Below are 110,949 nucleotides of genomic sequence, written 5' to 3'. Positions count from 1 at the left end.
CACAATCGCGCCGCTTGTCAACGCCACGTTCTACCCCATATCTCTCCAGCAACCGCAACCCCTACTTAGACTGGAGATACCGCTGGCCTCCAACACGCTCTATGTCTACAACGTAGTTAACATCACCGCAAAGCCGCGTACTCCAGGAGGCCCCATCTACATCTTCCCTGTCGTCTTCTACAGGGTAGAGGGGGCGTTGGTGCCGCACCCCTCCAACGTCCTTGTAAACTCTACCACCGGCGGGTACTACATCGCTAGAAACACCACGTTTACAATATCGCTACTTACGCCCGTGGTTAAAAAAGCCGACGCGGTAGTTATATATCTCTACGGCGGAAATATAGCGGAGTTTAAAGCCGAGGGAAGAACGTTGCTCTACGTAGACCCAGAAGTAGAGGAGCCGGAGGGGAGGGGGCCAGATCTGCTGACGCAGTTGGTGGTTGGGCTCGCCGTGGCGCTCCCCTCGTTAATTCTCTCGAGGAGGCTATGAAGGGGGCCAGATACCTAGATAGGCTCAGAGAGTCGCTAACGCCGCGTGTTGTCCTGCTACTTATCATGGCGGCCGTGGCGGTTATTGTAGCCTCCTTTTGGGCCTATATAAACTACGACCCCAACTCTAGGCAGTTCTGCGTCTTGTGTCACAACATGGCCCCCGCCGTGGCGCAGATAGGCAAAACTCCCCACGGGGCGTTCACATGCACTACCTGCCATAGCGTCGACATACCCCGCTGGCTGTTTGTACAAATAGTGGAAAACCCGACCAGCGCCCAGATAGCCGAGCGCTACAAGCCGCAGATGTTTGAGACATGCCAAAAGTGCCATAAAGAAGTCCCGTTGAATATACATACGGTACACATAAGACTAGCGGCTAGCCTAGGCACATGTACGGTATGTCACGGCATACACGACCAGGTTAAGTTAACTACGGCGTGTCAAACATGTCACGACGTCAATAAAATCATCCCGCGGCATTTACAATTCCACAGCTACGCATGGGCTGAGGTGGAGAAGGGGAACACGGCCGTGTGTTTAGAATGCCACAGCCCCTGGGCGAGGTGGTATGTGCCAATAGGCCCAGACTGCCAAATCGGCGTCGGCCAGGGGACGCCGTGTATAAGTTGCCACGGGCCGCGCGCGGCGCCGTTTAACCCAGCCCAGTTTACAAACTGTGTAACATGTCACGGGCGTTGATACTCCTTTTGTTAATTCCGGCGGCTGTCTCCGCCTCTACTGCCTACGGCGTGGCTGTGTATGGGGGGGAGGGGGTGCCTGTGGCGGTGAAAGTAGAGGTAGCCCCCGGCGGCGGCTCTGTCACAATACGCGGCTTGTGGTACTACGACCAGCTTTTAAACATCTCTACAGTCGTCGCCTGCTGGGAGGCGGCTGCCGCGGCTGGGCTAAACCCGCTTTCCTACAACTACACGGTCTATATAAAGCCTTTTGGAAACGCCTCAAACTCCATAGTGGGGCCCAGCCTCTCCCTTGCGGTATTTCTCTCAGCCTACAGCGCCCTCACCGGCGTAGAGATAAACTCCTCAATAGCGGCGACAGGGGCTGTGACCCCCGGCGGCTTGGTAGATTTCGTCGGAGGCCTCCCCGAGAAGGCCTTTGGAGCTAGAGCCTACGGCTTTAGACTTCTCCTATATCCACTCCTCCAGCGTAATAAATACCAGATCGTGCTTAAGCCTAAGCTCTACGGCGTATACGGCTCTGTGGTGCAGGAGCTTGTAGTAGAGCCGCAGAAAATAGGCGAGATAATACCCGCCGAGGAGGTGGGCAATGTAATACAGGCGGTATATATAGCGCAGAACAAACTGTATAACATCTCGAGAGAACTCGAGCTCTTCGACGCAGAGGCGAGGCGGATAGTGGAGAAGGCCTCTGCCCCGAACGCCACGGGCTTAATACAGAGGGAGGCTTGGCGTTTTATAAACTTGACTTTAGAAACCGCGGGCTCCTCGCCGGCTGTAGTAGATAAGCTAAAGACCGCGGCGGCCTATCTACAGCTTGGCGGCCTCCTAGCCCCCGAGGCCTCTGTAAGAGCGTTTAAACAAGCGGCGACGCTCTACTTCTACATAAAGCTGTTGCAAGACGGCGAAGAGGCCCTTAGAGAAATGGACATATACGCCACAGCTCTACTAACGGTGGCTGAGAAGGTGGTGGAGAGAACTCCCCTCGGCTATGACAACCTCTGCGAAGCCTCCTACGCCCACATGTATCTACATCTGGCGAAAAGACAACTCGGCGATGTAAACAGATATGCCTCTCTATACGCCGTATTTAAATCGCCGACATACGCCGCAGTTTTTGCGTACGCCTACGGCGAAGTTTTGGCAAATCTCTGGAGGGCAATTCTATACGCCCAGCCCGCCGCCAAGGCGGCGGAGGTAGACGCACAGGCGTTTTATAAATATGTAGAGGCGGCTGTGCGCTACGCAGAGCTCTACAGCTACGCCACAAATATACAATCCCCCCTCGTAGATGAGGCAAAGATAAATCTATACAGAGCCGCGGCGGCTCTCTGGAGCAACAACACGGCGGCGGCTCTAGGCTATCTACAAGAGGCTCTTACAAACGCCATCGCCTACTTCGCCCTACACCCGGCCTTCCCCAACACCACCGCCTTGAAGTATATATACTACGCCGCGGCGGCCGCCCGCCAAATGCCAGAGAACTACCTAACGGCGGCCCAGCTGGCGCAGATAGCCGTAACGCCGGTAAACGAGACTAGGATATACCACCTGGCGCGTATACAAGCCTGCCGCTATCTATACCTATTTACAAAACCAACGGGGGGTTTTTCAACGACGCCGGAGGCCGAGGCGCCGCCTCCAAAGGCGCCTACATTTGAAGCCGGCGGCTCCACAGCCATCTACATAATTGCAACTCTAGCCGTTATAACAGCTGTACAGTTGGTATACTGGAGATACAGAAAGTAAACCATTAGAACAAGTATAATAGTCAACTTTATATTTATCCAAGTTTTCTTCACACATGAAGCTCAAAACATTGCTAATAGCGCTGGCGCTAGCCGTGTTGGTACACGCCGGCATACAACACTATAACCACCCACCCCAATGCGACGCATGCCACACTTACTCCACCGCCACCTCAGCCGGAGTGACCTGGCTAACCAGCGGCACCGGCTCATGCGACCCCTCAACAACGGAGTGCGTCTGGAACCACCAGATTCTGACAGGCACTAACGTATGGCTACAATGTGCAAACTGCCACTCGGCGATTGCTACCCAGATAAGTAACACTCCCCACGGAGGTATACAAGGCACTTACGGCTGTGCCTGCCACGCGGTGGCGCACGTGGGCAACGGCACGGCTACGGCCGGCTACACCGCCTGTATCTACTACTACACTCCCAACCTAGGTGCAGTCACCGGCCCTTACTGGGGCCAGAGCCCGCCGCAGACTGGGCTTGCGCCGCAGAAGGTATGTTTCTACGGAACGCCGGGCTCTACGTCGTATCAAATCAGCTGGTCTGTCTCCACCCCGCCGTCTGTTACATATATTAAAGCTGTTGCGCTCGCCGTCGGGTATACAAAAGACCAATACGGCAACGTAACTATCTATCCAAACCAGGCGCAGTTGATAACTACCGACTTCTTTAGTCTTCTAACGACTGGGCCTTTCGCTAGATATGAGAACTACTCGAGGCTTAGCACCGGCGGCGGGAAGATATCTGCTCCACATGCTTTAACTGACGTCGCTCCCGGCGGCGAGACTATTATCGTTGGCGTGTTTGACATCCACGAGGGGGCCTTTATACTGACTTCGCCTTGGGCTAAATACGGCGGATATCCATACAACGTGCCGGTTAGGAAGAACCCCGCGTTTGCGGCGTGTTTCAACTGCCACTTTATATACAAGGGCCAGGTGGGCGCCGCTAAGATTATGGAGTTTGGCGGAGTTTGGAAAATCGGCATTCCAGAGGACGTGTTTAACTCTATCACCGACCCGCACAAAATTGTTCTGCCTGCCTCAGCTAACGCTGGCGTAGTTGCGCCGAATTTAGCTATTGTCGCCCTTCTGGCCAGCGCGGCGTTGTTTACAGGGCTGTTTGTAATAGCCAGGAGGAGGCTGTTCTAAACGTGCGTGATTTTTTTACCCACCTTAAATATCTCCTTGTTTTTATCCGGTTTTACTTCACCTTCTCCCCAGTGGGGGGGTATAGGGTAAATCTCCCATTTTTATTTGTCTTGGCTTTATCCGCCGCGGCTGTCTGGCTAGGAGGGGGGACCGCCGGGTTTTTATGGCCTGTGTTTATAGCCGCGGCTCTGTTTTATACATTAGCTATCGCCATTTGGGACCTTGGGTATTTGCTCGCCGCAGTTGGCCTAGCGCTGAGCGCCGTGGGTTATATAACCTCTGTGGGGCCACACGGCGTGTTTAGCCCCTATTTTGCATATCTGACGCTCCTCTCTTGGGTTGTCTGGAGGCTCGGCGGCGGGGAGCTGGCTAGACTTATGGGGGGGATAGCCGCTGTTACGCAGATAATCATCGACGGGGGGTATGTATTCGGCCGCTGGAGCTATATACCTCTCTTGGCGCTGGCCTACATTCCACTCATTAGGCGGGGCCCCCGCCCCTCCGGTAGATACTCCCTCCTGCTAATCCCACTGGCAGCCGGCTTGCTCTACGGATTTCTAAAGCTTTTGGCCGGCCCCCCCTCTGCGTTTCTACACCCCCAGTGGGCTTTAGCCGCCGTGGCTGTCTCCTGCCTCCTCTTAGCCGGCTTTGCCACATCTGTTTTAAAATCCGTGGGTGGGCTTCTCGTAGGCCTTGCGCTGTATTTAATCGCGGTGTTTTTCCTGCCCGTCGGCACATACGCGCCACTTTTTCTACTAGCTGGATTCGCCGTGGCGTTGGGGAAGAGAGCAGTTCCGCTCTACGTATTTCTGGCCGGGTTCGCCCTCTTTCTCTACTTCACCCCGGCGTTGTTGGTGCCTACATACAACGCCACAGTTCACCTCGCCTCTGCGGTGAGCCCAAGCGGAGAGGTCCGGCCGGCAGACGCCGGAGTTATCGCGCTACGGGGCGGGCGCTACGGCTTCAACGGCGAGGTTGGGCTCGGCCGTTTTACTTTTCTTCTAAGAATCCAGGGAGTTGAAAAGATCGAGACTCCGCTTGTGGTTGATCTAAAGTATCTAAACGGCGGAACTATTGAGAAGACCCTCTTCATATTTCCACACATAGTATTCATTAGGATCAGGCCGGGGGTTGATACATACGCCACAGGTCTTGCATGTATCTGGGGGTATTCCCTAGGGGTGGGCTGTAGCACCGCGGTTTCTTTCGACGTCGACGTGGTAATCTACATCAACACGTTTCTATACGCCCTCCTGTGGTTTATAGTTGTGGCCGCGCCTCTGGCCATATGGCGGCTGAGTACAAGAAGTATGACAAATGTCCAAATGTAATAACTAGGTTTTTTAACTAACAAGTGGTTGAAGACGTGCATATCTCGGGCTATATCTTCCTGGCCTCTCTCGCGGCTCTCTCCTCGTGGGTAGTCTACTCCTTTTTTAAACCACGCCGCGTTTTTCTACTGGCGGCTCTTCTGTCTCTGTGGATCTCTTGGGCTTACTACGCCTACTGCTTCATCGCGCCTGATTTTTCTCTTGCAGAGGTGGCGAAAAACGTAAATTTAGGCATGCCGCTTTGGCTTAGGCTGGCGGCGTCTTGGTCAGGCGCCGGCTCTTCTATGCTCCTCCTCGCTCTGTTTCTATCTATCGCTGTGTACTTCGCCCCGCTAAATAAGGCGAGGGCTCTAGCTCTACTTGTAGTTTTGTCCGGCGCCGTTGGTGCGGCCTACGGCGCGTTTGATACTTGGCCTAGCGAAACCATAGGCGGGGGGATAAACCCATTGCTTAGGAGCTTCTGGACTCTTGTACATCCGCCTTTGGTCTTCGCCGGATATGCTCTAGTGCTTGCGGCGGCTTTGACAGAACATAGAAGAATGGCTTATGTAGGCGTGGCGACTCTTTTTACAGGCCTAGTCCTCGGGGGGTATTGGAGTTATGTGACCTTCGGCTGGGGGGGCTACTGGGCGTGGGACCCCGTCGAGACTGCGCAACTTATGGTCTTTGTGGCCGCCGTCGCTTATATACATACGCCGAAGTTTCTAAAAGATTTTGAAAAAGCGCTTTCGGCTTTAGTTGCAAGCGCGGTGTTTCTAGCGCTGTTTGTGACAAGGACTGGCATGAGTCCGCTACATGGATTCGCCTCGCCGGGGGCGGCGGGATATGTGCTTATTGCGGCGGCTCTCTTCTACTTCTTTCTGTTTCTAAGGAGAGTTTTGACAATCGCCTTTCCCAAGCTGACGCCTGAGCCTGGCGTCTGGTCGCAACTCCTCGCCTTCTTCCCGCTTTTCGCCGCAGCTGTGTTTCTCTACGGCGCGTTGTTCCTCCCCTCCCTCGGCGTTGCCCTCGGCGTTCAAGCCTCTCCGCCTCAGATGGACCAGGGGATGTGGTTTTACAACCCAGCTTTGTTTTTCCTAGTCTGGATCACTCTGGCGTTTGCGCCACTTATCTACTTGGGGAGGGGCGGCCGCCTGCTTAAGCTCTATCTGGCGGCCGGCTCCGCCGCCACTGCCGTAGCCGCCGCGTTGGTGTTGACAGACGTGTTTCTGCCCTCGCCTAAGTCTCACGTCTTAACTAACGTCGCCATAGGCGCGGCGCTTGCCTGGGGGGCCCCAGCCGCCTTGGTTATCGCCTATAGAGCTGTAGGGAAGAGAGAGGTCTTGGGCTTCCTCCACCTCGCCCTTCTCTTGTTTTTTATAGCCGCTGTGGTGAGTCTGCCGTATGCCTACAACAAAAGCTATTTTGTAGATGTAGATATCGAGCCTGGGGCCTCCGCCCGCGTGGCCGGAGTGGAGATAAAGCTCGTAGGCTATAACATGTCTATGTTAGGAGAGCGTTTCGACGCCCGCGTCTACCCAGTGCCGAATCTCGCGGCCAGCGGCCTCCTCTATTCTTCATCGCTACTGGCCCAGGTGAAGCCTATGGTGGAGGAGGCGGCGCGTAGAATTGAGAAAAGCCCGGCTCTCTCGCTTTTGTTCAGCGCCGTAAATAAGCCTATCCCCCTCGGCGATGTGGAGTTTAAAACCCCAGAGGGGTTCCTCGTGGTTAAAAACGCCTCTCTGTTTACATATGTTGGACACGGCCCCAACGCCCTCTACCTCTACCCAGCTTTTATGGGCGTCGCCGAGGTAAACTCTACAATTAAGGCGGCTCTCGTCGACGTTAGAGGAGTTTTAATCAACGTCACCGACTTAAGTATTGAGAGGAGGGGGGACTACCTAGTGTTTAAACCCGCGCGGGGAGAGGCGGGGGGCTACCAGCTACCGCTTCAGCTAGATATGAACCTCACGCTTTACTATATGGCCTCCGCCCCCGGCACCCCCATATATGGGCTGTTTAAATCGCCGATATATCTAACGCTGGCAAACTTCAGCTATGTACATAAAATAGTGCGGGAGGGCCCGCCGCCTTCTCTACCGCTGGGAGTCGCAACAGAGGTAAAGCTCGCCATAGACGGCGCGCCGGCGGAGGGCTATATATACTACTATCTAAACGGCGAGGCGTCGGGAGCCAGAGGGCTTGTGCCTGCTGTATTACACATACCCAGAGACCTAGGCGATGTATACATTGCAGTATTTCCGCCGTATGCACAAGGCCAGCTGGCCCTCTGGCCCGCCCCCGCCTTGTACTACTGGCGCCACACCTCAAGCCGCGACTCTCTCTGGACCGCAGCGATAATTACTGCGGCTAATCTACAAAACGCCTTGACAGACCAAAACTTCGCCGTCACGTTTCTCAACGGCCTTATAGACTTCACCACCGCCGAGGCCGGCGATCAGCTGTCGATATCGGTCAAAGAAATCCCAGCCGTAAACCTCCTATGGGTATCTGCAGGAGCCGCAGTAGCCCTACTACTAGCCTATGCGGCCCGCCGCCGTTAGCCTAATACTACTAATCCTCGCCGCGTTAGCCGCCGCCGTGAGAGTCGGCTACACCGGCAACTGTCCAGACTGCCACGGCACTGATCAAAACATATTAACTGTACAAACAGGCAAGACTTGTTGGAATTGCCACGACGAGTACGCTACAAATTACATATGGAAGTCTGTACATTATAGGCTCAACAGCGCCACGCTATACAAGACCATATATCCCAGAGAGGGGCAGTACTGCTACTGCCATTCCTACTTCAGAGCTATGGATCCCAACTGCGCCTGCCACGTAGTCATACATATAAATATGCGGAATCACGGCTACACCTTCCTCTACCCTATTCTTGTGGTTGGCTACCTCCCGTGGGGCGTTTCCTACCCCACGGTCTCTCCCGGGCTACAGTTTAGAGAGGGCAAGTTGGTCTATGACTGCAACACATACTGCCCCCCCAATCTGAGACTGATTTGGAATCAATATAGTGGATCTCGTAACGTTGTTGTAGTTGCTGTGTGGGATTGGCAGAGGGGGGACGTCGTTCTTCCTCTGCCGGGGCCTGGGCCTACTGGCATCGGCGGGACGTATGGGAAAATTGAAAATGGTAGTTGGCTTTCGTGTTTCTCCTGCCACTTCTTGGCTTTAAGTCCTTGGTCTGTGGCGGCTGGGTACAACGGCACGCCTGTGACTAACCCCTCTACTGCCTTTAGGTTGCATAATGACACGTGTCAGCCTTGTCATGGGCCGGCGGGCTTTGGGCCCGCCGCGGGCTTTAGTACAAACGTGTGGACTCACAACATAATTGGCTCTATCTATGGGGGTTCTGACAACGTCTGGAGTAACTGCACTCGGTGCCACACGGCTATAGCTTCTTATGTATCTAGTTCTGTACACAGTGGGATTGGCTGTAAGTGTCACGCGGCTGTTCACATCGGCTATAGCTACGGGGGGTATAAATTCGCTGTTTTGTACAGCTACGCCGGCTCTGCTTCTCCGCCTTCTCAAAACCCGGCGTCTGTAAATAGGTGGGTTCTTGCATATACTCAGTACAACGCCACGCGGGCTGTCTCCGCGTTGATAGATAACTATCCTAGAAATATCGAGGTCGGCCTTCTAGACGCCTTTTATAGAGATTATATCTCGACGCTTCCAATCGGCGTTGGGCCTGTCGTCGTGTGGACGTCTTGTTTTAACTGCCACTTTCTCGCATATACGCCGCCTCTCCGCGTCGATCCGCATAAAATATCTGGCTTTATCCCGGCGCCTGGGGGTGGGGAGGGGGAGGTTTTTGCTCCTCCGCCCTTGGAGACAAGAGGCGGTGGGGTCAACTGGGGCGTCTTGGCTGTGGCTTTTGTAGGTCTGATTGGGGGTCTTGTGTTGAGGAGGTTGTTATGAGGGGTCTTGTGCTTTGGTTTCTAGCGGCGTTGGATGTGGCTACGGCGGTTTGGCTTGTGGGCTGGGGGCCCTTCCCGCTTTATATAGAGGAGGTGGGCGCCCCCACGGCCTATTTAAACATCTATGTCCACGTCCCTGCGGCCATGGCGTTGTATGTAGCCGCTGGGCTTGCCTTTGTCCTCGCCGTGTGGGGCCTCGTGAGGGGGCTGAGGAGGGTGGAGTTGCTTGACTACTCGGCGTATGTAGTTGCGGCGTTTGGATGGTATGCCTTTGTCTCCGGGACTATCTGGGCGGCGGAGAGCTGGGGCTCTCCGTGGGCTATGGACCCGCGGCAGCTTTCTATCCTCGTGTTGGCGGTTGTCTTCTCTTTGTATCCAGCTATAAAAAGGGGGGTTGAGGACCCGGATAGAAGCGTTAAGTTGAGGGAGGCTTTTGTCGCGGCGGGTTTTGCCCTGGCTTTAATCTCTCTCTTCGCGCCGTATTTAGCGCCGGCGGCTTTCCACCCGAGGCCCGGCGCTACTCTCGGAGGCTCTCTCAGAGCCTATATGGGGCTGAGGGTCGCCATAGTGTTCGCCCTATTTATAGCTTCTCTTTTTGTAAAACCGCCTAGGCGCCTCTTCTTGCTCTACGCGGCGGGGGCCGCCGCCGTCTTAGCCCTTATGTACCCCTGGCTTCTCTACAGCCCGGTGAGAGTGGTTAATGTAACCGCGGGGGGGATTGTGCTGGCTGATGGGAGAATTGTACATGTAGACCCCGCGTCTGTTCTTAGTCCTGCTTTTGTAGATGGAAGGCCTACTTTGGTGGGTAATTTTGTTGTGGTAGATGGGGGGAGGGTGTATTTAGTTAGGCACTACTCTGCCTATGTAAACGCGGCTTTGTATTTTCTAACTATGGCGGCGGTTTTAGAGGTGTGGAGGAGGTTAAAAAGGTAGTTTTTTTGTACAACTGTAATACATATGCTTAAATTTTTAATACATACTATGGTGCGTGAATAAGCTCGCGCTTGTCTTAAGTCTTCTTGCGGTGTTTATCGCGGCTGGAGTTGCGTCTTTATTTGTAGGCGCGCCTCTTGACGTCTCTGATTTGAAAAACTCTGCGGGGGGGAAGGTGAGGGTGGCGGGTGAATACGTCTCTAGCTATGTGGAGGGCGGGAGGCTTTACATTTTGTTGAGGGGTAGAGATGGTTTCTTAATTACTGCGGTTGTGCCCTATAGCGATGTTGTTAAGAGGTACGGCCCTGTTTTTAAATTCAGTGGCACTGTCGTATTGGAGGGCGTGTACTACCCCGCCAACAAGACCTTAGCCGTGTCCTCTATTCTCCAAGGTTGCCACTCGGCTTATTACAACCCGGCGGGATGATTGAGGTGGTAGATGTGTGGAAGATGTTGGGGGGTGTCTGGGTCTTGAGGGGGGTGAGGATGCGGGTTAACAGCGTGGTGACGTTGGTTGGGCCTAACGGCTCTGGGAAAACTACTCTTGTGAAAATCATCGCTGGGGTTCTCGAGCCGAGTAGAGGGGCTGTGTATATAGATGGGGCTAGGCCTAGAGTCTCTGCGAGAGTTCTGGGGGTGGTTTTCCACAGCCCCATCTTGTATCCAGAGCTTACCGTGGGGGAGAACCTAAGGCTGTTTGGAAAGGCTTTTGGCGTAAGACTGGTGGGGTGTCCCTTGGGTGTTTGTAGAGTTTTAGATAGGCCTGTGAAAGCTCTTTCTTTTGGCTGGCGCCGTCGTGTCGACATTGTGAGAGCCCTTCTGCCGGATCCGCCTAATTTAGTTATCGACGAGCCTACCACTGGGCTTGATGAAGAGGCGCGGGGGGAGCTTGTGGATATTTTGAAGAGTAGAGAGGCTGTGTTGTTGACTTCGCCGTTTTCTCTGGGGGTTGGAGAGGAGAAGAGGATTGAGGAGGTTCAGTATGCTTCTTGATGTAGTTATGGCGGATTTTAAATCTGTCTTTAGGAGACTTGACGAGCTTGTGTTTATTCTTGTGGCCGGCGTTGCGGCTGGTGTTTTAGGGTCTTTCGCAGGGCGTCTAGCTGTTTTTCTAGCGGCTTTTTTAACCGCGCAACTGGCGTCGTATCTCTTTATCATTAGGGATTGGGATAGGGGGGTTTTGGAAGGCCTTGTCTACTATATGGGCTTTGGGGGAGTCTATCTATCTAAGCTTGTGGTCGTCTCTGCCGTCGCCGGAGCGGCTACTGCGGCCGCGGCTGTTTTTATAGATGTGGGTGTTGTGTTGTTTGGAGTTTTGGCGTCTCTCTACGTATCTACTGCCTCTGTGCTCGGTGCTTTATTTGCTGTATATGGCGGCTTGCCTCCTCCCGCGGCTTCTGCCATGTCTATAGTCTTCTCTCTGCCGGGTTTAATTAGGATGGCGGAGGTTGGGCTTGAGCCGTATCTATTTATCTCTGCCGTCGCCCTTGGGTATTTAGTTAGTCTTGTGTTTGATAGGGTATGAGGCCGTCTGTCTATCTCCTGCTTCTTGCCTTCTGCCTTTTAGCTGTACAAAAGGGCGTGTTAAACTTCGTTGATGTAAAGTCGCCTTATGATGTAAATGGCACATTTATGTTATATATCTGGCAGCCGACTTGTGTAGAGTGTAAAATTATGGAGGAAGAGGTTTTCTCCAACCCACCTCCTATTTTATCAAATCTCCGTCTCTACGCCTTGGATATTTCGGCTCATCCGATCTCTACGGTTGAGGTTTATATAGAGCAGGTGGTTTATGTTGACCACGGCGCTGTTCGTTATATCGCTGTGAGAGGCGAGAGGACGTTTCTAATCCCGGGGACTCCCACTGTTTTAATCGGCGTGGCTGAGGGCGGGAGGATTAAGCTTTTGGGCTTCTGGACGGGCTACGACCGGGGGATGAGGAAGAGTTTTGAGGAGTTTGTCTCTACGGCTTTGGGACGGGGGCCGCCGCCGGTTGAATCATCTGTCTCATATGGGCTGGGGGTTTTCGCCGCGGCTGTGGCGTTGGGGGTGTTGTCTGCTTTTTCGCCGTGTGTTCTACCTGTTTTAACTCTCGCCGGGGTTTCGCATTTTGCGAGACGTAATCTTGTAAAAGTGTTAGCTGGGTTTGTGTTTTCAATTGCTTTATTTGGCGCGGCGGTTGCCGCACTGGGGCTAGTGGCTGTTTTTGCTAAGAGAGCTGTTGCGGCTGCCGGCGGGGTTTTTCTCGCGGCTTTAGGCCTATTTTTAATTTCAGAGAGGCTAAATGTGAAATATGCCGCTTGGATTTCGCCTCTGCAGAGTAGGGCTTTTAAGGCGTTGGGAGGGGCGGGGGATTTCCTGTTGGGGATGTCTCTTGGCGCTGTTTGGCTCCCTTGTATTCTGCCTTACGCAGGTTTTGCAACTGTTTTAGCTCTTTCTTCACTTATGGGGAATTACCTCTTTATATTTCTCGCGTTTTTATGCTACGGGCTGGGTATGGCCGCCGCGGTGTATTTAATCACGCGGGGCTTTGTGAAATTTGGCAAATCGGGGGGTAGGAGTTTAGAGAGGGCTATCGGCGTGGTTGCTTTGGCGTTTGGGATATATCTCATCGCGGCGGCGTTATGATGTTAGATAGATTTGTTGGAGTTGTTTTAACTCATAGATCTATCCCAGCTTCAGAGCTTGGGGAGGTTTTTAAAAATGTACATACGGTTTGTATGAATAGCAAGTTTCCAATTTTTGTACTACATACGTGTAATAGAGTGGAGGTCTATAGCTACGACGTCCCCGAAGAGTTTATACATGAGGTTGTGGAGGCGTATAGGCCTTATACCGCATATGTAGAAGTGTTGAGAGGTAAAGAGGCGGCGCGCCACCTCTTCCGTGTGGCGGCTGGGCTGGACTCTATGTTGATCGGCGAGACCGACGTACTTGGCCAGCTGGAGGAAGCCTTTGACAGACAGGTAAGAGCCGGCTACACCAGAGGCTTACTGAAGACTATAGTTGAGAAGGCTATACAAGTGGGCAAGAGGGCGCATACAGTTACAAATATCTCTAGAGGGCCTAGGGGGCTTGGCGCGCTTTCGCTTGTCTATCTACAGAAGAGGTTTGATTTAAAGCAACTGTCTTTTTGTATTATTGGGGCTGGGGCTGTGGGACGCGGTATTGTAAAAATGCTAAGAGATTTGGGCGTTAGGGACGTAGTTGTGGTAAATAGGACTGTGGAGAAGGCTAGAGAGTGGGCTTTGTCTCTCGGCGTGGAGGTCTGGCCTTTAAATAGAGAGAGCGTGGAGAGGTGTCTAAAGGAGTTCGACGTGGTTTATACAGTAGCGTCTAGTCTAGAGCCTATAATTGTGGAGGTGCCCGCCGGCGCTAGGGTTAAATGTATCGTCGATTTAGGCGTGCCTAGAAACACCGCGCGTGGTCTTCCAGTGGAGGTTATAGATATCGACGTGCTTAGGCCTGTCGCCGAGGAGTTTAATAGAGAGAGGATGGGGGAGGTGGGAAAAGTTGAGAAAATTATCGAAGAGGAGAGCGAGAGGCTTGAGGTTTTGCTGAGGAGGAAGTGGGCTGAGCTAGAGCTCGGCGGTCTGTTGGAGAGGTGGTTTAAGATCGCAGAAGAGGAGGGCGGGAGGGCCGGCGGGGGTTTAGCAGTTGCGGCGGCTAAATCTACTGTAAAACGTATTTTGTTGCCTCTTGTCAACGTTATTAAATCTATGGCTGAAAATGGCGAGTTTGAAAAAGCTGAGGAATTGATATCTCTGTTGAAATATGTCGAAAACCACGCTTCCTGTCAATAGCGCTGTAGCTAAGGAGTTTATTTCTCTAGCTAGGTCTAGAGGCTATTCTGTAATTTTGCTAACTACAGAGTCTCTGAAACTCGCTTCGGAGTTGCTCAAGAGAGGCGTATCTCCTGGAGAGGCGCTGGAGCTGTATAAGCTGTTTGAGAGAACTCTCGCGTTTGATGTCGTCCCCGTGCCTTTTGTACTTTTGGAATATGTAGCTGAGAAGTGGAATATATGTGAAGACCCATGGGTAGAGAGATATGTCAGAGAACTCGGCGTAAAATTTGGCAAATCTATATCTGGAGATCTAAAAATAGAAGAGTTTGTAAAAGCTCTAGCAGCAGCTTTTAGATTTTTACCTACTGCTAGGTTTGACTTTAGCAAATCTCGAAATAAGTTAAATCTAGTCTTTATACTTCCAGGAAGGCGCTCTGTTAAATGTTGGCTCTCTTTCACAGAGGCGGCTCTGGCACAGTTTAACTGTGGCGTTAAGACGTCAGTTGAAGGCGCCACGGTGCTTATGGAAGTTGTTTGTTAAACTCCTCTTTTGTGTTTTTAGAAAGACCTCTCCGAAGGAGAGACAGACCCAGAGAAGCGGTTTTCTTCGTGATCACTGAGAAAAATTCCGCGTTTTTAGCGTAAACGAATGGCATAATATGTATCTACAGCAACGAGGGGCAACATTCCATAAGGGGCTCTGTCCCGATCGGGACTACCTCTGGAGGAGGAGCCGAATCGCTTGTCATATGTCTCGCCCCCCACGTTTTCCGTTAGCAATCTAGCTGTTCTGCCTCGCGCCACAGTACGTCAAATATGGCTTCGAGTGCGCCGAGCTCCTCTCTCATGGTCTCGTAGAGCAGGTCGTGTCTAACGTCAGCGTATCCATGCACTAAGATGTTCCTCATGCCGGGGACGCCTTTTGCTATTGGACGTAGCTCGGGTGGGATGAGGTCTAGGACGGCCTCCATGGCGTCTCGATATGTGGCGCCTTTCAGCCTCTTCTGCCGGACTGCCACGAAGGAGGCTAAGTCTAGGAGAGCCTCTAGGAAGATGTGCATATACCTCTCGGCGAGGGCTTGGTAGTCCTCGCTGGCGCTGTACTCTTCCCAACTCAGCTGGGCTAGTCTCCTCAGCTTTTCGAGGGCTCTCTTCGCCTTAGCCGCCCTATTGGCGAGACCTGGCGAGGGCATTTTTCACTATCTTTACGAGGGGCTCGAGGTCGGCTGTTTTATCAAAGGCCTCGGCGGCGTCCCAGTAGTACTCTCTGAGACAGTCGGGCCCGCAGTGGTAAATAAGCCTCCCCCGGCCCAGCGCCTCCCATGCCGCGATGGGGTCGGCCCAGTCTAAAACCAACAGATCTAGCCTCCCAGAGACGCACCTCTCAAGCTCCCCATAGAGACGGCCAAGCTCCGTGAAGGACATCCTCCTCCCCACCTTCACCGCGAGATCCCAATCGCTGAACTCCGCCGCGTATCCCACAGCCCGGGAGCCAAACAGAACCACATACCTTAGCCCAAAACGCGCCGCCACATCGCCCACACACTTTTCAAGAGACTCCACAGCATAGAGAAAAACACAATTTATATAGCAAATACCTTTATCCAGTTGTCAGAGCTACGAGCCAGCTGGGCCGTCCTCCGGGACTCTCTAACATGCAAAGGCCGAACTCCGGCAACGGCTGTTGAGTACGTTTTTACGGCAATAGATGGACTGCGTCGGCTCTACGGCCTGGCTTAGTGGAAAAGGGAGGTCAGCTCAGAAATGACTCACCTCCATGCTCTGAGGGGCGGGGACTCCTTGTGCGAAGCGTAGCGGCAGAGCGGATGTTGTGTGCAAAATTTGCTTGCTAAGGTTTTTTATTTAATGTGGGGAGGGGGCTATGGTTTGGTTAGAGAATATAGAGTTTGTAAAGTCTGGTGTTTTTTATAAACTTTCAGATTTACTTAGCGTTGCTAGAGATATCCTTAGGCAAGGTGGCGTTGTTAAATCTATTGGCGTAGATGACGCGTTGAGAGTGGTAGAGGGACATGAGGTTTTTCATGCGCTTAAGTTATTGGGAGTTAGGAGAGTGCCTATTTCTAGAGGCCGATCTAAAGAGGTGTACGTCCCCTTGGAGACATTAGGTTTTTATGACGATGTGGCATGTCCCAGCCTTAGGGTGTTTGACAACACTGTGGAGCTTCTCTATAAAAACTGGCCTACTCCACTTTTTAAACTGAGATCTCTGTCGCGTAGAGGTCTGACTGTATGGGCTAAGTGGGAGGCGTATAACCCCTTTAGTTGGAGTATAAAAGATAGAATTGGTTGGTATATGTTTACAAAGGCGCTTGAAGAGGGGAGAGTCTCTCAGTTATTATACGAAGCAACATCGACAAACACCGGCGTGGCTCTAGCCGCAATGGCGGCAGTCCACGGCGTAAGAGCTAGGCTCTACCTCCCCTCTACGGCGCAGAAGTCAAGCGATATTTGGCTAAAAACGCTGGGCGCAGAGGTGGTTAGAGTGTCTAAGCCTTTGACGGTGGATTTCGTAGGCGATGTAGAGAGAGAGGCCGCAAGAGACGGCGCCATCCATCTAAACCAGTTTGAAAACGACAGAAACTTCGAGGTACATCTGAAATACACCGCTAAAGAGCTAGATCTACAGCTGAGACACGCCGGGGTTTTCCCCAGGGCTATAATCGGCGGCTTAGGTACTTCAGGACATATGTCAGCTCTCTCGTTTTATTTCAAAAATAGGTACCGCGGCTTTGTCAAAATATACGGCGTACAGCCAGCTGTTGGACATGTGATCCCAGGTATTAGACGTATAGAGACGGGGATGAAGTGGGTTCATTTAGTAGAGCTAGACGGCGTAGTAGATATAACTAGAGAAGATGCTGTCAACGCGGCGATTGAAGTGGCGCGTAAAGACGGAATTTTAATAGGCTTAAGTAGCGGCGCAGTGGCAAGCGCCTTCTTAAAAATAGCCGACCGCCTAGAGGAGGGACATTACATCTTAATATTTCCAGACAACGGCCTTAAATACACCGAAATTTACTCAACATATGTAAAAGACTAACGTTTTGTAACAACATAGAGGAGATATCCAAGAGCTAGCCACAGGGGCGGGGAACCATGGGTAGATTTTCGACTGCCCCCTTGCATCTCCCCAGCTCTCCCCGGAGGGCCCCAGGCCCGCCGGGGATGTCGGGTGTTGCAAAGGGACATACTGAAGTACCACTTCCTTAAAACTGAAGACCGTCTAGAGGTAAATGAAAGGAGGCGACAGAGGGGTTAAAAGATTTAGTGCTGTGCGGTTTATGATGATATCTCTGGAGAGAGAATTGCGAACTGAATCGTCTAGTTTGAGAGTTCGTCAAGTGCCTGAAAGTGGAGTATGTGCTCATGGCAGACTATGTGGCTATTATTGTTGGGGGTCCGAGGAGTACCGACGACATATAATTGTAAACGCCTCCTCAGTGGAGGAGCTTGTGGAGAGACCCCAGCTGTGGTTTTCAACCGCTTTCACTCACAGGGTCACTTGAGTATAAGTTTAGACATGCCTCTGTTAGGTTTTACAAGTGAAAGCCTCGCCCTTTAGGGCGGAGAGGGGTCATCTCAACGGTTTTGCCAAGTCGAGGTATTTTAAACGAAGAAAAGATGTGGGCGCGGCAGATGAAGACGCCGTTAGAGAGGTTGAGGAGGAGCGTAGGAGAAACCTAGAGCACAACCTGAGGGTGCTTAGGTACTTCGCCGAGCTAGCCGCCCGCGGAGACCCTAACTACTGGAGAGCACACGTCCAGTTTATAAACAACTTCTACAGATATGTCCAAAAGCGGCTAGAGAACCCCCTCTTCCGCAAAACATACTTAAAGATTTTGGAGGAAAGGAAAAGTTGCTAATGGAGTTTTGAGTTGGGTAAGGTGAAAAAGCATGTTATTTGGGGAAGAAGGTGGTGGCTAGGAGGTAGGCAACGCCTATTATAATGAGCAACGCTATGCCGTAGGCTATGAAGAGATTCCACACCTTGTACTGCTTCATCAGCGAGAAGCGTGTGTTTATTCCAATAGCTACAAATGTGAGTCCAAAGAGCAGAACTCTAAACGGGTCAGTACCGCGGCCTACCAATATGGGGACAACAGCCTTTGTGGCCTCATCGACTGGATTCACAGCATTTGCATATACAGAGCCCGCAAGGCTTAAGATAAGCGCTGAGGCCACGAGGCTAGTGAAGAAGTACCCCAGGACGAACTTGGGGAACCTAAACCACAGCTCCAGCGGCGACGGCTTCCTCTGTGTTGCCGCTGCGGCGCGTCTAGGCTCGACTAGGAATACCCAAATTAGCGCAAGCACAAAGGCTATCACGCCGATCCAAATGTCGATAAGCACTTTGCTCATTACGCCTATTTTAAGCGGCGTGTCTGAGCCTATACCTCTTGCGATAATTTCTGCCGAAGCGGCCGCCGCACCGTCAGTCTTCACAGATAGGCCCATCCAAGCGCCTGCGGCAGCTTCCGATATTACACCAGATTTAACAAGACTTATCGCAACCCAGGGCAGTATTATCAACTCGACGGCAGCGTAGATAAGTATGGCAGCGGAGACCATCGTGGGGTATATGGCAGGCGCCCCTATGGCGCCCGCCGCCGCTATTGAGACGGAGACTCCGCAGACGCCAATGCCGACAGCTGAAACAACGCTTAAGTCTGTGTTCTTTGTGAAGAGTCTAAATATGGGGAAGGCCAATAACATAAACAGGGGGAACCCTATTAGGACCATTGTAAGAACTGAGCCGCCGTATCTAATCCAGTCTGTGAAAAGGATTTTAGCACCCAGGAGGACAATTGCAGTTTTTATAAACCACTCGCCCCTCGCCGACCCCAACAGCCACTGTGGCAATTTGGGCAGATTGCCAATTAAGATGCCTATGAACAACGCCAGTGTAAAAGCGAATTCAGTAGTCACTACGCTGGCGATAGGTTTGTAACCTGTGATTATTGCACTACGTCGGAGTGTCCCTAGGCGGCTATTGCGAAGAAGTCTCTCCTGAGGTTTTAGGAGAAAAGAAAGGCCTACGATCAGCTCTTGTCATATACAGAGATGTAAATCTTCAAAGAGTATAAAAATATAGCCCTCACAGAGTTAGGCAAACTGCCTAGAGACGGTCTATAGCCCTCTGTCCCTAGGTGCTTATCGCCAATGACACGCCTAGGAACTTCCTCCTCGCTCACGCAGTCATGAGCGCCCAGGGTGTCTCGGGCGTGGGGCCGGACGGCACGCGGCCCTCCGCGAGCGCCCTCTTTTTGATGATTATCATGGCGGCTACGCCCCCTTCCCACCCGCACCGCAGACAAGTGGAGTAGGTGCCCGCGGATCAACCTTTATGACCGGAACGCCACACTCCCTCATCTTTTCTCTTAATATGTTTCTAAATCCAGCTCTATATATTCTATCTCTGAGCTTTGGATCGTCAAGTTAGGCCGAACATACTTGGGTAGTGGAGGAACTTGAGGTAAAGAGACTTGAACACATAGTGAACTCCGTGGTAGAGAAGCCCCCTGAACTACATACTCTCTCCTAGTAACCAGGGAGTGTGTAGTTTGCCGCCAGTTAACCATGTCAAGATAGCGCCGAGACGGAGTTAAACCTCATATGTTGCAAGACTTGTGGTATGTTTCGGCGTCTTTTTGTTTCCTATAGGAAACAGTTTCTGCAGAATGTTGTTTCTCGTGAGAAACAAATTTTAATTAGAGTATATGCTATTTTGTGGAGCGCGTCTTTAGAGAGGTGATTGAAGAGTGGCTTAGCTGGAAGCCTCCTCCCATGGTAGAGAGGGAGCTGGAGGTACCTCTGGAGACCGGCTTGGCTACAGCCGTAATTGGGCCGAGACGCGCGGGGAAGACGTACCTCTTGTATCAATTGGCAGTGAGACACGGAAGGTCGCTCTATATTAACTTCGAGGATGTGAGATTTGTAGGCTTGAGACCAAGGGACTTCAGTGTGTTTTTAAAGACGTTAGCAGAGCATGGGGACTTCAATTTATTGCTCTTAGACGAGGTACAGAACGTCCCTCACTGGGGGAGGTGGATTAGATCTCTGCTGGACAGAGGCTACCTGGTGGCTGTGGCCGGCTCGACGTCGAAACTAGGCGCTAGGGAGGTGCCGACGGAGCTGAGGGGGAGGTATCTATCCCGCCTCCTCCTGCCCTTCTCCTTCAGGGAGTATCTAAAGGCCGTGGGGATCCCGGCGTCGGCGGGACACGCCCCGGCCTCCCGAGGCAGACTGCTGGGCGCGCTGAGGGAGTACCTGGAGCGGGGTGGCTACCCCGAGGCCGTCCTAAGGCCTCAACTGGCGCGGGAGCTCTTGAGGACATACCGCGACACCGTGGTTTACCGCGACGTCGTGGAGAGACACAGAGTCAGAGACGCCAGGGGGTTCGAGGTCTTTCTCTCCATGGTGGAGTCCAGCTTCTGCAACGTCTTCTCCATATCTTCAGCCCACAGGAGACTGGCCTCCCTGGGGCTGGAGAAGAGCAAGAAGACGCTGGCCAACTACCTAAAGTACCTCGAGGAGGCCTTCTACGTGGTGGCCGTTCCCAAGTGGGGGCCCGGCAAGACGCCGCTGACGCAACCCCACAAGATCTACCCAGTGGACCCCGGCTACATACCCGAGGGGCAGATCGGCAGAAAGATGGAAGCGGCAGTGGCTGTGGAGCTCCTCCGGAGGGGCGCGAAGTTCTACTACTACAGGGGGAGGAGGGAGGTGGACTTCGTGGTGGAGGGCGAGCCGCCCCTCTTGATTCAGGTGACCTACGCCTCGGCGCCCGACGAGGTCGACAGAAGGGAGCTTGACGCGTTCTCGGAGGCCGCGGCCGCCGTTGGGGGAAGGCCGCTGTTGATCACCTGGGACCTAGAGGGCCAGATCGCGCGGAGCGGCCTTAGAGTCGACGCGGTGCCGCTCTGGCAGTGGCTGTTAGGCGGCTGGGCCAAGTCGCCGGCCTCTACCTAGCGACTAGGCCGCCAGGCGGCGGAGGGTCAGATCCCTTCTCTCAACAGCTCGGGAGGGGCGTATCTCACCTTCGAGACCAAAAGCGCCGCGGCTAGGCTCAACGCGGCGGCCCACCCCGAGATGCTTGCCGCCAGCGCCCAGGCGGGCACATCCAGGGTGTTTGAACTCGCAATGGCGGCGTACGGCCTTTCTAGCCCGGCGTATGCCGTGATAATAAGGGCCTGGGCCGCCGTGAATAGGTTGGCCGCAAGAGATAGAGGGCTCTGCTCCACATAGAGATAGCTGAAGTAGAAAGCATGTTGAAGATCAGCGGGGTGAAGGGGAGCCAGCTGGCCGCCTTAACAGCCATCAACGCGAAGAGAGATAGGAGGAACAGAAGAGCCGTCGCAAACGCAGTAAACACAGCCACCGCCCCGGCCGTATGGAGCAGAGCCAGCGCGTCCTTTGGAGCGACGTCGGCTAGAGAGACCGAGATCCCGCTGTCGTTTAAGCTGCGCCACATAAGCAACCAGTTAGCCGCCCCAACCGCCGCCACCAAGATGAGACTTGTAGTAAACATCGCGCCGTAGTATGAGGCCACGTATTTCAACGGCCTCAGTCTCCCGAAGCGGAGCAGATAGGGCACAGCCGCAGTGCTGTAGATCATGGAGTACAACAGGGATATAGACACAGCAGCGACCACCGTGATTACAACGCCATCGAGCCAGCCTGCGTTGAAAACGCAGAGCTTTACTCGCCAATTACGCCCCACCGACCGCCCCCGGCGGCTCTCTACACGCTGAAGACGCCCTTGCTAAGGGCAGAGAGGGCCCCTTGAGATCTGACTTTCCGCTGTGTATCTGCGCAATCTGGCGCAATACCCCTACACCACACTTCCCTCGCCGCCACCGCCTACACTACTCTTCTAGGAGTTGGGAGCAAAGCCAGCCGTCTGGGGCCAGGAGCTTGGCCTGGGCGCCTCGGGCAAGCCGCCCCCAAAGGCGCCTTTGGGCACAATGCCGTAGAGGGTAGGGAAAACAATTTATTTAGTGAGCCAACACCAAAGTGTGATGTCCGTTGACCGCGACGCCTTGAAGAGGGTGGTGTTGGATCTGCTGAGGAGCGATGAGGAGTTTAGGCTAGCTGTCGCCGGCTTGATCGGGCTAGGCGCAGTCCTTGAAGAGCTTAGGAAGCTGAGGGAGGACTTCAATAGGTTTGCCAAAGAGCAAGCAACGAGGTGGGAAGAAAACGACAGAAGATGGGAAGAAAACAACAGGAGATGGGAGGAGGCGTATAGGAGGTTTGAGGCTATCGAGCTGGAGCTGAAGAGGCTGAGGGAAGACTTCAACAAGCTCGTAGAAATAGAAGAGAAAAGGTGGGAGGAGGCTGAAAATAAGTTTAGGTGGCTCATAAGCGCCCTTGACGACATCCGGAGAGCTTTGGGCGGCGGCTTTGAGTACTACACGGCGAGGGTCGTCAGCCTACTGCTTAGGGAGAGGGGGATTGAGTGCGATGTTAGAGTCAACGTGACGTTGCCTATCGACGGCTTTAAGGAAGTGGATCTGATATGCTACGACCCGTTGGTGGTCGGCGAGGTGACCATCGCGGTGAGGAACATCGAAGAGGCAGATAGGGAGATTGGAAAACTGCTCGAGGCAGAGAGGGCGGCAGAGAGGTTCACCGGCAGAAAGACCTACATGAGGATCTTAGCAGTTGAGTTCGCGAGCCAAGACGTCGCTGAGTACCTACGCAAAAAGGCCCAGGAGATGGGCATACTGTTGCTCCTGGGTAGAGAGTACGAAAAGCTCTAAGACATTATCACACGAGGCTGGAGTTTTTTATCTGCATCCTCAATAAACATAAACACATTCTCAGATTATATAATTTTTTAAACTCCGCAACCTTCGCGCCTCTCGAGACGATCGAGACCCCTATAGTGAATTCTCTCACATCAAGACAGAGGAAGAAGTAGGGAAGTAAGATCAACTTATAAGTGATTAAGACAATTACGTTATTGTAAGTGAGCACCTCAACTACAGCTAGCAATAAGTAGTAGGCTGAGACGAGTGACAAGTTGCATAAGAGGTCCGCCTTAACTCTAGGCAGGAGAATAAAACCAAGTATCTCGACGAAGCTTAATATTAGCGTGAGCAAGCCGAGCACGGAACTTATGCTGAACATGACATTAGCAGCGCCTCAGTTGTCCGAGACCGTCTAGGAGGTGTTTCCTCATGCCGTTTCCGTTGCACTCTTTCAGTTCTCTGCAACTCTCGTCCTCCACCGTGTCGACGACTATGGCGGCTTGATGCTCTCTGGCCAGCTTTATGATCTCGCAGGTGGCGTTTATAACGATGTCGCAAATACGAGGCCGACCTTTATGTAGTGGTCAAGACGGTTGACGTCGACGACGATGGCCTTGGGCTTCACCGGAGTCACCTCTCTAGCGAACACCAGGGCGATATATAGGCCGCCGTATGTTGGCTCCTTCTCACCACCTCTCTTCTCAACGCCGAGAAACGCCAACTTGAGTTTGGCGTCTTCCTGTAGTCTCTCTCTTATCCAAGAGATGTCGCCCTTCTTCAACTCGACAGCGAAAGGCGGTATGCCCAACTTCCGCACTCTGACTACGCCATTCTTTAGGTCGACAAAGACCGCCTTACTCGTATCTCTTTCGTCCTCAATTCTCAACTGAACGTTTAACGGAACCGCCCTGTAGAACACTGCGTCGCGCCAAAACACCTTAGCTTGCTGTACGAAGTACCTCCCCAACCCGACTTGGGGAACACCTCATCTCGAGGGCTGTGTCAATGACCGCCACTGCAACACCCACGGCGTAGATCAACAAGTTTTGCACAGGCCATACAAGCTTCTCTCCCTACGCCACGCCGAGACACGAGACTATGGCTCTTGCCTCTTCTTTACTTCGTAGTCGTGATAATGCTGATATCTCTCCTTAGGAATCTATTGCTTATTCTGGCAGCTACCTAGCCCCCCTTTGTGGCTCCCGGCCCTCTCCGGGGGGCTTGGGGCCTGCCTGCGGAGACGCCCGAAGGCGGCCGCGGGCGAGGGGACCCGGGTCATTAGGGACTGGCTGTGCCCCCTAGTCGCCGGGCCCCAGGGCCGGGGACGTGGCTCATGAATGTGAAACAGTTACGAGGTTAAAAGTAAGATGGTCGCCAGTGTGGAGGAAAAAACGGGTTGTTTCTGGAGGAGCTCCCAGTAGCGCTTTTTAGCCCATATCAGCGGCGCATTGTCTCTGTTGTCGTTGAGGTCGAATACCGCCGCCGGTGTGGCCTACTTCACCTACCAGTTCTTTAGAATTGCTGAGGCAAAGGCCATGTGGTTCGACCACCTAGCTCTAATCTCCTTCTTCCCGGCCCTCCTCGCCGAGGTGCTTTTCTACGTCCTCTCGCTGATTTGGATATACGCCGGAGTCAAATCCCTCTTCGAGGTCGTCTCATGACAGACCTCGACAGATTAATGGAGATCCTTAGAGATAGAGCTCTTTCAAACGGCGTGAGACTCGGTATCTTAATCGCCCTGTATGTAGTAGACGGCTACATAACCTTCGCTGACCTCCAGAGGGCGTTTGACATCCCCAAGAGCACTCTCCACAAACACCTGGAGATCCTCGCCAGAGAGGGCTACATAGAGTACAGAAGGGCGATCACCGAGAGGGGAGTTAAAGCCGTGGCAAAAATCATAGACAAAGGAAAAGACATCATAAGACGATACATAGTAAAACGTATATATCAGCCGCAGGAAGAGTCGTCATAGTTCTGAACGACCAAAACTCATCATCTTTTAATTTAACTGGCTGAATATATTTGTGATGAGGCGACCCGTTTACGACAGATGACGTGCTTTCCCCTGGCTGACCACCGGCACCCTGAGGGCTTGTTCCAGGAAGATCTTATCCCCCCGCTTCAGCCTTACCTTAACCACGACCCGCCTGCCGTCGAAGTGGGGGTCGGCCCCCTTGTAGCCCCGGTACTCTAGGAAGTCTCGCACGTCTTCCACGTCTACCTCTGGGACGCCGCCGCATGGGCCCCAGCTACACAGGGCGCATTTCTGGCCATGGGCGAGGATGTTAGAGGCGCAAGAGGCGGGAAGCACCTCGAAGCCCCACTTCCTCGCTGTCTCCACCAGTCTCTCCTTCGGGTACTTTATTGGGATCTGCCTCCCCTCCTCTAGTCTGCGTATATACGGCGTGATATCTACGCCAAAGGATCTAAGCCTGGTAGCAATAGCCGGCGTAGCCCGTAGCGTGCCGAACACCACGCGCCTAATACCTGCGTCCCACGCCAAGGCCAGAAGCCGCTCTAGGTCGCGGTCGGTCACCCCCGGCACTATCGGCCTCACGAAGAGAGTGGCCGAGCCGCCCCTTTTGACGAGCTCCCCGGCGCCTCTGATCCTCTCCACGGGCTTAGGCGCCTTCGGCTCCAACCTCCCCTCCACGTCTGTCATGCTGACTAAGACGTCTGCCCTATACTTGGCGAGCTCCAGTGGAGGGGGGTACTTCGTCGCCACCTGGACGGGGTTGCCTAGATGTTCCACGACAGCCGCGATATAGTCCAAGGCCAGCTCCCTGGTCTCGGAGAGAAAGGGCTCTGTGACGGAGCCCACAGCCACCAGAGTGCCCCACTCCCCCACGGCGACGTGGGGGTTTGCGGCTATGGCGTAGGCCATCTCCAGCGGCGTGAGGGGGTACGGCCTCACGGAGCCGGGGAAGCCCATGTCGTAGATATAGCAGTAGGCGCAGGCCAGGGGGCACCCAACCCCCGTGTGGATGGTGATCCCGCAAGGCCTGGGCGGCCTTTTGGCATGGTGATCACGCTCTACCCTCTTTATATCTACCATTGCCCTCAGCTTCTCGACAACCCCTAGCTTCCTACGCCACGCCTCCATAAAAAGACCCTACATAAGTCTTTAAGTAGTTTTAAAAGTAAATATGATGTCTGCAGAGATTCTTAAGAGACCTCTTCCAAAGCACACAAACGGAGACTATATCACAACCCGCCTTCTGGAGGCTTTGGTGGAGGGGGCTTGCTCTTGAGTAGCGTGGCCTTGTGAGAAATGCCGCTGGCAAGACCTTCCAAGCGTGGAAGGCTCTCCTCGCTGCGTTGATGAGACTTGAGCTAGAGAGACTCAATGCCGTCGCCAGAAGGGGTAACTTGCGCCAAGGACCGTGCCTAGGGTGCCGACAGAGGGTATGAAGAGACTTTTACAGATGCTTGAAGACGTAGGGCTGGTCTCTCTTTGCGATAGCTCTAGATCTCTACGACTATTAGTACCACGGGCCTGACCCTTGCGGCGAGTATTCAAAAATATCAAGAGAAAGAAGCGGCAAGAGACATAGCGATGTTATTCGCCGAGTTGGCTAAGCTGGTTTTAAAACAGCACATCAAGGTCAGACGAACTTGAGGAGGCTCTACAAGAGGTTAGAAAGGCGTCGAATTTTTGATGAAAAGTCTCGCCCTTTAGGGCGGGGTGTCATACTCCGGCTGAAAGAAAGGCTAAGATTTAGACGTAGCTACGCGCCGTTCGGCCTTGGATATCGGTGGGATGTGGACGGAGAAAAGACGTGGGTTATTAATTACATGATGTGAAAAAGTGTATGGCGCCGTTGATAATATCTCCTATTCTTTTTGCATACGTCACGACGTAGCTCCAGCTTCCGCCTATAATTATATAGGCTATATATCTTCCGCCTCCTGTAGGTGTGATAGCTATATAAATCCCCTCTCCTCCCTGTGGTTGGCCAGTCGTAAGTATATAGCCGTCTACCGCCATTTCCACATCGCCAATTTTTACAGTTTGTCTTCTACAATTTTCAGCTTTTAGCCCTATGGATGTGTGAAACTCCGTCCTGGGAGGCTCTGGAAAAGACAGCTCTATAAAAGCCCTGGAGATATCGGCAACGCCCCTCATAGTGAGTTGGTAATTATCGCCAGACGTGCCCACAGCCCATCTCGCCGTGTCTATATAAATTTTGACCTCCCCCTCTTCATACACTCTCCGGGCCGCATAGCCGCCGGGCAACGGCTCCACTTGGATAGAACCAGATCTATAATACGCCTTCCCCACCTCGTATCCAAGCCCCACAAGCTTGTTTAAAAAAGCCGGTATGTCTATCTCGGAGCCGTATATAGCCCAGAAGAGATACGACGAACTATACACAAGGCTCATAGCCTAACTTTCTGAAGCTCTCTATATATGGGCCCTCTATACTCATGTATTTTTCCAACATAATTTTCGAAGTCGGGGTCTATTGGTAGTTCCACTATGGTAGAGCCGAGACGCTCTGCGAAGTGTCTAGCCTCCTCTCCCCGGCCAAATGGATAGACCTTGACCCCGCCACATTCGACATATGCCATATTTAAAACAAAGAGGGGAGGCTTGACCCCTCTTTCAGATAGATAATCTGCGAGGTGTCCGACGACTTTTATAGACATTTTTGAAGGCGTCGACACAAGGACAGGCTTAAATTTGGCGACTCTCTCTAGGGCTAGGAGAGCCTCCCCCATGCCCGGCGGCATATCTATAACGACTCTCTTCACGCCGTCTAAGTCGGCAAAGGCGAGGAGAGCCTCTACAACCCCTCCCTCATTGGCGCCGGGGAGCACTACATATCTATCGCCTACTACGCCGCCGAGACTAAACAGTTTTACACCGCCTATTTCAAAAGGCTTAATGCCCTCTTTCTCAACCTCGTGTAATCTACCCACAACGCCGAAGAGCCTTGGGATAGACATGCCAAATATGTCTAGGTCTATCAAGGCGGTGTCCTTATGGAGGAACGCTAGGAGTGTAGCTACTGTAGACTTCCCAACGCCCCCCTTCCCACTCATTACAGCTACTACCTCTTTGTCACGTAGATTGTCCCTGGCCCTCTCCAAAAGAGGCCTCATACTGTCTCAATCTGTTCTACTTGTATTGAGAGGTCTGCCTCAATATCATGCGAGCCACATTTTGGGCATTTTACAAACGCGGGGAGCAACTCAGGCACGAGATGTAGGGGGTACTCCTCGCCGTATTTCCCAACTAAAGCCTCTATCTGAGAGGCCACCTCCTCATGACCAAACACATAGCCACATGCCCTACATCTATATCTGGGAGTCCTAACTTTTACCTCCAGCTCTGCTTTTTCAAGTCTAGACTCTTTCTTAAGCATATCAAAAGCCTCTCTCAATATGGAAATGTCTAGTTGTGACACTATGGGCACAGAAAGAGAGATCTTTCTAACCTCTACATTGTGTTCTCTCGCCCATTTATCTACAGTTTGAATTACAGAAAGCGCAAGTGACCATTCGTGCACGGGAAAGAGACGTTCCCTATATTAAAGTATTATAGAGCCTCCCTCGGAATATTTACCACTTTAAGATAGCGAATCCCCCTGCCGATTCTAGAGATTCTCGAGGTGAGCTCCCTGATTCTCTGCGTATCTCCAACGGCGTGTATCACCTCTAGACAATTTCTCTCGTCTAAGTGAACGTGTGTCGCCACTCTAATAATATCGTTAAAGTCGTGCTGAACCTCGGTTAGGTGCTTCGCCACATCTCCAACTTCATGGTCGTAAACAATAGCTATAAGCGAGGCGACAGGCGTTTTAGCCGCCTCTCCCACCTTCTCGGCTATGAGCGAAGCTATAAAACGGGAGCGGTTCACTTCGCCAATTTCAGTCATATATCTCTCCATCTCTTTATAAAGCTCGTCGTCTAAAACTATCGAAATTCTCCTAACCATAGTTCAACAACACTTGGACGGCTTTCCCAATTTCCAAAGTGACATATTTACCAGTTTCTGCGTCATAGGCAAATAAAACGCCGTCTGCCCCCCTCAAGACGAAATACCTAAGCTCTTGGTCGTGCCAAACGTTTAGAAGTAGAGAGCCAAACATAGATATTAATTCGCCAGCCGCCTTGGCGTAACATATCCCAGGCTTACTCCGTGAAATACATTCAACATACATCTTTCTAATCTCCCTAAGGCCCTCTGTAATAACGTCAATTTTTAAATCCCGAGGCGCAACGCCATCGTCCATTTTAAACACAGTCATACCCTCAACTGGCGTTTTATAGTCTCAAGCAATTTAGCCGGGTCGACATTTGAATCAAGTTCATGAGCCTCGCCAAAGGTAGTTAACTGTCTATATACCACTTCGCCTATTATGTCTCTAAGGGCGTCCTCCAAAGGCTTTGTAAATATAGAAAACAGTTCTTGGGCAGGCTTAAGGATTTCTTCTACAGGGCCTAGGAGATCTTTCTTCAAGATGCCAAGAGCCTTACCAATTTCTTTAAACTCGCTCATACCTCAATGCTCTGCGGTAGCAGTTTTTAAACTCTTCTACCACATTCTCTCCAATTTTAAGTTCGACGCCAAATTGAGCAAGCAGTTTTTTTAACTCCTCTACTGCAATAGGTACAGCCTTTATAACCTCTTGCGACGGCGGAGAAAACGGCTCGAGCGTCTTAGGCCCCGCCGCGATTATATAGGCCTTGGGATCTCGCCCCATCGCCCTGAGATAACCGACAAGTAAAGAAGGCGGCGTCCTGTGGGCATCTATAAGCCTAGTCTCTTGGAGAGTAAGAGAGCCCTCGACTCTCTCTATAGCTACAGCACCAGGGGGCAATCTAACGTCTATGTCTAGAAAAACTAAGATGTCGTAATCCGCTAAGGTTCCTAAAACGCCTATGCCGTGGGCATTTCCATCAAAAACAAAATCGTTATAATGTGAGAGGACTTGAGCTAGACAACTACCAAAACCGTCGTCTCCGTAGACTACGTTGCCCAGCCCGACGACTAGTAGCATTAAATGGCGCAAGCATTCCAGATCACCTTCTCGATTACGTTCATAACTCTGCCCCCTTCGCCCTTGGCCTCAAAATGTACAGCACACGCCAGACAGGGGTCGAAGCTCCTGATCGCCCTCACTTGGTCGAGACCAGTCCATTGGTCAGGCGGGAGCTCCTCCGTCACCACGCTGTTCCGTACAGACATTTCGAACGGCCCGGCGCACTGGCCCTTCCACGGGTCGGTACAACGGTTGTTAGACGGGCTGACGTTGGGCGTCGTCGGAGCCTCGTACTGGTAGTTCACGATCCTTCCGCCCCTCTGCACGAGCCAGTGCATACAATTGCCGCGGGGCACCTGCCACCAGCCGAAGCTGTAGCTAAAGTCGGGCCACTTGCCATAGCTCCACGGCCTAGAGGTCTGCACCTTCCCGGCATTTACCAACTGGAGGCCATACAGCAGGTTGGCCCAGGCTATGGCGTTCACCACGGCGAGGTGAACCGCGCGGGCCAGCAGACGTTCAAACGTCGTCGAGTACTTGGGCAAATTCCACGTAATGACAAGCTCGTCCTTTGTGCCAGGTGGCAGGTCAGGTGCCACAGTCCCGCCGGGGAGATAGATCTTCATCTGACTGCCGTTGGACTCCCAGGCCTTAAAGCCAGCTAGCTCAAACTTCGTGGCGTGTAGCGTGTCAAGCCACAGCTGCGAGATGGGGCCAGTCTCAATAGGCGCGATACGACCGTCCTTAAGCACAAGCCTAGGCTCAGCCGCCCAGCTGTACTTCTCGGCGAAGTTAATGGCGCCAGGTTTCGGGATAGTCGTCCTATTCCACATGTGGTACTTGTAGAGCTCTGTACCATTCGCCAACGGCCGGCCTATGGGGTCCTCCTTTATCCAGCCGGTGGGCGGCGCCACATTGTTCTTCACCCAGTCCTCGTAGAAAGAGGAGTCTGCAAACTCCACATAGCCGAGCTGGATCTCCGTCGGGTTCTTGCTGTATATATCGTGGCCAATGGCGAAGCCCGGCTTCTCGCCCCTCGCGTTGTAGGCCTGGTCAAGCCTTGCGTAAAGCTCCCTCCAGTCGCCCTTCGCCTCGTCAGTGATGTTACTGTATACCTCGGGATCGTCTGCGAAGCCGCCGGCAAGCATCACCGGCGGGTCGTGGGTCTTGCCTTGGGTAGTGGCGTAGGGCTTCCCGTCTGGCGTAGTTACGTGGTCGCGGTAGAACTCGTAAAGGTCTTGCCAGATGGCCCAGACGAACTTAACCCAAGCTGTCAATTGCGAAAGCCTAACGTAATATTCTTGGAATAAAGACGGAAGGTTTGTAATCTCGGTCGATATACCACCGGGGATTAGTGTAGAGGGGTGGGCATGTCTACCATAGATTAAGATTCCAGCCTCTCTTGCAATTCTCTGGTACTTGACTGTTAATTGCCAAATTTTACCAGTAACCGGGTTAAGATCCCGCATAATATCTGCAATAGTGCGGTAGCCGTGTATGGCTGTATAGTTAGCCGGCGTCTCTTGGGCAATTCTCCAAACAGTGGGAGTTAATTTACTTACAATGATCTCGCTATAATCAGGCCCCTCTAACATGTTTAAAATTAACGGATGGTCATATATGTAGTCTGTCATGGCATAGGCCAGACTCCTTAACACATTTCCCATGGGGTATGGAGTCATGCCAGCCGCTGCGTCACATGCTCTTACAGAGGCATTGGCGTGTGCAGCGCCGCAGACACCACATGAACGTGATGTTATATGTGGAGCATCCTCGGGGGGCCTCCCCCTTAGAAAGACTTCAAAACCGCGAAACATCATTACTGTGGTTTTGGCAGTTTGTACAGCTCTAGTGTTTGAGTTTATCTCTGCATATAAGGCTAAATGACCCTCAATACGCGTAATAGGATCAATCCATATTTTTATAGTTGACATAAAGAACGTATGTAGGCGATTTAAAAAATGTGATTTCCAAAATCATGAAAAGACTTACCTTATGTATCACAAATAATATATTTTGATATTTTGATATTCAATATAAACAAGTGGAAATATATATAATATTACAAAAAGTACAAGAGGTTATTATAACCTTTTTATAGATTTAAACCAGAGCGGATGCTCTTCTCTAGCTATCCCCTCAGGCATCTTGCCGCTGTGGAACATAACATTGTATGGAAAGATATGGGGCATGAAGTGTGTATAGGTTATGTGTACTAATAACAGAAATGAAACAGCTAATATAGCCTCTTTGACGTGGAGTATAAAAGCTAGTCCGTCATAAGCCGAGGGTCCCCACACTGCCATTATTGCGCCTGGGATGCCAAGTATGGCAATACCCCAGTAGACACCCCAGTATTCAAAGAGTTGCTCGGGGTCGTATTTATGCGTCCACTCAGGTAGCTTCTTACTTGGTTTAAATAACCATATAGTTTTTGCAACTAGGTATTTAACAAACCCCCACGTGTAGAATCTTAAAAGCGGCCAACGGTCAAGTATAGGCCCCCTCTTTTTAACAAGGTCGATTAACACCATCGTCCCATAATAGGCAAAATGTGCAATTACTAAAACTCCCATTATTATGCCGGCCCAGACATGTATTACTATCATCAGGGGTACTGGTCCTGTTTTAGCCGGCCAGAGATAAAACGGTGGACTACCTACTGCCTCATATACGCCGTTTATGTAAAACTCACGCCACACGGGGTTTTGGTTAAACATAGTCACAAATCCCGTATACGCAGTTATAACTAGAGTTAGGAAGAGCACTATATGTTGTATTCTCTGAGATACGCTCCATCTCGGAATTTTAGGCGTGTTCACTACTAAACTCCTATAGTACTGGTAGCGAGAAGCATAAACGGCAAAGTGACCTAACACCCATATGCTACCATATATTACCACTAAGATAATTAGTATATCAAAAAATACACTTACCGTCAATGTCCAGAATGTTAAACCACTCATCCCATGTGTAATGATGTAATACCAAAACTCTGGCCACGTCTCTACGAGAGGTATCCACGCTAGGTAATATACTATAACCCATGTGAGACCTACCGTGATGGAGGTGGCAATAAAGCTTCCAACTAATCTTGCACTAGGCATTACTTCTTCTCCTCTTGTTGTTTCTTCTCTGTCCTCATTCTTAACCCAGTCCACACGCCGCCCAACAGAGCCGCAGCGCCTATAGCTCCCGCAGTAACTAATGCTATATCGCTAAGAGATTTTGTACCCACTGGGACATAGGGAAGTTTTGCATAGAAGGGTTCGAAGGCGTCGGTAAAGCCTGGCTCTGTACACCCTATGCAAACTCCGCCGGTTCTGGTGGGTCCGCCGACGCCAGATACCCAGCCTAGTTTATTCCAGGGACAGTGGGATACTGGCCCCTTGCATCCCACGGCGTATAAACATTTTCCATCTCCAGCGCCTGGATATGGTCTAAAATCGCCGGCTGCATAATATGCTGCTCTGGGACATTGTTCGTGGACTGTTTGTTCAAATATAAAACGTGGCCTTGCATATTGGTCTAGAAAAGCCTTTCTTTCTAATACATTTGGCTTAAGTATACCAGCTGCTACTAATGTAAGAAGTGCCAAAGTCCTTAAGATGGCATTACCGTTTGCAGGACAACCTGGCACGGCTACTGCCGGTTTTATTGTTTTGAAATCCGGTACACCCCCTTCGTCTATATATTTTCTAAATGGTTCCACCTCAGGCTGGAAATAGTCAAGATGTATCATGCCTTTTATCCCCCTTACTGGGTCGTCAAACATGCCGACTGCACCTGTAGGAGATGGCGACCAGGTGGGGTATTTAAAGCCGGGTGGTGGCTCTAACACCTTGTTTGCCACAAGGCCGCCGTAAGAGGCGCAGTTTCCTACTGTTACTACAGCAAGCGCGTTTTTAAAGAGTAATTTTACCCACTCTGTACACGTCCTGTGACCTATTAGACAGTAATATCCGCCCTTTTGTCCAATATTTGTACCGGGGATACCATACTCTTGTGGAAAGCTCCCCTCAAGCACTAGGACATAGGGGCCGTATTTACCTTCGGCTATCTCTTCTAGTATTTTCATTGCATCGCCAGGCGGCGGCTGATTTACGACATAGTTTTCAAGTATCTTATGGTCTGCCACATCGGTGGCTTCTTTTACATGGTAAGTGCCCCACTGTGGCATCACCGTCTCGTGGAATATTAGACGTACGGTGCCGGGGCCCACAAGCGGCGTCGTGCCCAGGAGTACATCTAACAGAGATGGGTCTGTGGCTTGTATAATGGCGGTAGTGTTTCCGGCGCAATCTTGCGCTTCAAACCAAACGATGTTAACTAACCCCTCCTTAACGGCCTCTCCAGCGGCTTTTACAAGCGCTGGCCAGTTTAAAGCAGAAAGAGCTGAAGCCAAAGAACCAGCTCTAATTAGATCGCGTCTAGTTATCTTCATGGCTCTTTCCACCGCCCTTGTTAATAAATACTTTTTTCACATTGGAGAAAATTTCCGCCACATGGGGGCAGTCAGGTAGAAGCTCATAAGTCCCCCCATTGCATAATTTACAGTAGGCTGCCACGATGAAGCCGTTGCCGAGGACGTAAGACCCCTTCTCTGTTTCTATACGGCAGGGCTTGCAAAACTCTAACATCAGCTTTGCCACGAGCCGCTCAGCTACTGTGTTTTTATAACGGTATAGATTGCCTATGTCTAAAAGCTTGACCACATCTGAAAACTTCTCCAGTGGGATGTATTCGAGAGCCACCGCGTTACATATTTCGTCTATTACATATTTCACAGCCTCTGGCGGTTCGCCATAGCGCCGTGCTAACTCGCTTAAAGCTACCGAATCGCCAGCATATGCGAGCGCTATTAAACCCTTGTCTGTTATATAGAGTTGGCTTTTTCTCTCAGTAAGAAACCCAAGCATAACCAGTTTATTTGTCCTCCTCCAGGCAGTAGCTAGAGGAAGTCTAACCTCTTTATATATGCCGTAGAACTTAGCCCCCCTCTTGTAGAAGGCAACTCTCAGGATTTCAACGTCCTTCTCTTCAAGCCTGCACATATAGTTCCATTGCTTTTCTAACTAATTCCTCTGCACATTTTTCTCCCTCTGGCGAGAGACCGACGACGGGATCTGGCTTCGGAGGTTCACACTCTACTATATATATTTCGTCGGTGGGTCTCCCCAGGACGCTGAGGCCAATGAGGAGATCCTCCAGCGAGATCCTTCCCTCGAGCGACGGCCTGAGGGCGTCGTTTATCTCCAGGGGGTTGTTGAATAGCCTAGGCGTAAACTTGTAGACTTCCACAGTGCCTGGCCTGCGGCCTCTCTGTGCTGCGCCGACTAAAATCAATTTGTCTGGCTTTAGCTTCATAAGCTCGTCTACCATGGTAAATACATCGCCTGACAGCTCCACAGCCTCCACTCCCTTGCTACGGAGTAACTCCCCAGCCCTTAAACCCACGGCGCAATCTCCTTTAAAAAGATATCCTATGTAGCCGACCAAAACACGCATGTATCTCAACACTTAACTATATATATACATTCTCCCCTATTTTGCCATAGGTAAATATTTTAGCTCTATAGTTCATACGTTTGATGATTAAGCTTTCCCACGGATCTGGAGGAGTTGAGACAGCCGAGATAATTGAAAAGCTTTTCTTAAAGCGTTTACCAGAGAGTCTTAAAAAGGTGGCCGGGGGGCTTGGGCTTGATTTTCCTGATGATGCGGCAGCTATACCTATGGGAGATGGCCGGTATCTCGTAGTGACTGTTGACGCATATACAGTCAACCCGCCCTTTTTCCCCGGGGGCGACATCGGGGTGCTCGCTGCCTCGGGCTCTATAAACGACGTGTTAATGCTCGGCGGTAGGCCCGTCGCCATGTTAGATTCGATTATAGTAGAAGAGGGACTCCCCTACGAGACGCTCGACAGAGTAGTCAAGTCCTTCCTCTCTGTCCTAGAGACGGAGGGCGTGGCCCTCATCGGCGGAGATTTCAAAGTAATGCCCAAGGGCCAGCTCGACAAGATTGTGATCACGACCGTGGGGATAGGGGTCGCGGAGAGAGTCATCGTGGATAGGCCGAGACACGGTGACAAGATCGTGGTAAGCGACTTCGTGGGAGATCACGGCGCTGTGATCCTTATGTTGCAGATGGGGGACGTGGATAAGCCAGAGCAACTCAAACTAAAGAGTGACGTGAAGCCGCTTACCAAGCTCATGGTGCCGCTGGTGGAAAAATACGGCGAGTATATCCATGCGGCTAGAGACCCCACGAGAGGGGGCCTCGCCATGGTGTTAAACGACTGGGCTAAGGCCGGCGGCGGCGTAATAGTGGTAGAGGAGGAGAGTCTCCCTGTGAGACCAGAGGTGGCGTCATACGCAGAGATGCTCGGCATAGACCCGCTTTATTTAGCAAGCGAGGGTGTTGCGGTCCTCGCTGTTGATCCCTCTGTCGCAGAGGAAGTGGTGAAGTTCGTGAGGGGGCTGGGCTTTCAAAACGCGAGAATTGTCGGCGAATTTAGAGAGACAAAACAACACAGGGGGTATGTCTTGCTTAAAACTCTCGCAGGCGGGCTTAGGATTCTGGAGCCTCCCAGAGGCGACATAGTGCCGAGAATATGCTGAAACTGGTCTTTAGAGACGTGAGGATCATGCGGTGGGATTACGCTGGGGTTGAGATATCGGCAGGCGGGGAGTCACTCTGTATAGACGTGTTGAAGCCCCCCTGTAGACATGTCCTCTACACCCACATCCATCCGAGACACTACGGCGGCGTCGGGGGCTTGGCACCTCCTGCGGTAAAGCCCGGAGATAGGCTTGAGCTCGGGCCTTTTGCCGTATCTGTTGTGGAGGCTTATAATATGACTAAATTAATAAATGGAGCTCCAGTACATCCAAAGGGATTTGGCGTCGGCTATCTGGTGGAGGTAGGCGGCGTATCCCTATACCACCCGGGAGATACTGATTTAATAGGGGAGATGGCAAAAATTAAGACAGACATCTTTCTAGCCCCCATCGGGGGGGATGGCACTATGACAGCAGAAGAAGCCGCCGAGGCTGTCAAACTCATCCGTCCGAAGATCGCAATACCCATCCACTTCGGGGAGATGCGGCCCTACGTTAAGTTTAGAGACATTTCCCAGCCCTATACCCAAGTGGTGTACCTAGATGTCTCCCCCTCAAATATATAAATGATAAATATCTCTAGCTCATGTCTTGTCTATCTCTGAGCGAGTTTCCTGGCCCCGCCCCCTCTCCCGATTGTTTCAACTGTTCTATGATGCGTAAGGAGATGGCCGCCCTTGAGCTGGCCTTTAGGCGGAAGAGCAAGATCACGGGCATGTTGATCCAGTATATTAAGAAATACGCCGAAGAACTCGAGAAGAGAGATGGAGACTACGTATACAAGATCATGGACTTCTGCGGCACCCACGAGTGGACCATCGTCCACTTCGGCCTTAGGAGCGTCCTAGAGATGGCTGGGGTGGACAACGTGGAACTTGTGGCTGGGCCAGGATGCCCCGTCTGCGTCACCCCCTCCTACTACCTAGAGGAGGCGATCAAACTGGCCTTTGAAGGAGTAGTGATATATACATACGGAGACGTCTTCAGGCTCCCGGCCCTCCAGAGGGTGAGGGGGGCCAGGTCGCTGGCTGAGGCTAAGGCGATGGGTGCCGACGTGAGACTTATACACACCTTCCTCCACGCAGTTATAGACGCCAAGAGGCACAACAAGCCCTCCCTCTTCCTGGGCATTGGGTTTGAGACAGTGGCGCCGGGCTACTCCGAGGCCATCTTGAGGGGGCTTGTGCCTCCTAACCTCAAGCTGATGTCTCTAGTCAAACTGACCCCGCCGGCGATGTTCTACGCCCTTGACATGGTTAAAGAAAAGCCTACCGACTATCCCATCTCTGGCGTCATCGCGCCGGGCCACGTCTCAACAATAATAGGGGGCAAGGCCTGGGCCCCCGTGGCTGAGCAGTACCGTATACCTGTAGTTGTGGCGGGGTTTGAGCCTAACGACGTCCTTACGGCAATTGCCGAAATTTTAAGACAGTTAAAAAATGGCGAACATAAAGTCGTAATTGAGTATGTAAGAGCCGTAAAGTGGGAGGGAGATTTAAAGGCGCAGTCTTCAATACATACAGTGTTTGAAACTGTAGATACGGCGTGGCGAGGCATAGGCTATATCCCAAAGAGCGGCCTCGCGCTTAGGGAGGAGTTCAAGCAGTACGACGCCTTTGAATACTTCGGAATCCCAGACCTAACGCCGGAGAGATGGCGCTACGACTTGCCGCCTGGTTGTAAATGTGCAGAAGTCAACCTCGGCAAAGCCAAGCCTACCGACTGTCCGCTCTTTATGAAAGCTTGCACGCCGGATCACCCCGTCGGCCCCTGTATGGTTTCTATAGAGGGGACGTGTGCCATATGGGCGAGATTTGGAGGCGGAGGTCTCGCCGTGGAGGTTGCAAAAGAGATAGGCCTGGCGTAATATGTGTTGGGCAGTCCCCTCAGTAGTTAAAAAAATAGAGGGGAGCATCGCCTTTGTAGATCCTGGAGATGGCGTAGAGAGACCGGCGGTGATAGGCATAGAGGAGGGACAACTACAAGTGGGCGACCTCGTAATGGTTCACGCCGGCGTTATAATTGCGAAAGTAGATCTAGAGACTCTAAAAGAAAGTATGGAGATGTGGAAACAGATGGCTAGAGAACTGGCAGCTTCAACAGGGGAGGACCCCGGAGCGGCTGAAAAAATTATCGAAGAGGAGATGTGGCGTGTGTTAAAAATCGCAGAGGAGGTACGGCAAGGGAGGAGCCAGGCTTTGAGAGAACTTGCCTAAGGCCTACCTAATACATATAATCGGCATTGTCCAAGGAGTAGGCTTTAGGCCATATGTCAAAATTCTGGCAGATCAACTAGGCCTCAGCGGCTATGTAAAAAACTTGGGGGGTGGAGAGGTGGAGATATACGTCGAGGGAGAGAGAAGCAGAGAGTTTTTAGATAGTCTTCTAAACGGGCGGCCAAAGGCGATATATATAGAAGATATAAGAGTTATAGAGGTAGCCCCCAGGGGAGTGCGCGGCTTTACTATTGAAAAAAGTTCACAGGAGGTGGAGACTGTATCTATGATCCCCCCAGATTTAGCCATATGTGATGAATGTCTCAGAGAGGTTCTCGAAGGAGATGAGAGGAGGAGACGTTACCCCTTTAACTCCTGTAGCTTCTGTGGGCCGAGGTTCTCCATAATTAAAAAACTCCCCTACGACCGGGAAAACACAAGTTGGACTGCCTTCCCCCTATGTGATAAATGTACAAGGGAATATAACGACCCTAAAGTAGGCGGCATTAGGCGTTTCTACTACCAGGGTATATCTTGTAAAAATGACGGGCCTCAAGTCAAATTATTGGACTCAACTGGGGAACCTATAGATGTGGGAGATCCCATCTCCGAGGCCTCTAGGCTAATAAACGAGGGCTATATAGTGGCGGTAAAGGGGGTTGGGGGTTTCCACATATTTGCTCTCGCCTCAGACGACGACGTAGTGGCTAAGCTTAGGAAGAGAAAGAAGAGGCCTACCCAGCCCTTTGCTATAATGGCGCTTGACCTTGAGACGGCGGGGCGGCTGGCAGTAGTTAATAAAACTGCAGCCGAGCTTCTAACATCGCCTCAAAGGCCAATAGTTCTACTCTTCAAGAGAGAGGATAGCCCGGCGTCTCCTCTAGTGTCGCCTGGGCTGGACAAAGAGGGCATATTTCTCCCCTACACGGCGCTTCAATATCTCCTCTTGTCTGATATAAGGGATAAATTCGCCATTGCCACAAGCGGGAATATACACGGCGAGCCTATGTGTACAGATTGGCGGTGTGTTGCGAAGTTGGGCGTGGCAGATTATATCCTAGACCACACCCTGGAGATTGTTCATAGAGTAGACGACAGCGTAGTCAGATTCACAGCCGGTAGACCTACGCTACTGAGGAGAGGGAGGGGCTACGCCCCTGTGTGGATAAAAACGCCTTTACGCTTGGGCAGAGCCGCAGTGGCCTTTGGGGCAGATCTTCAAACAGCAGGCGGCGTGGGCATAGGCGATAAGGCTATTTTAACTCAATACATAGGCGATTTAGATAGCTTCAAGGCACTTGAAGATCTAGACCGAGAGCTCCGTTGGCTAGTCCAGACGTATAGACTAAGAGAGTTTGTCCTCGTCTGTGACCTCAACCAAACTTATAACTCACATAGGTTGTGCCGCGAGTGGGCCGAAGAGTTTAACGCAGAGATTTACATGGTACAACACCACCACGCCCACGCCTTGGCGACTGCTGCAGATGTAGGAATCGCCGAGCCTTTCGTAGCCGTGGCTATAGACGGCGTGGGGCTTGGAGAAGATGGCGCCGCGTGGGGCGGCGAGGTTTTATATGTAGACGGGGCGAGATATGAGAGAGTCCGTCACCTCGCCTATGTCCCCATGCCGGGAGGCGACCTCGCCGCCCTGAGGCCAGCTCGAATGGCGTTGGCCTATTTATTTAAATACTTTGGCGAAGACTGGGATCTCGTAGAGAGATTGAAACTTGCCGAAAGACTCCCCGGCGGTTTGTCAGAAGCTCAAATCGTAGCAAGAGAAGTGAAAAAGCCTCGGCTCTACACCTCTAGCGTAGGGAGGTTTCTAGACGCCGTGGCGGCAGTACTCGGCGTGGCTTGGGAGAGGACGTATGAAGGAGAGCCGGCCATTAGGCTTGAAACTACGGCGGCTGGCGGGAAGCTAATTGAGCTAGAGGCTGAAGACCAAGTGGAGTTGTTTGGGCAACTCATAGAGCTGTATCTAAAAGGCGCCGATGTAAAAGATCTTGCATATACAGCCCAGTATAAGTTGGGGCAGATCCTCGGCAAGTGGGCTTGTGAGACGGCGGAAAGGAAGGGCGTGAGACATATAGTGGTTGGAGGCGGAGCTGCCGTAAATGATTACATAATCGCCGGGCTGGAGTCAATATGTAGAAGAGCGGCTCTCCCGTCGAAGACGCCGCCTGGCGACGGAGGCATAGCCCTCGGCCAGCTGTACTACCTTGCCCACCTTGGAATATAGGCTACTCTGCGGCGGCATCCCCCTCCGCTATGAGGGCGGAGACGGCGAGGTTAAAAACGGCGCCTATAGGTTAACTAGGGGCGGGGGGACTGTGAAAGTTGAAATAGACGGGGCAGTAGTCGGCTTGAAAGAGGCGGTGGTGATATGCGGCGTGGGGGACAGCCGCGTGAGGCCCGGCATCTACCTAATCGATGTGGCACGTAGATGGGGACTCCCCAGGGCGTTAGGCAAGCTCTTGAGGCGGGGCGTTCCGCCGGACAGAGCCATAGATAGAATAGATAGAAAGCTGGCGGCCACAGCCGCGTTGAACCAAGAGCCGCTTTCAAAAATTAGGCTAGGCGGCGACGAGCCCCATGTCGCATACTATTCAGCGAAGTGGGTAGCCGGGGCGTTAGAGGGGGTTCTCTTCTTCGGATGGAGGGGAGACGGCGGCATTTATGAATACGAGCCCCTATATTTTAGATATAGAGACGGCGAGGTGAAAGAGGTATATATCAGGCTCCACTACATACCTGCAAGAATTCCTCCTGCCGTAGTTGCTTTAAGAGATCCCTTCGACCCCAAGAACCACTTCTTATTTCCAGCCCCCGGCGGCAAGCCAATAGATAGATTTAATGTCTTTTTTGGCTTGCCTAGAGAGCCGCCGGAGAAAAAAGTAGTGGGTTATATATTTAAAATTCCGATGTAAAAACATGGCGCTCCGCCTTTTAGCCCAGAAGGGGGGCAAAATATATACATACGGCGAGAAGATATATATATACGTAGAAGAGACTTGGCTCTCTTTAAATTTACGACTGCTTATATGGAGAGTTGGCGAGAAGCCGCCGCCTAGGGCAGAGCTTATTGCAGAGGGAGAAGAGGCAAAGGCTATAGCAACAGAATTTGCGCAACTTCTTGAAAGATATACGGAGGCGAAAATTATGAAAGGCACTGCGAAAGAGGCGCTTATGAGGAGTATTAAGGAGAAGACTCTCTATGTTTTAACATAGCTTTCTACGCGGCATATATGGAGTGAGCTTCCCCTCGCGTAGTTTATAAACAGAGTCTGCAAGTCTGACAGCAAGTTCTTCGTCGTGTGTGGCAATTACTGCAGAGACGCCGCCGGCTTTAAGTTTCGCGAGATAGTTAACTACAACTTCGTACGCGTCTTCGTCTAGATAAGTCGTCGGCTCGTCCAACAGGAGTAGCTTAGGCCTGTGGGCGGTGGCGGCGGCCAGGGTGACAAGTCTCTTCTGCCCTCCGCTGAGTTTGTAGGGAGGCCTATCTAGGAGACCCTCTATGCCAAGGGCCTTGGCAGCCTCCTCGGCGAGCTTAAGCCCCTCCTCTCTGCCGTAGATCCTCACGGCTGTGTAGGCGATTTCGTCTCTCACCGTGTGGTTGAAAAACATGTCGTCTGGGTTCTGGAACACAACCCCCATCAGCCTCCTAGCCGCCGGGAGCTGCCCCTCCAGGGGCTCCCCCATGAAGTACACCTCTCCCCTCCGCGGCTTGAGGAGACCCGCCAGCACCAGGAGGAGGGTGGTCTTGCCCGAGCCGGTGGGCCCCATCACCGCCACGAACTGCCCCTCCCCAACCGATAGGCTAACTCCCTTCAGCACGTCCTCTGAATAGCCGAAGTAGACGTCGACGGCCTTAAGCACTTCGCGCCTCATACGCCATCCTCAGGCTCATCCCCCTCTGTATGCCGTATATCAAAACGTCGCCTACAGCCGCCGCCACAGCCCTCTTGTCCTCCCCCCTAGCCTCCTTAGCCGCCGCTATGACCACCGCCGCCCGGCCAACGGCCATGACGGAGAGCGGCATAAGCTCGAACATACGCCTCAAGTCCCCCCTCAGCCTGAGGGACCTCACGAAGCCCCACCAGCCGGTGAGGAGAAGGCCTCCCGTGGCAACCGACGCCGCGGAGACTGTCCTCGCCACGAAGAGGAGAGGGTCTGTCCTGCTGGGGAGAAGGCCTAGGGCGGCCGGGAGGGAGACCAGCCCCGAGAAGAAAAGGGAGAAGAAAGCCACTAGAGCCCACGGCTTCACCTCCCTAGCCGCGGCGGCGAAGAGAAGGCCCAGGGCGAAAAACGCCGCAGCGATGTAGACAGAGGGGGAAAAGGAGGCCGCCGCGGTGGAGACGAGGAGGAGTATAGAAAAGGGGGTGTTTTCCACTCTGGGGATCCGCTCAAACGCCGCGACGGCCTCAGTAATATCTTCAACGAGTTTTCTTAACACGTCTAGCTACCAGCCAGAGGGCTATAAATATTGCGAGGCCTATATACGCCGATATGATATAGCCAAGCCAATCAGGTAGCCCCGGCACCGTGTAGTCCTTCAGCGGGGTCCAGTTCATCTGGTCGCTGACGTCCTGCAGTATTACCTTGTGCAACGTCTCGTTAGCCACTTCGTTTATCTTGTCCGCGGCCACGTCAAGCGGCTCGTGGTAGCCCACCAGGTTGGCTAGCCACACGCCGAACACCGGCGACACAAGCGCCATCAACGCCAGAAATATGTACAGCTTCTTCATGCCCTCACGTACTGGGGAGCCCTCTTGAGCAGATACTCCACCACAGCCGCCGTTATAACCCCCTCTACTACGCCCAACAGCGCGTGCCACGTGGTCATCACAGGCACGCTGATCGTCCAGGCGTAGGGGAAGTAGGGGCTTATCCCGATCTCAAACCCCGCCGCCATCCCCGCCACAGTGATGCTAGCCCACCCAGCCACAGCCGCCGCAAGCGGCTTGTTGTATCTGGAGAGGAGCTTCCACGCCGCCCAGCCCACAAGCGGCGCGACCACGCCCATGTTTATCACGTTGGCCCCAAGCGTTGTGATCCCCCCGTCGTGGAAAACCAACGTCTGTACGAGGAGGACGAGGAGCAACACGAAAAACGCCTCGAAGGGCCCTAGCATAATAGCGGCGAGCGCTCCGCCGACAAGGTGAAGAGAGGTCCCGCCGGGGATAGGCCAGTTAAACATCTGCGCTATAAAAATCGCGGCAGCTAACCCAACCACAACCTCCAGATTTTTCCCAAGCGCCGCCTTCCTGTACGCAAAAAAGCCGTAGATTAACATTATCGCCCAGGTTACGCCAACCGAAACGGGGTCTAGATACCCGTCCGGTATGTGCATAAGAGGAATATTTCATACTTATAAATAATTTCACTGTAATAAATACACCTTAGTCACGTATTACGATGTGCATTATCTAGGCGGCTACTGGGGGACAGCGGCGGGGGTTTCCCAAAGTATCTTCGTCTTGACGCCGTAGACGTCGTATATGACGTCTTCTCTAAAGACAGCTTTTGTAGGCCCCGCGGCGTATACCTCTCCGCGGGACATAAATATGGCGTAGTCGGCATACCTTAGAGCCATGTTTAAATCGTGTAGAACAGCCATCACGGTGACGTCGCTGGAGAGCTTCCTCAAAAGCGAAGCCACCTCCAGCTGGTGTCTCAGATTTAGGTTGTTGAAGGGCTCATCCAGCAGGAGAACCCTCGGCTCCACTGCAGGTGCCCTAGCCAGGAGGATCAGCCGGAACTCGCCTCCGCTCAGCTCCTCCAGAAACCTATCCCTCAGGTGGCCTCTCTTCTTGAGGGCCTCTGCTAGGGGTCTCATGTTGCCTATTAGACACACCGGGTCTCTCGCGTAGTACTTCATCAAGTCGCCTGGCTCTACAGGTCCCAGGTGGTACTGAGACACGGCGTTTACCATCGCCACGCCTAATGCCCTGTTTATGGTGTGTAGATCCACGACGAAGTCAGCCATCTCCTCCAACGCGGGGGGCCTCACCTCGCCAAGCTCGTGGAGGTCCTCCCTAGGAATGTGGGCAAAGCCCAGCGCCTTCCCCCGCGGCCCCTTAACAACTACATATACGCCAGAAAAACAGACGCAGTAATCCACGATCTCAAGCCCCTCGACCATCTGCGATACATACTCTGCGATTTTCTTAACAAGCACGTAATACAAAAATTCTAGTACTTAAGATAGGCCTACTTCAGCCGGTTCGGCGATGGGGCCTACCATCTCTCTTACCAACCGCTTTATGTCCTCTGGCTTATAGCTACCCCTAATTTTTACAATTGGAACTTCAAACTTCAGGGGATCTCTGCCCTTTTCTACTTCAACTTCGACGCCCAACGTCTTAGATATAGCCTCTTTGATCTCGCCGGGGCTGATCCTATAACCGTTTACCTTAAGCACGCCGTCTCTCCTCCCCAACGGGAAGATATACATGTCGTTGTCCATAACCGCCAGGTCCCCCGTGTCGTATACGCCGGAGAACTCCAGCTCCACTGGCATGGCAGGCCAGGGGGCCTTTGCCACCAGCCTACCCGGCCTCCCCCTCACGGAGTTCCCCAGCTCGTCCACCACGTCTAATACAAAACCCGGCATCGGCGGCCCCGCGGAGCCCGGCTTCAACGGCGTGAAGACGTAATCCGGCAGAGGCCCCGTGACAAAGGTGCCGAACTCAGTCTGTATAAAGCTATGTATCACCGGAATCCTCCCGCTGAGCTTCTCCGGCAGAGAGTCGACTGTGGGCACCGTCCCAGTACCCACGTATTGGTATGCCCACCGCCAGATCTCCACCTCCATGGGCTCCGCGGTGGTTATGATCAAGCGGAGGGTGTCCAGGTTGTGCCTCCTCAGCAGCTCAGGGTCCTGCCTGGAGAGGTAGCGGAGGGCCCCCGCCGTAGTGACGAACACAGTCACGGCGTACCTCTCTATGATAGACCACCACCTACCCCAGTGGGGGTAGTCCGGCCCCCCCTCGTACACCACCACAGACGAGCCCACCATCAGCGGGCCGAAGAGGACGTAGGTTATGCCTGTAATCCACCCCGGGAGAACCGTACAAAAGTAGGTGTCCCTCGGCCTAATCCCCAGCCATCTGGTGGTGGCGTAGGTCTGCGTCAAATACCCCCCGGCGCGGTGGGTAAGCGGTCTCGGCCCCTCGGGGTAGCCGGCGTGGAGGCCGAAGAGCGGGTGGCCGCTGGGGACAACCGCCTCCTCCCACGGCGCCCGCTCCACCTCCTCTAGAAATACGTCGTTGCGGCGCCTCGCCACCCCCACGCCCATCCTAGGCACCACCAGCACCTTGACCTCCTCGGGCACGGCCTTATCCACGGCGTCTTTCACCCTCACAGGCCTCCCCCGCCTGGGGAAGGCGTCCACCGTCACAACAACCTTCGGCCGTCTGTTGGCGACTCTCTTAGCCAGGGCGTACCACCCCCAGCCCGTGAAGACCGGCTCAAAAGGCGCCCCCAGCCTAACCGCCGCCAACATCAAAGCCACAACCTCCGGCGTAGGCGGGGCGTAGAAAACCACCCAGTCCCCCCTCCCCACCCCAAGCCCCCTCAACACGCCCGCCATCTCCCCTACCAACCTATCCAAATCGCCGTAGGTGTAAACCCTCACTTCTCCCTCTTCGCTCTCCCACACCAGCGCTACCTTATCCCATACCCAAGATCCCCTATGTCTCCCAATCACGTTCTCGTAGGGAGATAGCTCCCCATCTGGAAACCACACGCCCCCCTCATACGCCTTAGACGGCGGCCGCCTCCACACAAGCCGCATCGCCTCTCCCATCCAGAACTGAAAGACATCGCTCACGCTCTCCCCATAGATCTTAAAATAGAGAGAGAAGTCTACAGTCTTCCACTTGAGACTAGGCGGCACAACCGCCTCCACCGATGACATGGCAGATGGTTGCCACAGCCTTAAAAAGCTATGTCCCAGCCGCAACTCTTAATAATACATATTCTGTGTTAATGTATGACAGGTTTTGGAAACAGATAGTGGAGCTCCTCCAGAGGAGAGGCCTCTGGGGGCTTGCGGCGAGCTACACGGCCACATATGCGTAGGCCTGGCAGTAGGCATGAAGACAAGCGCGGTGGCGCTGGAGAAGCTGGGCGTCTTGCCGGCCGACGACGCCTACATAATCGCTGTAGCCGACGACACCTGTTTCGCAAATGGAGTCCAGGTGGTCACAGGCGCGGCGCTGGGCAACTGCTGATCTACAGAGACACGGGCAGATTCGCCCTAATCCTCATCGACAGTTAAGCCGTCAAGATCTTGCTCGCAGGCCGCCTCTCCACTCCAACCATGGAGAACCCCCGATACCGGGACTACTGGAGCCGCCTACCCCAGCTCACGGAAGAGGAACGTCAATCCGAAGCCTAATGGAGAAGGCCTCGGCAGAGGTGCTGGAGGCTCCAGAAGTCATATTCAAGATAGAGGAGGTGCCCCCAGACCCCATCCTCGACCCTCTAAAAACAAGGCCGAGCTGGACCGTCTGCGATAGATGCGGCGTCGCAACCCTAGCAGAAAAGGCAGTCGTCGTGGGAAGGCGCAGGCCCAGGCTGCGCAGGTCTAAGACATATGCGGTCGTGGGGAGAAAAATCGCCGAGTTTAAGCCTTCCTCTTCCTCGCCGACTCAAACAGCTTTTTAAACTCTTCACAAGCCTCCCTATCCCCCGCGCCGCATCTCCACCCAATGGCGAACCCCCGCCGAAAGCCCTCGCTCCCAGAGAAAACGACATAGAGCAGTATGTACCAGCCGGCGGCGAAGCTAACGGCCCCCAGAAGCAGAGTAAATGGGAATAGCAGAACGCCGATAAATATGAGGAGGAGCGCCCCAAACGCCACCCAAGCCTTAAGAATCCTCAACAGCCACTTCCCCACGTAGAAACTTGACCACAAATATAAATCTTAACAAGGACAGCGGGTTGGACAAGGGAGGACGACGAATAGCGCCCCCATCTCTGGACTGTCCTCTACCAAGACCGCCTCTCTTGGAATTCCCAGCTCGTCAACCAACTTCGCCAACTCCTTGACTACACTTGGGCTGAGGCACTTTGGCTGGACATATATATTGACTAGGTTTCTAGCTACGTCAAAGTTTGCCCAAAATGCTCTCGTGTAGTTACACATCTGCGACAACCTCCCCCCATTCTCCTCCCTATACAGCCTATCCTTCAACGCGTCTGCCCATTGGCTCAGCTGTTTGTATGTGTATTTGCCCTTTAGGAAGATAACCTCGGTGCCGAACTGCTTCGCTAGATCGCCGATAGTCCCCGCTATCTTCTCCTTACAAGCATGGTCGGTCACCACGATGTATATCCTCGCCGCGTCTACAAACATCTCCCCGTAGCACCTCTCGTAGACCTCTATGCCGACCGGGTCGTTGTTTAGCCATTGACGAAGCTTTTCTGAAATATTGAAAAAGCCACACGGCGTGCCAAAAACGCCCGTTGGTTTATCTAGAATATGTTTAACTGCGTCGTCTAACTCGATATTCAACTTCTTCGGCAGTCTGCCGTATATGTACCAGAAATAGTCACGGCAGTCCCACTCAGCCACGGCCAAGCCCTCAATTACGGACACGCTCCTCTGCCCGCCAACCGCTTGGAGACCGCCTACAGCTACGTATACCACGAAGGCCACCAAAACGGCCGCCACAGCTACCGCGATTTTGCAAGCCCATCTCATGACAAAATCCGCCATCCAGTTTCTTAAACATGATGTACTGCAAGTACATACCTACGGCGTCAAGATGGTGGAGCGCATAATGCGTTATCTAACATTTATTGGAGCAACCCCCGTTGCTCTGGGCTAAGTGGCGGGTCATGAAGTTAAAGCACACTTTTCCAAATCACGAGCCGTCTCACTTTCTACGCTACTCCACGAACAGCCCCATTGCTCTGGGGCTCGTCAACAGCGGCGCCGGCGTGGCCTAGCTCCGGACTGCCCCAAGCGGCTCGGGGCGGGAGCGCTCCGGCCCAAGGGGGGCTTTTCTCACGGCCTCTCTGTGGAGGGGGGTTTGCCAGGCGAAGCTCTCCCCCACCCCGATGTCTAGCTCCTTCTCGGGGGACGGCTTGTCGATCCAGAGGCGGCCTTCCCTCTCCGGTAGCCAGTCGATGATGAGGTTTCGGTCCACCAGCGCCTCCACGAGCTTCAGAGCCTCTGCCCCCTCCTCGGCCATGTGTCTTTCCACGGCGTCTGGGTCCTCCGAGGCCTCTTGGAGAACGGCGCGTTGCCTCTGGCTAAGCGAGGCTGCCAGCTCCCGTATCTTTCTCTCCGCCGCGATCTTCGCCACGGCCCAGCCTACGTCCCAGCCCCCGCCGCAAGCTCGCCGGCTAGGTCTGGGTTGCCGCCGGTGAGCCTTCACGCCGTGTCTAAATCGGGCTTGGAGGGAGGTATCTGACTGAGGAGCTCCCCAAATCTAGCCCTAGACATATTCCACATAACCCTCACCCCGGCCCACCAGTGTCTGCCAACCCTCCAACCCCCTCGCTTGACGCCGCCAACACCACAACCCGCTCGTAGTCCCTCGGCGGATACTCGATAAAATTCGGAAGCGCCTTCACAAGGAGCTCCGCCCTATCTACGCCCACCGCCAGAAAGACGTCGTCGAGAAGCACCGCCACCCTCCCCCTCCCCAACCTAACTGCTCTCGCCGCGAGCTCCAGTAGCTTGTCTAAAACCGCCGCGGGTAAATTCAGCACCTCGGCAACGCCTCTGGCGAGCTCCCGCAGATCTTCGGTGGATAGTAGCCGCCCGCCGGCCCACTCCGCCGGGCTGTAATAGATCACGCCGTAGCCCTACCCCTCAAGGTCTCGAAGCGCCGTCTTTCCATAGTCCTCCGGTTAGTATATCAACATGGGCTTATGGATCCCGTTTGTCTCTAGGCACTCATTGTTTTCCATTCGTCACGCCTAGAGACAGGCGGAAAAACGGTCTGGCGCCAAATTTATAATTTTCTACATATAGAAATGTCGTGGGGGTTTTGCCTAAACCTTGGCTTGACTTGGCAGGGTACAAGAGGGTGAGACTTGAGGAGGCTAGGGCTGAGGCTGAGCTGGCTAGAAAGTTCCTTGAGCAAGGTCTGTTGCGAAACGCCGCCGGTAAGGCGTTTCAAGCGTGGAAGGCTTTAGTGGCGGCGCTTGCCACAGAGAGGAGGGAAGAGCTGGCCAAGCTGTACCCTGGCAAGGTCAGGCTGAGAGGCAGGAGGGCGAGGGTCGACAGGGTAGATTGGATTATTGCAGTTATGCCGACGACATACCTCAAGGAGGTGGCCATGGCGATAGGGGGGAGGGTAGACGCCTTGACAGACAAGGCGCTCTGGATACATCAGTATCAGTACAACGGGCCCGACCCCGAGGGGGTGTTGAGCCCGTATAGGAGCGACGAGACGGCGAAGAGAGACATCGAAACGCTGTTGCGTGGCATCGAGGAGATCCTCTCGTCGCTGGGCCTCTAGGGTAGGAAACGGCCAACTCTCCAACAACTTTTGAAGGTCTCTTGATCTGTTGATTCCCCCGGCGCCCGGTCTCTCCCGCTATATAGACAGAGAGCCCATATCTTTGTATCTAAAGACTCCGAAGAGCTATGACTCCGGTTGGCGTAGGTAGCTGGATATCGTCTGGACAAGTCTTTTTATATCGTCGGTTGCCAACTTGATGTGTGGATATCTGCCGAACCCGGATTTGTCAAGTCCGTTGTATTAAAAATTGTGGAGGTTGACGGCCACGTTTGTCGTAGAGCTTTACCCCGTGGTATGCGCCTTCGCCACGGCGGGCATAGAGGCCGTCTCTAGTGGTAGGCCTTCGGAAGCTACGTGGCTTTGTTGAACACGCCCGCCTGGGTTCTAGAACAGGAGGCATCCGCGGCGCAGAGCTGGCGCGAGGTCTCCCTATAGGCGAAGGGCTCGGCGAGGTATTCGGCGAAGATCAGAGAGACCGCCACGAGGGCCGCCGCTGGATCGATTGCAAGGAGAGACACCAAGGGATGCTTACGAACATAAGGTAAAAGGAGACACGGAAGAGACCCCGCCGGTGTGCCTCCAGAGGTCACTCAACAGGGGACCTTCGCAACAAAGACCCAGAGGGCGAGTATGTCGAGGACAAAGGAGACTGCGGTGAAGAAAGGGTCGCTGGAGAGCCTCAGCGCGAGGGCACCGATCCCCTCGGACAACAAGTCCGGCTAGTTGAACAGATACGAAGCCACTGCGGCTAACGCGGCGAGGAACAAGGCGGCGATTACTGAGAGGCCCCAGGCCACCCAGAAGGCCCAACGCAGCCCCATCCTCCACAGGACGTAGAATCCCCTCAAGATGGGGCGGCGCTCCAACTCGTCTGAAAGGTGGAGCGCTACCTGCCCAGCTTCTGTAGGACTGCTTCGTAAAGCTTCTGGTCGTATGGCTTCTGCTCGAGTAGAGTTAGCTCCTCCACGAGCCTGACTCCGTTGGCGTATTTTAGGTCGTAGATGAAGCGCGTCAGCACGTTTCCGCTCCACTCGTATCTCGCGTAGCCGCTGGAGGAGTACCTGGTAACTATCACCACCTTGCCGCTCTCCCTCTTCACCTCGTAAGGTGGGGGTAGCTGCCCCCTGAGATACTGTAGATATATGTCGCAGGCAACGTCAAGCGTGTAAATGAGTTGTTGATAGTAGCCGGTGATCAAGAATGCTCTGTCTTTTTCTGCCCCCGCGATCTCCACAGACCTCCTCGTGCCGTTGCTGTACTCCAGCTCCAGCCACCCCATGGCGAAGTTCCTGGCCCCCGTGGCTACTAGATACCACCCGCGTCCCCTATATATCAAGCTCCCGTTCCAGTACTCGACATACATAGTATAGTTCAACATCGTGTTGTTGAACACAAGATTGCAAGTCCCCGGCGGCACCTCACCTACCGAGAAGCGTACCGAGACTGGCAGGAAGAATAGTATGGGCACCATGAGGAAGATTATCACGAAGATAAGGATTGTTACGGTTCGGATACCCATAGAGGTCAAGAATTTTTTAAAATTTGAGGCTTAGTTGGTGAAGATGCCGTAGTTCTTTATCACCACTTTTCCCAGGGCGGCGGCCAGTTTAGCTATCTGCTGTAAGTGGCTTGGGGGTGGGTTGCAGTGTTGTCTACACCACTGGGAGTCTCTTGGGTCTGTGGTGGGTGGGCCGAGGAGCGGCTGTATCACCACCGTGACCTCGGTCTCCGCTAGGGCGTTGCTCACCTCCTCTATCCTTTTTGCGTAGGTCTCTAGGGGGAGGTTCGCGACGGGGATTCTGAGCTCGATGGGGATTTTTCTACTTGAGGCGGTTTTTAGGGAGGTGAGGAAGTTCTGCCACAGCCGTTGCCAGTGTGGAACGCCGTACATCTGGTCTGGTATTTTTAGGTCTGTGGCTAGGTGGTCTACCTCGTCTATGACTTTTTCTAAGGCTTTGGTGAGGGGGGCGTTGGTGTTGAGGCTTCTGGCCACGCCGGCTTCCCCAGCCCTTTTGAAGAGGTGTCTCAGCTCCTCCGCCTGTAGCAGGGGCTCTCCGCCTGTGACGTGTAGATAGTCTATGTAGGGCTTGGCGCGGGCGAGCTCGCCCAGGAGTCTCTCCACGTCTAGCTCGCCGCAGTTCTGCCGCTCGGCTCCACCAGACTCGCGGCGGGGCTTCCAGAGACAGCCGGCCCATTGCGTACATCCCCCACACAGAGACTACGGCAGAGTTTAGAGAACCCCGGAAAGAGTATGACGGATCTTAGCTCAGTCTAAAACCGGCGCTACGCCGGCGTTGAAAAGACGGCGGAGCCGCTGGGGTGTAGCAAACCGATTTGGCTAAAGCCCTAGTTTATCCGAAGCCGAGAGTTAAACTTATAAATATGAGGTTTAACTTTGCCGTGACAGAGCGCGGGGCGTCGAGGGCTGTGCTCAGGGTCTATAAGAAGGGGATTGTGGCCCTGCCCAAGGCTCTAAGAGAGGAGGCGGGGATCAAAGAGGGCGAGGAGGTCGTGGCGGAGGTCGTGGGAGGAGCTATCGTGTTAAGGCCGCTCAAGCCCAGGGTGGTGGATGTAAGCCCCGAAGAGGTGGAAAACGCTGTCAAGGAGGAGAAGGAGGAGTGGGACAGAAGGCTAGATGCGCTTAGGAAAGAAGTTGGTACTTGACACAAGCGTACTAGTTGAGTACATCGTCGCCAAGTCCCCCTACAGGGGCCTCGTCGAAAATATCTTTCAGAGAGCTACAAGGGGGGAGCTAGAGCTCTACGTAAACGCCATCACCCTAGCCGAGACGCTGTATGTCGCGTCAAGGATCTACAACACGGCTGGAGTGGAAGACCCCAACGGAGAGGCTAGAAACTTCGTGACGTGGATCACGAGAAGAGCCGATGTGCTAGACATAGACATACACACGTCGACCCTAGCCGGAGAGCTCAAAAAGAGGCTAAAGATAGCGCTCCCGGACTGCCTCGTGATAGCCGCCGCCAGGAGGATCGGGGGCACGCCCCTCTTCAAGAAGATTGAAGCCGAGATGCGGGACGCCCTAGACGAGTGTCCCCCTACCTCTCTCTTGGCCCCTCCCTGGGGGACTTAAGGGCCCGCCCCGGGTGCACCGGGGCGAGAGGGCGGGTCATACGGGGGCCGGCCGCCAGTTGTTTATATTGTAACAGTTTGGCGCCCCCGTCACCGCCCCGGGGCCATGTGCCATTTATGAAGCAAGAAAACTTACGAGGTTAAAAGTGTGAGGGTCGCCGGTGCGGAGGAAAAAGTGGGTTGTTTTGTTTTCTGGAGGATTTCCCAGTAGCGTTTTTCTGCCCATATCATGGGGACGTTGTCGCGGTGCGCTCTGAAGCCGCACGAGGGACAGCGCATGAAGCGGCCCCTCTCCTCTGCCATCTTGGCTCCACAACGGGGGCAGATGGTCGAATACAGCCGCTCCTCCACATACGGAAGGCCGTACCATCGTGCCGACTCCTTCAGTCTCCTCCTTAGTTGGCCCAAGCCGTCGAGGAGGTGTTTCTTATCGCCGCTCCTCTCCTTCAGCTCTCGGTACGTGTCGTCCTCCACTGCGTCAACTACGACGGCGGCTTGGTGCTCCCTCGCCAACTTTATAATCTCGCGGGCGGCGTTTATAACGACGTCGCGGATTACGCCGTAGCGCTTTGTCTCAAGCTTCCACAGCTGCCTCTGGAGGTCTAACGCTCTACGCGGGTCTTCGTCCTCGTCCACGCGTGCGAGGACTCTACTCAACTGGCTTATATGGGTGTGGATCTTCTCAAGCTTCCGTATCCGCTCCCTTTTGGGGAACTTCCACAACTCCACGACACGACCGTCGACCACGAGACCAACCTTTACGTAGTGGTCCAACCGGTTGACGTCAACGACAAGCGCCTTGGGCTCTATCTGTTGAACTTCGCGGGCGAACACCAGGGCGATGTACAGGTCGCCGTATGTCGGCTCCTTCTCACCACCTCTCTTCTCAATGCCGAAGAGTGCCAGTTTTAGTCTGGCGCCCTCCTGTAGTCTCTCTCTTATCCAAGAGATGTCGCCCTTCTTCAACTCGACAGCGAAAGGCGGTATGCCCAACTTGCGCACTCTGACTACGCCGCTCTTTAGGTCGACGAAGACGGCCATGCTCACGTCTCTCTCGCTTTCAACTCTAAGCTGGGCGTCGAGCGGAACCGCCCGGTGGAACACCACATCGCGCCAAAACACCCTGGCTTTATCCACGAAGTACTTCTTGAGACCGTACTTTGGAAACACCTCCTCAATTATTCGGCGCGCAAACTCTCTTCTGTCCGGCGTGAGGAGTCTATCCAACTCCTCCGTCGTGATTCTTGGCTCCTCTTGTCCCGTCAGCTCCTTCAACAGCCTTTTGACGTGTTCCTCCACCGCCAAGCGCATCCTTACGGCGAGGTCAAGGACGTCTGGACGCTCCTCGACCAACCGCCAGGGGATTCTGATCTTCAGTGTCCTGTAGACTTGGCCCATGGGTGTGTATGTGGAGTGGCTGAAATCTCTGTTGGTTATAAAAGGCGCATGGGGGCAGGCCAAAAGTTTCACAAGACAAACCCACGGCGCCGTGCCCAGCCTCAGAGTTGGCGAAACCCGCCCCCTCCCCTGGACCCGTTTTTCAACCCGTCCACACCTCTAACGCAACCTCTTCACAATTTCTACTCCCTCGGTTCACCTGCCTGACAGCGACGACGTCAGGCAGGTTAGTCGAAATAGTTGAAAGGGCGTCTCTGGCTTTCTGCGCATGTGGCGGGGGAGGTGTGAAGTTGTTGCATACATCGTCTCGTCGCCGGGCGGATACTAACCGTGGTTTCCCCGTTATAGCCTTCCCCAAGACCAACGCCCTACCCGCCCACAACGGGGTCTCCACACCTAGCTTTTCTCCCTCGCGCCCTGTATGCATATGAGCCAACTCTACTAGACGAGCTCCGTAGGCTAGGGACGGCGTTCCTCAAGAGCTCCGTTAAGCGGATCTCCCGCAGGGACATCCATCGTCGGCCTTCGTCAGCTATGCTTCGCACCTCTCCCACCTCCCTATCGCGACCCCTAGATCTACGCCGCACAGAAATCACAAACAGTTAGGAAACATAAAAAGGAAATGTCCCATGGATGGGAAACCATCCCGGTGCCCTCGGTGGCCGGCCGGCGGACGGGGCAAGCCGGCGCCCAGACAGGCGGCAGACGGGCGGAAGGCACGGCCAGCGCAACCTCAAGAGACATCGGCAGTGAGGCTGGCTAGGGATTTTGAACCTAGTGGAGAGCGTGATTTAGTAAAGCATTCAGCAAGTCTTACACCGGCGCGGACTGACGCCGCTGGGGCGGCGGAGGGTAACAAGGAGGTGCCCACCGCCCCCTTTACGTGGTTGACAGATCGCGGGTATCCCCCATCTGAAGGCGCTTGTGTCTTCCCCGGTGGTTCCCGGGATCCGTGTGTTGCTGGGTCTGCGGGAGGCGCCACGGGGGTCTTGGCCTTAGGTCTGCCAGAGCGCTAGGCCGCCGAGGGGTTACTAGGTCAACGCCCGAGCGTAGAGCCTGCGCTTGCCCAAGTGACGGCGGCTGAGAATATGAACTCTAAACTAGACCTGTAGAAGCGCTCCCTTTTGAGGACGTGGCCGAGCTCCACGGAGGCTATGGGCGTATTGTCGTAGACCTTCAGCCCCATGTGTCTCACCACCTCCTCCACATATGCCCCCAGGACGGCCCAGTACCTCTCCATGTAGTCCACGGGGAGGTCGTGGGGTAGCTCGGGCGAGGCCGGCTCCGGGACCCACTCCACCTCCGCCTCCACGCCGAGGGCATCCAGTATCGTCGTCGGAGAGGGGCTCGCCCTTCTCTACCGGTCTACCCCCGTACCCCAGAGACACCGCAAGTCTCCTCAAGTTTGCCAAGGCCTCCCAAAGAGGAGCTCTGACGTAGTCTTGCGGGGAGAGGATGCTCAAGGCCCCCACGTCCTCAACCCAGCCCGAGCCGGGAGGTAGAACATAGGCCTCTAGAAGATCCTCTCGTTCCACAGCTGGGTGAACTCCTCGAGATCCTTCAAAACCTTTCCATAACAAATACTTATATAATGTTTCTATATCCCCTCGCCGCGCTGAAGCGTCCATAGACGTACTCCGGAAAACCCAAACCGACCCCATGCGCCGAAGCCCCAACGCGCAGGCTCTAACCTCTGAGCCGCGCCACCTTATCCGCCAGCTCCACGAGCTTTTCCAAGACCTCCTCCCTCTTTGCCCTCTCCCTTAGATAGGCCCAGTCGATTTGCTCCCACTGGGCGGCGAGCACGGCTGCCGCTCTTTCGCAGTCAGCCGGTGAATTCCACCAAACGCAGGCGGCGAGACTTGAGACGACGGAGTCCTCAGGCGACTGAACGTAAAGCCTAGAGCCGCAGGCCCACAGCTCCTTCACCCTACCCAAGTATTCAAAACCAACGAGGTCTAGGTAAAGAGGGCTTGGCCCCTCCCACACTCTGGACACCCTCCGCCAACCCGCCGCGTTGGCCAACGCCGTGAAAACCTCCAAAGCGGCCTGGGGGCTGTGCGTATCTAACACAAAGTCGACGTCTCCGGTCCTATATACTCCGCCGCTGTAGAGCTCCACGGCGAAGCCGCCTACGATTACAACTCGGCCAAGGCCCCTTCTCTCAAGCTCCGCGTTTAATCTGGCAAGGAAGGCCACTGCAGAGCTACAACTGTTCCTCGAGGACATAGGCCCCGTCTACGTACCTCGCCCGGTACCTCACATGCGGCTCCCAGCTCCTAAGCGTGAAGACGTCCCTCGAGAGCCACAAGACGTTTCTACCAGCCCTAGCCGCCATTACCACGATCTTCTCCAGCCTCTCCTCGGCCACCTGCAGCGGGAACCTCCTCACCACGTCCCCCTCTGCGTCATGCCTTAAAACTTTTTACATCTACCAATCCTCACCCATGTGGAGTTCAAGCCCATATACTACGCCGTTCTCAAATCGCTATCTCGGGACGGCAAAACCGCGGGGAGAGCTAGCTGAGGAGATAAACGCCATTGTGATAAGGGGCGGCGAGGTGGTGGCCTACGCCGAGGTCTTCTTCGGGAGGTTGCCCTACGGGCCCTGGGCGGAGCTCTTCAAACCTGCAGGTCTTGGGTACGCCGGTAGAGACGGCTTCCCCAGTCGCCCAGAGACCCCTGATCCACTCACCCCTGTGGTTCAGCACCCTCCCCCGGACGTCTGTATATATTCCGCCCATGAAGTAGTGGACGGCCGGCCTCACGGGTATCAACTCCGTGGTTGGATCAACCCCGGCATAGGTCTTGGAGAGCTCCAGGAGGAGGGGTAGCCTCTCCTCTAGCCTCTTCCTATCTATGTGCCTAACGTCGAGACCTACGTAGCAGAGGCCCGACTCGTGGAGGAACCCCCTACCCTCCATGCACTCGGTGATTATTGCCCTAGACACTACGTCCCTCGGCGCCAGCTCCATCTTCTCGGGGGCGTACCTCTTCATGAACCTCTCGCCGTGTCTATTCACGAGGCAGCCCCCCTCGGCCCTGGCGGCCTCGCTTATCAATATGCCGCTTGGGACCAGCGCCGTGGGGTGCCACTGGACAAACTCCATATCTCTCAGCGCCGCGCTTGCCTTAAGCGCGTAGCCCAGAACCTCGCCCGTGTTTAGCCACCCCATGGTGGTCATACGGTAGAGTCTCCCCGCGCCTCCCGCCGCGATGATGCCGGCCTTGGCCACAAACCCCACCAGCTCTCCCCTCCTCATGTCTAACGCCACCAGGCCGTAGAAGACGTCGTTTTTCACCACTAGCGTCGTGACAAAGTACTCTTCGTAAAAGTGGATATTGTGGAAAGACTTGGCATATCTATATAGCGCTGTCATTATGTAGAATCCTGTCCTATCCTTTGCAAAGACCGTCCTAGGCTTAGACATACCGCCGAACATCCTCAGACTATAGGTTCCATCGGGGTCTCTGCTCCAGAGCACCCCGATGGAGTCCAGGAACTTAACCTCGGCGGGGGCCTCCCTCGCCAGCACTATAGCCGCCTCTTGATCCACCAGGAAGTCCCCGCCCTTCACGGTGTCATAGGCGTGGAGCTCCGGGCTGTCGCCGGTCTTCTCCGGGTGTACCACCGCGGCCATCCCGCTCTCGGCAGAGATGCTGTGCGACCGAGGGCCCGACGTCTTGGTGACCACGGCCACCGAAACCCCCCGGAGGGCTGCGGCAACTGCTGCTCTCAGTCCAGCTAGGCCGCTGCCTATTACCACTACGTCATATATAAGTAAATCCATACATATGCTTATTTTTATGGTTTAAATCGATTTTTTATAATTACAAAAAATGAAGAAAATGTTAATTTTCTATAATCTAGTTTTTATAACTTTTCTATCTCAGACTTCCTATGCAGTTCGGACGCCCCTGGTGGCTCGGGACCCCTCATTCTAGCTAGTCTCCTTGCTATCGCCTCGGCTCCCTGGAAGTCATATAACCTTGAGAAGACTATCTTCTGCGCCGCGGGAGACCCTGCGCCGTGGACTGACTCTATGAGGAAGCCCACACTGATACTTACGTTCTCCAGTAGTCTAAGCATCCTAAGCCTATCCTCTGCCGTGAACTCCGGCACGCCCTGGAGGTATTTTTCAACGAGGTGTTTAATCTCGGAATTCTTGAGGTCGAACTCGCTAGGCGCCGTCCCGATTATGCCGCCTGCAATGTCATGTGCTAGCCTTGCTATTTCATAAGGGAACCTAGACACCAAGTGTTTCGTGACGTTGGCATACATCGGGTTTACCCACCAGCCACCGTCTTTCAGTAGCTTCTTCCCCTCCCAGCTGGCGGCGAGACCGGCGCTGTACATGCTCTCGTTTAGAAACACCATCTCGGTCAACTTATCCACGATGTTGGGCTTGTCAGCGACGCCGATCTGCTTCGCCAGGTTGTAGGCCGCCCCTATGATCACGTCGCCCAGCCCCGACTTACATCCAGCGTAGCCCTGGCGGTGGAAGGCGGAGAAGACCTCCACCAGCGGGCCCGCCCACTGCCACTCCTGGTAGAGGAAGACCCTGTCCCAGGGCACGAACACGTCCTCGAATATTATGAGGCCCTCGTGGTGGGACATATACGGCAACCCGTCGATGTCGCCCTCGGCCTTCCTCACGTCGTTTATCTGCCTACCCACTACGACCGTGACGCCGGGGCTGTCCAGCGGCACGGCGAAGGCCACAGCGTAGGGGGCATCCTTCTCAGTCATAGCCCTGGTGGGCATCACGATCACCTCGTCGACTAGGGCCACGCCGGTGATGTTGGCCTTCGCGCCCCTGACGATTATGCCGTCGTCTCTCTCCTCCACCACTCTGACGTAGGCGTCTGGGTTGGGTTGCTCGTGGGGTCTCAGAGACCTCACGCCTCTCGCGTCTGTCATAGCCCCGGCCAGCGCAAGGTCCCGTCTTTGAACCTCCTCTAAATATTGAAAGAAGCGCTCTCTGTAAATCGGCTTACCCTTCTCGGCCATCTTCCCAGTGATTATGTATAGCGTATTTAACGCGTCCCACCCGACGCACCTCTGGAAGCATGTCCCAGTCTTGTGGCTGAGGGCTCTGAGCAACTTGACCTTAGCCACAAGGTCTTGGGGGCCCTGGTGTATGTGTACAAACCTGTTTATCTCCTCGTTTATAAAGGGGCTGTAAGCCCTGGCCAAGTCGCGGGTGTCCTCCTGGAATGCGGCATCGAAGGTAGCCTTAAAGGAGAGGAGAGACGGCTTTAGAAAGAGATTTGTTGTCACGTCTTCAACTCTCTTGCCCATAACATATACCTTTACATGTCTCCTATTTCGAAGACCTTCGACGTATTGTTCCCCTGTACGTAGCCCCATGCCATTGCGGCAAGAGCCATATATAAAGTTTCCAAGAAACTTTATAATATTAAATAATTATAAAAATTTTCACATTTATATTATATCAGAAAAATTATTAAAAGACTATGGAAAGAAACTGTGATGAAAGATGTAAAAGATTTAATTGTTATAGTTAATCCAGCTACAGAGGAGGTAATCGCCGAGCTTCCCAAAGCTACGAGAGAAGACGTGAGAAGGGCCATAGATGCGGCGTGGGACGCCTTCGCCAGCTGGTCGGCCCTACCGCTGAGGAAGAGGACCCGCGTCTTGCTGAAGACCGCCGAGCTTGCCGAGACCGCCAGGGAGGACCTCCTCAAGACCCTGGTGGCGGAGTCCGGGAAGCCCATTAGAGACGCCGAGGCGGAGATCACGAGGGCGATAGACATCTTCCGCTCCAGCGCGGAGGAGGCCAAGCTGATCCTAGAGGGGTCGGTCCCCAGGGTAGACGCCTACGAGTACCCAATCGGCAACGAAAACAGACTCGTGGTGGCCGTGAGAGAGCCCGTGGGCGTCGTCGGGGGGCCCTCAGCTACAACAACCCCGCCTCCACCTTCGCCCACAAGGTTGCCCCCGTCATCGCGGCGGGGAACACAGTCGTCGTGAAGCCCTCCTCCTACACCCCCCTCACCGCCCTCAAGTTCCTAGAGATTATGAAGAGGGCTAGGGTGCCCGAGGGCGTGGTAAACGTAGTTGTAGGCAGCGGGGAGGAGGTCTTCGACGAGCTTATCCAGAGCGACAAGGTCGCTGGGATAAACTTCACCGGCAGCACCGCGGTGGGGCTACAAGTGGCAGCTAAGGCCGCCTCCAGGGGGAAGAAGTTCATGATAGCGCCCGGAGACTCCGACCCGGCCGTGGTATTTAAAGACGCCGATTTAGACGCAGCGGCTAGGATCGTCGCCAGAGCCCGGTACGAAAACGCGGGCCAGAACTGCAACGCCACCAAGAGGGTTTTCGTGGAGCGGGAGGTCTACCCCAAGTTCGTAGAGCTCCTCCTCGGCTATGTGAAAGCCATAAGAGTGGGCGACCCCATGGACTACAGCACAGACATGGGCCCCCTCATCTCCGAGAAGATGGTGAAGGCCATGGACAGCGTAGTGAAAGACGCCCTCGAGAAAGGCGCCAAACTGGCGGCGGGGGGCAGGAGGATGAACAGGAGGGGCTACTTCTACGAGCCCACCGTCCTCCTCTTCGACGGCGACGCCGAGGCTAAGGCGCTTAGGGAGGAGGTCTTCGGGCCGGTTCTGCCCGTGGTGCCCTTCGAGGGGGAGGAGGAGGCCGTCCGCCTCGCCAACGCCACCCAGTACGGCCTACAGTCTGCTGTCTTCACCTCGGACTACAAGAAGGCGCTTAGGGTGGCGAGAGCCATAAAGGCGGGGGCGGTCATGATAAACGAGAGCACCAGGGTGAGGTTCGACGCCCTCCCCTACGGCGGCGTTAAGATGTCGGGCTTCGGCTGGAGAGAGGGCGTGAGGTCGACCATGATATACTACACAGAGCCCAAGTTCCTCGTCTTCGGGCTTTGATATGTCCGCGGAGTTCATAGAGGTATACAAGAAGTCGCTGGAGGACCCCATCGGCTTCTGGGAGAAGCAGGCGGAGAGACTGCACTGGAGGGAGAGGTGGAAGAAGACCTACGACGACTCCAACCCCCCCTTCTACAGGTGGTTCGTAGGCGGCAAGACCAACATCTCCTACAACGCCCTAGATAGGCACGTTAAAGGCGGGAGGGCCAACAAGGCGGCGTTGATCTGGGTCTCGGCGGACGGCGCCACCAGGGTGCTCAGGTACTGGGACCTCTACAGAGAGGTCAACCGCTTCGCCGTGCTTCTGAAGAGCCTCGGCGTAGAGCGGGGCGACAGAGTGGCGATATACATGCCGATGATACCCGAGGCCATGGTGGCGATGTTGGCCGTGAACAGAATTGGGGCGGTGCACACAATGATCTTCTCAGGCTTCGGCCCCCAGGCGCTCGCCGAGAGGATAAAAGACGCCGAGGCCAAGGTGGTGATAACCGCAGACGGCATGAGGAGACGCGGCAGGGTGATCCCCCTGAAGCCCACCGTAGACGAGGCGCTGAAGATTGTGGGCAACGACATATTCACGGTGGTGTATAAACACACGGGGGTCGAGGTCCCCATGAAGCAGGGCAGAGACCTCTGGTGGCAAGAGGAGATAGCCAAGATCCCCCCAAACACCTACATAGAGCCCGAGTGGGTGCCCGGGGAGGCGCCGCTCTTCATACTGTACACCTCCGGCACAACCGGCAAGCCGAAGGGCATACTCCACTTACACGGCCAGTATATGGTGTGGGTATGGTACGCCTTCAACCACCTCACCGGAGCCGAGAGGGAGTTCAGAGAGGACATAGTCTTCTTCTCCACAGCCGACATAGGCTGGATCTCCGGCCACCACTACGGCGTCCACGGCCCCCTCCTCAACGGCCTGACCGTGCTATGGTACGAGGACGCCCCCGACTACCCCCACCCCGGCATCTGGTGGGAAATCGCCGACACCTACAAGGTCACACACATGTTGTTCTCCCCCACCGCCATCAGGCTGTTGATGAAATACGGCGACGAGTGGCCTAGGAGGTACAAGCTAGACAGCCTAATGGCCCTCTACTCCACCGGCGAGGTCCTCAACGAAGAGGCCTACAACTGGATGAGGCGGGAGATATGTAGGGGGAGGTCCGACTGCCAGATAGCCGACATATGGGGCCAGACCGAGACCGCTTGCTTCGTCACAGCCCCCGGCTCCATGAACCTAGGCGGCTTCCGCTACAAATACGGCTCGGTGGGCATGCCCTACCCCACCCTCAACCTGCAGATCCTAGACGACGACGGGAAGCCGCTTCCGCCCGGCGCCAAGGGACACGTGGTGGCCAAGCCGCCGCTGCCCCCGCCTTCTTACACACGCTGTGGCGTGACCCGGAGAGATACGTCAAGTCCTATTGGTCCCGCTTCCCAGGCTACTACTACACCGGCGACCTCGGCTACATAGACCAAGACGGGCACCTCCACATAATGAGCCGCTCCGACGACGTGATAAAGGTGGCCGGCCACAGGCTCTCCACCAGGGAGGTGGAGGACATACTCACCAGCCACCCCGCCGTCGCCGAGGCCGCCGTGGTGGGCGTGCCAGATGAAGTCAGAGGCGAGGTGCTGGGGGTCTTCGTGGTGCCCAAACAAGGCATGAAAATCACGGAAGAGGAGGTGGTTAAACACCTCAAGAACTCCCTTGGCCCCGTCGCCGTAGTTGGAAAAGTCGTGATACTGGATAAGCTCCCCAAGACCAGGACAGGCAAGGTCATGAGGAGAGTGCTGAGGGCTATGGCCACCGGGCAACCCGTGGGCGACCTAAGCACCCTAGAAGACGAGGAGGCCCTTGAGGAGCTAAGGAAAAAACTCAGCTAAACCCCGCCAAACGTCTTTAACACGAATTTTTGAAAATACGTGTATACCTTTCCCAACCTGTTTCTAGGTCGTTAAACAGGGTAGGCCCCAGGGGGACCGGCCTGGGGGGAAAGCGTTAGGGTACGACTAGAGGCCTTATGGCTTTGCCGCTTCTCAACGCCTCCTCCACCTGGGGGTCGGCGGGCTGACCCTGGGATAGACCTCCTGGACGGGAAGCCCCACGAGAGATCTAGCCACACCTCTTACGTTGGCGCTGGCGGCCCTAATCACGAGGACGTCGGGCCGACCTTCCTGAGGATCTCCTCGCTTAGGCGGTAGTCCATGCATGTAATTACGAGACACATGTAGAACTTAATATTTTTAAGCTTAGGGTGGAGTTTTTCGACAGCGTGGTGGACAAGGAGGCCGTGGCAGAGATGATGCTGAGAGCGTTGAAATATATGGCAGACGCCCTAGCGGCCGGAGTAGTTACTTCCAAGGGGATTTCGGCCCTTGACCAAGAGATAGATAGACATAGGCTGAGGATGAACAGGCTCTGTGTGAAGTGGCCCACGCCGACTTGCCCCTTCTATATACAGTTGGCTAGGTACTACGAACGTGCGGCCGACCACCTGGCCGCTCTGGCCTCCGAGGGAGCGGAGAAGCCGCTATTTAGGCTTTTAGCAGATGCCATCGCTGGACTAGAGAAGGCGAGGGGAGGCGTAGAGGATATTCTTGACTACCTCAAGAGCCTAGGGAGGTTGCGGCATATAGCCCTTGAGATGGCCCAGAGGGAGAGAGGCGATACATGTAGTCAGGGTTTTGGACTACTTGGAAAACTCAGCCGAGGTGTACATAGACATGGCCCTCTACTTAGTGCACTAGTGCAGAGGTAGCGACAAACACTAGGTAGGCGGCGGCGTAGGCCAAGGCCAGCTGTACCACAGCTGAAAGCGCCGTTGCCTTTGCGCCAGCTGTTCTGTAAACGGCGGCTAGGGTGGCTACGCAGGCGGAGTAGAACGCCGAAAAGACAAGGAAGGCCGAGACCGAGGGCAGCGGCAGAGCCGCCAGTGCGTCCAAGGCCTTGAGCCCCTCCATGAGGCCAAGCACCACCTCCTTGAACACCCAGCCCCCCACGAGACTCGCCGCCACGTTCCATGGAAGGCCCAGGGGGGCAAACAGAGGCTCTATAGCTCTGCCGAACTCTGCCAGATATGACGCGGCCATGTCCTCTGTGTATCCGCCGGGACCGAAGTGCGTCAACGGCCACAGCGCGACGACAAATATGGCGATTAAAAGCACTACTTTTATCAAAAAGTCTTTCATAGAGGTGGCGAGTTTTGTTAAATATATACGGCCGTTTGGCAACATGAGGGGCGTCGGCGGCACCTCTCCGGCGGGCGCCGGCTTTACGCCAAACATTAACCTAAATACAGCGGAGGCGATCCATACTATGGCAAAGGCGGCGGCGTAGGGCAGGAAGATCGCCAGGGGGATTAAGTAGGGCGTTTTTGTCAAAGCGGCGACAGCCACTGCCGTAAATATCGCCAACCTAGCCACGCACGGCACGTAGGGGACGAGGAGGGCTGTCAACAGCCTGTTTCCATGGCCCCAGAGCACTCTCGCTGTAGAGACAGCCGGCACGTTACATGACGCCCCCACGAGGAGACATACCACCCCCCTCGGCGGTATGCCCAGTGCCGCCAGCCTTCTTTCTAATTTATACGTCAATAGCCCTATGAGGCCGCTGTCTTCAAAAAACAGCACTAGGGCGAGTGCCACCAGGACATACACCGAGATAGACACCACGGTAGAGAGGGCGTCCCAGAGGCCGTCTGCTAGCAGAGAGGCAAGGATGGGGTCGCCGACAGATGCCTTAATCGCCTCGGCCACAGATTCGCTAATAGAATCCCACGTGGGGATAAACGCATATGGAAATTCGCCAAAGGGCGTCACCCCCTCCATGAAGGCGAGTAGGAAAAACAACATGGCCAACCCAAGCGACAGTAGGGTGGCAACGGCAAAGGGGGGTCTGGCGAAGATGCCGGTCTTTAATGCCGCAACCGCCGACACTTCTATGTGAACATCTCCCGTAATTTTGCCCCCCGCGCCTTTTGTCATTAACTCGGTTAATTTATTTATACCAACGCGTTTTACAGCCGAGGTAAACACCACCGGCACGCCAAGTATCTTAGACAACTCCTCCTCAGTCCAAGGCGGCTTTGCCAAGTCCACCATGTTGTAGACGAAGATTACGGGCTTTTTCTGACTTACCAACTTCGCAAGCTCAATCGCCTCTTTTATTGCATGTGGCGCCGCCACTACTATAACGCCGTCGTAAGTCCCTTCAAACGCCTCGCGGAATGCAACTTTTTCATCTTCATCCACGGGACTCTTTATATTGATAATCCCTGGGAGATCTACCACTTCAATTGTAACGCCTCCCCGCCTTATCGACGCCCTTTTTATCTCCACAGTGGTACCTGGGTAATTTGCAGTTCTTACATATATCCCAGTCAAGGCGTAAAAAAGCGAAGACTTCCCCACGTTAGCCGGCCCAGCAAGAGCATACCGGAGTGTAGCCATGTCAACATTAACATTGTGAATATTTAAGCCTTTTTGACAAAGTTAAATTCTAGAGAAAACCAGTTCTAGTTCTGATTCAAAGTTTCTCCAAAAGCTTCCATAGCCACACGGTAAGTCTTTACCTTTCTTCTAGCCAAGACTTGTGAGATAATTGAAGAGCTTTGAGTATATGCTACTTGAGGACACGACGCATGTCGAGCTTACTAATGGCTGTCCGTAACGGAAAAATAACTCTCTAGTCTCTGTCTGAGGAAACTCAGCCGAGGGCCACCGCCGAAACTTTCGGCCTGCCCCCATACGCCTTCCATAACTAGCAGAGATCTCACTCCCAGCCGTAGAAATAGCCATGAATGCATACAGAACGCTGAGGGTGGAAATTCCCTGGCGGTTGGTAGAAGAGAGGCGTTGACGCACGAGGTAATCGGGGAGACGTTTTAGAGATATTAATATGTATGGGGGACGGCGTCTCGATGGCGTGGGTGTGGGAGAGGTGTCGAGAGTTGGTAGAGAAGGTGTGACAAGCCGCCTCCCCGGCGGCCTCTCTACTACACATAAACGACGTCCAGCCCCCTAAGGCGGCAGACAGAGATAAAAACAATCAGACATCCAACCCCCACACAAGCCCCACCCCAAGACAGGCCCCCAAACCCCCAAAAAGAGGTCAAGAAAGAGATAGGGGGATGTGTTTCCCATGTCTACTTTTTCACAATTTCTAGGGCCTCTTCTCTCAACCCCATGCGTTGTTCACAGAAGATCCTCCTATCTATCTCCTCTACACGTCCTATAATAGGCTTAAACTCCATTTTGTTAAATATATCTCTTTCTACATCTACGCCTGGCGCCACTTCTACAAGCTCTACTCCATTTTGCATAAGTTTAAACACAGCTCTCTCGGTAATATACCACACCTCTTTCCCCTCTTCTCTGGCGTAACGCCCACTGGATACGATCTTGTAGACTTTGTTAACAAATTTGGTGATAGCGCCGTCTTCCTCTATAACTAGAGTCTTTTACCTTAATTTCTCTTCTTCCTGCAGTAAATCCGCCGGCGAAAAACAGTCTTGGCGAGCCAATTGCAATTATGGGAAATCCGCCGGGGCCTGGCATTCTGCCGGGGAGAAATGCCGGATTTTACATTCCCCTCTTTATCTATTTGTAAAAAGCCAAGCGATGAGGCGTCTATAGCTCCGCCTTCATACAGGATAAATTGTTCAGGCATTGGAATTACGGCGATTGGAAATTTACTTACTGTGAGAAAAGACGACGATAGTTGTAGATTTTTGGCACCGCCATGGGCCATTAGCCCCCCTTTGCGGCTCCCGGCCCTCTCCGGGGGGCTTGGGGCCTGCCTGCGGAGACGCCCGGAGGGGCGGCCGCGGGCGAGGGGGCTCGGGTCGTTGGGGGCTGGCTGTGCCCCCTAGTCGCCGGGCCCCAGGGCCGGGGATGTGGCTCATGAATGTGAAACAGTTACGAGGTTAAAAGTGTTATGGTCGCCGGAGTGGAAAAAACGGGTTGTTTCTGGAGTAGCTCCCAGTACCTCCTCTTTGCCCATATCAGTGGCACGTTGTCTCTGTGGTCTGAGAAGCCGCAGGTGGGGCAGTGCATCCGCCTGTTACTCAGCTCCTCCATCTTCGCACCACAACGGGGGCAGATGGTCGAATACAGCCGTACCACTGCGCGAGCTCATTCAACCTTCTCCTCAGTTGTCCCAAACCGTCTAGGAAGTGTTTCTCCTCCCCGCTCCAGTCCCCCTCCTTCAGCTCTCGGTAGCTTTCGTCTTCTATCGCGTCCACCACGACGGCGGCGTTGTATGCCTTGGCGAGTTCAATTATCTTGCCCACGACGTCTTTAACGACACCTCTTATCTTCCTATACCGCCTGGACTTGAGGTAGCGGGCTCTGTCCTCAAGCCGTCTCCTTCTGACGGGGTCCGCCTCCCTCGCGGCTCGTTCGTCAAGGCGGCTTATCTCCTCGTGAAGTCTCCTCAGCTTCCTTATCACGCCCTCGTCGGGAAGTCTCATCCGCCTTACGATCTTGCCGTCTTTTACAACGCCCACCATTATGCCGTGGTCAAGACGGTTCACGTCGACAACGACAAGCGCCCTGGGCTCCACCGGCGTCACCTCTCTGGCGAAGACAAGGGCAACGTAGAGTCTTCCATAGGTCGGCTCCTTCTTACCACTTCTCTTCTCAACGCCGAGAAGCGCCAATTTGAGCCTCGCGCCCTCCTCCAACCTCCGCCTAATCCAAGCGACGTTGCCCTTCTTCAGCTCGACGGCAAAAGGCGGTATGCCCAACTTCCGCACTCTGACTACGCCGCTCTTAAGGTCGACGAAGACGGCCATGCTAATGTCTCTCTCGTCCTCAATCCTAAGTTGGGCGTCAAACGGAACAGCCCGGCGGAACGCCACGTCGCGCCAGAACAGTTTGGCTTGCTTTACGAAGTACTTCTTGAGACCGCACTTGGGGAACACCTCCTCAATTATTCGGCGCGCAAACTCTCTTCTGTCCGGCGTGAGGAGGCTGTCCAACTCCTCCGCCGTGAGTCTGGGCTCCTCTCGTCCCGTAATCTCCTTTAACAGCCTTCTGGCGTACTCCTCAACCGCAAGGCGCATCCTTACGGCGAGGTCTAGGACGTCCGGCCGCTCCTCGACGAGACGCCATGGGATTCTGATCTTCAGCGCCCTGTATATTTGGTTCATACGCGTAAAGGGCGTGGGGGAGAAAAGCTAGTTGAAGAGACGCCCTTTCAACTATTTCGACTAACCTGCCTGACAGCGACGACGACAGGCAGGTGAATGTTTCAACTCCGGCGGAAGGCCCAGAGTGTGCCGAGGGCCGCGGCGGAGAGCGCCGTCACCGCCACAAACGCCCAGAGGACTGTCTCAGAGCGTGTGATGGCGTAAGCGACGGCCCACACCGCGACTGTGGCGACGGCCATCGCCGCCAGAAACACGTCTAGAATCCGCATGGCGCGGTTGCACAGGCGGGGAGAAATGCGAGAGAGACGGAAAAAAAGAGGTGATCTACCACTCCTCGTCCTCCTCCTCTTGTTCCCACTCGTCCCGTTCCCATTCCATTTCAAATATTTCCCACAACTCCTTTTCCTCCTCCTTCTCGTTTTCCTCTTCCGGAAAACAATACTCTTGACACGAAACAAGTACTGGATATCCTGGGGAAAACGGATCGGGTATTAGGGCAAAACACCCACTGTCTTCAGTTGTTTTTATATACACTACGTCATCGCCACATGGTTGTATACTAACCAGATCTCCTCCCAATTCGCTGATAGCGTTTTCAAGTAATTTAGGGAATTGGGTTTGGCTCATATGCACATCTGGGGGCTGGGAAAAAAGGGAGAGTTATCTTCTTTTCGCAAGCGCAATTGCCCCAACTATCCCTAGGACAGCTCCGACTCCCAACGCGACGTAGCTGATGGGGTCGACGTACGGCACGTAGACCGTCTGCGTGCCGTTCGGCACATAGATCGTCTGTGTGGCGTTCAGCACGTAGACTGTCTGCATGGCGTACGGCACGCAAGCGGTTTGCATAACAATCACCGTGATTGTGACATATTGTGTCACCGTCTTAGTGACTGTGGACATAGTTGCGCTGATCGCCAGAGCCGCAAGTGCCAACAATGCCAACGTGGCTCTCCCTACCATAGAGAAAATGTGGGGTTGAAAGCGTGTTTATTTTTCGCGGGATTTTATCTCCCAGAGGACTGCGTTTAGTCTCTCTTGGCTGTATGGGCTGAAGCTGTTGATGTAGGCCTCGACTCTCATTTCTAAGAGCTCGCCTGAGGCGGATTTTACCACAGTCTTTTCGTACCGAAATCTGCTAGACATATCAACGAATTCTCGTATATCGGCCCCCTCTCGCCGTATAGAAGTTCAGCATAGCGCCCCTCTATCTCCATCTCTATTTCATAAAGCTTGCCTTTTCTACCAGCATGTTCGCAGTCGCCCAACTCCTTCACTGCGGCTTTAAAGCCCGACACTTCTTTCTTCAAGATCTGTCTGGTAATTGGATGCATCGGGAGCTCATCTACCCTCGTCTTCTCCACTTGACACTCGTCGTTCATACAAGTCATCATGTAGTAGATGCCGTCTTTTACAACCCCGGCCCCGGTGAGTCTGAATTTAAAGAGTAGGTACTCTACCTCAAACTTGTAAGCCGCATACCCCTCGTCGCCTTTAACGCCGACTATCATCCACCCGCTCAACGGGATCTTGTCTTTGCCATATACTGCATAGTCAGAAACTGTGTAATTGGCCTCGTAGGATATGGAGCCGCTGTAGATGCTGCCGGTGTTGAAAAACAGAATGAACACTGCGGCGACCGCCACGCCGACCGCCAGAGCCAACAACGCTACAGCCTTCCTCATGCAGAAAAACTGTTCAAGGTGAAAAACGTGATATTCCCAGGGCTTCGGGAGCGGGCCGTGTTTCTCCTCGGCGTCTCTTATGGCATATAGGCGGCAGTCCTCGCCCTTCGGCACCTTGGTGCAGAAGTCCCTATGGAGGCTGGGCAAGTCGTCCCAGACGAGACGGGACAGCGTGGGCCAGAGCCTCCAGGCGTGGGCGTACATCTGCCAACAGACGTGTCTAATCTCGGCCTGGGCGGCGTAGGCACACCTCAAGGGGACGAAGTTCAACAAGAGCTCCCTGGCGTTCATCTGGACGGCGAAGAGGACGGCGGTGGCGTTGGGGAGGACCATCCTGGCGTACTCCGGCCTCCAGCCCTCCCTAAGTCTCACATAGTCCTCGTAGGCCCTCTTGAGGAGGTCGGCGGGGAAGCCCCTGGGCACTACGAACCTAACCTCCCTCCGCGCGTAGTCGACGTAGCGTTGCGACTCAGACCAGTAGGAGGCGAGCCTGTGTCTTATGAACTGGGTGTGACAGGCGCGGGAGCACTCCACGAGAAACTGAGCCCCCATGAACTCGAAGACAGACCAGTGGCCCTGCCTGTAGAAAGCCGAGATGCGCCTCGCCACGACGTCGCCGCCTTGCTTAAGCGCCTCCTCTAGGGAGACGCCCCGGTAGAGCACATCTGTAAGAGCTGAGACTAGCGACTCAGAACCCCACGAGCCGATCAGCCGGACGGCCGGCGTCTCTCTGACGTACATGACGTGAGGAGAGGTAGGGAGAAAAAAGGATGTTAGTGGTAGAGATATATCTCCTCCCACTCCTCCCTGTCGAGATACTGATCAACGTCAACCTCCCTCTCTCCACTGCCCGTCGTCGTATATGAACAGCCGCTCCGGCCACGGCGCGTCTGGGTGGGGCCAGAATTCCGCCTTGAGAAACTGGGGGTACACGGATATGTCCACAATATGCTTGCCGTGGCGGAAGGAGATTATTGGAATAAGGTAGTAACTCACCCACACGGACTTCGGCATGCCGAACATGTCAAAAAATTGCCCTAACGCAATGCCTAGTTTCCCTAGCACGTACCCTCTGTAGTCCCTCGTCATGTAGAGCGAAAAGAAGTAGCCGTCGTCGGCGTTGACGATCCGGTGGGGCGGCAAGGCGTCGAGGTCGCGCTTGTGGACAAAGAGAAATCCCCTTGCGTGTGGTATCGACACAAAGCGGTGGACAATGAGTCTTCTGACATCGTCAGCGGACATAATAAACGCAGTCCTATCCCTCTCTTTGACTGGGCGCATGTGGCAAAGCGGGTGTTTGGCAAAAAGCTAGGGGGCATGCAAGATGTAGGCTCCGATTGCGTATTTGCGCTTCTCCACGTAGTACACCGTTTTGTTGAAGAAACTGAAGTTGACAACTAGTCTTCTCGGCCCCACCTCAACGATGTCGGCCGGTGGCCACCTCAAAGCTGGAAGTCCGGCGGTGGATATATTCCACGTGCTTCCCTTCACAACACCGGCCTTCCCCGGGGGAGCTCGGGGCACGCGCCCGAGCCGCGCACGCCACATGCTTCGGTTTAAGCTTCAAGAGCCCCCTCTCCTTGTTCTCTATGCCGTGTCCCATCGACGCAAACAACCTCCCCAGACATGAGTCGCACAACGGGTATGCCCGCAACGCCTCTCTTGCCTTCTCGACTGGGTCCACGGGCCTGCGGCGCCCAGGCTATTTAAGCTTGCCTCAACTCGGCCAACGGCCTGAGAAAGGTATCTCCCGCCCCATGCCGGCCCTCAGAGCCCTCTCATACACTATCTTCGCAACTACAAGGTCCTCGACAGCTATTCCCATCGACTTGAAGATAGTTATGGAGTACTCATTCGATCTGCCTCTAGCTTTGCCGGCCACTATGTCTGAGAGAGGCACAGCCCTCTCCAGGGCGTTGGCCTGAATGAGGTCGCCCGCCTCCTCTCTCGCCTGGACTACGTCGTCCACGGCAATTATGTCGGTCTTGGCCACCGCATCCGGCGCCAGCTCAGCTCTATGAGCCCAGTTGCTTCCGACCGCGTTTATGTGGATGCCGGGCTTGAGGTGCTCCCCTTTGATGAAAGGCTCTGGAGAGTTAGTTGCAGTACAGAGCACGTCAACGTCGGCAACCTCGGCGTAGCTCTCGGCGACGGTCGCCTCGTAGCCGCTCGATTTAACCATCTCGGCGAAGAGAATCGCATGGCCTGGCGTTCTGCTGTATATTTTCACTAGGGCCGGCCTAATCAGCTCGGCCAAGGCTCAAACTGAGCCCTTGCCTGCCTCCCTGAGCCAACTATGCCCAAAGTCCTCGAGTTAGGGCGCGCCATATACTTTGTGGCAACTGCAGACGCGGCTCCGGTTCTGATCTGGCCCAGCCGATCGGCCTCAATTATTGCCAACAGCTCGCCCGACGCTACGTCGAACAGCAACACAACGAAACGGGACCCGTCTCGCGTGCTCAAGTATGTCTTAAGGCCTGCCACATTGTAGCTGCCGAGGACAATGCCTTGAAGCGTGTGCAACACGGCCCCCTTAGTTATAGCCCTCCGTCTGGGGAGGTTTACAGCCTGGCCCTCAGCCATAAGGCGGAATGCGTCCTCGACGGCGCTTATAGCGTCCCTGAAACTCAAAAGCTCGTTCACATCCCGCTCTGAGATCAGAAGAGCCATGAAAAAGGTTGTAGCTAATTATTTAGAGGTGCCGTACCAGGGCGTCCAGTTTCTCCACGTGGCCGTGTGGATAAATATGGCCTGTACGCCTATGAGCAACGCGATTATGCCAGCAACTACCAATAGAAACATAAGGAGGTACGCCATGCTTTTGCCCACGCTCTTCAGAGTCAGCGCTGGGCTTAAGACGCCCGCCAGACCTATTGAAAAGAACATCAAGCCTGCAAGCGCTGGCTCGTTCGTCAGCCCATAGACCCATATATCTACTCCATAGATGAGCGGGATTAAGGAGAGCGCCGCTATGCCAACGAGCGCCCCCCTCAGGCGGAGTTGTTCACCCTCCCCCTGAGCTTCAGCCGTATACGTCAAATTGAAGAGGCCCAATATGATGAGCGCTACGCCGAAGATGGGCCACGCATCTGAGAAGATGAGATTATACGAACTCGGCAAAGGCCATGTGGCGAGAGCCCACAAGCCACTCGATAGTGCGTATATGCCCACTGCTAAATAGAAATAGCCAATAGATCTATTGAGAAAGGCCTTGCCGCTGCTCGGCGTTTTGGAGACTAGATTAACGTAAATCCAGTAGGCTGAGAGCAACGATGTAGTTCCTAATAGATCTAGCCACGAGTCAAGGGGGTCTATAAACAGAGGCATATATCGATATATCGCTAACAATTAAATATCTTATTCTCTTTTCGATGTAATATTTAATTGTTAGCGATATACGATTACATCGAAAAGAGAAATAGCGAAATATTATAAATTTTAACATAATTATCATATTTTATTTTTTAAGACTATAAAGTAATATTTTACATTATTTATGATTTTCTCAATAGACTGTATGCCTTATAGCCCGACTTGCGCAGACGCTCCGCCACGTCCGCGCTCAACCCGCCGGTATAACAGTAGAAGACGTAAACGTTATCCCTTCCCATCTTCTCCACGAAGTCGAAGACCTTGTCTACGTCTACTCTCACTGCGCCGGGCAGATGCCACTTGGCGTAGGACTCCTCATCGCGCAGATCCACTATGACGGCGCCCGGCGGAGGCTGGTCTATGACCACCGAGTGGGCCTCTGAAGACAACGATGTAGCTACCTCCCTCAGCTCGGTCTTTTTGTAGACCTTCGCCTCCGTAGCAGTTGCCTGTATTATGTCCCATAAAGCGAGGTCTATCGCCTCAATTTCGGCGGTTGAGGCCCAGCGTCTGGGCTCCCTTGAGAATATCGCGCAGTACTCAGGCACTTGCGTCGAGAGCTCGTAAGTCCCTATCCTCTTGGCCGTCTCGACTATCTCCTCCTTGTCCAGGCCTATAAGCGGCCTCAAGACGGGCATGTCTATATCTTTCTCCACCGCGGAGAGAGCTTGGAGAGTCTGCGAGGAGCCTTGGCCCAGGGACTCGCCCGTCACTATAGCTTGAGCCTTGGCCCTCCTCGCGATAACCTCTGCCAACCTGTACAAGGCTCTCTTGAACGCTATAGACCACAGATGGCTGTCGATGTTTCTCCTTATCGAGTCGGCTATCTTAGCGCAGTCAGCCACGTACACTCTCGTGTTGTAGCCGTACGACCACTCGAGGAGCCTCTCGATCACCTTAAGTGTCGCCGAGAGAGCAAGCGAGCCTCCCAGGCTGCAGTGTAGAATGTCGGCGTAGGCCCCCCGCCTCATTATATACCAAGCCGCGACCGGCGAGTCGATGCCGCCGGACACTAGAGCGAGTACCTTGCCCTCGGAGCCCAGGGGGAGCCCGCCGGGGCCGCGATACTCTTTATCGAATGCGTACGCCCTATTTGCCCTAACTTCTATATAGAGCTCCACATCGGGGCGCTATAGATCTACTTTGCCGCCGGCTTCTGCCAAGAGGGTCCCCACCCTGGCGGCCACATCTCGCGAAGCGAAGTTGTGGACTCCTACTCTGTGAACTCTCACGGCGAACTTCCTCCCGGCTACCTCCTTGGCCCACAGTCCAGCGGCCCATTTGGCCAACTCCTCTAGGCTGTCGAACGTAGTCTCATGGGCGGGGCTTGCCGATACGACTCCAAACACGCGGGCGGCCCTCGCGGCTACACACTCGTCGTTCTCGCTATAGATAAATATACGGCCGGGCTCCCTCCTCGTCGTGGACGTCCCGCATTCGGACGTCGCCTCTCTAATGGCTCTGATAAGTAGCTCTTCCATCTCCCTCCTAGTAGATCCCCTCTTGATCGCCAATTCGCCGTAACGCACAATTACTACCACGATGAAACCTCCGACCAAAAATATTAAATCGCTCGTTAGACCGGACATGAGGAGGCTCCTTCTGATAATAGCCGCGGTCGCCGTCCTTGCTGCGCTGCTCCTCGCTCTGTGGAGCCGACAGCACAGGCCCGTAGGGCGCGTCGCCACGATCCTTGTTGCCTCCCCAGCCTTTGCGAACGGCTCGTTTATACCCGCCGACTACACTTGCGATGGAGCTGACGTCTCTCCACCTCTACGTTGGTCCGGCGTACCTCAAGATGCCAAGGCCCTCTTAGTGGCCGTCGTGGACGTCGACGCGCCTGGAGGATACTTCGTGCACTGGGTTTTGTACAATATTCCGCCTAACGTCACAAGTCTGCCTTCCAATATCCCCAAGCAGCCCATTGTGAAGTATGGCGAACAAGGGACCAACGACTTCGGCAAGGTTGGGTACGGAGGCCCGTGTCCACCGCCCGGTCCGCCCCATCATTATATCTTCATAGTTTTGGCCCTAGACTCGCAGCTCGACGTACAGCCCGGCGCGTCTGACAGAGAGATACTCAGCGTCGCCTCCTCGCATGTGGTCGCATCGGGCGAAATAGTCGGCCTCTATAGTCAACAAGACCGCTGAGCTCGTGCTTGGCGAGAACCTCCTCGGCCATCCTGAGGGCCGGCTCCCGCCTGTCTGGCGTGAGGAGTCTGACCAACTCCTCCGGCGCGAGCTTGGCCCTCTCTCCCGGTCAGCTCCCTTAGTTTCCTTGCGAATTCCTCCGACGCGAGGCGCATGCGCGTCGCCAGATCCAGGACGTCGGGCCTTTTAACAACGACGCGCCAGGGAATTTTGATCTTCAGCACTCTATAGACTTGGCCCATATGCGTACAGGGCGTGAGGGAGAAAAGCTAGTTAAGGAGATACCCTTTCAACTATTCCGCTTCACCTGACTTACGGCGACGCTGAAAGTCAGGTGAACGATTCAATTCCTTAGGGATTTCTATTCCTTCGATTCACCTGTGTTACAGCAATGCCGTTTTACAGGTGAAGCGTGAAGGTTGAACGTCGAATATTTCAACTAGTTTTTCTTCCCCACGCCGGGCACACATATGAGCCAAGCATACAGGACGCTGAAGATCAGAATCCCATGGCGTCTCGTCGAGGAGCGGCCGGACGTCCTAGACCTTGTGACAAGAATGCACTTGGCAACGGAGGAGTATGTCAGAAGGCTGTTGAAGGAGTTGACTGGGCAAGAGGAGCCGAAGCTAACGACGGAGGAGCTTGACCGTCTTCTCACTCCCGAGAGACGGGAGCTGGCACGGCGGATTATTGAGGAGGTGTTTCTCAAATACGGTCTCAAGAAGTACTTCGTAAAGCAAGCCAAAGTGTCCTGGCGCGATGTCGTGTTCCACCGGGCGGTTCCGCTCGACGCCCAACTTAGGATTGAAAACGAGAGAGACGTGAGTAGGGCCGTCTTCGTCGACTTAAAGAGTGGCGCCGTCAGAGTGCGGAAGTTGGGCATACCGCCTTTTGTTGTAAAATTGAAAAAGAGCTACGCCGCCCCAAGGCCCCGACTCTACAGTCATGTGAATAAAATCGTCAAGGCGTTCCTCGCGTATTACGTCAGCAACTAATGCAGGTATTCCAATGCCAAGGTTTACTATAACAGGTCTACCCAGGTTTTTAATTAGTCTAACTAACTCTACAACCACTCTCCTTGCGACGACTTTTTCAGCTGTAAGAGGCATTGGCTCATGAACTACTCTATATGGCACATCTCCGCTAATCACGGGGGTTTAAGTCAAAAGACGCCGTCTGCCAATGGTATTTTTCTACTTCTGTCCCCCGCCTCGCTATAACGACATAATCTACAAGAGGCCCAGGTACAAACACGTGTTTTGGATGAATCTCGCCAAGAGTTCCAACTCTCAATACTTGGGCTACTACAAGACCCCCCGGGATATGCCTTAACTGCTTCTACTATAGAAAGTACAGAGCCGTAAATAGCCTCCTGCTCCATACTTAAGTTACCTATTTCATCTGCCGTCGTAGCTCTAATGAGAGCAACATTAGGCTTCGGCGCTTTGTAGAGCAGATACTCCCTCCCATCTATCTCCACTAGGTCTATTCTCACAGTCTTTCTTTCTCTAGCCAAGTCGTTTAGATAGGGGCCGTCTTGTCGCGGGTCTAAAAAAGTCCCTAGCCCCACTCTGCTAAAGACACCAGGGATTCCTACTGCAGTGGCCCTTAGCCATCTCGTAACTATGCCAATAGGCCAAGTATAGGCCTCCACTAGGTTTTTCATGACAGCTTTCTGTAACTCAGGCGCCCAGCCATAAAACGGCAGTAGAAACCCGCGGACAAACTCTTGGCCGGGGTTCTCCAATATAAGCTTGCCAATTTTATCAATACCAAAGCCAGGTACAGCCGGGATTGCGTCAGATATAATAAAGAGATTCTTTGGACGACCAGTCTCCATATATCGTTTTAACAACACGTCGATTAGATAAAACGGCGCTGTCGACGCATTAAAACCTGAAATTACAACAGCGGCGCCATCTGGAATTTTAGAAACAGCTTCGGCAGCCGATACAAATTTCTTTATCACATTATATCAGCTGTAAAAGCTTAAATGTCAATTTTCGTCGGAAAAGAGATGTATTAAAGCCAAAATGTTAAATCTGCCAAAAAAAAAAATACCAATGTTTACAAACCCTATCTGCCAAGGAGTAGCTGACCCGAATCTATGACAATAACCTGCCCAGTAATTGTAGGTATTTTTACCAACATCCAAACCACTTCGGCGACATCCTCTGGAGTAACGATCTTTCCCAACAGCGTATATTTGTTTGCAAATTCTTCGTCAGATATCCCGAGTAGTTTTAACAAGCTATCGCCCATCTTTGTCTTAACAACGCCGGGAGCCACGGCGTTTACTCTAATACGCGGTGCCAACTCTATAGCAAGAGCTTGCGTTAAGTTTAAGATGGCGGCTTTGGCGGCACTATATATAGATAGACCAGGAAGTGGTTTAATACCCGCTATTGATGCTATATTGACTATAGAGCCCTCTTTCATTACTCTTGCCGCTTCTTGCGAACAATAGATAACAGACTTTAACGACACTTCAAGCTGTTTTTCTATAAGTCTATCGTCGGCATTTACAAAAAGAGAGTAGAGCCCCAACCCCGCGTTATTAATCAACGCATCAAGTCCGCCAAAGCTATCAACTGCCGCTTGTATAACATCTCTACACCCACCTCTAGTAGAGACGTCTGCAAGTACAACTACGCCGCTACCTCCAGCCGCCTTTACAAGTCTAAGCGTTTCTTCAGCCTCCTCCTTTCCTCTTTTTGCATTAATTACGACATTCCAACCCTCTTTGGCAAATCTCACGGCTATAGCCCTTCCAATGCCTCTGCCAGAGCCTGTAACCACAGCCGTCGGCACCACTCTTTAACAACAGTATAATATATAAATATTCTCTAAAAAATTAAATATAGAAAAATATAAATTTTCAATATTTATTTCTCACTAACTTGCTTTAGATTCTCCTCCATGCAACTGCCCATAGACTTTAGTATTGTCAACATAATACCCATGGCTTTCTGTACTTCTGGATCTCTCATAGCGTTGAGGAGGCCGAGGAGGCCTACTTTTGGCGCTCCGTTTTCTGCTATTTGTCTAAGTGCCTTGCTTGTACATATGACGCCGCCTTGCATAGCAGCTCCCATGGCATTTAAATCAGCTGCGTCCATAATAGACAACATTGATATAAGCGGCGCCGCCACCTTAAACACTTGTATGTCGGCCATCAAATGTGGTAACTTCTCTAGGACAATCTTTATGGGGAGGAGGAGCGAGCTTAGCTCCTCTACTTCCTTCCTAAGTGCTGCGACTTCAGCTAGTAGCTTTTCGTAGTCGGCCTTGGGAATTGCAACTACCTCTGTCATGGCACTACCCCCAACAACCAATTAAAGTATATCTTCTCAAACATTTCTTTAAATATCCTAGTCACTGGACTGGGCGGTAGGAACATGCAGTCTGGATATGGCTTCTGCTTCTTCACAAATGACGTGAAGTCGCAGGCGGCGGCCATTCCATAGGCACCAACATCAAGCGCGCACGTCCCCACAATTCTAAACGGCGGCTTTCCCAAAGAGACCCCCACTAAATCTGCCACAATATTGCTCACTACCCACGGCGCATATGAATGTAAGATTGTGCCGGCCATGCCCACTGGCACATTAGGTGCAACAACGTCTCCTACCACATATATGTCGTCGTATTTCTCGCTACGGAAATCGCCGTTGGCAGGATTGCGGGGCGCCGCCCAACCGTTTTTCACCAAATCGCTGTTTAAGACTGGGTCTGGCGCCTTATGTGGCGGTATGATAAACGCCGCGTCGAATTTAATTCTTTCGCCTGTCGTAGTCTCAAGCTCGTTTTTACCAAGAGATTTAATGGCGGTATCCTGACCTATCCCCACATATTCTATCCCGAGCTGTTGTAAAAAGCCAGACATCCACTTGGCGGCCATGGGGCCAAAGTTCTCAAAGGGCCGCTTCATAGGATGTACTACTGTTATCTTAACCTTGTCTCTAAGACCTTTTGTGAGATAGTAGAAATGAGTCAACATGGCTAATTCTATTGGCGCTGGCGGACAGCGATATGGCATAGAATAGACACCAATTACTATATGCCCTTGTTTCACCTTAGATAGAGTTTCTGCAACTTTCAGCGACGGTTCTAATTCCCAAGTATGTGGAAATCCTGTATCTACAGTCTCGGCGCCAAGCGCTACAACTAAGTTATCGTAACTAAAATCGCCCGCGGTGGTAGAGACTCTCCTATTTGCCGGGTCTATCTTAGTAACTTTGGCTTTCACAAAGTTTATCTTGTAACGTTTCAGATTTTCTAGAGGGGCGCTTATTTGCTCTGGCTTCCTATATCCAAAGGCTACATATAGATACGACGGGCGGAACTCGGTCCGGTCGTTCTTGTCCACTACCGTTATCTCAACTTCACCAGGCTCTAACAGCTCCCTAACTTCTCTCGAAATAATAAGTCCGCCGGTACCGCCCCCCAATATTAGCAACCTTTTTGGCATGTGCTACAATAAGTACTTCTTTATAAACATTTTTATAAAAAATGTACATTTGTGTACATTAAGGAAAGTCCCAAGCGCCCCAGAGCAATAGAGATGTTCTAATTAGAAATGTAGCAATGATAGCTAACACGCCAGCGGTAACTATTCCCGCCCGTCTCTCACTTAACGCCAGCGCTGTTGCCACCAGCGCTAATACAACGCCGCCAAACGTTATTGGGTCGGACATCGCACCTTGCGCACTATACGCTGCGGCGGCTGGGCCAATGGAGGAGATGTATAGATGCGCTAGATATGTCAACGCCGCAAGTCCGCTCCCAGCTGCAATCCACGGGGCGGTCTCCTTCTTGCCTATCAGCCCGTAGACACCGCTACTGGCGGCAACGCCGAGGAACAGCGCTACTGGCGGCACCGCGGCACTGTGCCAAAACGGTATGCCTCTCTCGTACGCCACCACCAGCCCCGTGTATAGGGCAACAAAAACTCCAAACAGCGACATCAACAGCCCTAGTAGGTTCATAACGACGCGGCTCCTCCCCCATATGGCAACTCTATCCAGCGGTTTTATCAGCGGGAGCGTGAACAGCAACGAGAATAGTAGTAGCATAGATACGCCGGTGGCTCCCCACACCATCCAGCTGGACAGGTTGGCATGGGGTTCAGCAACGGCAACACCAACACGCCGGCCGCAAGCTTCAGCAGTTCGGAGACTAAGATGCCGAGGGCGGCAGCCGGCATAACTACGCCGAGGGCTCCGCCTACGGCGGCAGCTTTTAAATCGCCTCTCCGCCAGAATATATACGCCCACACAACGGCGAAGCTGGCTATAGCCAACAGAGTCATCTCGACAGCGATGAGCAGACCCCAGACGTTGTTGCGGACGATCATAGCCCCACGTAGTACACTCTTCCCCCTGTCTTTAGATCTGGCCTAGCCAGCTTCGCAACGCCTCTCCGCACCAACTCCGCTACTGGATCGTTCGGGTCGTCGAGATCGCCGAATAGCCTAGAGCCGGTGGGACGCACCTCTACACACGCGGGTTTCCACAGCTTCCCGTCGTAGCGGTGGTAACAGAAGGTGCATTTGTCGACGGCGTCTGCCCTAAACGCCCACTTATTGGGCACAGGCGGCTTGAACATGACGCCTCCATACTGGGCGCTGGCCTTGGCCTCTTTGACGAGAGGCTGCTCCTCCGCCTCGCGCCACTCGTGTGGCTCGGGCCTGTATCTAGAGCCGTAAAGACACGCAATTATGCAGTAGCCACAGCCGATGCAGAGGTTCTTATCTACCAGCACCACGCCCTTCTTCGTCTTATACGTCGCGCCCGTGGGGCATACCCTTTGACACGGCGCGTCTTCGCAGTGGTAACACAGCGAAGAGATAAACCTCCTGGAGGGCCCAGGCCCCTCCCTCCACTCTACCCAAGTCCTCAGCCTCACTGTCAGCGGCTTGCCCACATTCGCCGGCTTAGCCGCGGTGAACACCTGGCCGTGCTCCACTATGCAAGCGGCTACACACGCGCGACAGCCAACGCATTTGTTTATGTCGATGACGAAGACCGGCCTCATAGCCCGCCCACCTTGCTCACTTCTACGACCGTGTTGCCTATGGCGCCAGGCGTGCCTAGCTTTACCGACTCCAGCTGCTTTGCCACCTTGGGCGCCGCTGGCTTCACCTCTATCCAGTCGCCGTCTTTTACGCCGAGGGCCGCGGCGGTGTCCGGATGCATCCAGGCGGTCAACAGCTCGCTGGGGGTCAGCGTGTTGAGCAAGAGGTTGTTCTGGGTGTTGCTGTGGGTGTAGGGCCCGTGGCGGTATACGAGCAACAGCCTCCTGGGCGGCTCCGGCGGGACCAGCCCGTTTATCTCCACGTCCTCCGTCGCCGGGCCGGTTGCCCACATGTAGTCCGGCCTAGCCATACCCGCGTAGAGCGGCACCGGCGAAAACAGCGGATCCACGCCGCTCTTCTTGCCCTCTAGGTCGGAGGGGTCGATCGAGGTGGCGGGCTTGCCGAAGACCCTCCTCACGTCGTAGGCCAAGTTTATGCTGTATATCTCCACCCTGCCGCTGAGCGTCGGCAATGGCGCCTCCCCCTCGCCATCGGCGAGTTGTAGTAGATAGTCCTCCAGAGCCTCTCCTCGAGGTCAACGCTATATTTCACAAGCTTGTAGACGTGTACCCTCACCACCACGTCTCTCCCCAGCGCCTTGCTCCAGAGCTCGTCTTTCACAGCTTCAACGCGGCCCGTGGGCACCAACACCATGTAGCCCCCCATTTTGTAGATGTCCTCCACCGTGGGCGCCCTCACGTTCCCCGCCTCGTCCACGATACGAACTCTGCGGAGCTGCGCATTGATGAACCTCTCCAGATTGGGTATAGGGAATATCCCCTCTTCGGTGATCATCCCCACGGGCATGTTCTGAGACCACTCAGTTCCGTCGCGGGGTTTGACGCCCAGTTGCGAAAGTCTCCGGGCGATCATGAGCAACACCTCGAAGGCCGTCCGCCCATCTCTAGACCTAAACGCCTTGTCTAACTCGCCCGGCTTCCCGCCGGTCGCCAGCTTCTTCTTGTACTCCTCGTAGTACCAAGGGAATCTAACAGATATGGCTGGAAACGGCGAGAAGGGCCCCGGGAAGCGCTAGATCCATACGCTCCGGGTAGGGGGTGTCCGGCAGCATTACGTCGGCGAAGGCCGTCGTGTCGTTGAACTGGATGTCGTGGACGATTACCAGCTCCAGGTTTCTGAAGATCTCCTCCACAAGTCTGCTGTTTCCAATCTGCGGGATGGGGCTGGAGCCGGTGATGAACACCACCTTGGTCTTAAACGGCTTGCCGTGCACCACGCTCTCGTAAAGCGCCTGCACCGCGTCGTAGGGGTAGAGATAGCTCTCCTTCTCCGCCTCCTCGCCCCAGACCTCAGTTAACGACTTGACAGGCGGCGCGCCTCTATCGCTGGGGCCGGGGAGGGAGGCGCTATGGGGATGACATATATTCCACGGAGGTTCGCGGAGACGTACTCGCCGAAGGTCAAGCCGCGGATGGTCTTGTAGGGGACGTCCTTCTTTGTATACTTCATGACTTTCGTATACACGTCTGCGTAGGGCATTATGAGGTGTGTGAGTAGGAAGAGGCCGCCTGGCTGCTGTATTCTCCCGAGGAGTGCCATCAACACTCCGACTGCTCTCCACGTCTGTGGAGAGTTGCTGTACCTCGGGTCGTGCCAGCCGATGGGAGACACAGCCCTGTATTTAGCCACGATCTCCGCCGCCCTTCTGAGGTCGTTTACATCGACGTCGGCCTCTCTGGCGGCGGCCTCCATGTAGTCCTTCACGCCGTGTTTCTGCGCCAGCGCCGAGAGGTTCGCGTCTACCCACTCCCTGAGTATCTGTAGCGCGGTCTTCACCTTTACGACGCTCCCGTCTTTAAGCGCCACCTCATACTCGCCGAAGAGAGCCGCCCTCTGCGCCGCGTTGTCGGGGGCCGGCCCACCGGCGGCTTCGTCCCACACGACGTAGGCAAAAGCCGGCTCTTTCACGCCGTATTTGCCCCAGTCTACCTCAGAGGCCAGCAAGGGGAGGCCGTCCGGCTTTATGAGGAGGGGGCGTTGGTAAACCGCCTCAGATATTCGGCCATGTAATAGCCGTTGTCAAGCACGTACTTTATGAAGGCCAGAAGCACCGCGAGGTCTGTCCCCGGCTTCACCGGGAGCCACACGTCGGCGTAGGAGGCGGTTTCGTCAAACACCGGGCTTAGGACCACCAGCTTCGCCCCGCGCCTCACGGCCTCCATAAAACGCCACGTCTCAGTGACAACCCCAGCGCCGATGACGTTTCTCCTCACCACAAGCACAGCCTCGGCCTCGCCGTAGTCTATACAAGCGACGTGGGCCTGGTGCCCGTGGCCCCAGGTGAGCCAGTGGCCTAGGTACCTCGGGTAGGTGCAGTAGGGGTTGTCGAAGGTTATCATGCCCCCGCCGTATACATCAGCGAACCTCGCGATCGGCACGCCCGCCCTCATGCTGGCGACGGGCCCCCAGGCGCCGAAGAGGAATGTAAAGGCGTGGCGCTCGTTGTTGTCGGCCAGCTCCTTGAGCTTCTTGGCGATTATGTCTATGGCGGTTTTCCAATCAACCTCGACCATGTCGTCGTATCTGCCGCGGTTTGTCTCAAGCTGTCTCTTGGCCTCCTCCCAGCTTATCTTCCCCTGGGCCCAATCCACGAGAGCCCTCCTAGCCATGGGCTTCTTTATTGCGTCTGGGTTAAGCCAGGCATTGAAAGTGCCGGAGACGCCGCGGGCGCATATGCCCTTGGCGCTCGTCGGCGCGTTTGTATTTGGCCTAATCCGCACCGGCTTGCCGTCTACGACGTCGATATAGATCACGCACTGGGCCATACACATCCCGCAAATAGAGGGCACCGACGTTATTGTAGAGGCCGCCGCCTCGGCCTTAGACTGTTCAACCGCCGCCTTTAGAAGAATGCCAGAGACGCCGCCGATCAAGCCAATAGTGGCGCCCGCTTTCAAAACTTCTCTTCTAGAGACTTCCATGGAAAAAAGAATTTTAATATCTTTAAATATTATTATACATGTTGTAGTTGTACAAGGTTGTTCAAGATAAATGTATTGTGTACATATGTGTACAAGTTATATACACTAGATTTCGAGATGTTTCTCTATCTCTCTCAGCGCTTTTATAGCTACGTCAAGCTGGAGCGTCCCCTGAGGTACTGCGCCATTGTTACATGCACGGTTTCTACAAACTCCATCCAACTCCTGCCTCTCGCCGGTTTAGCCGCCTCCACCAGCCTCCTAGCCCTCCCCCTTAGGCGTTCTAAGTAGGGCGAGGGGTCGTCCCCCTACCTCTTTCTTGGCCCCTCTCTGGGGGACTTGGGGGCCCGCCTCGGGTGCGCCGGGGCGAGGGAGCGGGTCGCCCGGGGGACGTGGCGCCAAGAAAGAGGTAGGGGGACGTGAGTCAAAAGGGCAGACTCCACCTCTATTGTGCCAATGCGGTGGCCGGCGATTTTTATAGCTTTGTCGGCTCTGCCGTCAAACCATATATATCCATTTCAATATTATAAAAAAATAATAACAAGAAAATTCAAAAAGTATTTTTATTATTTTTTAGTTTTTATAATAGGTGGACCTAGGAAAGCGCCAGCGGGCTTTCCCCACATCTCAGCCAGTATCTGTGCAAAGGCTGTATACCAAGCAGCAAGCGCAGTCAATATGCCGACGAAGCCCCCCGCAGTTGTCGCCCCACTTGCAAGCAAGAAGAACGTGATCCACAACAGAAGGAACACCACGAAGAGTGCCGCATTGGCCCTAAATGTCCCTATCCACATTATGAAGGTAAATATGCCAAACGCCCACAACACTATAGACACATATGGGAGAGCAGATGGGAAATACACTACAGTGACATAAAACCATTCCCAGAAGGCTCCATAGGTGAAGAACGCAACGTAGCCGAAGGTGTTGCCCTTAAAATACTCGAGAATGCCAGCGACGAGCTGTGCCAGGCCGCCGTAAAAAGCTGCAAGCCCCAACACGACAGGGACGCCTTTGTCGCTTAATAGGCCAGCGTTGAAGGCACTCAACACCAGAGTTGTCAACGCGAAGCCGGATAGACCTAGCGGCGCCGGATTTGCGGTATTTCCGTTGGCCATGTACATTATTGATTATTGTGTTTTTAAATATTGATGCTGATAAAAACTCTTTAATAATGTAAAAGTAGATATTTTTTATTGAGATATCTCTCTTTTTAGCTCTTCGTATGCCCTCTTGGCCTCCTCCACTGAGGTCTCGTCCTCTAAGGTGGTGGTGTCTCCCAGCGGCGCTCCCGTGGCGACGGCCTTTAGGAGGCGGCGCATTATCTTACCTGAGCGGGTCTTGGGGAGCTTTGATACGAAGAATATTTGGGCTGGCTCGGCTATTGGCCCGATGGTTTTTCTCACATGTTCTCTAAGTTCTTTTCTTAGCTCGTCTGATGGTGTTGTGCCTGTTTTTAGTACTACAAATGCTATTGGTACTTCTCCTTTGATTGGGTCTGGTATTCCTATTACTGCGGCTTCTGCTACTGTTGGGTGTGATATTAAGGCTGACTCCAGCTCGTATGTGCCAAGGCGGTGGCCGGCGACTTTTATCACTTCGTCTGCCCTGCCGAGAACCCAAATATAGCCATCTTGATCTTTTACTGCATAGTCGCCAGCGTAGAACATGCCGGGGAATCTAGACCAGTACGTCTTGATATAGCGGTCGGGGTCACCCCAAATGCCGTGGAGCATACCAGGCCAAGGCCTCTTTATGACAAGATACCCCCTAACACCCGGAGGCACCGGACTACCATTCTCATCCACTACATCTACTTCAAACCCCGGCAGAGGCGGGCCATTGGTGCCGGGCTTCATGGGGACTAGATATAAGCCGGGGGCGTGGGAGATCACTATACCTCCTGTCTCCGTCATCCACCATGTGGAGCCAAATGCTACTTTTTCACCGCCGAGGACGCGATATGCCCATCTCCAAGCCTCTGGGTTTATGGGCTCGCCTACAGAGTGTATTATCCTGAGAGTAGACAAGTCGTGTTTCTTTGGCCACTCCTCGCCGTAGCGCATAAACATGCGTATAGCCGTCGGCGAAGTGTAGAGTATCGTCACCCCATATCTCTCGATAATAGCCCACCAGCGGTCTGGCTGCGGATAGTCAGGCGCGCCTTCATACATCACTTGTGTAGCGCCCATCAACATTGGGCCTAGGACGACGTATGAGTGTCCCGTGACCCATCCTATATCTGCAGTGCACCAAAATACATCGTCGTCTTTTATGTCAAAAACCCACTTCATAGTGGCGTATACGTGTACCGCCCAACCGCCTGTGTCATGTATAATGCCCTTTGGCTTCCCTGTGGTGCCTGAGGTGTAGAGAATGAAAGCTGGGTGTTCGCTCTCCACAGGCTCGGGTTCTATGTATACATTGGTTGGTATCCCTTGCATAATCTTGTTCCACCAGTAGTCTCTACCCTCGGTCATTGGGACGTCTTTAAGCCCTAGCCTTGGGTATACAATTACGTGTTCTACTCCCGTCGCTTTTTCAAGCGCAACGTCTACAATCTCTTTAAGTTTTACTACTTTACCTCTACGCCAGAAGCCGTCTGCGGTAATCACTAGGCGAGATTGTGAGTCATTTATACGCTCCGCCAGCGCGTCTGCAGAGAAGCCTGAGAAGACCACATTTGTAATTGCCCCTATTCTCCATGCGGCGAACATAGTAATAGGGAGCTCCGGTATCATGGGCAGATATATGGTGATTCTATCTCCCTTCTTTATGCCAAAGTTGCATTTTAACATACACGCAACTCTATTTACCTCGCGGAAGAAGTCGTAGTACGTGAGCTTCCTCCGGTCTGTGGGGTAGCCGTTTTCGTCAACGGGTTCCCCCTCCCATTCTAGGGCCAGCTTGTTCTTACGCCAAGTTTTTACATGTCTGTCTATTGCAAGATATGAGAGATTTAAGCGGCCTCCTACAAACCATTTATAAAACGGCGGGTTAGACGCATCTAACACCTTATCCCAAGGCCTAAACCACTCTAGTTCTTTTGCGACGCTTTCCCAAAAAGTCTCTAGATTTTCCACTGTCTGTTTATGAAATTTGAAATATGCATCAATTGGAGTATATTTATATTGCCACCTCTGGTTCATTATATATTCTTTAAATGGTAACTCGGCTTCCTTTTCTTTAAGTTCTATAGACATGTATGGTTAAATAATTTGATTTTTTAAAGATTTTTCTTAATTATACTTTTCTCTACTTGACGTATAAAATGGTTCTTATAACAATATAGATTCTCTATTTTACTTAGTTATATTATATAACTTAGAAATATTTACTATATTTTCTATACTTATCGAAATTTGATATATCCTGTATATAATTGCAGTTATCTTATAACAATGTCACATCAATGTATTTCGTCAAACGTCTTAGCTCATAACTAAACATAATTTATAGTCTAATTATTGAGTGCCTTTACCGTGTCGTTAATGAGTGAGTATGCTGTTTCTTTTCTACCGGCGCCTTTGCCCTTTATTAATATTGTATTTGTTTCTGTTGTTATCTCTACGGCATTCATGGTGTAGTCTACATGGAGTGGATCGTCTATGTCTAGTCTCGCCGGTTCTACTAACGCCTTTTGCTCTATGGAGTCTAAAATAGCTAGGTATCTAGTCACAGGGCCGAGGAGGGTCAGCGGTTTTCTTACGACGTCGCGTAAAGTGAGGCGTATCCCTAGGGTATTTCCAATTATGACAATTTTGGCGGCGGGGTCTATGCCTTCTAGATCTAGGCGGGGATCTGGCTCTAGAATTCCCATTTCTCTAGCCTCTTCCACCGCTTTTTCAAATGGCATTCCGTCTTTATACACTCTAGTTAGTATATAGTTAGTACTACCGTTTAATATCCCTCTTATACGAAGGACTCTCTGTGGTGGTAGTCCTTTCAATAGATCTATCAGGGGGGTCCCAGCCATGACGGTTGCCTTGTAATACAAGCGTTTCCTCGCCACCTCCTGGAATGCCAGCGCCAGGGGGGCCTTATTGGCGGTAACTACGGCGAGGCCGCGTGTCTGCGCCTTTTTATAAAGTGTGAGAGATGGTTCTCCAGTTTCATAATTTGGGGGGCTTACATCTACAACTACTTGGCTAATCTCAAGAGCCTCGTCTAAGCTGATATTTTTCCCAACGCCTGCTCTAGAGACATTGCCTCGCGGCGTTTTTAAGAGCTGTTTAATTTCATGTGGTGTAAAACCGTCTTTTTTCCCAACGCCACCCCCGCTGTCGAATACGGCAACTATCCTAATATCGGTTTTTTCGTAGAGAAGTTCGGCGTATGTCCTCCCGACTCCTCCAAATCCGAATAACAAAATCATGCAATGGTCTAGCGTCTCTTTTTAAAATTTATCGCGTTTTTATCATAAGCTCTGCCGTCAATATAGAGTTGCCGGCAGCCCCCCTCACTGTGTTATGGCCTAGTACAACAAACGCAAGTTTTCGCGGAGCTAACTTCCTAATTCTCCCAACTACGACCGCCATGCCGCCGCCAGCCCACCGATCTAACCGCGGCTGTGGTCTATCTATCTGAGGTCTCACCTCTATAGGTCTCTCGGGGGCCGTGGGTAGCTTAAGTTCCTGGGGGAGCCCCTTGAATTTGGCAAGAGCGTCGGCTACCGCAGTTGGGTCAAAATCTTTTCTTGTATCTACATACACCACCTCGGTATGGCCGTCTAAAACAGGGACGCGCGTCGTAGTTACATATATCTCGAAATCTGTCTTAAGTATCTTCTTAGTCTCCGCTACGACTTTCTCTTCCTCGCCTCTTATATATGGTATTAAGTTGTCCACTATCGCCACGCTGGGCACTCCGCCGTATCCTGCACCGCTGAGAGCTTGCATAGTCACTATGTGTATTCTCTCTATGCCCCACTCGTCTAGAATGGGCTTTAGGGGGAGGTTGAGTATGGTGGTTGTGCAGTTGGGCTTCTTCACCACGCCGCCGCTCCAGCCTCTCTTAACCCTCTGTCTCTCCAGTAGGGACAAGTCCTCGTGGTTTATCTCAGGTACTATCAGCGGTACATCGGGATCCATACGCATGTTGCTGGCGTTTGACAATATCATATATCCCCTGGCGGCGAGTTGCGGCTCTACTTTAGCGGCTACTTCGCTCGGCAACGCCGAGAATACAAAATCGACACGTGGTATCTTTTCTACGTCGAGTTTTTCTATTTTCATCTCGGCGATGTGGGGAGGCGGCGGCTCTTCTAACACCCACCCGGTCTGCGCCAGGGTTTTGCCTGCGTTTTTTTCCGAAGCCGCTAGGCCAACAATTTCAAACCAAGGGTGTTTAGCCAATAGTTGTACATACCTTTGTCCCACTAGACCTGTTGCTCCCAAGATATACACCTTTAGGCGGTCCATATATAATCTCGGATATGTTTTATATATGGTTTAATTAGGTATTCATGTGCTTGACGCGGCGGGATGTCGATTTTTACAGTATATGTGCCAAGAGGTACGCCGCCTAGTTTTGTCAACTCGTATGCCGCTAGCCCTATGACACAACTGCCCTGTCCGCATCTAATAACTATCTTATAGGGCGGCGGCGAATAGATATTGCTAATAAGAGTCCCTCTGCTGTTATAACTTCTAACTTCTACCGACATATCCGCCTCAATTACTGGTATAAATGTACGTGGGTGGAAGTTTTTGGCGCCGGCTTTAGCCGCCTCTATAGCCTCTTGTATAGACATCAGCGGCAACACCTCGGCGTCTTCCACCTCCTTGGGATCTGCCGTCATTACGCCAGGGGCGTCTGTCACAAGCGAGACCTTTCTCGCTCCTATCTCTTTACCAATGTATGTCGCAGTGTAATCACTCCCGCCCCGCCCAACTGTTGTATATCTACCCTCGCCGTCTCTACCTATAAACCCAGTAACCACAGCCACTGTACTACCATTGGCAATTTCTTCCTTTTGCTCAAGTTGTAGAGGCTCTGCGTTGCCAAATCTACTATTTGTCCTTATGGGGGCTATGAAAAGCTTGGCTGGGATCCCCTTCTTTTCACATACTGCATATAGTATTGTTGCCGAGAGTCTTTCTCCAAACGACGCGAAATAGTCAGCTGTCCACTCAGCCCGGGGTAGCTTAAGCGCCTCTTCCAGCTCTTTTAACATCGGCGTAATTTTCTCCTCTACGCCCAAAAGTCTAGCAACCGCCAGATGTTTATGTAGAATCTCCTCATAGAGTAGGTAACTTCTGGTCTTTTCCAACTCTAGTAACATGTCTGTAACTCCCTTTATTGCCGATACGACGACGACGGGGGGTTCTTTAAACAGAGAGATAAACTCGACAGCTTTAAGGAAGTCTCCGGCTGTTCTTAATAACGAGCCCCCAATTTTTACAACCGGTTTCATCTTTCCAACAATTCAACCAACTCCTCCGCGTTTCTCACCTCTTTTGCATCTACTTCCACTACGTCTGGATCCTTAAGTGCATGTCCTGTCACCACGGCGACTATAGTCCCACTTAACTTTAATTTAAGCGCGGCGGCTACAGAAGCCGCGCCGGCGGGCTCAGAGCCTACTCCGTCTTTTGACGCTAGCAACTTCTGGGCTTTTAAAATCTCGCCGTCTGACACAGTTGTGAAAAAGCCCTCTGACTCTCTCACTGCGGCCATAGCCTTAGGCCAATTGATAGGCTTTCCAATTTTAATAGCCGTAGCCACAGTCTCTGGCTCGTCGATAAAGAAGGGGGTTTTTAAACCTTTTTGCCATGCCGTTGCCAAGGGGGCGGCGCCTTCTGCTTGTACTCCGACCATCTTCGGGAGCTTTTTACATAAGCCGAGCTCTCCCAGTTCTTTAAAGCCTTTCCAGATTGCTGAAATATTTCCAGCATTTCCAACAGGCACAATTACATAGTCTGGACAGCCCAACTCTTCATATATCTCAAAGGCGAGGGTTTTCTGACCTTCTAACCTCCAGGGGTTAAAGCTGTTGAGGGGATATGCGTATTTTGTGCCGTAGGTCACTACATATTCTAAAGCTTTATCAAACAACCCGCTTACCATTACAAGCTCTGCGCCGTGTAACGCCGCTTGTATCAACTTGCCTCTAGCCACATTGCCCCTGGGCAAAACAACATAACACTTTAGCCCAGCTCTTGCGGCATACGCTGCCGCAGATGCTGCCGTATTTCCAGTGGAGGCTACAACGACTTTAGACGCGCCACTTTCTTTAGCTATAGTAACGCCAAGGGCCATACCTCTGTCTTTAAAACTACCCGTGGGGTTCGCCCCCTCGAACTTGATGTATAAGTTTTCGCCTAGGTTTGATTTCACAAGGGGGGTCATGCCCTCGCCGAGCGAAACGCCGTTTTTAAGCGGCAACATTGAGGCATAGCGCCACACACCTCTGCCTTTTGGAGCCCAGTATTTATCGCGGACAACTACGTCGAGAAGTCCCCCGCATTTTGGACATCTATATAGCCTAAAGTTCGACGCGTATACAGCCCCGCAGTTTACACACCTGAGATATGAACTGTCCCCGAAATCCCCTCCATAGCGATTTAGAAAACAGCTCTTTATAATCTTTTCTATATAGGTGAAGACATAACACCCCCGCAACTCCGCCTTGGCCCTGTTGATATTAATATGTGACACTCGGAAAGTAGGCATGAGATAGAGAGAATATATTCCAAAGAGTGAAGAAAAGATTTATATAGTGGGCTTATGTGGCGTGTATGGATCTGGGGCCAGAGGGGAAAGTGGGGCGATTTATTTACTCACAGACTCGCCCACGGTTTCTGAAAGATATATAGCAGATGCGCTTACCTCTAGAGGATTTAAGACAGTTATTGTAAATATCTCCGAGACCCCTTTACATAGGATCCCAGGGGTGGCGTTTTTGAGAATAAAGAACCCATATGCCGCCGTCGTATATGGCTCTTTAGCAGAACATAGTATAAACCCGCCCAGTGGTATTATCGCGGCTTTAAACAGGCTGTCTTGGCTCCCCAAGTTTGGGCCTCCATATGCCGTAGTTTTATCCGACTTTTCTGTAGAGAAGGTGGAGATCGAGAAGCCGTGGGTTCTTTTGACAGCGTGGAAACTAGCCTTAGATGGAAGTGTTACCAGCGTCGAGGGAGCGAAAAGCGTGATAGAACATAGGATGTATATGCGGAATCCGCTTGCCAAAGTCTCGGTGGTTATCCCCAAGCCGCACCGGCTTGTGTCAATATTTGCGACTATAAAACATGCGTCTGGCCTGGCGGAAGATATTTTATCACATCTAGGGCTTTTCTACGCCAAGATAACACTTGGAGACTATGGCGGGAAGTTATATGTAGTAGATATAGACCCCGTGCCACCTCTAGAGACTAAAGAAGAGGCCGCCTTGGTGGCCGAGTTGATATGAAGAAGGTCTGTATCGTTGGGGCCTCTGGTTTTACTGGCGGCGAGCTTTTACGCATATTGTTACAACACAGAGGAGTGGAGGTCGTCTGCGCCACCTCTAGGAGATTCAAAGGGGAGTATGTATATAGGGTCCACCCTAACCTCAGGGGCTTCACCCAGCTGAAGTTTGTAGAGCCCTCCATAGACGTAGCGCTGAAAGCCGACGTGGTCTTCCTCGCGCTTCCCCACGGCGAGTCAGTGAAGTGGGTGCCCAAGCTCTACGAGTCGGGGGTGGCCGTCTTTGACCTAAGCGCCGACTTCCGGCTTAAAGATCCCAACGCCTACGTTGAATGGTACAAATGGCCGCAGCCTCACCCATATCCCGACCTCCTCCAGAAGGCCGTCTACGGCCAACCTGAGCTACACCGCGACGAACTCGTCGGTGCTAAGCTAGTGGCTGTACCGGGATGTATGGCGACTGCTTCAATTCTAATGTTGGCGCCTCTGGCAAAATTCGGCTTGTTAAGCGACACACCTCCTGTGGTAGACGCCAAGATAGGATCTAGCGGAGCCGGCGCTGAGGGGTCGGTTGTAGATCTCCACAGCTTTAGGACTTACGTCGTTAGGCCTTACGAACCTGTCCACCACCGCCACATCGCTGAGATAGAACAAGAGCTCACAAGACTTGCGGGCAGAAAGGTGCGTATTGCCTTTACGCCACATGCCGTCGATATAGTACGTGGCATATTTACAACAGGCCATGTATATGTTGAAAAACTTCCAAGCGAGACAGATATGTGGAGATACTACAGAGCTCTATATGGCGATTCGAAATTTATACGGATTGTGAAAGATAGGCTGGGCATCTCGAGGTATCCCAATGTGAAGTATGTACTTGGCACAAATATAGTAGATCTCGGCTTTGAATTAGACCCACGGCTGAATAGAGTGGTCACATTTGCCGCAATTGACAACTTAGTACGTGGCGCGGCTGGACAAGCTGTACAGGCGTTTAATATAGCTATGGGCTTTCCAGAGGACGAGGGATTGAGACAAATACCTATAGCTCCGCTATGATTGTTATAAAAGTCGGCGGCTCGGTAGTTTGTAAAGACGTCTCTAAAGTAATACAGAACTTGCCTAAATATGCAGATAGAGCCATAATAGTTCACGGGGGAGGTTGTTTAGTAAATGAGATGTTAAAGAGACTTGGGATAGAGCCGAAGTTTTTAACCCACCCCGGGGGTTTAACCAGCCGTTATACAGACTTGGAGACGCTTAAGGTTTTTGTAATGGCTATGTCTTGGATAAATAAACAGATTGTCGCCTCTCTACACGCGCTTGGCGTAGAAGCGCTTGGTCTCACTGGGGCTGATCTCGGCGTTGTAAGAGCGAAGCGGAAAGAAAAAGTTCTTATAGTAGACGAGAGGGGGAGGCAGAGAGTTGTAGACGGGGGGTATGTGGGGAGGGTAGTCCATATAGCTGCCGATAGACTTAAGCCGCCGCCTCTAAAAGTGCTTTCTCCCATAGCGGTGTCAGAAAAGGGCGAGCTTCTCAACGTAGATGGAGATCAACTCGCCTTTGATGTGGCAAAGGCAGTTGGCGCCAGGCAGTTGGTTTTACTAAGCGACGTCGACGGCCTTATAATAGGCGGGAGAGTTGTGCCTCGCCTAACGGCAGAGGAGGCGGAGGAGTTGGTAAAAAGCGAAGAGGTGAGGGGAGGTATGAAGAGGAAATTGCTTATGGCTGCAGAAGCTGCAAAGAGCGGCATAGAGGTTGTAATTTCCAACGGCCTTGTGGAAAACCCAATAGACGTTGCGCTTAACGGATCTGGGACTCATATTGTAAAAAACTTGTAGTAATTTATAAAAGTTTATAAAGAACATGTTATGGAGAAAAATTTATATACTAGTTAAGTCTTACTGATCATGGCGACACAAAAACTAGTGGTAAAATGCAACGTCTGTGGGACAGAGTTTGAACTACCAGAGGATGTTATGGATGGCGAAATAACTAGTTGTCCCACCTGCGGCGCGAGATATATCGTTAGAATCAAGGGAGGCGCTGTGTCGCTAGAGGAATTTAAAGGCGATGTGGAAGACTATGGCGAGTAAATCGGGGCGAGTAAGATAGTCCTCGCCTACTCCGGCGGCCTCGACACCACCGTAGCTATTAGGTGGCTTAAGGAGAAATTTAACGCCGAGGTATATACAGTAACTGTTGACGTAGGCCAAGAGGAGGATTTTACAAAAATTGAAGAGCGCGCCTATAAGGCGGGGGCTACTCAACACTTCTATATAGATGCCAAGAGAGAATTTGCCGAAGAGTATATAACACGTGCCATCTTGATGAACGGCATGTACGAAGGGCTGTACCCCTTGGGCACTGCTCTTGCCAGACCTCTAATTGCAGCTAAGGCGGTAGATGTGGCGCGGAGAGTTGGTGCAGATGCCATAGCCCACGGCTCTACTAGCAAGGGCAACGACCAAGTGAGGTTTGACGTAACTGTCAAAGCCCTTGCGCCAGACCTAAAGATCATCGCCCCTGCGAGAATATGGGGTATGACGCGGGCTGAGGAAATTGAATACGCCAGGAGACACGGCTTACCCATCAGCGAGGAACACAAGAAGTATAGTATTGACGACAACTTATGGAGCCGGTCTATCGAAGGAGGGCCTCTAGACGACCCCATGGCCGAGCCAGGAGAAGACGTCTTCAAATGGACTGTCTCCCCTGAAAAGGCGCCACAAGAGCCTGTCTATATTACCATAGGTTTTAAAAACGGCATACCAACCTCAATAAACGGGGAGAAGATGGACATGGTATCTCTCGTTACAACTCTAAACCACATAGGCGGAGCCCACGGAGTGGGGCGTATAGACCATATCGAAAATAGGCTCGTCGGCTTCAAAAGCAGAGAAGTCTACGAGGCACCCGCCGCCGTGATATTATTCCACGCCCATAGAGACTTAGAAAAGCTCGTACTGACGCCGCGGGAGCTTAGGTTTAAACACCACGTCCTAGACCCCCAGTGGGCCGACTTAGTGTACCAAGGCTTGTGGGTAGAGCCACTCCGTAACGCACTTGAAAAAGCCGCAGAAGAGATGGAAAGATGGGCCACAGGGGAGGTGAGAGTTAAGCTCTATAAGGGCTCTGTACAAATCGTGGGCCGCGACTCGCCATACGGCGGCTACAGCAAGGAGCTTGCCGACTACAGCGCCGGGTGGTACCCCAGCGACGAAGAAGCTAGAGGATTCATTGAGATATGGAGTCTCCACTCGCTGACTGCCCTTAGGAAGAGACAGAACAAGCTCTAAGGAATATAGTCTATATATTTGAGATAAGGTTTTATATTGTATATTTTTCTAGGGGCGATGGGGCAAAGAACAGTAGTATGTCCCAACTGCAAAAGACCTGTAAAGCCGGTAGAATGCGGTCGGAAGAACCAGACTAAGAGATATGTAGTTGTAACCTACTGCTGTCCAAAATGCGGCGTCGAGCTTCTAACAGAAAGACTAGAAATACCAACATAGTTCTTTCTACATGTCTTTTTACAGGTCTTGGATTGGCGAAGAGGGAGAGTTGATAAAGAGATATACGTCGAGTATTAAAGACGACGTAGAAATAGCGGAGGAAGTCATAAAGGTGATGGAGGCACATGTCAAACATCTGGCTGAGGTCGGCATCATGCCTAAAGAGGCGGCAGACGCCATTTTAAAAACGCTCAAAGAGGCGACTCCAGAGCAGTTGTTAAGTAGCGAGTTTGAAGATATACACGAGGCTCTTGAAAAATGGCTGATAGACCGGCTTGGAGAAGAGACCGCGGGGTGGGTTGGATTAGGCCGCTCTCGTAATGACCACGTCGCTGCGGCTATTAGGCTAGCCGCCCTTAGAAAAGCCAGCGCGCTTAGAAAAAATGTGGAGAATATGAGATGTATCCTTGCCAAAAAGGCGCTGGAGTATGCAGACTGCGCCATGCCAAGCTTCACCCACTTCCAGCCTGCACAAGCCATAACCTTTGGACATTACCTCTTAGCTGTAGACGAGCTGGCGGCTGAATTCCTCCACGTTTTAAAAGCCGTTGAAAAACTCCTCAAAAGATCGCCGCTTGGAGCAGGACCGGCGGGAGGCACAAGGGCGCCTATAGACCGCGAGAGACTCGCCAAACTAGCCGGTTTTGAAGATGTTGTAGAAAACGCCTTGTACGCCTCTGGAAGCCGCTTTTTCGCCCTAGCCCTAGCCTCGGCTGTCGTATCTTTTCTAACAGAGCTGTCACGTACTGTAGACGACTTAGTTAGGTGGAACAGCCCCCTCGTGGGGTATGTGGCGGCTCCAGACAGTCACGTCTCAACTAGTAGTATAATGCCGCACAAGAGAAATTTAGTGACACTAGAGGTGTTTAGAGCCAGAGCCGCAGAGGCCCTCGGCCATCTCACAGCGCTCAACGCCGTAGTTATGAAAATCGGACTGGGCTACAGCTTAGACTTGCAAGAGGCCACGAGACACCTCTGGGCTGTGTTAAATATGGCGACTGAAGGCGTAGAGATATTTATAGACTTTCTAGAAAAAATGTCGTTTAACTGCGTCAAGGCTAGAGAAGATGCCGAAAGATACCACTCCACGTCTTCAGACACCGCAGAGACAATAGCTCTAAGCGGTGTGCCCTTCCGCAAGGCCTACTTCCAACTCGCAAAAGAAATCAAAGAGGGGACGGCAAGACTTATGTCGATAGAGGAGGCCCTCCAGAGGCCAACCCGCGGCTCGGCAAACCCAGAAGAGGTAAAAAAAGCCGCCTCAACACGGCTTGTATTCTGCAGAGAAAAACCACTCTAGCAATTCCTTTTATACAAACTTTTCAACTCTTTTCGCCTATTTCAATAAGAATAATTATTACTACTTACTTAACTCTTGAAGCGAGTCAACTCTCTTGTCCCTATAGCTTTATACGTCCAGAGATTGTTTGCACTACGCCTTTAACTTCTGGCACCCGATGTGTACACTAAACGACTTCCTCGACGTAGCAGTTGAATTTAGGAGTTAATTTCGTGTTAGACGACGCATTATGTGGTTTTTCTCCTCTGCCATCTTGGCTTCGCAACGGAGACAGACTGTTGAATACAGCCGCCGTCGTGGTTGACGCGATGGAAGACGACGCGTACCGAGAGCTCAAGGAGGATAGTTGGAGGGGAGAGGAGAAACATCTCCTCGATGGCCTCGGCCAGCTGAGGAGGAGATTGAAGAAGCTGGCTCAGTGGCACGGTCTTCCGTATCTGGAAGAGAGGTTGTATTCGGCCATCTGTCCGAAGCGTGGCGCAAAGATGGTGGAGGTAGAAAACCGCGTTATGAAGTACGCCTGTGGCTTCAGAGCGCATAGAGACAACGTCCCCGTGATATGGGCAGAGAAGAGGTATTGGGAAATCCTCCAGAAGACAAAACAGCCCACTTTTTCTACCCTCGCGACTATCGAACTTTTAACCTCGTAACTACTTCTTACGAACGGCGCCTGGCCCTGGGGCGGCAGACGGGGGCGCCAGACTGTTACAACAGACGACTTGTGGCCGGCCCCCATATGAGCCGCCCCCTCGCCCCGGCACACCCGAGACAGGCCCCCAAGTCCCCCAGGGAGGGGCAAGAAAGAGATAGGGAGACGCTAGGATAACTCCGTCGAGAAAATGTGAACGAAAAATCTCACCGAGAGAGTCTTGACGTGTTTTGCCGTCGGGAAAATAAAGAGAGGTAGGGGACGTTGCTATGTGTTTCTTATTAGTGTATCTATTTCTCTTATTGCATCTTCTTCTCCTCCACATTCTACCAACTGGATTTTGGCATAGCCTGGTTTTCCGTCGATTTCTTTAACACAGAGGACAACGCCTCTTCTAGTCGGGTGTGTTACTACGTCTATATATGCCCTCGCTATGCCTGCCGCGAGAGCTTCTGTGAGGACAATCACGTCGCCGCTGTCAAAAAACAAGGCCATCCTTAAATGTTTATGTCCGGTGGGTATAGCGGCGACTACTTTAACGAGTTTTTTGTCTACTGAGGCCATATATTATGAAATACAGCAACACTGGGTATACTATTAGTCTCTCTAACCCGCCTATTCCAAGCGGAGTTTGGGTTCTAGGTATGAACAACATGAGAGCGACCAGCGATATGGCTCCCATCGCTATGCCTAGTAATTTATAAATCCCGCCTTTTCTAAGCCCCATAATTATAACAGTTATTGCGCCGAAGAAAAACGCAATTAATGCAGACACTCCGTGGGGAGTGCCGTAGTCCTCTGGGAATATCCCAACTCCCACAGCCCCCATGGCTGCAATTGCGAGTATTGCAGCTCCTAAGGAGCCGAGTTCTTTTCTGAGAAGTGTAGCCGCGGCGAGACCTAATAGGCCGAGGAGAATGACGCTTGTGTTAAAAAGTGCGGATGTCGGCGCTTTTAAAGCTCCTAGGTCGCTGATGTAGTTATACATTGGGTTGTAGCCGGGGTAGAGCTGTTCTGCAATTAACATTACAACTATAAACTGTAAAGAACCTAATACTAAAAGTATTTTGCCGAGCATAGAAAAAAGTTTTTAGATATTAATAAGTATTGCAGGTATAGTGATATCGGCGTTAGTTTTTAAATTGTGTTTTTGCAAAATCGCGTGGGGCTTTCGGTTGAGCTTAAAGACGTAGCTGTGAGATACGGCAATTTTCTAGCTCTAAAGGGCGTCGACTTATTTATCGAAGCTGGCGAAAGCGTGGTTCTCCTCGGCCCGTCTGGCTCTGGTAAATCTACGCTTCTTAGGGCTGTGGCTGGGCTCATCCCCCTGGCAAGAGGTAGGGTGTATATAGGTGGAAGAGATGTCACAGATCTCCCGCCGGATAAACGGGGGGTTTCTATGCTTTTCCAAGACCTAGCCCTTTTTCCGCATCTAAATGTTTTTGAAAATGTAGCTTTTGGGCTAAGGCTGAGGAAGCTTCCAGAGAGTGAAATTAGGAGGCGGGTTAGATGGGCTTTGGAACTCGTCCGTCTCGAGCCGTCGCTTTTTGAAAAAAGGCGGGTACACGAGCTGTCTGGAGGCCAACAGCAGAGGGTGGCTTTAGCCAGGGCGTTGGTGGTAGAGCCGGAGGTGCTTTTACTCGACGAGCCCTTTAGCCATATAGATCTAGATATAAAAACCCAACTTCTTGAGGAGTTGAAAATTCTTCACAATAGGCTGGGCTTTACAATTATATATGTGACACATGACAGATACGAGGCTGTTGAAATTGGAGATAGAGTCGCATTAATAAAAGACGGCGAGATTATACAAGTGGGGAAGCCATTTGAGCTTTATAAAAGGCCTAGGAATAGGTTTGTTGCCGAGTTTTTTGGCGAGGCTAATATACTTCCCGCCTCTGCAGTCGGTATATCCTCCGGCGGCTACGTCGTTATACGGCCAGAGGACGTAGTTATCGGCGGCGCCACAACGTATAAATTCAAAGGCCAGGTTATAGATGTCACATTTCTCTGGCATTATCTCAAGGTAGAGATTCAGAGCGATAGTCACGTGTTTAAGGCTTATGTAGATTTAGAAACTCCCGTGTCTATAGGCGATGTGGTGGAATTTGGTTTTGACGCCAAAGATGTCTATATTGTCAGAGAATGATTAAGAAAATAGCCCTTGTCGCTTTTGCCTCCGTAATTCTACTTTTCTACACCCCCTTCCTCGCCTTTGGCTACTATATCTCCGAAGGGGGCTCTTTAAAACTCCCCTCCCTCTCTATGATGATAACTACGTTTCTCCTGGCGGTTTCTACCGCAGTTATCTCCATAGGTCTGGCATATCCAGCAGCCTATTATTTAGCAAAGAGGGGGTCGGAGTTGGAGTTTGCGCTTATAACAGCGCCACTTTGGGTCGGTACGCTTCTCAAAGCGTATTCTCTTCTTGTGCTCTTTGCCATAGTTGAGAAATTTTCTGGCATCGCCCTCTGGGGCTCCCCCCTTGGCGTATTAATTGGCATGGTTTATGAATATCTGCCATATGCGTTGCTAACGTTATATGCAGCTATTGAAAAACTCAGTGAAACGCCTGTATATGCCGCCAGGGTTCTAGGCGCGTCAAGACTACAAGCTTTCTTTAGAGTGGAACTGCCACTTACAATGCCTGGAGTTGTCGCTGCGTTTATACTAGTGTTTTTATTTGCAATGGGAGAGGTCATCATGCCAGCTGTATTAGGCGCTTGGAAAGTGTATACCTTTGGCAGCTATATATGGGACCTCTACTTTAAGGCAAGAGACATATTTAGCGGTGGCGTGCTGTCATTGGTTTTAACAGCGCTTTCGCTTCTAGCTACTTACGTAGTGGTTAAGACAATCCGCTCTTTCTCCCTATGAAAATACTCCGGATATACACTTGGGCTTTAATCGCCATGTTGTACATCCCGGTGGCTCTTATAGTGGCGTTGTCTTTTAACGATAGTAAACTGCCGTATATATGGGGTGGGTTTACATACAAGTGGTATTTGGCGCTTTTCCAGTGGGAGCAAGCGTGGCAAGCATTATTTAACAGTTTTGTCATAGCTCTAGCTGTCTCTCTCGTGGCGACTTTACTCGGGGTATTTATGGCATATGTTCTTAGAAGTGATAAATATCTCGCAATTTCCCAAGGCGCTGTAGTTATGCCTGAGATTTCTGAAGCCTTGGCTTTTGCAGCGGCTCTATGGCTTGTGAAGACTTACGTCGGCGTAGATCTTTTCGGACCTGTCGGCGTTTTTCTAGCACACCTAGCTTATACGCTGCCCATGGCCCACGTCTTATTAACGCCTTACATAGCCTATGTTGGAAGAAGCGTTATTGAAGCATCGAGAATATTAGGCGCCTCTGAGATGAAGACTGTGGCGTTTGTAATCCTACCTATATTAATGCCGGCGTTTATTGCGACATTTCTTATAGTTTTTGTAAATTCATTTGATACATATATAAAAACGGCGTTTACCACAAGCCCAGGTTTTATAACAGCGCCTATACTTCTGTGGAACTACGCAGCTAGGGGGAGGGGCGATCCGACTATTTACGCCCTAGCTACTCTCATGCTCGTCCCCTCTATTGCCGCCGCTGTTATATACTTTAGAGCTATAAAACGCTATAGCTCGTCCCCCTAACTCTCTCTTGGCCCCTCCCTGGGGGACTTAAGGGCCCGCCCCGGGTACACCGGGGCGAGAGGGCGGGTCATACGGGGGCCGGCCGCCAGTTGTTTATATTGTAACAGTTTGGCGCCCCCGTCAACCGCCCCGGGGCCAAGTAGATGCCGTTCATGGGTGAGAAGTAGTTACGAGGTTAAAAGTTTGATGGCCGCCGGTGCGGAGGAAAAAGCGGGTTGTTTTACCTTCTCTATCAGCTCTTGGTATCTCTTCTCTGCCCATATCAGCGGCACGTTGTCGCGGTGCGCTCTGAAGCCGCAGGCGAGGCAATGCATTACGCGTCTCCCCTCTTCCACCATCTTCGCACCGCACTTCGGGCAAATGGTTGAATACAACCTCTCCTCCAGATACGGAAGGCCGTACCATTGCGCCAAGTGTTGTAAGCGTCTCCTCAGCTGGCCGAGACCGTCTAGGAGGTGTTTCTTCACGCCATTGCCGTTGTTCTCCTTTAACTCCCGGTAGCTCTCGTCTTCCATTGTGTCGACGACTATGGCGGCTTGGCGCTCTCTCGCAAGCTTTATGATCTCGCGGGCGGCGTTTATAACGACCTCGCGGATTATGCCGTAGCGTTTCGTCTTAAGCTTCCACAGCTGCCTCTGGAGGTCTAACGCTCTACGCGGGTCTCTGTCCTCGTCTACACGCGCTAGGGCTCTACTCAGCCGGCTTATGTGGACGTGGATCCTCTCCAACTTCCGTATCCGCTCCCTCTTTGGGAACTTCCACAACTCCACGACTCTGCCATCAACAACTAGCCCAACCTTTATGTAGTGGTCAAGGCGGTTGACGTCGACAACAACGATAGCCCTAGGCTCCACCGGCGTCACCTCTCTAGCAAACACCAGGGCAATATATAGGCCGCCGAATGTCGGCTCCTTTTCACCACCTCTCTTCTCAACGCCGAGAAACGCCAACTTCAATTTAGCGCCCTCCTCCAACCGCTTTCTGATCCAAGAGATATCGCTCTTCTTCAATTTTACAACAAACGGCGGTGTGCCCAACCTCCGCACTCTGAGAACACCGCTCTTTAGGTCGACGAAGACTGTCTTACCTGTGTCTCTTTCGTTTTCGACCCTCAGTTGGATGTTCAACGGAATTGCCCGTTGAAACACTGTATCACGCCAGAGGAACTTGGCGTAACTCACAAAAGCCTTCCCAAGCCCATACTTGGGAAACACCTCCTCAATTATTCGATGCGCCAACTCACGCCTGTCTGGCGTGAGGAGACGGTCTAGCTCCTCCGGCGCGAGTCTGGGCTCCCCCTGTCCCGTGATTTCTTTGAGCAATGTTTTGGCGTACTCCTCCGCCGCTAGGTGCATACGCGTCACTAGGTCTAGGACGTCCGGCCGCTCCTCAACGAGACGCCATGGGATTCTGATCTTCAGCGTCTTGTAGACTTGGCTCATATGCGTAAAGAGCGTGGGGAAGAAAAATTTTGAAACATTCTTTCAGCTCTCCCGACTCACCTGCCTGACGTCGTCGCTGTCACCCAGGTGAACCGAGGGAGTAGAAAGTGGTGGGGGACTGCGTTAGAGTAAGAAAACTCGGCATATCGCCTTTTGCCGTTGAGTTGGAGAAGAGCGACATCTCTTGGATAAGAGAGAGACTAGAAGAGGGCGCCGAGAGCTGACAACACCTTGGCCGCTCTCGCCGGCGTGTTTACAACGACAAGCCTCTCCTTTAGACGTCTCTCTAATATTTTTGTCTGTTGCGACGCCCCAAAACTCACTACCACTATGGGCTTCCCGTATTTTTCATAAGAGACTAGAATTTCATCTGCCACTCTTTCGCTATAGCCAGGCGGATGTATTAAGGCGGCTACAACAGCAGCATCGACATATTTAAGACCTACCTCTAGCGCCTTGCCGAAGTGAACATCGGCGCCGCTACCTGTTAAATCTATTGGATTTGACGTCGTAGCTACAGGGGGTAGGTGTTTTTTTAACTCTAGCTGAGCCTCTTGAGGTAACTCCGGCACTGAGATACCTACGGCATTTAACGCGTCTACTATCTGTACAGCCATGCCTCCTGACGAAGATACAACAAGCGCTTTTTCGATTCTCGTAGGTTTGTATAACGCCAGCGCTTTAGCTATATCAAAAAGTTCAACAAGATCTTCAGCTTCTATAACCCCAGCTTGTTTAAAAAGAGCTCTATACATCTTATAATCTCCGGCCATAGCCGCTGTATGTGAAACTGCAGCTCTTTTAGAATCGTCGCTTCTCCCCGCCTTATATACCACCACGGGTTTTTTAAGCGATTTGACCGCTTTGATGAAACGCATGGCGTCGCCTCTCCACCTAAAGCCCTCTAGGTAGATGGCCACAACCTTTATCTCCTCAACTCCGCCCAGATATTGGATGAGGTCGGCCTCTGTTATATCGGATCTATTGCCAAAATTTACCGCAATACCGACGCCGATCTCCTCTCCAGCTGCCCAATCTAGTACAGCTGTCATAACGGCGCCGCTTTGGCTTAAAAAAGCTATAGGCCCCGGGCGAGGTCTAGCCGCCTTTTCTATAGGCAGAAACATCGTATCAAGACCGTTAAATGCGTTGTAAACCCCTATACAATTAGGCCCGAGGATTCTGACGCCATATTTCTTAGCAATTTTTATCAACTCGTTTTCAAGATCAACACGTCCAACTTCAGCAAATCCTCCAGAAACCACAATCACAGCCTTAACCCCAGAGCGGCCGGCCTCCTCTAAAACACCGAGGGCGACCTCTGCAGGCGTTGCTATAACTACAAGCTCGGGAACTTCCGGAAGGCTAGAAATATCTTTATAAAATCGGATCTCTTTCCCATAGATCTTTTCAACGCTATATTTGGGATTTACCGCATACACTCTGCCCTTAAACCCTCTGAGAAGTTGGACAAGAATTTGGCCACCTATAGAGCTGGGGTTTGGAGATGCGCCTACAATAGCGACAGAGCTAGGGAAGAGAAACGACTTTATGAGCTCTATAGAACTATAATTTCCCATAGACATATACTACATCAGTCGTTTTGGTTTTTAAATGATGGAAACTTTGTCCGTTCTTACGGCGTTTGTAATGTACGTAGCGGCTTGTATCGGCTTGAAGGAAACAATGTTCATCAACGAGACCGCAATTATGCCGCCGGCTGTGAGAGCCATGTAAAGCGCGATTATTCTAACGTCTGCGTCTGGCTTAGGTCTAGCAGTTAGAGCGAGAGGAAGCATAAATATGTCAAACACAACGATGTATACAATCAGGGAGGAGATGTTCCGCACCAAAAGCCAAACCACCCCGTCTTTAAATACGGCGTTGGGCAGAGCCAACATGACATCGCTGATCGCCACGGCGGCGAGTCCAACCACGAGTAACAACGGACCCATACCTCCTTCGCCACATAGACAGAAAAGTCAGAAACACTCTTTCAACTCCTTTTACACACTTGCCTTACAGCGTCGCTGTGAGGCAAGTGTGCCGAGGGTGTGGAAAGTGGTGTGCGGGGTTGGCGGGAGACGTGTAATGAAAAAGGGGCTAGGGTTTTAGGTAGGAGACGGTGGGGCCGTAGATAAGGCTGTAGAGCTCTTAGACGTGTGGCGGCTTAGCTCTTATCGATATATCTCTAGTGCCCCGTTATTTTTACGTATAGAAGCACGGCGGCGGTAGTTACATCGGCCTTGAAGTAGACGCAGAGCCCCTCCAGCCGGCTTTCGGCGTAGGCGCGACTATGGCCAACACCGCCGCGTATGTCACAGCCCCGGGGAAGGGGCGGGTTTCGCCGACTCTGAGGAGGGACGAGTCCCGAGCCCCCCGGGGAAGGCCGGTTGTGCAAAAGGGGGCACAATTATAATTTTCTCCAAAAGCGATATATGTCCGCCATGGGAATATTTCGATAATGCCTACGGTAGATATAGACATGCCAATAAGCTATACATTAGTGGCGTCGCTTTATGGAGGACTTTATCCCTTAAGTGCCTTTGCAATACTGGCTGGGTCGTATCCGACTATTGTAGTGTATGTCCCATTTGGATATACCACTACAACCATAGGCGTGCCGACGTTTTGACCGGCGAGAAGAGAGGCAAGTTCCATGCCAGCTTTTGCATCTATCGGACACCGGCTCTGTGGGAGGATACTTGTGTAATTAATATTGTCATGTAACGCCAAAGTTCTGTTGTAGAGCTCTCTCAGAGTTGGGATAACCGAGGCAGGCGAGCTCTGGTATAGGCATCTCAAACTTTCATGCGCTGGGAGAGCCTCAGAATGGACTATTAGGTCGACGAGAACTAGCTTATGTCCTTCAAACAGCGTGTAGTTATACACAAAGAGACGGGCGCAGTAGGGGCATTGTAGATCAAAGAAGACTATAGCTGCAGGCCATTTTCCGTCGAAAGACATTCCAATTTTCTGCGCAACTTTTAAAATATCGAGACCTCCCCCTCTCTCTGCTGAAACATCTCGGGAGAGGTTATCTAACACCTTTTTGAGATCTGGCGTAATCTTAGTGATGTTTTTCAGTGTATATGTAAGAGTGGCGGCAACGTTAGTGCCATAGGCAAGTTGGATCTTGAGCAGATATATTGTGCCGTCTTGCAGGACTTGTTTTTCATAGTTTAAAATAGCGCTTAGGCCGGGCATTATTGGAACTTCTGTCGTGTTTGAATATATAGTCGCTTGTCCATATGGCGTTTGTGAAACTCCTGACCTCTTCCAACCGCCTGTTGAAGTGGGGCCTGGGAGACCTTGTATCAATAGGACTAGTTCATCAAAAGACTTGGCAGTGGGGAGCGGCGATGCAGATGGCGTACATTGGTGATTGACAATTGTCAAATGTTCGCCAGCTATAGTCGCCGACGTGGTGGAGTTTACACAAATCTCCAAAAGCTTGCCATAGTAAGTAAGTTTCTGATATCGGTCTTGAGATTGCGCTATAATGTTAATAATGCCATTGTTTTTTAGAAAGAAATAGGTAGCACTCTGGTTAGCAATTTGGCCATATACTAGACCGTCTTTAAGCGGTATGTAATACGCTAACATTTGTAATATCTGTGCACTCTCTAACTTTACAGAGTACACATAGACTTTTTCACTTGGAGAAGTAGTTGAAATATTACTCTGTTGCGGCGGTTTATAGACAAAAATTGTAGCAATCGCGACTGCAATTGCTACTACGGCTAGCGCCACCCCTATCAACACGTTTTTATTCATAAGGGGCTTGTGACTGTGGTATATAAGTTTTTGTCTTTATGGCGTATCAACAGGGCGTGGTGCAAGTGGCTGCGGCTGGGAACTCCGGCGATGGGGATCCCACCACTGACAACGTGGCGTATCCGGCTAGGTACAGCTGGGTTATTGCTGTCGCCGCTGTTGACCAAAACTACGCGGTCCCCACTTGGTCGAGCGACGGCATTGAAGTAGACGTGGCTGCCCCCGGCGTAAATATTCTGTCTACATACCCCGGCGGGAGATATGCACATATGTCAGGAACCTCCATGGCAACTCCACACATAACCGGCGTCGTGGCGTTAATCCAAGCAGTTAGGACAGCATACGCCTTCAACTCCTGAGGCTCCGTCTTGGCGACTACGCCAGAGTCGCGGCGAAGTACGCCAACATGAAGATAAATTGGAAAAGGAATTCGGAATGGAGAGACGTGGCAAATATCCAACCATGGCGCCGGCAGCCGTAGAAATAGCCATGGACACATACAGAACGCCGAAGGTCAGAATCCCGTGGGAGCTTGTAGAGGAGAGGCCAAACGTCTTAGACCTTGTGACACATATGTATCTAGCTGTCGAGAAGTACGCGAGAAGACTGCTAAAGGAATTGACGAGGTAGGATAATCGAGGAGACGTTCCCCAAATACGGTCTCGGTAAATACTTCATAGATAAAGCCAAGTTCTTCTGACATGACGTAGTGTTCCACCGGGCGGTAGGACTTGTTAAAAGCAGAGAGAGGTTAGAAAAATTTACAGGAGTTGACAAGACCTATTCCATTGTCGGAGCCCATTCTCTAGCTAGTATGTTTAACACATTTTTTTCGCCTATTAAATCACGTATTGATATAACGCCGACAAGCTCTCCGTTTCTATTCACCACAACTACATGTCTGACATTGTGTTCTCTCATCTTACGAGCTGCGACGGTTATGGAGTCATCGGCGTATACATATATGAAGTTATGCATAGTGCCTACCTTATCCACGGTAGTAGATAGTGGGACTTTCTTCGCTATTGCTCTTATGATATCTCTCTCAGAGATTACGCCAATGGGTTTTTTCGGGTTGTTTTTATCTACAACTACTAATAGACCTACTCTTTGGCTTGCCATTTTTTCTGCAGCATTTTCTACAGTCTCGTCTGGGGCTATTGTAACTGGGGGTTTTGTAGCCAACTCCCCACAGTTCATATATTAGATTTTTTAGATCTTTAAATATTTTTTAATGCCATTTTTAGTGATTCTAAACTGGTCGTATTTACTTTTATTGTGGGTAAATATGACTCTATAGTTTCATTGCTACCGCCGACTAATATTACTTTTACTTCTCTAAAGGCGGTCTTAGCCGCTTTTAAAACCTCTGGATGGACCATGTCGTCTTCGCCGTCTGTTATAACTATCAGCTTATAACTGTGCAACCCTTGTTGTTTTGCGTCTCTAACCGCGGTATAAACAGCGGCTGTTATATCTGTACCCCCGAGTGGGAGTACTCTGAGTAAAGATCTTATCACCTCCTTTATGTTTGTAATAGGTGGATAAACCATTTGATCGAAAAATCTTAGTATGACTCTTTTACTTCTCTTCATTAATGCTATTGCTAACGCAGTAGCCCACGTTATCTTCTGCGTCATATCCATAGCTATTCCGTCATATAGTGTATAAAACATAGAACCTGACTTATCTACCAATAGGTAAATCTTCTCTCTTGCGTCTATTGACATTTCGTATATAGATAGAGATTTTGTTGCAAGCTTATATCCAAAGAGCTCTCTCGATTGTACATATATAGCTTTACTTAAATTTGTCGCCCTCTGGAGGTTAGAAAACGTCCTTATTCTAGTTATTCCAGACACTACACCTTTTCTCTCAGTTATAGGGCCTTGTTCCATTTCTGGCCTAAGTGATGATATTATCTCTACCAACGACTCAAGTATTTTGGCAAGTCTGGCGCGGTATGGATCTACGTCAATATCGAAGAGGAGCTCGGCAACTTCTTTACCCACTTCATCACCTAGCGCTTTTGTTACCGATTTTCTAAGCTTTTCTATGTTTTTTATACTCCCCATATAAAACCGGAGGAGGCTGTTTATCTCTTGGCGTAGTTGTTGGTCTTGGCTTAATTGTTTGTAGTCTTTCCTGTCTTCAAAATTGCCTAATGACCCCCTCTCTAGCCTAGAGAGGAGGCTGTTGTACGCTCTGAGAAGTTTTATAGATGCCGACTTAGAGACTTGGTAATTATATCTACTTATACGCGAAACTTCTTGATATATGTCACTGGCTATATATGACTTTAGAAATATATACCATAATGCTTCATCTTGGCTAGGCTCTTCTTTTAATATTGGCGTTCTATAGTGGACATAGAAAGAGTCTGCAATGGCGTCATTTGATACTTTTGTAAGTTTCAGCGGTATCCCTATTTTCTGCATGTACCTAACTATTTCGTGTATCCTAAGTCTGGTAAGTTCGTCGTTGTAATCTACGTTTAATAAAACGCCCATTAGAGTTGGCTTCTTAACATCTCTAGCGTGGATTTTATTTCCTCCATCTCTACTTGGAAGAAGCGGTAGGTGACGGGGTCGGCTAATGCTTTGTCTAACAGCTCATATGCCTCCTTTATCTTCTCCCTAGCGATAGACAACGCGTTGTTTGTAATGAGCGCTTTTATCTCATTAACCATGTCGTATAACACCGAAAGGTTGCCGGGCATATGTGTAGCTAGGAAGGACTCATACTCTGCTAAATCCTCCTTATCTTTTACAAGATACTTTAACACCTTTAACGTCCCCGCTCTGAGAGTTGCCACATCAATGTCAGAAGGCTTTATTCCCAGAACTGTTAAATATGAGACTACATAGAGGGGCACTTTTACACGGGTTCTATTGGAAATAACTACGTGGTCTAAATACGACGCCACTATGGGAGATATATGCTTTACCACAGTATCCATGTTTTCATAGACATAGCTCTGGATGTAGTCATTTAGCTTTTTGACTTCATCCATAGACATTATGGGAGTAAGCTTTTCGAAATCTTTCTTGAGTTTTAGGCCTGTTTTAACTAGTTGCTCTGTCTCATCTGGTTGTGCATATTTTGTAAATACCCTCAATGGAAATCTGTCGTACAGAGCTTGTAGCTCCTCCTCGTCTGGTATACGGTTTGTGGCGCCGAAGACAGTCCACGTTTTTACGGGGATTATGTTACCCCCGTCGTATATTACCCTCTCGTTCAATATAGTGAGCATAGTGTTGAGTATG

Annotated in this window: 126 protein-coding genes and 10 pseudogenes (2 of these 136 only partly in view); 55 read left to right on the top strand and 81 right to left on the bottom strand. The window is 52.4% G+C overall.

The annotated features are described in order from the left end of the window. From ACZ49R_RS08780 to ACZ49R_RS08715, 14 genes are all read left to right on the top strand, one after another. Positions 1-490, top strand: partial view of a hypothetical protein gene (locus tag ACZ49R_RS08780; protein WP_464732766.1) — the end only. The gene continues 1,094 nt to the left of window position 1, outside the view; the window shows 490 of its 1,584 coding nt (coding positions 1,095-1,584); the start codon falls outside the window, past its left edge; its stop codon occupies positions 488-490. Next, on the top strand, positions 487-1,191 hold the full coding sequence (locus ACZ49R_RS08775) for a NapC/NirT family cytochrome c (RefSeq protein WP_464732765.1): 705 nt from the start codon (positions 487-489) through the stop codon (positions 1,189-1,191). The genes ACZ49R_RS08780 and ACZ49R_RS08775 overlap by 4 nt, the downstream gene beginning before the upstream one ends. Then, a complete protein-coding gene (locus ACZ49R_RS08770; protein WP_464732764.1) occupies positions 1,176-2,939 on the top strand; it encodes a S16 family serine protease in 1,764 nt (587 codons plus the stop codon). Before ACZ49R_RS08775 ends, ACZ49R_RS08770 begins: the two co-directional genes overlap by 16 nt. Positions 2,940-2,994: 55 nt before the next feature. After that, complete coding sequence (locus ACZ49R_RS08765; protein WP_464732763.1) at positions 2,995-4,101, top strand: hypothetical protein; 1,107 nt, start codon at positions 2,995-2,997, stop codon at positions 4,099-4,101. A gap of 170 nt (positions 4,102-4,271) precedes the next feature. Next, the gene (locus ACZ49R_RS08760; RefSeq protein WP_464732762.1) at positions 4,272-5,432 is read left to right on the top strand and encodes a hypothetical protein; all 1,161 of its coding nucleotides are present in this window, start codon (positions 4,272-4,274) and stop codon (positions 5,430-5,432) included. A 35-nt stretch (positions 5,433-5,467) separates the two neighbouring features. Continuing rightward, entirely contained in the window at positions 5,468-7,975 is a 2,508-nt protein-coding gene (ccsA, locus tag ACZ49R_RS08755) for a cytochrome c biogenesis protein CcsA (RefSeq protein ID WP_464732761.1), read from the top strand. Beyond that, positions 7,956-9,356, top strand: a complete 1,401-nt coding sequence (locus ACZ49R_RS08750) for a hypothetical protein (protein ID WP_464732760.1) — start codon at positions 7,956-7,958, stop codon at positions 9,354-9,356. The genes ccsA (ACZ49R_RS08755) and ACZ49R_RS08750 overlap by 20 nt, the downstream gene beginning before the upstream one ends. Next, positions 9,353-10,288 carry a cytochrome c biogenesis protein CcsA gene (gene ccsA / locus ACZ49R_RS08745; RefSeq protein WP_464732759.1) on the top strand — a complete coding sequence of 312 codons (936 nt, stop codon included), beginning with the start codon at positions 9,353-9,355 and terminating at the stop codon, positions 10,286-10,288. The genes ACZ49R_RS08750 and ccsA (ACZ49R_RS08745) overlap by 4 nt, the downstream gene beginning before the upstream one ends. Positions 10,289-10,343: 55 nt before the next feature. Continuing rightward, positions 10,344-10,715, top strand: a complete 372-nt coding sequence (locus ACZ49R_RS08740; RefSeq protein ID WP_464732758.1) for a hypothetical protein — start codon at positions 10,344-10,346, stop codon at positions 10,713-10,715. Then, positions 10,712-11,281 carry an ATP-binding cassette domain-containing protein gene (locus ACZ49R_RS08735; protein ID WP_464732757.1) on the top strand — a complete coding sequence of 190 codons (570 nt, stop codon included), beginning with the start codon at positions 10,712-10,714 and terminating at the stop codon, positions 11,279-11,281. The genes ACZ49R_RS08740 and ACZ49R_RS08735 overlap by 4 nt, the downstream gene beginning before the upstream one ends. Continuing rightward, positions 11,271-11,813: a hypothetical protein gene (locus ACZ49R_RS08730; protein ID WP_464732756.1), complete on the top strand. Its 543-nt coding sequence runs from the start codon at positions 11,271-11,273 to the stop codon at positions 11,811-11,813. Before ACZ49R_RS08735 ends, ACZ49R_RS08730 begins: the two co-directional genes overlap by 11 nt. After that, a complete protein-coding gene (locus ACZ49R_RS08725; RefSeq protein ID WP_464732755.1) occupies positions 11,810-12,916 on the top strand; it encodes a cytochrome c biogenesis CcdA family protein in 1,107 nt (368 codons plus the stop codon). The genes ACZ49R_RS08730 and ACZ49R_RS08725 overlap by 4 nt, the downstream gene beginning before the upstream one ends. Continuing rightward, positions 12,913-14,091 carry a glutamyl-tRNA reductase gene (locus ACZ49R_RS08720; protein ID WP_464732754.1) on the top strand — a complete coding sequence of 393 codons (1,179 nt, stop codon included), beginning with the start codon at positions 12,913-12,915 and terminating at the stop codon, positions 14,089-14,091. Before ACZ49R_RS08725 ends, ACZ49R_RS08720 begins: the two co-directional genes overlap by 4 nt. After that, positions 14,063-14,614 (top strand): hypothetical protein, encoded by a 552-nt coding sequence (locus ACZ49R_RS08715; protein WP_464732753.1) that lies wholly within the window; start codon positions 14,063-14,065, stop codon positions 14,612-14,614. The genes ACZ49R_RS08720 and ACZ49R_RS08715 overlap by 29 nt, the downstream gene beginning before the upstream one ends. Positions 14,615-14,846: 232 nt before the next feature. Here ACZ49R_RS08715 and hepT read toward each other — a convergent pair whose 3' ends face one another. After that, positions 14,847-15,266, bottom strand: coding sequence for a type VII toxin-antitoxin system HepT family RNase toxin (gene hepT, locus ACZ49R_RS08710; protein ID WP_464732752.1), 420 nt, complete (start codon positions 15,264-15,266; stop codon positions 14,847-14,849). Then, positions 15,241-15,636, bottom strand: a complete 396-nt coding sequence (locus tag ACZ49R_RS08705; protein ID WP_464732751.1) for a nucleotidyltransferase family protein — start codon at positions 15,634-15,636, stop codon at positions 15,241-15,243. Before ACZ49R_RS08705 ends, hepT begins: the two co-directional genes overlap by 26 nt. 319 nt (positions 15,637-15,955) lie before the next feature. On the opposite strand from ACZ49R_RS08705, the gene ACZ49R_RS08700 reads away from it, so the two are divergent. From ACZ49R_RS08700 to ACZ49R_RS08690, 3 genes are all read left to right on the top strand, one after another. Continuing rightward, positions 15,956-17,134 (top strand): PLP-dependent cysteine synthase family protein, encoded by a 1,179-nt coding sequence (locus ACZ49R_RS08700; protein WP_464732750.1) that lies wholly within the window; start codon positions 15,956-15,958, stop codon positions 17,132-17,134. 193 nt (positions 17,135-17,327) lie between these two features. Then, positions 17,328-17,600 carry a hypothetical protein gene (locus tag ACZ49R_RS08695; RefSeq protein ID WP_464732749.1) on the top strand — a complete coding sequence of 91 codons (273 nt, stop codon included), beginning with the start codon at positions 17,328-17,330 and terminating at the stop codon, positions 17,598-17,600. A 117-nt stretch (positions 17,601-17,717) separates the two neighbouring features. Beyond that, positions 17,718-17,957, top strand: coding sequence for a hypothetical protein (locus ACZ49R_RS08690; RefSeq protein WP_464732748.1), 240 nt, complete (start codon positions 17,718-17,720; stop codon positions 17,955-17,957). 34 nt (positions 17,958-17,991) lie between these two features. Here the strand turns inward: ACZ49R_RS08690 and ACZ49R_RS08685 are convergent, their stop codons facing one another. Beyond that, complete coding sequence (locus ACZ49R_RS08685; protein WP_464732747.1) at positions 17,992-19,020, bottom strand: putative sulfate exporter family transporter; 1,029 nt, start codon at positions 19,018-19,020, stop codon at positions 17,992-17,994. 801 nt (positions 19,021-19,821) lie between these two features. Between ACZ49R_RS08685 and ACZ49R_RS08680 the strand changes: the two genes are divergently transcribed. Beyond that, positions 19,822-21,063, top strand: coding sequence for an ATP-binding protein (locus tag ACZ49R_RS08680; protein WP_464732746.1), 1,242 nt, complete (start codon positions 19,822-19,824; stop codon positions 21,061-21,063). Positions 21,064-21,253: 190 nt separating this feature from the next. On the opposite strand, the gene ACZ49R_RS08675 is transcribed toward ACZ49R_RS08680, so the two are convergent. Continuing rightward, positions 21,254-21,814 (bottom strand): hypothetical protein, encoded by a 561-nt coding sequence (locus tag ACZ49R_RS08675; RefSeq protein WP_464732745.1) that lies wholly within the window; start codon positions 21,812-21,814, stop codon positions 21,254-21,256. A gap of 298 nt (positions 21,815-22,112) precedes the next feature. Here ACZ49R_RS08675 and ACZ49R_RS08670 point away from each other — a divergent pair, with 298 nt between their 5' ends. Beyond that, a complete protein-coding gene (locus tag ACZ49R_RS08670; protein ID WP_464734115.1) occupies positions 22,113-22,853 on the top strand; it encodes a hypothetical protein in 741 nt (246 codons plus the stop codon). Between the two features lie 7 nt (positions 22,854-22,860). On the opposite strand, the gene ACZ49R_RS08665 is transcribed toward ACZ49R_RS08670, so the two are convergent. Beyond that, positions 22,861-23,223, bottom strand: coding sequence for a hypothetical protein (locus ACZ49R_RS08665; RefSeq protein WP_464732744.1), 363 nt, complete (start codon positions 23,221-23,223; stop codon positions 22,861-22,863). A gap of 10 nt (positions 23,224-23,233) precedes the next feature. After that, positions 23,234-23,823 (bottom strand): annotated as a pseudogene (locus ACZ49R_RS08660) (zinc ribbon domain-containing protein); the annotation flags it as partial. A 478-nt stretch (positions 23,824-24,301) separates the two neighbouring features. Between ACZ49R_RS08660 and ACZ49R_RS08655 the strand changes: the two are divergent. Both ACZ49R_RS08655 and ACZ49R_RS08650 read left to right on the top strand, forming a co-directional pair. Further along, positions 24,302-24,505, top strand: a complete 204-nt coding sequence (locus ACZ49R_RS08655; protein ID WP_464732743.1) for a hypothetical protein — start codon at positions 24,302-24,304, stop codon at positions 24,503-24,505. After that, positions 24,502-24,819: a winged helix-turn-helix domain-containing protein gene (locus tag ACZ49R_RS08650; RefSeq protein WP_464732742.1), complete on the top strand. Its 318-nt coding sequence runs from the start codon at positions 24,502-24,504 to the stop codon at positions 24,817-24,819. Before ACZ49R_RS08655 ends, ACZ49R_RS08650 begins: the two co-directional genes overlap by 4 nt. A gap of 69 nt (positions 24,820-24,888) precedes the next feature. Here the strand turns inward: ACZ49R_RS08650 and ACZ49R_RS08645 are convergent, their stop codons facing one another. Next, a complete protein-coding gene (locus tag ACZ49R_RS08645) occupies positions 24,889-25,950 on the bottom strand; it encodes a radical SAM family protein (protein WP_464732741.1) in 1,062 nt (353 codons plus the stop codon). A gap of 161 nt (positions 25,951-26,111) precedes the next feature. Here ACZ49R_RS08645 and ACZ49R_RS08640 point away from each other — a divergent pair, with 161 nt between their 5' ends. Continuing rightward, on the top strand, positions 26,112-26,258 hold the full coding sequence (locus ACZ49R_RS08640; protein ID WP_464732740.1) for a PaREP1 family protein: 147 nt from the start codon (positions 26,112-26,114) through the stop codon (positions 26,256-26,258). Positions 26,259-26,634: 376 nt separating this feature from the next. Here the strand turns inward: ACZ49R_RS08640 and ACZ49R_RS08635 are convergent, their stop codons facing one another. From ACZ49R_RS08635 to ACZ49R_RS08580, 12 genes are all read right to left on the bottom strand, one after another. Continuing rightward, the gene (locus ACZ49R_RS08635; protein WP_464732739.1) at positions 26,635-27,231 is read right to left on the bottom strand and encodes a hypothetical protein; all 597 of its coding nucleotides are present in this window, start codon (positions 27,229-27,231) and stop codon (positions 26,635-26,637) included. Next, positions 27,228-27,953 (bottom strand): P-loop NTPase, encoded by a 726-nt coding sequence (locus ACZ49R_RS08630; protein ID WP_464732738.1) that lies wholly within the window; start codon positions 27,951-27,953, stop codon positions 27,228-27,230. The genes ACZ49R_RS08635 and ACZ49R_RS08630 overlap by 4 nt, the downstream gene beginning before the upstream one ends. Beyond that, the gene (locus tag ACZ49R_RS08625) at positions 27,950-28,360 is read right to left on the bottom strand and encodes a hydrogenase maturation nickel metallochaperone HypA/HybF (protein WP_464732737.1); all 411 of its coding nucleotides are present in this window, start codon (positions 28,358-28,360) and stop codon (positions 27,950-27,952) included. Before ACZ49R_RS08625 ends, ACZ49R_RS08630 begins: the two co-directional genes overlap by 4 nt. A 29-nt stretch (positions 28,361-28,389) precedes the next feature. Then, entirely contained in the window at positions 28,390-28,788 is a 399-nt protein-coding gene (locus ACZ49R_RS08620; RefSeq protein ID WP_464732736.1) for a CopG family ribbon-helix-helix protein, read from the bottom strand. Beyond that, positions 28,781-29,101 (bottom strand): hypothetical protein, encoded by a 321-nt coding sequence (locus ACZ49R_RS08615; protein WP_464732735.1) that lies wholly within the window; start codon positions 29,099-29,101, stop codon positions 28,781-28,783. The genes ACZ49R_RS08620 and ACZ49R_RS08615 overlap by 8 nt, the downstream gene beginning before the upstream one ends. Continuing rightward, complete coding sequence (locus ACZ49R_RS08610; RefSeq protein WP_464732734.1) at positions 29,098-29,352, bottom strand: hypothetical protein; 255 nt, start codon at positions 29,350-29,352, stop codon at positions 29,098-29,100. Before ACZ49R_RS08610 ends, ACZ49R_RS08615 begins: the two co-directional genes overlap by 4 nt. Continuing rightward, a complete protein-coding gene (locus tag ACZ49R_RS08605; protein WP_464732733.1) occupies positions 29,339-29,854 on the bottom strand; it encodes a hydrogenase maturation protease in 516 nt (171 codons plus the stop codon). Before ACZ49R_RS08605 ends, ACZ49R_RS08610 begins: the two co-directional genes overlap by 14 nt. Next, the gene (locus ACZ49R_RS08600) at positions 29,854-31,770 is read right to left on the bottom strand and encodes a nickel-dependent hydrogenase large subunit (protein ID WP_464732732.1); all 1,917 of its coding nucleotides are present in this window, start codon (positions 31,768-31,770) and stop codon (positions 29,854-29,856) included. Before ACZ49R_RS08600 ends, ACZ49R_RS08605 begins: the two co-directional genes overlap by 1 nt. A gap of 150 nt (positions 31,771-31,920) precedes the next feature. Beyond that, positions 31,921-32,997, bottom strand: coding sequence for a hydrogenase cytochrome b subunit (locus ACZ49R_RS08595; RefSeq protein ID WP_464732731.1), 1,077 nt, complete (start codon positions 32,995-32,997; stop codon positions 31,921-31,923). After that, complete coding sequence (locus tag ACZ49R_RS08590; RefSeq protein ID WP_464732730.1) at positions 32,943-34,280, bottom strand: NADH-quinone oxidoreductase subunit B family protein; 1,338 nt, start codon at positions 34,278-34,280, stop codon at positions 32,943-32,945. The genes ACZ49R_RS08595 and ACZ49R_RS08590 overlap by 55 nt, the downstream gene beginning before the upstream one ends. Continuing rightward, on the bottom strand, positions 34,267-34,890 hold the full coding sequence (locus tag ACZ49R_RS08585) for a hypothetical protein (protein ID WP_464732729.1): 624 nt from the start codon (positions 34,888-34,890) through the stop codon (positions 34,267-34,269). Before ACZ49R_RS08585 ends, ACZ49R_RS08590 begins: the two co-directional genes overlap by 14 nt. Then, on the bottom strand, positions 34,877-35,344 hold the full coding sequence (locus ACZ49R_RS08580; protein ID WP_464732728.1) for a Ni,Fe-hydrogenase maturation factor: 468 nt from the start codon (positions 35,342-35,344) through the stop codon (positions 34,877-34,879). Before ACZ49R_RS08580 ends, ACZ49R_RS08585 begins: the two co-directional genes overlap by 14 nt. Positions 35,345-35,427: 83 nt before the next feature. Between ACZ49R_RS08580 and hypE the strand changes: the two genes are divergently transcribed. The 7 genes from hypE to ACZ49R_RS08545 are packed head-to-tail and all read left to right on the top strand — an operon-like array spanning position 35,428 to position 41,903. Continuing rightward, positions 35,428-36,459 carry a hydrogenase expression/formation protein HypE gene (gene hypE, locus ACZ49R_RS08575; protein ID WP_464732727.1) on the top strand — a complete coding sequence of 344 codons (1,032 nt, stop codon included), beginning with the start codon at positions 35,428-35,430 and terminating at the stop codon, positions 36,457-36,459. Continuing rightward, positions 36,453-37,025, top strand: a complete 573-nt coding sequence (locus tag ACZ49R_RS08570; RefSeq protein ID WP_464732726.1) for an MBL fold metallo-hydrolase — start codon at positions 36,453-36,455, stop codon at positions 37,023-37,025. Before hypE ends, ACZ49R_RS08570 begins: the two co-directional genes overlap by 7 nt. Before the next feature lie 20 nt (positions 37,026-37,045). Further along, a complete protein-coding gene (gene hypD, locus ACZ49R_RS08565) occupies positions 37,046-38,326 on the top strand; it encodes a hydrogenase formation protein HypD (protein WP_464732725.1) in 1,281 nt (426 codons plus the stop codon). 1 nt (position 38,327) lies between these two features. Beyond that, positions 38,328-38,675: a HypC/HybG/HupF family hydrogenase formation chaperone gene (locus ACZ49R_RS08560; protein WP_464732724.1), complete on the top strand. Its 348-nt coding sequence runs from the start codon at positions 38,328-38,330 to the stop codon at positions 38,673-38,675. Then, positions 38,668-40,914, top strand: a complete 2,247-nt coding sequence (gene hypF / locus ACZ49R_RS08555; protein WP_464732723.1) for a carbamoyltransferase HypF — start codon at positions 38,668-38,670, stop codon at positions 40,912-40,914. Before ACZ49R_RS08560 ends, hypF begins: the two co-directional genes overlap by 8 nt. Continuing rightward, positions 40,904-41,602 carry a hypothetical protein gene (locus tag ACZ49R_RS08550; RefSeq protein WP_464732722.1) on the top strand — a complete coding sequence of 233 codons (699 nt, stop codon included), beginning with the start codon at positions 40,904-40,906 and terminating at the stop codon, positions 41,600-41,602. The genes hypF and ACZ49R_RS08550 overlap by 11 nt, the downstream gene beginning before the upstream one ends. Before the next feature lie 4 nt (positions 41,603-41,606). Continuing rightward, on the top strand, positions 41,607-41,903 hold the full coding sequence (locus ACZ49R_RS08545) for a hypothetical protein (RefSeq protein WP_464732721.1): 297 nt from the start codon (positions 41,607-41,609) through the stop codon (positions 41,901-41,903). Here the strand turns inward: ACZ49R_RS08545 and ACZ49R_RS08540 are convergent. The 6 genes from ACZ49R_RS08540 to ACZ49R_RS08515 form a co-directional block, all read right to left on the bottom strand. Continuing rightward, a complete protein-coding gene (locus tag ACZ49R_RS08540) occupies positions 41,895-42,566 on the bottom strand; it encodes an ABC transporter ATP-binding protein (protein ID WP_464732720.1) in 672 nt (223 codons plus the stop codon). The genes ACZ49R_RS08545 and ACZ49R_RS08540 overlap by 9 nt on opposite strands. Next, positions 42,547-43,131, bottom strand: coding sequence for a cobalt transporter (locus tag ACZ49R_RS08535; RefSeq protein WP_464732719.1), 585 nt, complete (start codon positions 43,129-43,131; stop codon positions 42,547-42,549). Before ACZ49R_RS08535 ends, ACZ49R_RS08540 begins: the two co-directional genes overlap by 20 nt. Further along, positions 43,112-43,423 (bottom strand): PDGLE domain-containing protein, encoded by a 312-nt coding sequence (locus ACZ49R_RS08530; RefSeq protein ID WP_464732718.1) that lies wholly within the window; start codon positions 43,421-43,423, stop codon positions 43,112-43,114. Before ACZ49R_RS08530 ends, ACZ49R_RS08535 begins: the two co-directional genes overlap by 20 nt. Beyond that, complete coding sequence (locus tag ACZ49R_RS08525) at positions 43,420-44,028, bottom strand: energy-coupling factor ABC transporter permease (protein WP_464732717.1); 609 nt, start codon at positions 44,026-44,028, stop codon at positions 43,420-43,422. Before ACZ49R_RS08525 ends, ACZ49R_RS08530 begins: the two co-directional genes overlap by 4 nt. A gap of 84 nt (positions 44,029-44,112) precedes the next feature. Then, on the bottom strand, positions 44,113-44,856 hold the full coding sequence (locus ACZ49R_RS08520) for an enolase N-terminal-like fold-containing protein (RefSeq protein ID WP_464732716.1): 744 nt from the start codon (positions 44,854-44,856) through the stop codon (positions 44,113-44,115). 21 nt (positions 44,857-44,877) lie between these two features. Further along, positions 44,878-46,596 (bottom strand): AMP-binding protein, encoded by a 1,719-nt coding sequence (locus ACZ49R_RS08515; RefSeq protein ID WP_464732715.1) that lies wholly within the window; start codon positions 46,594-46,596, stop codon positions 44,878-44,880. A gap of 85 nt (positions 46,597-46,681) precedes the next feature. Between ACZ49R_RS08515 and ACZ49R_RS08510 the strand changes: the two genes are divergently transcribed. Next, positions 46,682-46,912 carry an FmdE family protein gene (locus tag ACZ49R_RS08510; protein WP_464732714.1) on the top strand — a complete coding sequence of 77 codons (231 nt, stop codon included), beginning with the start codon at positions 46,682-46,684 and terminating at the stop codon, positions 46,910-46,912. 166 nt (positions 46,913-47,078) lie between these two features. Beyond that, positions 47,079-47,348 (top strand): hypothetical protein, encoded by a 270-nt coding sequence (locus ACZ49R_RS08505; protein WP_464732713.1) that lies wholly within the window; start codon positions 47,079-47,081, stop codon positions 47,346-47,348. On the opposite strand, the gene ACZ49R_RS08500 is transcribed toward ACZ49R_RS08505, so the two are convergent. The 4 genes from ACZ49R_RS08500 to ACZ49R_RS08485 form a co-directional block, all read right to left on the bottom strand. Further along, a complete protein-coding gene (locus ACZ49R_RS08500) occupies positions 47,308-47,580 on the bottom strand; it encodes a hypothetical protein (RefSeq protein ID WP_464732712.1) in 273 nt (90 codons plus the stop codon). The genes ACZ49R_RS08505 and ACZ49R_RS08500 overlap by 41 nt on opposite strands. Before the next feature lie 27 nt (positions 47,581-47,607). After that, the gene (locus tag ACZ49R_RS08495) at positions 47,608-48,387 is read right to left on the bottom strand and encodes a hypothetical protein (protein WP_464732711.1); all 780 of its coding nucleotides are present in this window, start codon (positions 48,385-48,387) and stop codon (positions 47,608-47,610) included. A 244-nt stretch (positions 48,388-48,631) separates the two neighbouring features. Continuing rightward, positions 48,632-48,994 carry a hypothetical protein gene (locus ACZ49R_RS08490; protein WP_464732710.1) on the bottom strand — a complete coding sequence of 121 codons (363 nt, stop codon included), beginning with the start codon at positions 48,992-48,994 and terminating at the stop codon, positions 48,632-48,634. Positions 48,995-49,148: 154 nt separating this feature from the next. Continuing rightward, entirely contained in the window at positions 49,149-49,490 is a 342-nt protein-coding gene (locus ACZ49R_RS08485) for an ATP-binding protein (protein ID WP_464732709.1), read from the bottom strand. A 185-nt stretch (positions 49,491-49,675) separates the two neighbouring features. On the opposite strand from ACZ49R_RS08485, the gene ACZ49R_RS08480 reads away from it, so the two are divergent. Continuing rightward, positions 49,676-50,158 (top strand): PaREP1 family protein, encoded by a 483-nt coding sequence (locus ACZ49R_RS08480; RefSeq protein WP_464732708.1) that lies wholly within the window; start codon positions 49,676-49,678, stop codon positions 50,156-50,158. 335 nt (positions 50,159-50,493) lie between these two features. Further along, a complete protein-coding gene (locus ACZ49R_RS08475) occupies positions 50,494-50,706 on the top strand; it encodes a hypothetical protein (RefSeq protein ID WP_464732707.1) in 213 nt (70 codons plus the stop codon). A gap of 341 nt (positions 50,707-51,047) precedes the next feature. On the opposite strand, the gene ACZ49R_RS08470 is transcribed toward ACZ49R_RS08475, so the two are convergent. Together ACZ49R_RS08470 and ACZ49R_RS08465 are read right to left on the bottom strand one after the other, a co-directional pair. Next, the gene (locus ACZ49R_RS08470; protein WP_464732706.1) at positions 51,048-51,524 is read right to left on the bottom strand and encodes a hypothetical protein; all 477 of its coding nucleotides are present in this window, start codon (positions 51,522-51,524) and stop codon (positions 51,048-51,050) included. A gap of 186 nt (positions 51,525-51,710) precedes the next feature. After that, a complete protein-coding gene (locus ACZ49R_RS08465) occupies positions 51,711-52,376 on the bottom strand; it encodes a radical SAM protein (protein ID WP_464734114.1) in 666 nt (221 codons plus the stop codon). A 167-nt stretch (positions 52,377-52,543) separates the two neighbouring features. Between ACZ49R_RS08465 and ACZ49R_RS08460 the strand changes: the two genes are divergently transcribed. Further along, entirely contained in the window at positions 52,544-52,825 is a 282-nt protein-coding gene (locus tag ACZ49R_RS08460; protein ID WP_464732705.1) for an AbrB/MazE/SpoVT family DNA-binding domain-containing protein, read from the top strand. Then, positions 52,797-53,252 (top strand): type II toxin-antitoxin system VapC family toxin, encoded by a 456-nt coding sequence (locus tag ACZ49R_RS08455; protein WP_464732704.1) that lies wholly within the window; start codon positions 52,797-52,799, stop codon positions 53,250-53,252. Before ACZ49R_RS08460 ends, ACZ49R_RS08455 begins: the two co-directional genes overlap by 29 nt. A gap of 131 nt (positions 53,253-53,383) precedes the next feature. Here the strand turns inward: ACZ49R_RS08455 and ACZ49R_RS08450 are convergent, their stop codons facing one another. The 7 genes and pseudogenes from ACZ49R_RS08450 to ACZ49R_RS08420 all read right to left on the bottom strand — a co-directional run bounded on the left by ACZ49R_RS08450 (position 53,384) and on the right by ACZ49R_RS08420 (position 60,020). After that, a complete protein-coding gene (locus ACZ49R_RS08450) occupies positions 53,384-54,649 on the bottom strand; it encodes a zinc ribbon domain-containing protein (protein ID WP_464732703.1) in 1,266 nt (421 codons plus the stop codon). Positions 54,650-54,791: 142 nt separating this feature from the next. Further along, the gene (locus ACZ49R_RS08445) at positions 54,792-55,043 is read right to left on the bottom strand and encodes a hypothetical protein (protein ID WP_464732702.1); all 252 of its coding nucleotides are present in this window, start codon (positions 55,041-55,043) and stop codon (positions 54,792-54,794) included. A gap of 642 nt (positions 55,044-55,685) precedes the next feature. Further along, the gene (locus ACZ49R_RS08440) at positions 55,686-55,949 is read right to left on the bottom strand and encodes a hypothetical protein (RefSeq protein ID WP_464732701.1); all 264 of its coding nucleotides are present in this window, start codon (positions 55,947-55,949) and stop codon (positions 55,686-55,688) included. 386 nt (positions 55,950-56,335) lie between these two features. After that, the gene (locus tag ACZ49R_RS08435) at positions 56,336-56,878 is read right to left on the bottom strand and encodes a nucleotidyltransferase (RefSeq protein WP_464732700.1); all 543 of its coding nucleotides are present in this window, start codon (positions 56,876-56,878) and stop codon (positions 56,336-56,338) included. Further along, complete coding sequence (locus ACZ49R_RS08430) at positions 56,856-57,044, bottom strand: hypothetical protein (RefSeq protein ID WP_464732699.1); 189 nt, start codon at positions 57,042-57,044, stop codon at positions 56,856-56,858. The genes ACZ49R_RS08435 and ACZ49R_RS08430 overlap by 23 nt, the downstream gene beginning before the upstream one ends. 247 nt (positions 57,045-57,291) lie before the next feature. After that, positions 57,292-58,440 (bottom strand): annotated as a pseudogene (locus ACZ49R_RS08425) (FAD-dependent oxidoreductase); the annotation flags it as partial. Between the two features lie 83 nt (positions 58,441-58,523). Beyond that, a complete protein-coding gene (locus tag ACZ49R_RS08420) occupies positions 58,524-60,020 on the bottom strand; it encodes a 4-hydroxyphenylacetate 3-hydroxylase family protein (protein WP_464732698.1) in 1,497 nt (498 codons plus the stop codon). A gap of 123 nt (positions 60,021-60,143) precedes the next feature. On the opposite strand from ACZ49R_RS08420, the pseudogene ACZ49R_RS08415 reads away from it, so the two are divergent. Together ACZ49R_RS08415 and ACZ49R_RS08410 are read left to right on the top strand one after the other, a co-directional pair. Then, a pseudogene (locus ACZ49R_RS08415) lies at positions 60,144-61,564 on the top strand (aldehyde dehydrogenase family protein). Between the two features lies 1 nt (position 61,565). Next, positions 61,566-63,454, top strand: a pseudogene (locus tag ACZ49R_RS08410) (acetate--CoA ligase). Between the two features lie 153 nt (positions 63,455-63,607). On the opposite strand, the gene ACZ49R_RS08405 reads toward ACZ49R_RS08410, so the two are convergent. Continuing rightward, positions 63,608-63,796 (bottom strand): hypothetical protein, encoded by a 189-nt coding sequence (locus ACZ49R_RS08405; RefSeq protein WP_464732697.1) that lies wholly within the window; start codon positions 63,794-63,796, stop codon positions 63,608-63,610. 29 nt (positions 63,797-63,825) lie between these two features. On the opposite strand from ACZ49R_RS08405, the gene ACZ49R_RS08400 reads away from it, so the two are divergent. Continuing rightward, the gene (locus tag ACZ49R_RS08400; protein ID WP_464732696.1) at positions 63,826-64,329 is read left to right on the top strand and encodes a hypothetical protein; all 504 of its coding nucleotides are present in this window, start codon (positions 63,826-63,828) and stop codon (positions 64,327-64,329) included. Here ACZ49R_RS08400 and ACZ49R_RS08395 read toward each other — a convergent pair. After that, the gene (locus tag ACZ49R_RS08395; protein ID WP_464732695.1) at positions 64,307-66,019 is read right to left on the bottom strand and encodes a FeoB small GTPase domain-containing protein; all 1,713 of its coding nucleotides are present in this window, start codon (positions 66,017-66,019) and stop codon (positions 64,307-64,309) included. The genes ACZ49R_RS08400 and ACZ49R_RS08395 overlap by 23 nt on opposite strands. Before the next feature lie 448 nt (positions 66,020-66,467). On the opposite strand from ACZ49R_RS08395, the gene ACZ49R_RS08390 reads away from it, so the two are divergent. Then, the gene (locus ACZ49R_RS08390) at positions 66,468-66,593 is read left to right on the top strand and encodes a hypothetical protein (protein WP_464732694.1); all 126 of its coding nucleotides are present in this window, start codon (positions 66,468-66,470) and stop codon (positions 66,591-66,593) included. A 121-nt stretch (positions 66,594-66,714) separates the two neighbouring features. On the opposite strand, the pseudogene ACZ49R_RS08385 reads toward ACZ49R_RS08390, so the two are convergent. The 13 genes and pseudogenes from ACZ49R_RS08385 to ACZ49R_RS08325 all read right to left on the bottom strand — a co-directional run. Next, positions 66,715-67,250 (bottom strand): annotated as a pseudogene (locus ACZ49R_RS08385) (acyl CoA:acetate/3-ketoacid CoA transferase); the annotation flags it as partial. A 236-nt stretch (positions 67,251-67,486) separates the two neighbouring features. After that, positions 67,487-68,721 (bottom strand): annotated as a pseudogene (locus ACZ49R_RS08380) (nuclease/transposase family protein). Positions 68,722-68,822: 101 nt separating this feature from the next. After that, positions 68,823-68,990 (bottom strand): hypothetical protein, encoded by a 168-nt coding sequence (locus ACZ49R_RS08375; protein WP_464732693.1) that lies wholly within the window; start codon positions 68,988-68,990, stop codon positions 68,823-68,825. 55 nt (positions 68,991-69,045) lie between these two features. Beyond that, positions 69,046-69,348: a hypothetical protein gene (locus tag ACZ49R_RS08370; protein WP_464732692.1), complete on the bottom strand. Its 303-nt coding sequence runs from the start codon at positions 69,346-69,348 to the stop codon at positions 69,046-69,048. 33 nt (positions 69,349-69,381) lie between these two features. Beyond that, a complete protein-coding gene (locus ACZ49R_RS08365) occupies positions 69,382-69,684 on the bottom strand; it encodes a hypothetical protein (protein WP_464732691.1) in 303 nt (100 codons plus the stop codon). A gap of 27 nt (positions 69,685-69,711) precedes the next feature. After that, the gene (locus ACZ49R_RS08360) at positions 69,712-69,837 is read right to left on the bottom strand and encodes a hypothetical protein (protein WP_464732690.1); all 126 of its coding nucleotides are present in this window, start codon (positions 69,835-69,837) and stop codon (positions 69,712-69,714) included. A gap of 605 nt (positions 69,838-70,442) precedes the next feature. Then, positions 70,443-71,147: pseudogene (locus ACZ49R_RS08355) on the bottom strand (FAD-dependent thymidylate synthase); the annotation flags it as partial. Between the two features lie 87 nt (positions 71,148-71,234). Beyond that, complete coding sequence (locus tag ACZ49R_RS08350) at positions 71,235-71,687, bottom strand: hypothetical protein (RefSeq protein ID WP_464732689.1); 453 nt, start codon at positions 71,685-71,687, stop codon at positions 71,235-71,237. Positions 71,688-72,123: 436 nt separating this feature from the next. Further along, on the bottom strand, positions 72,124-72,663 hold the full coding sequence (locus tag ACZ49R_RS08345) for a hypothetical protein (RefSeq protein WP_464732688.1): 540 nt from the start codon (positions 72,661-72,663) through the stop codon (positions 72,124-72,126). Then, positions 72,651-73,076: a Rossmann-fold NAD(P)-binding domain-containing protein gene (locus ACZ49R_RS08340; protein WP_464732687.1), complete on the bottom strand. Its 426-nt coding sequence runs from the start codon at positions 73,074-73,076 to the stop codon at positions 72,651-72,653. Before ACZ49R_RS08340 ends, ACZ49R_RS08345 begins: the two co-directional genes overlap by 13 nt. 18 nt (positions 73,077-73,094) lie before the next feature. Next, positions 73,095-73,733 carry a DUF981 family protein gene (locus ACZ49R_RS08335; protein ID WP_464732686.1) on the bottom strand — a complete coding sequence of 213 codons (639 nt, stop codon included), beginning with the start codon at positions 73,731-73,733 and terminating at the stop codon, positions 73,095-73,097. Positions 73,734-73,900: 167 nt separating this feature from the next. Continuing rightward, the gene (locus tag ACZ49R_RS08330; protein WP_464732685.1) at positions 73,901-74,899 is read right to left on the bottom strand and encodes a tRNA sulfurtransferase; all 999 of its coding nucleotides are present in this window, start codon (positions 74,897-74,899) and stop codon (positions 73,901-73,903) included. A gap of 9 nt (positions 74,900-74,908) precedes the next feature. Beyond that, positions 74,909-75,319 (bottom strand): hypothetical protein, encoded by a 411-nt coding sequence (locus tag ACZ49R_RS08325; protein ID WP_464732684.1) that lies wholly within the window; start codon positions 75,317-75,319, stop codon positions 74,909-74,911. Between the two features lie 46 nt (positions 75,320-75,365). Between ACZ49R_RS08325 and ACZ49R_RS08320 the strand changes: the two genes are divergently transcribed. Beyond that, positions 75,366-75,929, top strand: a complete 564-nt coding sequence (locus tag ACZ49R_RS08320) for a YbhB/YbcL family Raf kinase inhibitor-like protein (RefSeq protein ID WP_464732683.1) — start codon at positions 75,366-75,368, stop codon at positions 75,927-75,929. Here ACZ49R_RS08320 and ACZ49R_RS08315 read toward each other — a convergent pair. After that, positions 75,914-76,171, bottom strand: a complete 258-nt coding sequence (locus ACZ49R_RS08315) for a hypothetical protein (protein WP_464732682.1) — start codon at positions 76,169-76,171, stop codon at positions 75,914-75,916. The two genes, ACZ49R_RS08320 and ACZ49R_RS08315, sit on opposite strands and share 16 nt — an antisense overlap. A gap of 228 nt (positions 76,172-76,399) precedes the next feature. Here ACZ49R_RS08315 and ACZ49R_RS08310 point away from each other — a divergent pair. Continuing rightward, positions 76,400-76,852: pseudogene (locus ACZ49R_RS08310) on the top strand (zinc ribbon domain-containing protein); the annotation flags it as partial. A 239-nt stretch (positions 76,853-77,091) separates the two neighbouring features. Here the strand turns inward: ACZ49R_RS08310 and ACZ49R_RS08305 are convergent. From ACZ49R_RS08305 to ACZ49R_RS08250, 12 genes are all read right to left on the bottom strand, one after another. Then, the gene (locus ACZ49R_RS08305) at positions 77,092-77,898 is read right to left on the bottom strand and encodes a CoA-transferase (protein ID WP_464732681.1); all 807 of its coding nucleotides are present in this window, start codon (positions 77,896-77,898) and stop codon (positions 77,092-77,094) included. A gap of 107 nt (positions 77,899-78,005) precedes the next feature. Continuing rightward, complete coding sequence (locus ACZ49R_RS08300; protein WP_464732680.1) at positions 78,006-78,740, bottom strand: SDR family oxidoreductase; 735 nt, start codon at positions 78,738-78,740, stop codon at positions 78,006-78,008. Between the two features lie 74 nt (positions 78,741-78,814). Beyond that, positions 78,815-79,243 (bottom strand): helical membrane plugin domain-containing protein, encoded by a 429-nt coding sequence (locus tag ACZ49R_RS08295; RefSeq protein ID WP_464732679.1) that lies wholly within the window; start codon positions 79,241-79,243, stop codon positions 78,815-78,817. Further along, the gene (locus ACZ49R_RS08290) at positions 79,240-80,400 is read right to left on the bottom strand and encodes an NAD(P)/FAD-dependent oxidoreductase (protein WP_464732678.1); all 1,161 of its coding nucleotides are present in this window, start codon (positions 80,398-80,400) and stop codon (positions 79,240-79,242) included. Before ACZ49R_RS08290 ends, ACZ49R_RS08295 begins: the two co-directional genes overlap by 4 nt. Before the next feature lie 58 nt (positions 80,401-80,458). Next, the gene (locus tag ACZ49R_RS08285; protein ID WP_464732677.1) at positions 80,459-81,004 is read right to left on the bottom strand and encodes a hypothetical protein; all 546 of its coding nucleotides are present in this window, start codon (positions 81,002-81,004) and stop codon (positions 80,459-80,461) included. Then, the gene (locus ACZ49R_RS08280; RefSeq protein WP_464732676.1) at positions 80,965-81,285 is read right to left on the bottom strand and encodes a hypothetical protein; all 321 of its coding nucleotides are present in this window, start codon (positions 81,283-81,285) and stop codon (positions 80,965-80,967) included. The genes ACZ49R_RS08285 and ACZ49R_RS08280 overlap by 40 nt, the downstream gene beginning before the upstream one ends. Continuing rightward, a complete protein-coding gene (locus ACZ49R_RS08275; RefSeq protein WP_464732675.1) occupies positions 81,282-81,965 on the bottom strand; it encodes a 4Fe-4S dicluster domain-containing protein in 684 nt (227 codons plus the stop codon). The genes ACZ49R_RS08280 and ACZ49R_RS08275 overlap by 4 nt, the downstream gene beginning before the upstream one ends. After that, positions 81,962-82,456, bottom strand: coding sequence for a molybdopterin dinucleotide binding domain-containing protein (locus tag ACZ49R_RS08270; protein WP_464732674.1), 495 nt, complete (start codon positions 82,454-82,456; stop codon positions 81,962-81,964). Before ACZ49R_RS08270 ends, ACZ49R_RS08275 begins: the two co-directional genes overlap by 4 nt. Beyond that, entirely contained in the window at positions 82,438-82,884 is a 447-nt protein-coding gene (locus ACZ49R_RS08265; protein ID WP_464732673.1) for a hypothetical protein, read from the bottom strand. The genes ACZ49R_RS08270 and ACZ49R_RS08265 overlap by 19 nt, the downstream gene beginning before the upstream one ends. Positions 82,885-82,993: 109 nt before the next feature. Further along, positions 82,994-83,263, bottom strand: a complete 270-nt coding sequence (locus ACZ49R_RS08260; protein WP_464732672.1) for a molybdopterin-dependent oxidoreductase — start codon at positions 83,261-83,263, stop codon at positions 82,994-82,996. 56 nt (positions 83,264-83,319) lie between these two features. Continuing rightward, entirely contained in the window at positions 83,320-83,934 is a 615-nt protein-coding gene (locus tag ACZ49R_RS08255; protein ID WP_464732671.1) for a hypothetical protein, read from the bottom strand. A 53-nt stretch (positions 83,935-83,987) separates the two neighbouring features. Next, positions 83,988-84,947: a molybdopterin-dependent oxidoreductase gene (locus ACZ49R_RS08250; protein WP_464732670.1), complete on the bottom strand. Its 960-nt coding sequence runs from the start codon at positions 84,945-84,947 to the stop codon at positions 83,988-83,990. A gap of 87 nt (positions 84,948-85,034) precedes the next feature. On the opposite strand from ACZ49R_RS08250, the gene ACZ49R_RS08245 reads away from it, so the two are divergent. Next, entirely contained in the window at positions 85,035-85,238 is a 204-nt protein-coding gene (locus ACZ49R_RS08245) for a hypothetical protein (protein ID WP_464732669.1), read from the top strand. A gap of 275 nt (positions 85,239-85,513) precedes the next feature. On the opposite strand, the gene ACZ49R_RS08240 is transcribed toward ACZ49R_RS08245, so the two are convergent. The 6 genes from ACZ49R_RS08240 to thrC all read right to left on the bottom strand — a co-directional run bounded on the left by ACZ49R_RS08240 (position 85,514) and on the right by thrC (position 92,570). Next, entirely contained in the window at positions 85,514-86,065 is a 552-nt protein-coding gene (locus ACZ49R_RS08240) for an acetate uptake transporter (protein WP_464732668.1), read from the bottom strand. A 75-nt stretch (positions 86,066-86,140) separates the two neighbouring features. Continuing rightward, positions 86,141-88,150, bottom strand: a complete 2,010-nt coding sequence (acs, locus tag ACZ49R_RS08235; RefSeq protein ID WP_464732667.1) for an acetate--CoA ligase — start codon at positions 88,148-88,150, stop codon at positions 86,141-86,143. Between the two features lie 257 nt (positions 88,151-88,407). Then, a complete protein-coding gene (locus tag ACZ49R_RS08230) occupies positions 88,408-89,322 on the bottom strand; it encodes a homoserine dehydrogenase (protein ID WP_464732666.1) in 915 nt (304 codons plus the stop codon). A 28-nt stretch (positions 89,323-89,350) separates the two neighbouring features. Then, positions 89,351-90,367, bottom strand: a complete 1,017-nt coding sequence (asd, locus tag ACZ49R_RS08225; RefSeq protein WP_464732665.1) for an aspartate-semialdehyde dehydrogenase — start codon at positions 90,365-90,367, stop codon at positions 89,351-89,353. Beyond that, positions 90,355-91,362 carry an amino acid kinase family protein gene (locus ACZ49R_RS08220; RefSeq protein WP_464732664.1) on the bottom strand — a complete coding sequence of 336 codons (1,008 nt, stop codon included), beginning with the start codon at positions 91,360-91,362 and terminating at the stop codon, positions 90,355-90,357. The genes asd and ACZ49R_RS08220 overlap by 13 nt, the downstream gene beginning before the upstream one ends. Further along, positions 91,359-92,570: a threonine synthase gene (gene thrC / locus ACZ49R_RS08215; RefSeq protein ID WP_464732663.1), complete on the bottom strand. Its 1,212-nt coding sequence runs from the start codon at positions 92,568-92,570 to the stop codon at positions 91,359-91,361. Before thrC ends, ACZ49R_RS08220 begins: the two co-directional genes overlap by 4 nt. A 112-nt stretch (positions 92,571-92,682) precedes the next feature. On the opposite strand from thrC, the gene ACZ49R_RS08210 reads away from it, so the two are divergent. The 8 genes and pseudogenes from ACZ49R_RS08210 to ACZ49R_RS08175 all read left to right on the top strand — a co-directional run. Beyond that, positions 92,683-93,360, top strand: coding sequence for a hypothetical protein (locus tag ACZ49R_RS08210; protein ID WP_464732662.1), 678 nt, complete (start codon positions 92,683-92,685; stop codon positions 93,358-93,360). After that, entirely contained in the window at positions 93,357-94,415 is a 1,059-nt protein-coding gene (gene argC, locus ACZ49R_RS08205) for an N-acetyl-gamma-glutamyl-phosphate reductase (protein ID WP_464732661.1), read from the top strand. Before ACZ49R_RS08210 ends, argC begins: the two co-directional genes overlap by 4 nt. Continuing rightward, positions 94,412-95,197: a [LysW]-aminoadipate/[LysW]-glutamate kinase gene (locus tag ACZ49R_RS08200; RefSeq protein ID WP_464732660.1), complete on the top strand. Its 786-nt coding sequence runs from the start codon at positions 94,412-94,414 to the stop codon at positions 95,195-95,197. Before argC ends, ACZ49R_RS08200 begins: the two co-directional genes overlap by 4 nt. Positions 95,198-95,266: 69 nt before the next feature. Next, complete coding sequence (locus ACZ49R_RS08195; protein ID WP_011762034.1) at positions 95,267-95,452, top strand: alpha-aminoadipate/glutamate carrier protein LysW; 186 nt, start codon at positions 95,267-95,269, stop codon at positions 95,450-95,452. Then, complete coding sequence (locus ACZ49R_RS08190; protein ID WP_464734113.1) at positions 95,453-96,655, top strand: argininosuccinate synthase; 1,203 nt, start codon at positions 95,453-95,455, stop codon at positions 96,653-96,655. A gap of 57 nt (positions 96,656-96,712) precedes the next feature. Next, entirely contained in the window at positions 96,713-96,871 is a 159-nt protein-coding gene (locus ACZ49R_RS08185; RefSeq protein WP_167827596.1) for a hypothetical protein, read from the top strand. 10 nt (positions 96,872-96,881) lie between these two features. Beyond that, on the top strand, positions 96,882-98,171 hold the full coding sequence (gene argH / locus ACZ49R_RS08180; RefSeq protein WP_464732659.1) for an argininosuccinate lyase: 1,290 nt from the start codon (positions 96,882-96,884) through the stop codon (positions 98,169-98,171). A gap of 287 nt (positions 98,172-98,458) precedes the next feature. Further along, positions 98,459-98,821: pseudogene (locus ACZ49R_RS08175) on the top strand (transposase family protein); the annotation flags it as partial. A 266-nt stretch (positions 98,822-99,087) separates the two neighbouring features. On the opposite strand, the gene ACZ49R_RS08170 reads toward ACZ49R_RS08175, so the two are convergent. Further along, complete coding sequence (locus tag ACZ49R_RS08170; protein WP_464732658.1) at positions 99,088-99,315, bottom strand: hypothetical protein; 228 nt, start codon at positions 99,313-99,315, stop codon at positions 99,088-99,090. A 40-nt stretch (positions 99,316-99,355) separates the two neighbouring features. Next, entirely contained in the window at positions 99,356-99,898 is a 543-nt protein-coding gene (locus ACZ49R_RS08165; protein WP_464732657.1) for a DUF998 domain-containing protein, read from the bottom strand. 84 nt (positions 99,899-99,982) lie between these two features. Here ACZ49R_RS08165 and ACZ49R_RS08160 point away from each other — a divergent pair, with 84 nt between their 5' ends. From ACZ49R_RS08160 to ACZ49R_RS08150, 3 genes are read left to right on the top strand one after another with little or no spacing between them, the layout of a single operon-like run. Next, on the top strand, positions 99,983-100,969 hold the full coding sequence (locus tag ACZ49R_RS08160) for an ABC transporter ATP-binding protein (protein WP_464732656.1): 987 nt from the start codon (positions 99,983-99,985) through the stop codon (positions 100,967-100,969). After that, positions 100,966-101,697 (top strand): ABC transporter permease, encoded by a 732-nt coding sequence (locus ACZ49R_RS08155; protein ID WP_464732655.1) that lies wholly within the window; start codon positions 100,966-100,968, stop codon positions 101,695-101,697. Before ACZ49R_RS08160 ends, ACZ49R_RS08155 begins: the two co-directional genes overlap by 4 nt. Beyond that, positions 101,694-102,464, top strand: a complete 771-nt coding sequence (locus tag ACZ49R_RS08150; RefSeq protein ID WP_464732654.1) for an ABC transporter permease — start codon at positions 101,694-101,696, stop codon at positions 102,462-102,464. The genes ACZ49R_RS08155 and ACZ49R_RS08150 overlap by 4 nt, the downstream gene beginning before the upstream one ends. 167 nt (positions 102,465-102,631) lie before the next feature. On the opposite strand, the gene ACZ49R_RS08145 is transcribed toward ACZ49R_RS08150, so the two are convergent. From ACZ49R_RS08145 to ACZ49R_RS08130, 4 genes are all read right to left on the bottom strand, one after another. Then, the gene (locus tag ACZ49R_RS08145) at positions 102,632-103,906 is read right to left on the bottom strand and encodes a zinc ribbon domain-containing protein (protein ID WP_464732653.1); all 1,275 of its coding nucleotides are present in this window, start codon (positions 103,904-103,906) and stop codon (positions 102,632-102,634) included. A 200-nt stretch (positions 103,907-104,106) separates the two neighbouring features. After that, positions 104,107-105,492 carry an acetate--CoA ligase family protein gene (locus ACZ49R_RS08140; protein WP_464732652.1) on the bottom strand — a complete coding sequence of 462 codons (1,386 nt, stop codon included), beginning with the start codon at positions 105,490-105,492 and terminating at the stop codon, positions 104,107-104,109. Positions 105,493-105,516: 24 nt separating this feature from the next. After that, complete coding sequence (locus ACZ49R_RS08135) at positions 105,517-105,861, bottom strand: hypothetical protein (protein WP_464732651.1); 345 nt, start codon at positions 105,859-105,861, stop codon at positions 105,517-105,519. A 574-nt stretch (positions 105,862-106,435) separates the two neighbouring features. Next, entirely contained in the window at positions 106,436-107,683 is a 1,248-nt protein-coding gene (locus ACZ49R_RS08130) for a DsbA family protein (protein WP_464732650.1), read from the bottom strand. A gap of 35 nt (positions 107,684-107,718) precedes the next feature. Here ACZ49R_RS08130 and ACZ49R_RS08125 point away from each other — a divergent pair. Together ACZ49R_RS08125 and ACZ49R_RS08120 are read left to right on the top strand one after the other, a co-directional pair. After that, positions 107,719-108,024 (top strand): annotated as a pseudogene (locus ACZ49R_RS08125) (S8 family serine peptidase); the annotation flags it as partial. Positions 108,025-108,118: 94 nt separating this feature from the next. Continuing rightward, complete coding sequence (locus ACZ49R_RS08120; protein ID WP_464732649.1) at positions 108,119-108,313, top strand: hypothetical protein; 195 nt, start codon at positions 108,119-108,121, stop codon at positions 108,311-108,313. Between the two features lie 150 nt (positions 108,314-108,463). Here the strand turns inward: ACZ49R_RS08120 and ACZ49R_RS08115 are convergent, their stop codons facing one another. The 3 genes in view from ACZ49R_RS08115 to ACZ49R_RS08105 are tightly spaced (at most 20 nt apart) and all read right to left on the bottom strand, a layout consistent with a single transcriptional unit that may run on beyond the window. After that, complete coding sequence (locus tag ACZ49R_RS08115) at positions 108,464-108,883, bottom strand: CBS domain-containing protein (protein WP_464732648.1); 420 nt, start codon at positions 108,881-108,883, stop codon at positions 108,464-108,466. Between the two features lie 20 nt (positions 108,884-108,903). After that, positions 108,904-110,193, bottom strand: a complete 1,290-nt coding sequence (locus ACZ49R_RS08110; protein WP_464732647.1) for a vWA domain-containing protein — start codon at positions 110,191-110,193, stop codon at positions 108,904-108,906. Continuing rightward, positions 110,193-110,949, bottom strand: partial view of an AAA family ATPase gene (locus ACZ49R_RS08105; protein WP_464732646.1) — the 3' portion only. The gene runs 350 nt beyond the window's last position; the window shows 757 of its 1,107 coding nt (coding positions 351-1,107); its start codon lies off the right edge, out of view; its stop codon occupies positions 110,193-110,195. The genes ACZ49R_RS08110 and ACZ49R_RS08105 overlap by 1 nt, the downstream gene beginning before the upstream one ends.

Source organism: Pyrobaculum organotrophum, from assembly GCF_055384425.1.
This window is presented reverse-complemented; position numbering and strand designations above follow the sequence as displayed.

Bases quoted from the DNA above. Each gene is read 5' to 3' on its own strand.
- ACZ49R_RS08635 (WP_464732739.1), bottom strand. From the start codon at position 27,231: ATGAGCCTTGTGTATAGTTCGTCGTATCTCTTCTGGGCTATATACGGC.
- ACZ49R_RS08170 (WP_464732658.1), bottom strand. From the start codon at position 99,315: ATGGCCTTGTTTTTTGACAGCGGCGACGTGATTGTCCTCACAGAAGCT.
- ACZ49R_RS08605 (WP_464732733.1), bottom strand. From the start codon at position 29,854: ATGCTACTAGTCGTCGGGCTGGGCAACGTAGTCTACGGAGACGACGGT.
- ACZ49R_RS08665 (WP_464732744.1), bottom strand. From the start codon at position 23,223: ATGTTCAGCATAAGTTCCGTGCTCGGCTTGCTCACGCTAATATTAAGC.
- hepT (WP_464732752.1), bottom strand. From the start codon at position 15,266: ATGCCCTCGCCAGGTCTCGCCAATAGGGCGGCTAAGGCGAAGAGAGCC.
- ACZ49R_RS08540 (WP_464732720.1), bottom strand. From the start codon at position 42,566: ATGAGGCGCGAAGTGCTTAAGGCCGTCGACGTCTACTTCGGCTATTCA.
- ACZ49R_RS08395 (WP_464732695.1), bottom strand. From the start codon at position 66,019: ATGGCTACACTCCGGTATGCTCTTGCTGGGCCGGCTAACGTGGGGAAG.
- ACZ49R_RS08495 (WP_464732711.1), bottom strand. From the start codon at position 48,387: ATGAGATGGGCTTGCAAAATCGCGGTAGCTGTGGCGGCCGTTTTGGTG.
- ACZ49R_RS08515 (WP_464732715.1), bottom strand. From the start codon at position 46,596: ATGTCATCGGTGGAGGCGGTTGTGCCGCCTAGTCTCAAGTGGAAGACT.
- ACZ49R_RS08645 (WP_464732741.1), bottom strand. From the start codon at position 25,950: ATGGAGGCGTGGCGTAGGAAGCTAGGGGTTGTCGAGAAGCTGAGGGCA.
- ACZ49R_RS08525 (WP_464732717.1), bottom strand. From the start codon at position 44,028: ATGCACATACCGGACGGGTATCTAGACCCCGTTTCGGTTGGCGTAACC.
- ACZ49R_RS08290 (WP_464732678.1), bottom strand. From the start codon at position 80,400: ATGCCAAAAAGGTTGCTAATATTGGGGGGCGGTACCGGCGGACTTATT.
- ACZ49R_RS08320 (WP_464732683.1), top strand. From the start codon at position 75,366: ATGAGGAGGCTCCTTCTGATAATAGCCGCGGTCGCCGTCCTTGCTGCG.
- ACZ49R_RS08165 (WP_464732657.1), bottom strand. From the start codon at position 99,898: ATGCTCGGCAAAATACTTTTAGTATTAGGTTCTTTACAGTTTATAGTT.
- ACZ49R_RS08420 (WP_464732698.1), bottom strand. From the start codon at position 60,020: ATGGGGCTACGTACAGGGGAACAATACGTCGAAGGTCTTCGAAATAGG.
- ACZ49R_RS08435 (WP_464732700.1), bottom strand. From the start codon at position 56,878: ATGTCCTCGAGGAACAGTTGTAGCTCTGCAGTGGCCTTCCTTGCCAGA.
- ACZ49R_RS08585 (WP_464732729.1), bottom strand. From the start codon at position 34,890: ATGTGCAGGCTTGAAGAGAAGGACGTTGAAATCCTGAGAGTTGCCTTC.
- ACZ49R_RS08455 (WP_464732704.1), top strand. From the start codon at position 52,797: ATGCGCTTAGGAAAGAAGTTGGTACTTGACACAAGCGTACTAGTTGAG.
- ACZ49R_RS08145 (WP_464732653.1), bottom strand. From the start codon at position 103,906: ATGAGCCAAGTCTACAAGACGCTGAAGATCAGAATCCCATGGCGTCTC.
- ACZ49R_RS08670 (WP_464734115.1), top strand. From the start codon at position 22,113: ATGTCCGTTGACCGCGACGCCTTGAAGAGGGTGGTGTTGGATCTGCTG.
- ACZ49R_RS08230 (WP_464732666.1), bottom strand. From the start codon at position 89,322: ATGATTTTGTTATTCGGATTTGGAGGAGTCGGGAGGACATACGCCGAA.
- ACZ49R_RS08375 (WP_464732693.1), bottom strand. From the start codon at position 68,990: ATGCGGATTCTAGACGTGTTTCTGGCGGCGATGGCCGTCGCCACAGTC.
- ACZ49R_RS08615 (WP_464732735.1), bottom strand. From the start codon at position 29,101: ATGACTGTGTTTAAAATGGACGATGGCGTTGCGCCTCGGGATTTAAAA.
- ACZ49R_RS08620 (WP_464732736.1), bottom strand. From the start codon at position 28,788: ATGGTTAGGAGAATTTCGATAGTTTTAGACGACGAGCTTTATAAAGAG.
- ACZ49R_RS08240 (WP_464732668.1), bottom strand. From the start codon at position 86,065: ATGGCCAACGGAAATACCGCAAATCCGGCGCCGCTAGGTCTATCCGGC.
- ACZ49R_RS08560 (WP_464732724.1), top strand. From the start codon at position 38,328: ATGTGTTGGGCAGTCCCCTCAGTAGTTAAAAAAATAGAGGGGAGCATC.
- ACZ49R_RS08580 (WP_464732728.1), bottom strand. From the start codon at position 35,344: ATGCGTGTTTTGGTCGGCTACATAGGATATCTTTTTAAAGGAGATTGC.
- ACZ49R_RS08370 (WP_464732692.1), bottom strand. From the start codon at position 69,348: ATGAGCCAAACCCAATTCCCTAAATTACTTGAAAACGCTATCAGCGAA.
- ACZ49R_RS08730 (WP_464732756.1), top strand. From the start codon at position 11,271: ATGCTTCTTGATGTAGTTATGGCGGATTTTAAATCTGTCTTTAGGAGA.
- hypE (WP_464732727.1), top strand. From the start codon at position 35,428: ATGATTAAGCTTTCCCACGGATCTGGAGGAGTTGAGACAGCCGAGATA.
- ACZ49R_RS08770 (WP_464732764.1), top strand. From the start codon at position 1,176: ATGTCACGGGCGTTGATACTCCTTTTGTTAATTCCGGCGGCTGTCTCC.
- ACZ49R_RS08365 (WP_464732691.1), bottom strand. From the start codon at position 69,684: ATGGTAGGGAGAGCCACGTTGGCATTGTTGGCACTTGCGGCTCTGGCG.
- ACZ49R_RS08570 (WP_464732726.1), top strand. From the start codon at position 36,453: ATGCTGAAACTGGTCTTTAGAGACGTGAGGATCATGCGGTGGGATTAC.
- ACZ49R_RS08130 (WP_464732650.1), bottom strand. From the start codon at position 107,683: ATGAATAAAAACGTGTTGATAGGGGTGGCGCTAGCCGTAGTAGCAATT.
- ACZ49R_RS08775 (WP_464732765.1), top strand. From the start codon at position 487: ATGAAGGGGGCCAGATACCTAGATAGGCTCAGAGAGTCGCTAACGCCG.
- ACZ49R_RS08590 (WP_464732730.1), bottom strand. From the start codon at position 34,280: ATGAAGATAACTAGACGCGATCTAATTAGAGCTGGTTCTTTGGCTTCA.
- ACZ49R_RS08450 (WP_464732703.1), bottom strand. From the start codon at position 54,649: ATGGGCCAAGTCTACAGGACACTGAAGATCAGAATCCCCTGGCGGTTG.
- ACZ49R_RS08340 (WP_464732687.1), bottom strand. From the start codon at position 73,076: ATGGCTCTTCTGATCTCAGAGCGGGATGTGAACGAGCTTTTGAGTTTC.
- ACZ49R_RS08650 (WP_464732742.1), top strand. From the start codon at position 24,502: ATGACAGACCTCGACAGATTAATGGAGATCCTTAGAGATAGAGCTCTT.
- ACZ49R_RS08700 (WP_464732750.1), top strand. From the start codon at position 15,956: ATGGTTTGGTTAGAGAATATAGAGTTTGTAAAGTCTGGTGTTTTTTAT.
- ACZ49R_RS08735 (WP_464732757.1), top strand. From the start codon at position 10,712: ATGATTGAGGTGGTAGATGTGTGGAAGATGTTGGGGGGTGTCTGGGTC.
- ACZ49R_RS08110 (WP_464732647.1), bottom strand. From the start codon at position 110,193: ATGGGCGTTTTATTAAACGTAGATTACAACGACGAACTTACCAGACTT.
- ccsA (WP_464732759.1), top strand. From the start codon at position 9,353: ATGAGGGGTCTTGTGCTTTGGTTTCTAGCGGCGTTGGATGTGGCTACG.
- ACZ49R_RS08600 (WP_464732732.1), bottom strand. From the start codon at position 31,770: ATGTCAACTATAAAAATATGGATTGATCCTATTACGCGTATTGAGGGT.
- ACZ49R_RS08115 (WP_464732648.1), bottom strand. From the start codon at position 108,883: ATGAACTGTGGGGAGTTGGCTACAAAACCCCCAGTTACAATAGCCCCA.
- ACZ49R_RS08155 (WP_464732655.1), top strand. From the start codon at position 100,966: ATGATTAAGAAAATAGCCCTTGTCGCTTTTGCCTCCGTAATTCTACTT.
- ACZ49R_RS08460 (WP_464732705.1), top strand. From the start codon at position 52,544: ATGAGGTTTAACTTTGCCGTGACAGAGCGCGGGGCGTCGAGGGCTGTG.
- ACZ49R_RS08390 (WP_464732694.1), top strand. From the start codon at position 66,468: ATGTATGGGGGACGGCGTCTCGATGGCGTGGGTGTGGGAGAGGTGTCG.
- ACZ49R_RS08285 (WP_464732677.1), bottom strand. From the start codon at position 81,004: ATGCTACTACTATTCTCGTTGCTGTTCACGCTCCCGCTGATAAAACCG.
- ACZ49R_RS08315 (WP_464732682.1), bottom strand. From the start codon at position 76,171: ATGGGCCAAGTCTATAGAGTGCTGAAGATCAAAATTCCCTGGCGCGTC.
- hypD (WP_464732725.1), top strand. From the start codon at position 37,046: ATGTCTTGTCTATCTCTGAGCGAGTTTCCTGGCCCCGCCCCCTCTCCC.
- ACZ49R_RS08135 (WP_464732651.1), bottom strand. From the start codon at position 105,861: ATGGGTCCGTTGTTACTCGTGGTTGGACTCGCCGCCGTGGCGATCAGC.
- ACZ49R_RS08505 (WP_464732713.1), top strand. From the start codon at position 47,079: ATGGAGAAGGCCTCGGCAGAGGTGCTGGAGGCTCCAGAAGTCATATTC.
- ACZ49R_RS08530 (WP_464732718.1), bottom strand. From the start codon at position 43,423: ATGAAGAAGCTGTACATATTTCTGGCGTTGATGGCGCTTGTGTCGCCG.
- ACZ49R_RS08295 (WP_464732679.1), bottom strand. From the start codon at position 79,243: ATGACAGAGGTAGTTGCAATTCCCAAGGCCGACTACGAAAAGCTACTA.
- ACZ49R_RS08335 (WP_464732686.1), bottom strand. From the start codon at position 73,733: ATGCCTCTGTTTATAGACCCCCTTGACTCGTGGCTAGATCTATTAGGA.
- ACZ49R_RS08140 (WP_464732652.1), bottom strand. From the start codon at position 105,492: ATGTCTATGGGAAATTATAGTTCTATAGAGCTCATAAAGTCGTTTCTC.
- ACZ49R_RS08250 (WP_464732670.1), bottom strand. From the start codon at position 84,947: ATGGAAGTCTCTAGAAGAGAAGTTTTGAAAGCGGGCGCCACTATTGGC.
- ACZ49R_RS08350 (WP_464732689.1), bottom strand. From the start codon at position 71,687: ATGCGCCCAGTCAAAGAGAGGGATAGGACTGCGTTTATTATGTCCGCT.
- ACZ49R_RS08630 (WP_464732738.1), bottom strand. From the start codon at position 27,953: ATGAGGCCTCTTTTGGAGAGGGCCAGGGACAATCTACGTGACAAAGAG.
- ACZ49R_RS08185 (WP_167827596.1), top strand. From the start codon at position 96,713: ATGGGGCAAAGAACAGTAGTATGTCCCAACTGCAAAAGACCTGTAAAG.
- ACZ49R_RS08200 (WP_464732660.1), top strand. From the start codon at position 94,412: ATGATTGTTATAAAAGTCGGCGGCTCGGTAGTTTGTAAAGACGTCTCT.
- acs (WP_464732667.1), bottom strand. From the start codon at position 88,150: ATGTCTATAGAACTTAAAGAAAAGGAAGCCGAGTTACCATTTAAAGAA.
- ACZ49R_RS08150 (WP_464732654.1), top strand. From the start codon at position 101,694: ATGAAAATACTCCGGATATACACTTGGGCTTTAATCGCCATGTTGTAC.
- ACZ49R_RS08610 (WP_464732734.1), bottom strand. From the start codon at position 29,352: ATGAGCGAGTTTAAAGAAATTGGTAAGGCTCTTGGCATCTTGAAGAAA.
- ACZ49R_RS08725 (WP_464732755.1), top strand. From the start codon at position 11,810: ATGAGGCCGTCTGTCTATCTCCTGCTTCTTGCCTTCTGCCTTTTAGCT.
- argC (WP_464732661.1), top strand. From the start codon at position 93,357: ATGAAGAAGGTCTGTATCGTTGGGGCCTCTGGTTTTACTGGCGGCGAG.
- ACZ49R_RS08545 (WP_464732721.1), top strand. From the start codon at position 41,607: ATGGCGCTCCGCCTTTTAGCCCAGAAGGGGGGCAAAATATATACATAC.
- ACZ49R_RS08750 (WP_464732760.1), top strand. From the start codon at position 7,956: ATGCGGCCCGCCGCCGTTAGCCTAATACTACTAATCCTCGCCGCGTTA.
- asd (WP_464732665.1), bottom strand. From the start codon at position 90,367: ATGGACCGCCTAAAGGTGTATATCTTGGGAGCAACAGGTCTAGTGGGA.
- ACZ49R_RS08220 (WP_464732664.1), bottom strand. From the start codon at position 91,362: ATGAAACCGGTTGTAAAAATTGGGGGCTCGTTATTAAGAACAGCCGGA.
- ACZ49R_RS08715 (WP_464732753.1), top strand. From the start codon at position 14,063: ATGTCGAAAACCACGCTTCCTGTCAATAGCGCTGTAGCTAAGGAGTTT.
- ACZ49R_RS08120 (WP_464732649.1), top strand. From the start codon at position 108,119: ATGGAGAGACGTGGCAAATATCCAACCATGGCGCCGGCAGCCGTAGAA.
- ACZ49R_RS08195 (WP_011762034.1), top strand. From the start codon at position 95,267: ATGGCGACACAAAAACTAGTGGTAAAATGCAACGTCTGTGGGACAGAG.
- ACZ49R_RS08275 (WP_464732675.1), bottom strand. From the start codon at position 81,965: ATGAGGCCGGTCTTCGTCATCGACATAAACAAATGCGTTGGCTGTCGC.
- ACZ49R_RS08695 (WP_464732749.1), top strand. From the start codon at position 17,328: ATGAAAGGAGGCGACAGAGGGGTTAAAAGATTTAGTGCTGTGCGGTTT.
- ACZ49R_RS08765 (WP_464732763.1), top strand. From the start codon at position 2,995: ATGAAGCTCAAAACATTGCTAATAGCGCTGGCGCTAGCCGTGTTGGTA.
- ACZ49R_RS08720 (WP_464732754.1), top strand. From the start codon at position 12,913: ATGATGTTAGATAGATTTGTTGGAGTTGTTTTAACTCATAGATCTATC.
- argH (WP_464732659.1), top strand. From the start codon at position 96,882: ATGTCTTTTTACAGGTCTTGGATTGGCGAAGAGGGAGAGTTGATAAAG.
- ACZ49R_RS08470 (WP_464732706.1), bottom strand. From the start codon at position 51,524: ATGTATGTCGAGTACTGGAACGGGAGCTTGATATATAGGGGACGCGGG.
- ACZ49R_RS08280 (WP_464732676.1), bottom strand. From the start codon at position 81,285: ATGATCGTCCGCAACAACGTCTGGGGTCTGCTCATCGCTGTCGAGATG.